Raw genomic sequence first — 115,343 nt, forward strand, 5'->3', positions numbered from 1 at the left:
CCACAACGCCGCGAACGCATCAGCCCTCGCATCGTCAAACGCGCGATCTCCAAACACCGAGCCAAAGGACAAGTCGACCGCACCAACCACCGCGCGAACACCACCATCAACGTCCTCACCGAACATCGGTTGACAGCAGCCCCAAGCCCTTAACTTCCCGGCATTGGGGTTAGCCGGGCTCGGGGAAGAGCTCGTCCACAGTGTCGACCGTGAGGATGCGGATCAGCCACGCCTGCAGGATGTCGAGGTCCTCGCAGGCGGAGATGGCTTCGCGCTGCTCGCGGCTGATCCAGAGGAAGCGTGACTGCAGGGCGACGTCGATCGCCCGGCGCGCGGCGGTGATCTTGCTCTGCTGCCGGGCTTCCGGGGACACGGGATAGCGGTCCCAGGGTTCCGGCGTGCTGAACTGCGCGGACATCAGTCCTCGCCGAAGAATTCGGCCGTCGTGGTGGCCGTGGCGGCGTACACGATCATCATTCCTCCAGGTGGTGGCGGACGTGGTCATGGAGCTGTGTGCGAAGGAAGCCGTAGGAGAAGAGGCGGGGCATCAGCCTCCTCGCAGGCAAGGCGTGGGGGCATGCCTTGTTCGCCTTCTCGTTCGGTGAGCGTAAGCTTACAGTTCGTGACGGCCACTCTGGGTGAATATCGCGGAGGCGAGGTGTGGACGTAGCCTGAAGGCGTGCTGCGGCGGACAATCAGGGCAATGGACATCGACTCGCCGGACCGGCTCATCGAGCTGCTCGACCGGCACGCCTACCTGGCCGACGAAGGGCTGGCCACGGCCGCCTTCCTGGCGTTGCGGATGGGGCGGCCGCTGTTTCTCGAAGGGGAGGCCGGGGTCGGGAAGACCGAGCTGGCCAAGACGCTGGCCGCGCTGCTGAAGGCGCCGCTCATCAGGCTGCAGTGCTACGAGGGGCTGGACGCGGCCCAGGCCCTGTACGACTGGGACTTCGCCCGCCAGCTCCTCCACCTCAAGGCCGCCGAGGCCGCCGGTGTCACCGACGTGAGCAGGCTGGAGGGGGAGATCTACGACCGGCGGTTCCTGATCGCCAGGCCGCTGCTGAAGGCGATCGAGACGCAGCCGAGCGTGCTGCTGGTGGACGAGATCGACCGGGCCGACGACGAGTTCGAGGCGTTCCTGCTCGAGGTGCTCTCCGACTTCACGATCTCCATCCCCGAGCTGGGCACCATCAAGGCCAGGACGCCGCCGGTGGTCGTGGTGACCTCCAACCGCACGCGCGAGGTGCACGACGCGCTCAAGCGGCGCTGCCTCTACCACTGGCTGGAGCACCCGGACTTCGACCGCGAGGTGGCGATCCTGCTGCGGCGCCTGCCCGAGTGCACCGAGACGCTGGCCATGCAGGTGGCGCGGGCGGCCGAGCGGCTGCGGCAGGCCGACCTGGTCAAGCCGCCGGGCGTGGCCGAGACGCTGGACTGGACCGAGGCGCTGCTGACGCTGGGGGCCAAGGAGCTCGACCCCGGCCTGGCCGCCGCCACGCTCGGCGCGGCGCTGAAATATCGCGAGGACGTCGCGGCCGTGGTCGGCAACGGGCTGCTCACCCATGGATGAGCTGGCCGCCACCATGACCGGGTTCGCCAGGACCCTGCGCGCGGCGGGTGTCGCCGCCGACCACGAGCGGACGCAGAACCTGCTCAGGGCGCTCGACCATCTCGACGTGACCGACTCCGGCGAGGTCTACTGGGCCGGGCGGCTGACGCTGTGCGCCACGCCCGACGACCTGCCCCGGTACGACCGGTGCTTCGCCGCCTACTTCGCCGGCCAGAGGGCGACCCCGGCGCGTACGGCGACCACGAGCGTCACCCGCCACCTGGCCGAGCAGGACACCGGCGGCGAGGCCGGGGACGACGACGGCACGACGGCGCCGGCCACCGCGAGCCGGACCGAGGTGCTGCGGCACCGGGACGTCGCCCGGCTGAGCGAGGCCGAGCGGGCCGAGGTGCACCGGATGCTGGCCATGCTCAGGGCCGGCCGGGCGCGGCGGCGCTCGCGCCGGTACGAGTCCGCCCACCGCGGCGTCCTGGACCAGCGGCGCACCATCCGCGACGCGCTCAGGAAGGGCGAGGTGGCCCGGCTCCGCCACCGCAGGCACACCACCAGGCCGCGCCCGGTCGTGCTGTTCGTGGACGTCAGCGGGTCGATGGCTCCTTACGCCGAGACTCTGCTGCGCTTCGCCCACGCCCTGGTCAGGAGCGAGCCCCGGGCCACCAAGGTCTACTCCGTCGGCACCAGGCTCACCCCGATCACCGCCGAGCTGCGCCACCGCGACCCCGGCACCGCGCTGGACGAGGCGTCCAGGACCATCCCCGACTGGAGCGGCGGGACCCGGCTGGGGGAGGAACTGAAGGAGTTCCTGGCCCGTTACAGCGCCAGGGGGGCGATCGCGGTGATCGCCTCGGACGGTTGGGAACGTGGTGACCCGGAGCTGCTGGGCACGCAGATGGCCAGGCTTGCCCGGCAGGCGTACCGAGTGATCTGGGTCAACCCGCACAAGGGATACGAGGACTACCAGCCGCTCACCGGCGGGATGCGGGCCGCCCTGCCGTACCTCGACGACCTGGTGGCCGGGCACAGCCTGGCCGCCTACGAGCAACTCAGCGAAAGGCTCGCGCATGCGTGACGTGCTGCCGGAGATCATGAAGTGGTGGCGTTCGGGGCTCAGGTTCGGGCTGGCCACGGTGGTGGGCACGTGGAGCAGCGCCCCCAGGCCGCCGGGCGCGGCCATGGCGGTGCGCGGCGACGAGGTGGTCGGCAGCGTGTCCGGCGGGTGCGTCGAGGGCGCGGTGTTCGAGCTCGCCGCCGACATCGACACGCCCGTCCTGCAGCGGTACGGCGTGAGCGACGACGACGCCTTCGCCGTCGGGCTCACCTGCGGTGGCATCATCGACATCCTCGTCGAGCCGGTCTCGATCGAGACCTTCCCCGAGCTCGGCGACGTCGCGGCGTCCGTCGACGCGCACGAGCCGGTCACCGTGGCCACCGTCATCTCAGGCCCCGGCCAGGTCGGCGCCCGCCGCATCATCTGGCCGGACCGCTCCACGGGCACGCTCGGCATCGACCGCCTCGACGAGGCCGTGGACGACGACGCCCGCGGCATGCTGGCCCAGGGCCTGACCGGCATCAGGCGCTACGGCGGCCAGGGGGAGCGGCGGCTGGACGACCTGGCGGTGTTCGTGCACTCGTTCGCGCCGCCGCCGCGGATGCTGGTGTTCGGGGCGATCGACTTCGCCGCGGCGGTGGCCCGGGTGGGCAAGTTCCTCGGCTACCACGTCACGGTGTGCGACGCGCGGCCGATCTTCGCCACCGCCAAGCGCTTCCCCGACGCCGACGAGGTCGTGGTCAAGTGGCCCCACGACTACCTGGCCTCCGTGCCGGTGGACGAGCGCACGGTGATCTGCGTGCTGACGCACGACCCCAAGTTCGACGTGCCGCTGCTGGAGGTGGCGCTGCGCACCGGAGCGGGGTATGTGGGCGCCATGGGCTCGCGCCGTACGCACGAGGACCGTCTCGAGCGGCTGCGCGAGTCCGGCCTCACCGAGGACGAGCTGGCCCGGCTCAGGTCGCCCATCGGCCTCGACCTCGGCGCGCGCACCCCGGAGGAGACGGCCGTGTCGATCGCCGCCGAGCTCATCCAGCTGCGCTGGGGCGGCTCCGGCCGCCCGCTGTCCACGACGGAGGGCCGCATCCACCACGAGGCGCCATGAGGGCCTCCAAGGTGGCCGGGCTGCTGCTGGCCGCGGGGCAGGGGTCCCGGCTGGGCCGGCCGAAGGCGCTGGTCGAGTACGAGGGCGAGCGGCTGGTGGACCGCGGCGTGCGGCTGCTGGAGGACGGCGGCTGCCACCCGGTGGTGGTCGTGCTCGGCGCGGCCACGGTTCAGGTGCGGGGGGCGGTGACCGTACGCAATCCGGACTGGGCCGCCGGCATGGGCTCCTCCCTGCGCGTCGGGCTGGCCGCGTTGCCGGAGGAGGCGGAGTCCGTCGTCGTCGCGCTGGTCGACCAGCCGCTGATCCGCTCCGGCGCGGTACGCGAGCTGATCGGCTCGGGCGCCGGCCTGGCGGTCGCGACGTACGGCGGCCGGCGCAGGAACCCCGTGCTGATCGCCCGCGAGCACTTCGCCGCGGTGGCCCGGCTGGCCGAAGGCGACGTCGGGGCGCGGCCGTTCATGAAGGCGCATCCCGAGCTGGTCACCGAGGTGCCGTGCGACGGGCACGGCGACCCCGCCGACATCGACACGCCCGAGGACCTGGGCCGGCTACAGCCGGAGTGAGGCGATCGCGGCCCGGTGGTCGCTGCCGGTCGCCGGGGCCACCCCCGCCTTGGTCGCCGTCATGCCCTTGAACAGGATGTGGTCGGGCCTGGTGATCGGGAACTCGGCGGGCCAGGTGAAGCCGAACCCCTCGCCGGCCGCGCTCTGGGCGTCGGTCAGCGGCGGGGTCAGCCCGCGCATGCCGCGGTCGGTGGTGGCGGTGTTGAGGTCGCCGAGCAGCAGGATGCGCTTGCTGCGGTCGGCGTCGATGAGCCTGCGCGCGTGGGCCAGCGAGGCGTCGCGCGAGGTGGTCTCGCCGGGCCTGGCCGAGGCCAGGTGCATGACGTAGACGGTCACCTTGCCCTTGGGGGTGCTGACCACGGCGCGCAGGGCGCGCGGCCAGCCCAGGCCGACGTCGAGCGGCTTGGTCTCGCTGATCGGGTAGCGGCTCCACAGGCCGACCGTGCTGACCGGATAGTGGTATTTGAACATCTTGTTGAGCTGCTTGGCCGCCGGCCCGCCGCTGGTCAGCTCCTGGGCCGCCAGGACGTCGAGGTCCTTGGCGATCACGCGCACAGCCTCGCCGGAGGCGCTGTTGCGCACGCCCACGTTGACCGTGCCGACGGCCAGGTCGCTGGGGCCGCCCGGCGGGGTGCGCAGCAGCGTGGAGCCGAACATCACGGCCCACACCACTCCCGGCGCCAGCGCCGCGGCGGCCGCCGTCGTGGAGCGTGCCAGCGCGGCGGCGGCCAGCAGCAGCGGCACGGCCAGGCCCATCCAGGGCAGCAGGCTCTCCAGGACGGGCGTGAACCCGCCGAACGCGGGGATCAGTCGGTGCCCCGCCAGGGCCACGGCCACCAAGGCAGACACGACGATGACGACGCGACTCAGCACTCGAGCCAGGCTAGCGGCTCGGGCCCGGCGGCCCGGCGCGATAACATGTTCCCGTCGCGACAGAACATCATTCGGTTTCATGGGAGCCCGGCATGCGTATCGGTATGGCACTCAACTACTCGGGCGGCTTCAAGGAGTCGGTGGCCGAGCTGGCCGACTACGAGAAGGCCGGACTCGACATCGTGTTCGTGGCCGAGGCGTACTCGTTCGACGCCGTCAGCCAGATGGGTTACATCGCGGCCAGGACCGAGCGGCTGGAGATCGCCTCGGGCATCCTGCCGATCTACTCGCGCACGCCGACGCTGCTGGCCATGACCGCCGCGGGTCTCGACTACGTCTCCGACGGGCGCTTCACGCTCGGGCTGGGCTCCTCGGGGCCGCAGGTGATCGAGGGCTTCCACGGGGTGCCGTTCACCGCGCCGCTCGGGCGTACCAGGGAGATCATCGAGATCTGCCGCCAGGTGTGGCGGCGCGAGCGCGTGCAGTACGACGGCCGGCACTACACGGTGCCGCTCGCGCCCGGCCAGGGCACCGGCCTGGGCAAGCCGCTGAAGATCATCAACCGTCCCGTACGCTCCCGCATCCCCGTCGTGGTGGCCGCCATCGGCCCCAAGAACGTCGAGCTGACCGCCGAGCTCGCCGAGGGGTGGGAGCCGATCTTCTACGTCCCCGAGAAGGCCGCCGACGTCTGGGGCGCCCCGCTGGCCGCCGGGAAGGCCAAGCGGGACCCCGAGCTGGGCGAGCTGGACGTCATCGCCCAGGCGACGCTGGCGATCGGCGACGACGTGGCGGGGCTGCTGGAGTTCGGCCGCCCGATGGCGGCCCTCTACATCGGCGGCATGGGCGCCAAGGGCCGGAACTTCTACAACGACCTGGCCAGGCGCTACGGCTACGAGAAGGAGGCCGAGCAGATCCAGGACCTCTACCTCGAGGGCAAGAAGGACGAGGCCGCCGCGCTGGTCCCGGCCGAGCTGCTGGAGAAGATGTCGCTGGTCGGCAGCGAGGGCTTCGTCCGCGACCGCGTCCAGGCGATGAAGGAGTCGGGCGTGACCACCCTCAACGTGACGCCGCTGGGCAGGACGCACGAGGAGCGGGTGCGGCTGATCGAGACGATCAAGGAGATCGCCGGACAGTGAGGTGAATCACTCCTTGTAGAGGAATGCCGCGCTTTTCACGGCTGTTGTTGCAGCTCGTGAGGTTCTCCCTGGTGTTCGTGTGGCTCGTCGAGCGGCTGCACATCGATCTGTGCCGGTTGCACGGATCGATCTGTCGCTGACCGCTCCGCCCGCGTTCATCCATACCCCTCACGGGCTGCCCTCCGGCATGCCCTCGTTTCGAAGGCTTCCCTCTCCGTGAAGAGATTCTCCTTTTCCCTGCAGTTGCTGCTGGGCCTGGCGATCGGCGTGGCACTCGGGTTCGTGGCCAAGGTCTGGGACGTGACCTGGCTGGCCGAGACGCTGACCCGGGTCGGCCAGATCTTCGTGCAGCTCCTCAAGCTCGCCGTGCCCCCGCTGGTCTTCACCGCCGTGCTGGTCAGCGTGGCCAACCTGCGCAACGTCAACGGCGCGGCCCGGCTGGCCACCAAGACGCTGCTGTGGTTCCTGGTCACCGCGTTCGTCTCGGTGGCCCTGGCGATCGGGCTCGGCCTGCTCATCGACCCCGGCCGGGGCGTCACCCTCGACACCGGCGCCGCCAAGGCCCCCGAGAACGCCGGCACCTGGCTCGACTTCGTCACCGGCATCCTGCCCACCAACGTCGTCACCGCCTTCACCGAGGTGAACGTCCTCCAGATCGTCTTCCTGGGAGTCGTGCTCGGCGCCGCGGCCCTGGCGGCCGGCGAGAAGGCCGAGCCGTTCCTGAGCCTCGCCCGTTCCGTGCTGGAGCTGGTGCAGAAGGCGCTGTGGTGGGTCATCCGGCTGGCCCCCGTCGGCACGGCGGGGCTGATCGGCAAGGCGGTGTCCACGTACGGGTGGGACCTGCTGGCGCCGCTGGCCAAGTTCAGCGCCGGGGTCTACGTCGCCTGCTTCGTGGTGCTGCTGGTCGTCTACCCGACGGTGCTGGCGGTGTGGGGCAAGGTCAGCCCCGTCAGGTTCTTCCGCAACGCCTGGCCCGCGATCGAGCTGGCCTTCGTCTCGCGCTCGTCGGTCGGCACGCTGCCGCTGACGCAGCGGGTCACGATCGAGCGCAACGGCGTGGACCGCGACTACGCCTCGTTCGCGGTGCCGTTCGGGGCCACGACCAAGATGGACGGCTGCGCCTCGGTGTACCCGGCGCTGGCCGCGATCTTCGTGGCCCAGGTGTTCGGGGTGCCGCTCGGGCTGGGCGACTACCTGCTGATCGCGTTCGTCTCGGTGGTCGGCTCGGCCGCCACGGCGGGCCTGACCGGCGCCACGGTCATGCTGACGCTCACGCTCAGCACGCTGGGGCTGCCGCTGGAGGGCGTCGGCCTGCTGCTGGCGATCGACCCGATCCTCGACATGATCCGCACCGCGACCAACGTGACCGGCCAGATGGTGGTGCCGGTGCTGGTGGCGCGGTCGGAGGGGCGCCTGGACACGGCGGTCTTCAACGCGCCGTCGCAGCCGCTCGACGAGGCGTCCGCGCCGCGCGTGCCCGCGACCGCGGCGGCCTGATCCGACGTGCGAGGGGGGCGGCCCGACCGCCCCCCTCATCCGTGCGCCGGCGATCGTGGGGCGTCAGGTGCCGTGGGGGCCTATGGTGGGTCGGAAATCCTGATGTTCGAGTAATTGGCGGGGATATGTCCGACGCTACGGAGCGCACGCCGTCCTTGGTCGCCGACCGGTACCGGCTTGACGAGCGCATCGGCAGCGGGCCGATGGGCGAGGTGTGGCGGGGGTACGACACGCGGGCCGACTGGGTCGTGGCCGTGAAGGTGCTGGGCGCCAAGGCCGCCGGTGCCGCCACGCGGGAGGTGCTCAGGCAGCACGCCCAGGCCGTGGCCCGGGTCATCCATCCGAACGTGGCCATGGTGCTGGACGTCGGCGACCACGACGGCGCCCCTTTCCTGGTGATGGAGTACCTCACCGGGCTCAGCCTCGGTGAGGAGCTGGCCGCGCGCGGGCCCATGAAGATCGTGGAAGTGTGCGACCTGGTCGGGCAGGCGGCGGCCGGGCTCGACGCCGCCCACCGGGCCGGGATCGTGCACGGCCAGGTCGATCCGGACAGCTTCCGGCTGGCCGCGAGCGGGGTGCTCAAGGTGGTCGGGTTCGGGATGGACGAGCGGGCGCAGGGGAGCGGCCGGTACCAGGCGCCCGAGCGGGCCGCCGGGGAGGCGGCGCAGGCCCCCGGGGACGTGTACGCGCTCGGGTGCGTCTGCTACGAGCTGCTGTGCGGGCGGCCGCCCTTCGAGGACGAGCCGGCTCGCGCGGGACAGCCCGTCGCGCCGCCCAGCACGGTCAGGGCCGAGGTGCCCGCCGAGCTGGATCGGCTGGTGCTGGCCATGATCGCCGAGGATCCCGCGAAGCGGCCCGCCAGCGGGGAGTCGATCCGGCGCACCCTGGCCGCCATCGCCCGCCCGAAGGCGGCCCCGGCCGGTCCGGCGGGTCCGCCCGTGACCGGCGTCTCCCTGCGCGAGAGCGCCCTGCCGTCCGGCGCGGGCGCCGGGCTCACGGGGGCAGGTGCCGGAGGTGCCGGCGGCGGGCACGGGGCCACCGAGGTCTTCCACATCGGCGCGGCCGGAGGCCCCGGCCGGCCGCCGCGGGCCGGTGACACCGCGGTCTACCAGGCCGGCGACCTCGAACCCGACCGTGACCCGGCCCCGAACCGCAAGCTCGTCATCCAGCTCGGCGCGGCCGTCGCCGCCATCGCCGCCGTGACCGTGGGCATGGTGCTGTGGGCGGGGGCGCGGGAGGAGCCGCCGGTCGCGCTGCCCACCCCCGTCGCCGTCCCCACCACCACGTCCCCTTCCGCCGGCACCCCGCCCGCCAGTACCCCGACCCCCACCGGGGAGCCCTCCCCGGGCATCGTCACCACGCTCGGGGGTGAGGACCCGACCTCCCTGCGCGGGACCGCGCCGCCCAAGGCCACGCTGGGGCGGGAGATCCCGGCCGGCGGGTACGGCAAGTGGCTGGCGGAGTTCGACCAGGCGCTGATGGCCCAGCAGAGCATGAACGGCATCAGCCCCGAAGTGGCCGGCAAGGCCCGCGAGAAGCTCAGGAAGGCGGCCAGGAAGCTCCAGGAGGGCCACGTCGACTCCACGCTGAACCACATCGCCGGTATCTACAACGACCTGCTGAGGGCTCAGGAGAAGGGCGAGATGGAGCCGACCGGACCGGCCTCGGACTTCCTCAGGGACTGGCGGCTCCCGCAGGGGTAGCGGCCGCCGGGGACCCGATGGGACGAGGCGGGCAATAGTGACGCATGGGTCATGACGCGTACATTGTCCCAATGACCTTCGACTACCCGGCCCGCCGGGCGCGGCTCGCCGGGCTGCTGCCCGGCCGGGAGGTCCACGCCCTGCTCGTCACCTCCCCCGTCAACGTCCGGTACCTCACCGGGCTGGTCAGCTCGAACGCCGCCGTCCTGGTCAGGGCCGACGGGACGGCCCTGCTGGCCACCGACAACCGCTACATCGAGGCGGCGCGCACTCTGGACGTGCCGTGCGTCGAGGCGCCGGACGTGGCGGGCCGGCTGGCGGCGCCGGGCGTCGGGATCGAGGCGGGGAGCATGAGCGTGGCGACCTACCACCAGCTGGGGGAGGGGCTCGTGCCGCTGGGGCCGGTGGTCGAGCTGCTGCGGGCGGTCAAGGACGACGGGGAGCTGGAGCGGATCCGTACCGCGTGCGCCATCACCGACCAGGCGTTCGCCGACGTCTCCGCGCGGATCGCCCCCGGGCTGACCGAGCGCGGCCTCGCCCGCCTCCTGGAGGACCGCATGACCGAGCTCGGCGCCGACAAGCCCGCGTTCGACACGATCGTGGCCGCCGGCGAGAACGGCGCCGTCCCGCACCACGCCCCCACCGAGCGGGAGCTGCGCGCCGGCGACCTGGTGACCATGGACTTCGGTGCGCGCTACCGGGGCTACCACGCCGACATGACCAGAACGGTCAGTATCGGCCCGCCCGCAACCTGGCAACGCGAGCTGTACGACCTCGTCGCCGAGGCGCAGCGGGCCGGCCGGCACGCGCTCACCCCCGGGGCCGGGGCGGGAGAGGTGGACGCGGCGGCCCGTTCCGTCATCGAGAACGCCGGCCACGGCGGTCACTTCAGGCACGGCCTGGGCCACGGTGTCGGCCTGGAGATCCATGAGGAGCCGTTCCTGGGCCCCGCCAGGACCGGTAGACTAGAGGATCGAGTTCCGATCACCGTCGAGCCCGGGGTCTACCTCCCGGGCCGGGGTGGGGTTCGCATCGAGGACACCCTCGTGACACGTGAGGGCGGGCCGGAACTTTTCACCAAGACGACCAAGGAGCTGCTCGTCCTTTAGAGCGGCCACACGCGGGAGAGAACGAGTGGCGACGACCAACGACCTCAAGAACGGCATGGTGCTGAAGCTCGACGGCGGGGAGCTGTGGGCCGTTGTGGAGTTCCAGCACGTCAAGCCGGGCAAGGGCGGCGCGTTCGTGCGCACCAAACTCAAGAACGTGCTCTCCGGAAAGGTCGTCGACAAGACCTTCAACGCCGGCGTCAAGGTCGAGGTGGCCAACGTCGACAAGCGAGAGATGCAGTATTCGTACAAGGACGGCGACGACTTCGTGTTCATGGACACCGAGACCTACGACATGGTCAACGTGCCCAGCGGCACCGTCGGCACCGCCGCCAGCTACATGCTGGAGAACACCCTCGCCACGGTCGCGTTCAACGAGGGCTCCGCGCTCTACGTCGACCTGCCCGCCGCCGTCGAGCTGACCATCTCCAACACCGAGCCCGGCCTGCAGGGCGACCGCTCCACCGGCGGCACCAAGCCCGCCACGCTGGAGACCGGCGCCGAGATCAAGGTCCCGCTCTTCATCACCACCGGCGAAAAGGTCAAGGTCGACACCCGCAGCGGCGAATACCTCGGCCGGGCCTGAGGTGTCGGCACGCGGCAAAGCACGCAGGAGAGCGCTCGACATTCTCTTCGAGGCCGAACTGCGCAGCGAGGATCCGCTGAAGATCCTCGCTGAGCGCGTGGAGCGTCAGGAACCGCCGGTGAACGAATACACCTCGACCATCGTCGAGGGCGTCGCCCGGCACCACGCGCGCATCGACGAGCTGATCACCACCTACGCCGAGGGCTGGACGCTCGACCGGATGCCCGCGGTCGACCGCAACCTGCTGCGCGGCGGCACGTACGAGCTGCTGTGGATGCCCGGCGTGCCCGAGGGCGTGGTCATCAGCGAGTGGGTGCACCTGGCGGGGGAGCTCTCGACCGACGAGTCGCCCCAGTTCGTCAACGGCCTGCTGGCCCGCTTCAAGCAACTCAAGCCAAGCCTCACCCTTTAGACACCCCTTTTCGGCGGGCCGGGCCCGCCCGTTCGGGGTACGTTCCAACCACGCCAGCCTGCACGGCTCGCGAGGCGAGGGACGTGTACTGCCGCGCGGTCAGGCGTCACACCACCCGCCACGGCGGGGCCTGACCGTGTGGCCGCGCACCTGCGGCCCGTACGGAAGAAATGGCGCGTCACCAGCCGCGACGCGCCATTTCCGTATCCCCGTCACCGCCCCGGTTACCGTGGTGCCCATGGTGACGGAAGACGAGGTGCGCCGGATCGCGCTGGCGCTGCCCGAGACCGCCGAGAAGACCATGTACGGCACGCCCGCCTTCTACGTGCGGAACAAGTGGTTCGCCCGGGTCCGGGAGGAGGGCGACCTGCTGGTGCTGCCGGTCGCCTCCCAGGAGGAGAGGGACGCGCTCCTCGCCGCCGGCCCGGCCACGTTCTGCACCACGCCCCACTACGACGGCCACGCCATCGTGCTCGTGCGGTTCGGGGCGGTGGACGCGGAGGAGATGGGCGAGCTGCTGGCCGACGCCTGGCGGCTGCGGGCGCCGAGGCGGCTGGCGGCCGGCTTCGACGCCTGGGCGCCGGGAAGCCGAGGAGGCCGAGGAGCCTGATGGCCGGCTTCGACGGCTGAGCGCGGGGAACGGGTCTCGCCGGTGGGGAGCGGGAGCTCCCGCGTACGGCGTAGGCTGGGCCCCGTCCAGGAAAGCCGCTCGCGAGGTGCACGTTCGCGAGGGAGAGGGAGGCGAGCCGACGTTGCGTGCTGAAGGCGTCACGAGGACCCCGGCGGTGCGGACCGCCGTCGTCTGGGACGCGCTGCGGTCCATGCTGGCCGAGCGCACTGCGGCCACCGGCCGCGAGTCACTCGACATCGTCGACGCCGGTGGCGGCACCGGCGGGTTCGCCGTGCCGCTGGCCGCGCTCGGTCACGCCGTCACCGTGGTCGACCCGAGCCCCGACTCGCTGGCCGCGCTGGAGCGGCGCGCCAAGGAGAGCGGCGTGGGGGTGCGCGGCCTGCAGGGCGACGCCGCCGACCTCGCCGACCTGCTCAGCCGCGACGTCGCCGACCTGGTCCTGTGCCACAGCGTGCTGGAATACGTGGAAGACCCGATCAGCGCGCTGACCGCGGTCGCGGGCCTGCTGCGCAGGGGCGGCGCCGTGAGCGTGCTGGCCGCCAACCCCGTCGCCAGCGCCATCCACCGGGCGCTGACCGGGCAGTTCGACGAGGCCCGGGCCGTGCTGGCCGACCCCTGCGGGAGCTGGGGCGACCGCGATCCCACGCCCCGGCGGTTCGCCGCCGACACGCTGGTCGAGCTGCTGACCGCGACCGGGTTCACGGTCGGCGCCATCCACGGCGTGCGGGTCTTCGCCGACCTGGTGCCGAGCAGGCTCGTGGACGGTGAGCCGGGCGCCGCGGAGGCGCTGGTGGCCCTCGAGCACGCCGCCGCGACCCATCCGGTGCTGCGCGACATCGCGACACAGTTGCACGTGCTCGGACACCGGGCCTGAGGCCACAGGAAGGGAAGATTCGATGACCGCTCCCCTCGGTATAGAACGTCTGTTCGGATAGAATCGACGGCGTGTCTCGCAAGCAGATCACCGGCATCGGCCCCGCTCCGCGGACCGGGGGCGATGACAGCGGCTGCCCGATCCTCCACGTCGACATGGACGCGTTCTACGCCAGCGTCGAGCTGCTCGAGCGGCCCGAGCTGCGGGGCCGTCCGGTGATCGTGGGCTCGCCCGCCGGGCGCGGCGTCGTGCTCAGCGCCACCTACGAGGCCAGGGCCCAGGGCGTGCACTCGGCGATGCCGATGAGCAGGGCGCGCAGGCTCTGCCCGCAGGCCACGATCATCCCGCCCAGCCACGGCAAATACTCCGAGGTCTCCAAGGGCGTCATGGAGATCTTCCACACGATCACCCCGCTCGTGGAGCCCATCGCCTCCGACGAGGCGTTCCTCGACGTCGGCGGGGCCAGACGCCGGCTCGGCCCGCCCGCCGCCGTGGCCGCCATGATCAGGGAGCAGGTCCTCGACCGCTACGGCATCACCTGCTCCGTGGGCGTGGCCAGCAGCAAATTCATCGCAAAACTCGCCTCCAAGCAGTGCAAGCCCGACGGGCTGCTGGTGGTGCCGGCCGACCAGGTCGTGGAGTTCCTCCACCCGCTGCCCGTGTCGGCCCTGTGGGGAGTCGGCGAGCGCACCGAGGAGTCCCTCGTACGCCTGGGCATCCGCACGGTGGGAGATCTCGCCAGAGTGCCGCCCAGCACGCTCCAGCGGGAGCTGGGGCAGGCCGTGGGCGCCCATCTGGCGGGGCTGGCATGGGGGCGCGACGAGCGGTCGGTGACCCCGCACGTGCCCGACAAGAGCATCGGCAACGAGGAGACGTTCGCGGTGGACGTGGACGATCCCGAGGCGATCAAGCGGGAGCTGCTGCGGTTGTCGGAGCGGGTGGCCGCCCGGATGCGTAAGGCCGGTCACGTGGGAAGAACTGTAAGTGTGAAGCTACGCCGAGCCGATTTCACCACGATCAACCGCTCGCGCACGCTGCGCGAGCCGACCGACGTGGCCCAGGTGATTTACGCCACCGCCTGCGACCTGTTCGAGGCGGCCGGTCTCCAGCGGGTGCGGTTGCGCCTGGTGGGGGTGCGGATGGAGAACCTGCGGCCGGCCGGCGAGGCCACCCGCCAGCTCAGTCTCGGCGAGCGGGAGACCGGGTGGCGCGAGGCGGAGCAGGCCATGGACAAGGCGATCCGGAGATTCGGGCCCGATGCGGTGCTCCCGGCGTCGCTCGTACGTGGCAAGCTTGATGAAATAGAGACATGACGTTCGATGTCCATACTTGGTGGGGGCGTCCGTGTCAGGATTTTGGGGGAAGGGGGGCGAGATGGGCCACAATAGAGCCATGACGTCACCTCCGGTTTGGTCTGCGTTGGACGTTTGCTTTCGCCTACGTCTACAGCCTCGTATTCTGGGGATAACCGACCGCGAGGTTCGGACACCCCGTGTCGTCCGTTGCCGTCTTCCCCGTCCTGGGGCCGTCCTTGGGAGGCGCCGTGCCGCTCTCTGAGCACGAGCAGCGCTTGCTCGACCAGATCGAGCAGGCCCTCTACGCCGAGGACCCGAAGTGGGCCAACACCGTAAGGATCAGTGACCCACGCAGCCATTACAAGCGTCGCCTGGTCAAGGCCTCCATCGGCTTTGCCCTCGGCGTCGTCATCATGATGGTCGGCGTGGTCATGAGTCTGATCCCGCTCGGCGTCGGCGGTTTCGTGGTCATGCTCGCCGCGTGTCTGTGGGGCTTGTCCAGCTGGAAAAAAATGAATGGGTTCGGTGACGCCGCCACCGCCGCCTCAGGCACGGCCGTTCCTCCGGGCAAGCAGGCCCGCCGGGGCAACCGGGGCAGTTTCATGGAACGCATGGAAGAGCGCTGGCGCCGTCGTCACGACGAGCGCTGAGCCCGGCAGATACAGAGGTGCGGCCGCCCCCTCGGGGGACGGCCGCACGATCAGGTCTGCCGGTCGGGGTCAGGAGCCCTTCTGGGCTGCCGTCCGCCGCAACCTGATGTTCTCCAGCAGGTCGAATCCGTCGAGCAGCCGCTCGCCCACGACCCGCAGCCGCCGCAGTGTCGACGGGGGCAGCAGCACCGCGCGCAGCCGCCTTCCGCGTGACACCGTGGCCGCCAGGGCCTGCCGCACCTTGCGCAGGTCCTTTCTCATGGGCCCGATCCGCCCCGGCTCCCTGGCGAACAGCACCCGCTCGACCGCCGAGGCGATGGTCGCGATGGCCGCCGCCGAGTCGGCGTCGAACTCGTACTGCTGGGTCAGCCGCCCGGCCAGCGCCCGCGGGGTCTCGCTCGGCTCCCGGGCCATGCCGTAGTCGTACAGCACGTCGTCCAGCTCCGCCCACGCGGCCGCCACCGAAGTGTGGCCCCGGCTCGACATCATTCTCGCCGTCAGCTCGTCGGAGGGCTGCGCCACCTTGAAGCCGAGGCTGCGTACGCGCCGGTTCCTGGTGATCAGCCGCACCCCGGCGGGGACCAGCAGGATGAGGAGCAGCGCCCCCGCCCCGATGCCGAGCTTGCCCATCAGCGGCATCGAGTCGTCCGGCGGCAGCCCGCCGGTCGGGACCGTGCCCTCGCGGTCGACCTCGCGCGGGTTGCGGCGGGCCGTCGGGTCCTGCGGGTCGTCGGCGGAGGAGCTGCTGGTCGCCCCGGGCGTCGGCGTCGTGGCCTGCTGCGTCGCCTCCGGCCTGGGCTGCGCGTACGTCGGCACCCGGGCGCTGCCCTGCCCGGTCGCCCCCGACGGGGTCGGCTCGAACGGCAGCCAGCCCACGCCCTCGAAGTACAGCTCCGGCCAGGAGTGCGAGTCGCTCGTGCTGACCTCCCACCGGTCGCCCACCTGAGTGCCGCCCGTGTAGCCGATCGCCACCCGCGACGGGATGCCCACCAGCCTGGCCAGCACCGCCATCGACGCGGCGAACTGCTCGCAGTAGCCCACCCGGTCACGGATCAGGAAGTCCCGCAGCGCCGAGTTGCTGTGCCCCTGCGTACGCAGGTCGTAGGTGAAGCGGCCGTCCTGGGTGAAGAACTCCTGCAGTTTCAGCGCCGCGTCGTAGGTCGTCGTGGCGTCCGCGGTCTCCCTGAGCGCCAGGTCCCTGATGTCGGGCGGCAGGTTGTCCGGCACCTCGAGGAAGCGCTGGTCCGGCGCCCCCTGCGTGGTGTCGAGGGAGTCGAGGTCGTCCGCCGTCGGCGCCGGCTCGCTCGTGGCCACCTGGTACTCGATGCCCGCGGCCTCCTCACGGGTGGAGAAGACCATCAGCGTGTCCACGTCGGCCCGCCAGTCGCCGTCCACCCGGATCTGCGTGGGCGGGTACGGCAGCGGCAGGAACCGCAGCCGCGCGATCTCGTCGCTGATCTGGATGTTCGTGACGACGTTGGTGACCTTTGCGTCCGCGCCGAGGCCGGGCGGCGGGGGCAGCGGGCCGTTCTCCGTCCTGTTCTGCGGCGCGCCCTTCGGCTGCGTCATGCCGAACTGCTGGCCGTCGAACGTGTCCAGCGCGTAGATGCGCAGGTACCGGGGCTTGTTGTCGTTGTTGGTGTAGGTCAGGACCGTCCGCCGCTCGGGCAGCTCCAGCTGGCCCTTCAGGTTGGCGATCGGGTTCGGGATGCTGATGGAGTTGCCCGGCCCAGAGCCCCGGCCGCCCACGCCGAAGGTGAAGAACGACACCGGCTCCATCGCGGGCAGCGCCGCCGGCAGCAGCACGGCCAGCGCGATCGCGGCGAACCCGATGCGCTTGCCCGACAGCCGCAGGCCGTGCGTGTCCGCCGAGCCGCCCGGCGCGGGAGAGGTGGCCGCGCGGGTGCGGCGCACCAGCACCGCCCTGCCCCAGTGGCCCACCCGCTCGCGCCCGTCGGCGATCAGCAGGCCGACGAAGCCGAGCGCGGCCACGATGAAGGCCGGCCAGCTGATCGGGTCGGCCAGGATCGTCGCCGGGACCGTGGCCAGCGCCAGCAGCGGCAGCCCGGCCAGCGCCGCCCGCCGCACCCGTGCGGCGAGCAGGTCCACGGCGATCGCGATGAGCGCCACGCCGCCGGCGGTCAGCAGCGTGATGCCCTCCGTCTCCGGTACGGGCGCCGCGAACCGCTGGATGTCGGCCCAGCCGACGCCCAGCAGCCTGGCCAGCTCCACCACCGACGCCTTCGTCGGCACCAGCAGCGCCCACGCCTTGTCGGCGGCGAAGGCCGCGGTCAGGTAGATCCACGCCGCGGCCACGCCCAGCAGCGGCGCCGCCCATGCGGGCAGCGTCAGCCGGCTGCTCAGCAGCCCCGCGGCGACCACGGCCAGCACGGCGCCGAGCGAGGTCCAGAACCAGGTCCCGCCCTGGAAGAGCGGGTAGAGCAGGATGGCCGCGGTGAACGCGGCCACTCCCGAGGCGATCGTCAGTCTCATGCCGTTCCTCCCGCGGGGCCGACCGCGTACCTGCCGCGGCTGGCGGCGTCCTGCCAGACCGAGGCGATCGAGGTGCCCGCGGGCAGCCGTACGATGCGCCAGCCGTACCCGGCCAGGACGGTCTGCACCGCCTGATGATCCTCCGCGGCCGCCCGGTCGCCGCCCTCCCACGTGCTCACGTCGAGCAGGACGGCCACGCCGGTGATGCCGCTGTGCCGCAGCCGGGCCAGCTCCCTCGCCTCCTCCGCGTCGAGCGCGCCGAGCACCGCCACGATCAGCCCGTCACCGCCGCCCTGGCGCAGCGCCGACACGCCCATCTCCAGGGAGCGGGCCGGGCTGTGCCGCACCACGGCGAGGGTGTCGAGCAGCGAGTAGCTCAGGCCGGTGTCGGTCAGGTGCTCGGCGCCCTGGTCGGTCACCAGCCGCAGGCCCAGACCCTCGTGGGCGAGGTGCACCCCGATCGAGGCCGCGGCCGAGACCGCCACCTCGAACGACGAGCGCGGCCCCTCGCCGCGGTGGGCGTGCCTGCGGGTGTCGAGGAGGAGCGCGCCGCGGCTCTGCCACTGCTGCTCCTCGCGGCGCACCATCAGCTCGCCGTGGCGGGCCGTCGAACGCCAGTGGACCCGCCGCAGGTCGTCGCCCTGCCGGTATTCGCGCGGGGCCACGTCGTCGTCGCCGGCCGCGGCCACGCTCCTGGTACGGCTGTCGCCGCCGCCCGTCCACTCGCCCGACAGCCGTACGTGGGGCAGCGCCGCCACCTGCGGCGTCACCACCAGCGTGTCGCTGATCGTGAACGAGCGGGTCAGCTCCACCAGCCCGAACGGGTCGGCGATGCGGATGGACAGCGGCCCGATGGTGTAGCGGCCGCGCAGGTCCGAGCGCACCCGGTAGTCGATCTCCCGCACGCCGCGCGGCTCGACCCGGTCGAGCACGAACCTCGGCCGCACGCCCAGCGCGTACGGCACGGTGTCCTCGATGAGCAGCAGGCCGGTGGGCAGCCTGGTCACGTTCTCCAGCCGCAGGGTCACGGTGGCCTCGCCGCCCACCTCGGCCCTGGGCGGGTCCAGCCGCCTGGCGCAGCTCAGCCGGTAGCGGGTCCGCGCCACGACCATGGCCGCCAGCAGCGGCAGCGTCGTCACCAGGACGCCGATCCTGAACAGGTCGTTCTCGCCCAGGATGAGGGCCATCAGCAGCGCCGCGATCCCGGACGCGAGGAACGACCTCCCCCTGGACGTCAGCGCCCGCAGCCCCGCCCTCACCGCACCTCGATCAACATGTGCCGCGCATCCGGCCGTGCCTGCCTGACCCCACCCCGTCGACGGATGCCCTTGCCGCGCTGCGGATCCATCAACGGCCCCGCGTCTCCGGCACCGGGACGCGCCTGACCAGGTCGGTCACCACCTGCTCGGGCAGGCGGCGCTGGCCCTGGGCCTCGACGCTGGGCAGCAGCCGGTGCGCCAGGACGGGGATGGCCAGGTCCTGCAGGTCGTCGGGGATGACGTAGTCGCGGCCGGCCAGCGCAGCGTGCGCCCTGGCGGCCCGTACGAGCTGCAGCGTGGACCTCGGGGAGGCGCCCAGCCGCAGGTCGGGGGAGTGGCGGGTGGCCACGACCAGGTCGATGGCGTACTTCTTGACCGCCTGCGAGACATAGATGCCGCGCACGGCCTCGATCAGGGCGCGCACCTCCGCCGTCGTCGCCACCGGCTCCAGCTTGTCGAGCGGGGAGGTGCCCCCGTGCACGTCGAGCATCTCCAGCTCGGCCGACGGCTCCGGGTAGCCCATCGCCACCCGCGCGGTGAAACGGTCGCGCTGCGCCTCCGGCAGGGGATAGGTGCCCTCCATCTCGATGGGGTTCTGGGTGGCGATCACCATGAACGGGGCGTCGAGCTGATAAGTCCTCCCGTCCACGGTCACCTGATGCTCCTCCATGCACTCCAGCAATGCGGACTGCGTCTTGGGGGAGGCACGGTTGATCTCGTCACCCACCACGATGTTGGCGAACACCGGTCCGGGTTTGAACTCGAACTCTCGGGTCTGCTGGTTGTACGCGCTCACTCCGGTGATGTCGCTGGGCAACAGGTCGGGGGTGAACTGCACCCGGCGGACCGGACAGTCGATGGAGCGGGCGAGTGCCTTGGCCAGCATCGTCTTGCCGACCCCGGGCACGTCCTCGATCAGGAGGTGCCCCTCTGCGAGCAGGACGGTCAGAGTGAGGCGGACGGCGTCGCTCTTGCCCTCGATCACCGATTCGATGGCCTGCCGAATCCGGTGGGCGGTGGAGACCAGCTCGTCGAGCTGGGGAGGGACGTCATGGGTTACTGCCACCAGGCCTCCATGAGAAGTGCGACGGCTGTCCCGTACGGTGCCATTGCGGGAGCCATGCCATTCCTTTTCCATTGTCTGTACGACCCTACGACGCTGTGGGTTCTTCAGCGACATTTGTGGATATTCCAGGGAACCCTGGTGATGTTGCTGTTCTTGTCCCATAGCAGTGCGAATCTGGTGACAGACGGGGCGCCGAGCGCTCCACTTTCCTCCACGCCGGGCTACCCCAACCCCTGCCGCCCCTATTTCCGCGGCCTTTTGAACCCTCGACACGCCCATGAGGGTTGACCGGCCGCTCACCGCCCCCCACCCCGCCCCATCGCTCTGACCTGCGGTAACGCAACGGAAACCGATGATGAAGACGGTTCGAATCAGTTGACGGTGGGGAGAAGTGGAGTATGGTGGTGCGCAGTGGAGAGCCCGGTGCACCAGCGCTGAGCGCTTCACGAGGCACGGGAGGTGGGGCCGATGTTCCTCGGCACCCATCAACCGCGTCTGGACGACAAGGGACGGCTGTTCCTGCCGGCTAAGTACCGTGAGGAGCTGGCGGAGGGTCTTGTGATCACCAAAGGCCAGGAGCGATGCCTCTACGTCTTTCCCGTGGAGGAGTTCCAGCGCATTACCGAGGCTCTCAGCACCGCCCCGGTCACCGCCAAGGCGGTGCGTGACTACAGCCGCGTCTTCTTCGCCAGCGCGTCCGACGAGAAACCAGACAAGCAGGGACGCATCACGATCCCGCAGACCCTTCGTCAGTACGCGGGTCTGGAACGTGACTGCGTCGTCATCGGGGCCAACACCCGGCTGGAGATCTGGGACGCACAGGCCTGGGACACCTATCTCAGCGCACAGGAGCAGGCGTTCGCCGATCTGTCGGAGGAGGTGCTGCCAGGAATCTTGTAGTGACCACGGTCGATCCGTCGGTGATGTCGTTCGGCGAGGTCTCCACCCGCAACCACTGTCCGCCAGCTGATGCACCTTCCCCGGTGTCAGATGGCGGGCGTCCACGAAGAGGGTGCGGATGGGGACCTGGCCGGGCGGCGCCGGGTGGGGACCCAGGAATGACCGGCGATCGATCGATGACGCGTCATCCGCGAGCAAGGACGCGAGAGGGGGGTTGGAGATGCAGGACAACGATGGCACGGGCGGTCACGTTCCGGTGATGCTCGAGCGCGTTCTGGAGCTTCTCGGCCCCGCGCTCTCCGGGCCGGCTCCCGTCGTCGTCGACGCCAACCTCGGCCTCGGCGGTCACTCGGAGGCCCTGCTCGCCGCCCATCCGGCGCTGCACCTGATCGGGATCGACCGCGACCCTTTCGCGATCGACTTCTCGACCCGCAGGCTCAGCCCGTACGCGGAGCGGACCACGCTGGTCCACGCCTCCTCCGGCGATCTGGCGGAGGTGCTCGAGCGCGCGGGGCACACCACGATCGACGGGGCGCTGTTCGACCTCGGGGTGTCCTCGCCGCAGCTCGACGAGGCCGAGCGCGGGTTCGCCTATTCCTATGACGCGCCGCTCGACATGCGCATGGACACCTCGCAGGAGCTGACGGCGGAGCAGGTGGTCAACACCTATCCCACCGCGGAGCTGACGCGCATCCTGCGGGATTACGGCGAGGAGAGATTCGCCCCGCGTGTCGCGGGCCTGATCACTAAAGAGCGGGCCAAAGAGGCAATAACGTCTACTAAGCGGCTGGCGGACATCGTTCGCGAGGCGATCCCCGCCGCGACCCGGCGCACCGGGGGCAACCCCGCCAAGAGGACTTTCCAGGCCCTGCGCATCGAGGTGAACGCGGAGCTGTCCGCCCTGGAGGCGGCTCTTCCCGCGGCACTCGACGCGCTGGTGCTCGGTGGGCGAGTGGTCGTGCTCTCCTACCACTCACTCGAGGACCGGCTCACCAAGCAGGCCCTCACGGCGCGAACCAGGGACACCAGCCCCCCCGGGCTGCCTGTCCCGCTACCGGCTCACCAGCCGAGGTTCCGCCTGCTGACTAGGGGAGCAGAGCTCCCAAGCGATGAAGAGCTCGCCCGCAACCCGCGGGCGGCCTCGGCCCGGCTACGGGCGGCAGAGAGGATCCGTGTTGACGACTGAGCAGGAGACCGGCAAGGGCACGCCCGCTCGCCGCGCCGTGCCCAAGACGGGCACGCGGCGGTCGGCGACGGCGCACCAGCCCAAGCCGCGTCCCCGTCCTGACACGCGCCCCGAGGCCGACGCCAAGCGATCGGCCGCCGAGCGGGAACGTGCCGAAGCCGCCGGCAAGCGGACGGTCGGCGTGCGCGCCGACGCCGCCGCCAAGGCGCCCGCCACCGAGCGCGTGCGCGCGGGTGAAGCCGGGGCGCCGGCCGCCGAGCGCGTTCGCGCCGCCGGCGGCAAGGCGCCGGTGGCCGAGCGGGCGCGTGCCGCGGCCGGCAAGGCACCGGTCGTCGAGCGGGCGCGTCCCGAGGCGCCGGGCAAGCGGCCGGTCGGCGGGCGTACGCGGGCCGAGGCCACGACGGCCCGTCCCGTGTCGCGGCGCCGTCCGGCGCGCCGGCAGCGGGCGCCGTTCGTGCTGCTCGTCGTCGGGCTGCTCTGTGGCGGTCTGGTCAGCCTGCTGCTGCTCAACACCATGCTCGCCCAGGACGCCATCACCGACGCGACGCTGCGCGAGGAGATCGCGGTGGCGAAGCAGGAGAACGAGAAGATCAACCAGCAATACCAGCTCAAGACGCAGCCGGGCGTCATCGCCGACCGGGCCGAGAAGCAGGGCCAGCACACCGACTGGGACACCGTCAACAGCTGGAGCAGTGCCGGTGACCAGGCCAGCCAGGTGGACACGGAACGGTGAGCGACTCAGGCGGCAGGGGGCAGGGCCCCGGCCGTGGCGCTGGCGGCGCCGGCTCTCAGGGAGGGCCAGGCGCCGCTCGTCGTACGCCGGGCGGGCCGGGACGGGCGGGGCGCCAAGGGGGCTCTGCCCGTTCTGAGGGGGCGGGCCGCCCGGCGTCGCCGGAGAACCCGCCGCGTCGGCCGCGACCCCCGTCCCCCGATCCGCTCGACCTGCCGTTCGGGCACGAGTCGTTCGGGCGCGACGACTCGCGCGACCGGCCCCCGCGGGAACCCGGCGACGAGGGCCGCGGGCGCTCGCGCCGGGGCGAGCGGGAGGGCGACGGCGACCGGACACGCGACGGCGAGCGTGACAGCGGGCGTGACGGCGGGGAGGGCCCGCGCGGGCGCACCCGCGGCGACGGGCGCTCCCGGTCGCGTGACGACGCCTCCCGCACGGGCTCGCGCGAGGACGGGCGCTCACGGGACGACGGTTCGCGGGCGCGGCCGCGCGACGACGGGGCTCGCGGCCGCTCGCGGGACGACCGGTCCGGTGCGCGGTCGCGGGGCGAAGACGGTGACGGGGGTCGCCGGCGTACCCGTGACGAGAGCGAGCGCCAGCGAGGCCGCACCCGTCCCGAGCGTGACGAGGGCGACCGGCCCAGAGGCCGGGCCCATCCCGAGCGTGACGGGGACGAGCGGCCGAGAGGGCGCGTGTCCCAGGGACCCGACGACGCCGACCGGCTCAGGGGGCGGGGCTCCCAGGGGCGGGCGGACGGTGATCGGCTCAGAGGGCGCGTGCAGGGGCGTGAGGAGCGACCGTCGCGCCGTACCCCGGCGGGCCGGCCGCCCGCGGGAGGCTCCCGGCAGGAGCCGGCGCGGGACCGCGAGCGGACGGCGGCGCGCCGCGGCGGGGACGTACCGCCGCCCAGGGGGCCGCGCCGGCCCCCCACGCCGCCGCGCCCGCCCAGGCCGCCGCTGGTGCTGCGGCTGGGCAGCCCGCGCAGGCGCATCAACATCGGCCTGATCGGCATGACCTTCATCCTGTCGATCTTCGCCGGACGGCTGATCCAGATGCAGGGGCTCGACTCCAAGGTGTACGAGGCCGCGGCCGCCGACCAGCGCCAGCACACCGAGGAGATCCCGGCCAAGCGCGGCTCGATCACCGACGCGAACGGCCACGAGCTGGCCGTCACCGTCGAGGCCCGCGAGGTGTCGATCGACCCGACCAAGGTCCCCGCCTCCGTACGCGCGAAGGCGGCCGCGATCCTGGCCCAGCAGCTCGGCAAGACCGAGCAGGAGATCGCCGCGAAGCTGGCCAGGACGGGCACCCACTACCAGCTGCTGGCCAGAGACGTGGACCCCGTCGTGGCCAGCCGCCTCATGCAGGCCCGCGTGCCCGCGCTGTCGGCCAAGAAGACCTACCGCCGGCTCTACCCCGCGGGCGACCTGGCGGGCAGCCTCATCGGGTTCGTCGGCGACGAGGGCAACGGCCTGGGCGGCATGGAGCAGGCGAAGAACTCGCTCCTGGCCGGCCGCGACGGCGAGCAGCGCGTCGAGACCGGCCGCGACGGCCAGCGCATCCCGATGACCAGCAGCCAGCGCACCGCGCCGGTCGACGGCCAGGACGTACGCCTGACGATCGACCGCGACATCCAGTGGGCCGCCCAGAAGTCGATCGGCGAGCAGGTCCAGAAGTCCGGGGCCGACAGCGGCACGGTGATCGTCATGGACGTGCGCACGGCGCAGATCGTGGCCATGGCCAACGCCCCCGAACTCGACCTGAACAACTGGCGCAAGGCCCCGGAGTCCAGCTACGTGAACAAGGCCGCCGCCGACGTCTTCGAGCCCGGCAGCACGAACAAGGTCATCACCGCCGCCGCGGCGCTGGAGGCCCGCGCGGTGACGCCCGACACGGTCTACCAGGTGCCCGACCGGATCAGGTGCGCCGACCAGGTGTTGCGCGACGCCCACGCGCACAAGGTGGAGTCAATGACGTTCCGGCAGGCCATGGCGCAGTCCAGCAACGTGGCCACGGTCATGGCGGCGCGCGAGATCGGCAGCGAGCGGCTGCACCGGATGCTCAAGGCGTTCGGCTTCGGCAGCACGCCGGGCGGCGGCGTGCCCAGCGCCGAGGCCGGCCTGCTGCCCGACTACCGGAAGTGGTCCGGCAGCCAGAACTGCACGGTCGCCTACGGGCAGGGCGTCTCGGTGACCGCGCTGCAGATGGCCAGCGTCTACCAGACCATCGCCAACGGCGGCGTCAAGATAGAGCCGCAGATCGTGGCGGGCACAACGGACGCGACCGGCAGGTTCGTTCCGGCTCCTGCAGGTAAGCAGACCAGAGTGGTGAGTGAGACGACGGCCAGGGAGATCTCGACGATGCTGGAGAGCGCGGTGGGCGAGGAAGGCACCGGCCAGCTCGCCGCCATCGACGGATACCGGGTGGCGGGCAAGACGGGCACGGCCAACCGCTACGATGCCGAGCTCGGCCGTTACGACGGCTACACGGCCTCGTTCGTTGGGTTCGCGCCGGCCGACCAGCCGCGGCTGGTGGTGCTCTCGGTGCTGCAGAACCCGAAGAACGGCCACTTCGGCGGGCAGCTGGCGGCCCCCGTGTTCAAGGATGTGATGACGTTCGCCATCAAGAGCAAGAAGATTCCTCCCACAGGCTCCGCCGCGCCGTCGGTGCGTGCGCGCGCGGGACAGTGACCAGGGAAGGTACGCTCTCGCCGTGCGTCCCCCGTCGTCTATGCGTCCCACGACCAGCCCGCCTCGCCCGCTGACCGGGCTCGCGACCATGCTCGACGCCGATTCAGGCACGGCACGGTCGCCCCACGCCGCCCTGACCGGCGTCACCATCGACTCCCGTAACGTCAGGCGCGGAGACCTGTACGTGGCGCTGCCCGGCAACCGGGTCCACGGCGCCACCTTCGCCGCCGACGCGATGGCGAGCGGTGCCGTCGCCGTCCTCACCGACAGAGCCGGCCGCGACGCGGCCGTCGCCACCGGGCTGCCCGTGCTCATCGTGCCCGACCCGCGCGCCCTGCTCGGGTCGATCTCCTCCTGGGTGTACGGCCAGCCGGCCCACGACATCCAGATCCTCGGCGTCACCGGCACCAGCGGCAAGTCCACCACCTCGTTCATGCTCGAGGCGGGCCTGCGGGCCGCCGGGCACCGGGCGGGCCTGGTGGGCGGTGTCGAGATCCACGCCGGAGACCTGCGCTTCCAGCCGACGCTCACCACGCCGGAGGCCTCGGAGCTGCACGGCCTGTTCGCGCTCATGCGCGAGGAGGGCGTCACCGCGGCCGCCATGGAGGTCTCCAGCCACGCGCTCGCGCTCGGCAGGATCGACGGCATCTACTACGACGTCGCCCTGTTCACCAACCTCTCCCAGGACCACCTCGACTTCCACAAGGACTTCGAGGACTACTTCGCGACCAAGGCGAAGCTGTTCCAGCCGGAGCTGAGCCGCCAGGGCGTGACCAACATCGACGATCGCTACGGGCGCGAGCTGATCGGCCTGGCGAAGGTGCCGATGACCACGTTCTCGGCGCTGGGCGACCCGGAGGCCGAGTGGCGGGCGGTGGACGCCCGGCTCGGGGCCGACGGCAGCGCGTTCCGGGTGGTCGGGCCGGGCGGGGTGGAGGCCGACGCGCAGATCTCGCTGCCGGGCCCGTTCAACGTCGCCAACGCGCTCGGGGCCATCGTGACGCTGGTCGAGGCCGGGGTGCCACTGCACACGGCCGTGCACGGCGTGGGCACGCTGACCGGCGTGCCGGGGCGCATGCAGCGCGTCACGGCGGCCGAGGACGAGTTCCAGGCGGTCGTGGACTACTCGCACAAGCCGGGCGCCGTGGAGTCGGTGCTGCGCTCGCTGCGGTCGGTCACGGCCGGCACGCTGACGATCGTGCTCGGCTGCGGCGGCGACCGCGACAAGGGCAAACGGCCTATCATGGGCGAAATCTCCGCTGAGCTGGCAGATGTGGCGATCTTCACGAGCGACAACCCGCGCTCGGAGGATCCGCTGGCCATCCTCGCGACGATGATGGAGGGGGCGCTCCGCGTTCCGCAGCACGACCGCGCTCATGTGATCATTGAGCCCGACCGCGCGGCCGCCATCGGCCTGGCGATCGCCCGGGCCGGGCGCGGCGACGTGGTCGTGGTGGCCGGGAAAGGCCACGAGCAGGGCCAGTACGTTTCAGGCGAGGTGATCCCCTTCGACGACCGCGAAGTGGTCGCCGGAGCGATCGACGCACGCAAGGAAAGCAGGAAGCACTAATGATCCCGTTGCCTCTGGCCAGGATCGCCGAGATAACCTCGGGCGCCCTGTCGGGCATGGCCGATCCCCGCGCGGTGGTGCGCGGACCCGTCGTGATCGACTCGCGGGCCGTTGAACCGGGATCCCTGTTCGTCGCCATCAAGGGCGCGCGGGTCGACGGTCACGACTTCGCCGCGCAGGCCATCCGGGCCGGAGCCGTCGCCGTGCTGGCCAGCCGGCCGGTCGAGGGTCCGGCGGTGATCGTCCCCGACACCGCGGCCGCGCTCGCCGAACTGGCCGCCGCCCAGGCCCGTACGCTGCCCAAGGCCACCGTGATCGGCGTGACCGGTTCCGCGGGCAAGACCAGCACCAAGGACCTGCTGGCCCGGCTCACCGGGCGGATCGGGTCCACCATCGCGCCCGTCGGCAGCTTCAACAACGAGCTCGGCCACCCGCTGACCGTGCTGCGCGCCGACCTCGACACCCGCTTCATGGTGCTGGAGCTGGCCGCGCGCAACATCGGCCACATCAAGGACCTGACCCGCATCGCTCCGCCGCAGATCGGCGTGGTGCTCAACGTCGGCACCGCGCACCTGGGCGTGTTCGGCGGCAAGGAGGCCATCGCCAAGGCCAAGGGCGAGCTGGTGGAGTCGCTGCCGCGCTCCGGCGTGGCCGTGCTCAACGCCGACGACCCGCTGGTGCGGGGGATGGCCTCGCGCACCGACGCGCGGGTCACCTACTTCGGGCGCAGCGAGTCCGCGGCCATCCGGGCCGAGGGCGTCGTGGTGGACGCCCGCGGGCGCGCCTCCTTCACGCTGCGCACGCCGTCCGGGGCCGCGCACGTGTCGCTGCAGCTGTACGGCGCGCACGCGGTCGAGAACGCGCTGGCCGCGGCGGCGGCCGGTTACGAGCTGGGCCTGCCGGTGGCCACCATCGCCGAGGAGCTGTCGGAGGCCACGCCGCGCAGCCGGTGGCGGATGGAGGTCACGGACCGGGCCGACGGGGTGACGGTGGTCAACGACGCCTACAACGCCAACCCCGACTCGATGCGGGCGGCGTTCGAGGCGTTCGAGGTGCTCGGGAAGGGGCGGCGGCGGTTCGCGGTCATCGCGGCGCTGCGGGAGCTGGGCGAGGACGGTCCCGCGCTCAACGCCGAGCTCGGCCGGCTGGCCGGCGGGGCGGGGCTGGCGGGCCTGATCGTGGCCGGACCGGACGCCGGGCCGGTGCTGGAGGGCGCCCACGCGGCCGCCCAGCAGGCGGCACAGCAGGCGGCACAGCAGGCGGCACAGCAGGCGGGCGGGGTCCCGCTGCCCGGAGCGCCGGTTCCCGGGCCTCAGGCGCCCGCTGGGCCCGCGCAGCCGCTGCCTGGCCCGCATGCCCCCGGCCCCCAGGCCCCAGGTCTTCCGGCGCCCGGCCCGCAGGGCGCCGGGTGGCATGGGCCCGACGCGGGTGCCATGCCGCAGCCGGTCCCCGCGCAGGGGTGGCAGGGGCCGCCGATGGGCGGGCCGCCGGCGCCGCCCGTGGGCGGGCCTCCCGGCGGCTACTACGGGCAGCCGACCCGTATCGTGCACGTGCCCGATGCCGAGGCGGCGGCGGCCGAGCTGGGCGCGTGGCTGCGGCCGGGTGACGCGGTGCTGATCAAGGGGCCCAGGGCCATGGGTCTGGAGCGGACGGCCGAGCTGGTGCTCGGAGGTGCCCCCCAGTGACCAACATCATCATCGCCGGTGCGGTGGGCCTGATCCTCTCGATGCTGGGCACCCCGCTGGCGATCCGGCTGTTCTCGCGGCGCGGCTACGGCCAGGAGGTCCGCGAGGAGCTGCAGCAGGGCGGCCACCACGCCAAGCGGGGCACCCCCACCATGGGCGGCACCGTGTTCGTGCTGGCCGCGCTGCTCGCCTACGGCGCCTCCCACCTGGCCATGCTCACGCCGCCGACCGTGTCGGGCATGCTGGTGCTGTTCCTGATGACGGGGCTCGGCGCGGTCGGGTTCCTGGACGACTTCATCAAGATCTACAAGCAGCGCAGCCTGGGCCTGCGCAGCGGCGCCAAGGCGCTCGGCCAGCTCATCGTGGGCGCCGTCTTCGCCGTCCTGGTGGTCCGCCAGCCCAACGTGTACGGCATCACCCCCGCCGAGACCCGCGTGTCGTTCCTGCGCGACTTCGGCCCCTCGATCGGCATCGTCGGGTTCACCATCTGGGTGCTCATCATGATCGTCGGGTTCTCCAACGCGGTGAACCTCACCGACGGCCTCGACGGCCTGGCCAGTGGCGCGACCGGCACCGTGCTGGCCGCGTACGTGCTGATCGGCAACTGGCAGCTGCGCAACAACTGCATCGACCAGCTCGGCCCCAACTGCTACTGGGTGCGTGATCCGCTCGACCTGGCCGTGGTCGCCGCCGCCGTGCTGGGGGCGCTGATCGGGTTCCTGTGGTGGAACGCCCCGCCCGCCCGGATCTTCATGGGCGACACCGGCTCGCTGGCCCTGGGCGGCGTGCTGGCGGGGCTGGCGATCGCCACGCGCACGCAGCTCCTGCTGATCATCCTGGCCGGCCTGTGCGTGATCATCACGCTGTCGGTCATCATCCAGGTCGGCTCCTTCAAGATGACCGGGAAACGCGTCTTCCGGATGGCGCCGCTGCAGCACCACTTCGAGCTCAAGGGCTGGGCGGAGACCACGATCGTGGTCCGCTTCTGGCTGATCGCGATGTTGTGCGCGGCGCTCGGGCTCGGGCTGTTCTACGTCGAGTGGATGCCCCGATGAGCTCGACCTGTGTGGCCGGGCTCGGCGTGTCCGGCACCGCCGTGGCCCGGGTGCTGGCCGGGCGCGGCGAGCGGGTCGTGGTCGTCGAGGCCGTGGAGGGCGAGCGGCAGCTGGCCGCCGCGGCCGAGCTGGCCCGGGTCGGCGTCGAGACCCGGTTCGGGGAGATGGTGTTGCCCGAGGGCGCGACGCGGCTGGTCACCACCGGGTGGGCGCCGCACCATCCGCTGATCGCCGCCGCGCTGCGGGCCGGGGTCGAGGTCGTGGGCGAGGTGGAGCTGGCCTGGCGGCTGCGGCCGGAGCAGGCGGCTCCGTGGCTGGCGCTGACCGGCACCAACGGCAAGACCACCGCCGTGCGCATGCTCACCTCGATCCTGCTGGCCGACGGGCGCAAGGCCCTGGCCGTGGGGAACGTGGGCGTGCCGGTGGTGCAGGCCGTCGCGGAGCCGTACGACGTGCTGGCGGTCGAGCTGTCCAGCTTCCAGCTCCACTGGTCGGGCACGCTGGCCCCGCACGCCGCCGCGATCCTCAACGTGGCGCCCGACCACCTCGACTGGCACGGCTCCATGGAGGAGTACGCCGCCGCCAAGGGCCGCATCTACGAGCGCGCCGGAACCGTGATCTTCAACGCCGACGACCCCGAGGCGACCCGGCTGGCCGCGCCCTATCCCGGCGCCGTCGGGTTCACGCTGCGCGTGCCCAAGCCGGGCGAGGTCGGCGTGGTGGAGGACCTGCTGGTGGACCGGGCCTTCGTGGCCGACCCGGTCGAGGCGGCCGAGGAGCTGGCGACGCTGGAGGACGTGCGCCCCTTCGCCCCGCACAACGTGGCCAACGCGCTGGCCGCCGCCGCCCTGGCCCGCTCGCTCGGCGTGCCCTCCGAGGCCGTACGCCAGGGGCTGCGCGACTTCGTGCCCGACCCGCACCGGCTGGCCCACGTGGACCGGATCGGCGAGGTCGACTACATCGACGACTCCAAGGCCACCAACCCGCACGCGGCCGCCGCCGCGCTGGCCTCGTACCCGTCGGTGGTGTGGGTGGCGGGCGGCCAGCTCAAGGGCGCCGACGTCGACGAATTGGTGCGCCAGGCCGCCCCCAGGTTGCGCGGCGCGGTGCTGCTCGGCGCCGACCGGGCGCGGATCGCCGAAGCCATTGCGCGACACGCGCCGAATGTCCCGCTCGTGGACATCGCCGATCGGGACACTGGTGCGATGGAAAGAGTCGTCACCGAAGCCGCCCGGCTGGCCTCGCCAGGGGACACCGTGCTGCTCTCCCCGGCGGGGGCCTCCCTGGACATGTTCGCCAACTATCCGGCGCGGGGGGAGGCCTTCGCGCGTGCCGTACGCGAGCTGAGGGCGCGACGTGAGCACGAGCGCTGAGGAGCGGGTGCGGCCGGCCGCCGCGCAGGAGAGTCCGGCGCACTGGGCGCGGGAGCAGCTCGGCACGCTGAAGGAGCTGCTGGACAAGCCGCTGACCACCTACTACCTGATCATCATGTGCAGCGCGCTGCTGCTCGCGCTCGGGCTGATGATGGTGTTGTCGGCCTCCAGCATCGAGGCGTTGCAGAAGACCGGCAGCCCGTTCTCCTGGTTCATCAAGCAGTCGCTGTCGGCCGCGATCGGCGTGCCCGTGATGTACGCCTGCTCCCGGCTGCCGGTCAAGTTCTTCCGCTGGGCCGGCTATCCGATGATGGCGCTGTCGATCATCGCGCTGGTCATGGTGCTGTTCATCGGCTCCTCCGAGCTGGGCGCGCAGCGGTGGATCTACATCGGCCCGCTCACCATCCAGCCGTCCGAGCCGGCCAAGCTCGGGCTCGCGCTGTGGGGGGCCGACCTGCTGGCCAGGCGGGCGCGGCAGGGCCGCATCGAGTGGCGGCAGATGCTGATCCCGCTCATGCCCGGCACCGCGATCCTGGCCGTCATGGTCATGCTCGGCCGCGACCTGGGCACCACGCTGGTGCTGTTCATGATCTTCCTGGCGCTGCTGTGGGTGGTGGGGGCGCCGGTCAAGCTGTTCGGCGGCATCCTGTCGCTGGCGGTGCTGGCCGCGGTCATCATGATCAAGGTGGAGCCGTACCGGATGGCGCGCATCGGCGCCTTCCTCGACCCGTGGGCCGACGCGCAGGGGGCGGGCTACCAGGCCGTGCAGGGGCAGATCGCGATGGGCTCGGGCGGCTGGTTCGGGCTCGGGCTGGGCAGCAGCCGGCAGAAGTGGAGCTGGCTGCCGCACGGTGAGAGCGACTTCATCTTCGCCATCCTCGGTGAGGAACTCGGGCTGATGGGCACGCTGATGGTGGTGGCGCTGTTCGGGCTGCTGGGGTATGCGGGGCTGCGCGTGGCCGTACGCGTCAACGATCCCTTCATCAGGCTGGCCGCGGCCGCCATGGTGGCGTGGATCGTGGGCCAGGCGACCGTCAACATGGGGGCCGTGCTCGGCGTGCTGCCGATCACCGGCATCCCGCTGCCCCTGGTCTCGTACGGCGGCTCCTCGCTGCTGCCCACGCTCGCCGCGCTCGGCATGCTGCTGTCGTTCGCCAAGCGCGAGCCCGGCGCGCGGGAGGCCTTGGCGGCTCGTGGCCCCGGACCGACCGCCCGGGCCCTAAGCTGGCTTGGCCTGGGGGGTATGACCAGAGGCCGAGCGACACGTTAGGGAGTGACCGAGATGAGGGTGGTCCTCGCCGGTGGGGGGACGGCCGGGCACATCGAGCCCGCGCTCGCCCTTGCGGACGCGCTGCGTCATCTTGACCGGAGCGTCGGCATCACCTGCGTGGGCACGGAGCGCGGCTTGGAGACGCGGCTCGTGCCCGCCAGGGGCTACGAGCTGGAGCTGGTGCCCGCCGTGCCGCTGCCAAGGGCGATCACTCCGAGCCTGCTGACCGTGCCGGGCCGGCTGGCCGGGGCCATCAACGCGACCGCGAGCATCCTCGACCGGGTCAAGGCCGACATCCTGGTCGGCTTCGGCGGCTACGTGGCGACCCCCGCCTACCTCGCGGCCAAGCGGCGCGGCCTGCCGATCGTCGTGCATGAGGCCAATCCGCGCCCCGGGCTGGCCAACCGGCTGGGCGCGCGGCTGACCGACCACGTGTTCAGCGGCTTCCCCGACTGCGCGCTGCCCAAGGCGGAGTTCATCGGCACGCCGCTGCGCCGCGAGATCGTCACGCTCGACCGGCTGTCCATGGGCGACAAGGCGCGCTCCTGGTTCGGGCTGGAGAACGACCGGCCGACGCTGCTGGTGTTCGGCGGCTCGCAGGGCGCCCGGTCGCTCAACCAGGCCGCGCTGGCCGCCGCGCCGGCGCTGCGCCGGGCCGGCGTGCAGGTGCTGCACGTGCTGGGCCCGAAGAACACGGTCGAGCACGAGCCGCCGCCGGGCGACCCGCAATACGTCCTGCTGCCCTACGTCGACCGCATGGACCTCGCCTACGCCGCCGCCGACCTGGCCCTGTGCCGCAGCGGCGCGCTGACCTGCGCGGAGCTGACCGCGGTCGGCCTGCCCGGGGCCTACGTGCCGCTCCCGCACGGCAACGGCGAGCAGCGCATCAACGCCGAGCGCATCGTGCACGGCGGCGGCGGCCTGGTGGTCGACGACGCCGAGTTGTCACCTGATTGGATCATTCGCAACGTGCTGCCCATCCTCCGCGACCCAGAGCGGGTCGCCGTCATGTCGGAGGCCGCCTCCAGACTGGGGAGGAAGGACGCCGATATCATGCTTGCCAGGAAAGTGTTGGAGATAGCCCGATGAGTCTCGTCAAGCTGGTCGATCCCGTCACCGTGGAAGAGTTGGGGCGGGTGCACTTCATCGGCATCGGTGGCTCCGGCATGTCGGGCATAGCCCGCATCCTGCTCAAGCGCGGCGTACGCGTCTCGGGCAGCGACGCGCGCAGCTCCGAGCAGATCACCGAGCTGCGCGAGCTGGGCGCCATCGTGCACATCGGCCACGCCGCCTCGCACATCAGAGACGTCGACACCGTGGTCGTCTCGACCGCCATCCGCGACTCCAACCCCGAGCTGGGCGAGGCGCTCAAGCAGGGGCTGCGGATCATCCCGCGGGCCGCCGCGCTGGCCTCCGTCATGGCCGGGCGCACCGCGGTCGCCATCGCGGGCACCCACGGCAAGACCACGACCACCTCGATGCTCACCGTCGCGCTGCAGAAGTGCGGCGCCGACCCGTCCTACTGCGTGGGCGGCCAGCTCGTCACCACCGGGCTCGGCGCCGACGACGGGCAGGGTCGGGTCTTCGTGGCCGAGGCCGACGAGAGCGACGGCTCCTTCCTCATGCTCGCCCCCGACATCGCCGTGGTGACCAACGTCGAGGCCGACCACCTCGACAACTACGGCGACCCGCGGGCGGTGCACGACAGCTTCGCCAGGTTCGCCGACCGGATCGGCTCGCTGCTCATCACGTGCGCCGACGACCCGGGCGCGGCGGAGGTGGCGCGGCGGGCCAGGGAGCGCGGGCTCCGGGTCAGGACGTACGGCCTGTCGGGCGAGGACTACCGGGTGGGCGACGTCAGGCCCGACGGGTTCGGCACGGTGTTCTCCATCGAGGGCAGGGGCGAGGTGCGGCTGGCGGTGCCCGGCGCTCACAACGCGCTCAACGCCACCGCGGTGATCGCCGTGGCCGACGAGCTGGGGCTCCCGTTCGAGGAGATCAGGGAGGGACTGGGGGCCTTCACCGGGGCCAAGCGGCGCTTCGAGGCCAAGGGCGAGGCCGGCGGCATCGCGGTGTTCGACAGCTACGCCCACCACCCGACCGAGCTGACCGCCGACCTGCGGGCCGCCCGCGACGTGGTGGCCTCCTACTCCGGCACCGGCCGGGTCATCGCGATCTTCCAGCCGCACCTCTACTCGCGCACCCGGTTCTTCGCCGACGAGTTCGGGGCGGCGCTCGGGCTGGCCGACGAGGCCATCGTGCTCGACGTCTACGGGGCCAGGGAGGATCCCGAGCCCGGGGTGTCCGGCGCGATGGTGGCCGGGAAGGTGCCGTTGCCGGCGGAGCGGGTGGCGTACGCGCCGGACCGGTCCGCGGTGCCGGCCATGGTGGCCGAGCGGGCGCGGCCGGGTGACATCGTGCTCACGATGGGCGCGGGTGACATCACCGAGCTCGGGCCGCAGATCGTCGCCCGCCTGGCCTGAACCGTCCCACGTGGCCGCGCGGCCCCGGCGGCTGCCCCGCCGTTCGTGGCTGGGGTCGTGGAGTGAGAGGCCGGGGGCAGGGCACGCGGCGGAGCGGCCGGGGCGAGACACCGGGCAGTGGGGCGGTCGGGGACGGCGAGCACCCGGGCGGGCGGCCGGCCGCGGTTCCGGCGACCCCGGCGGGGTGGCGTTTGGGCGTGGCGCGCGGGGTTACGCCGCGCGTCGGCGTAGGTTCGGTGCCGACATCGGCCGCGGGCCGGCCGGGGCGGGAGGGTGATGAAGGCGCGCACGGCGTTCCTGGTGCTGCTGACAGCGGGAGTGGTGGGCACGGCCGCCTGGCTGGTGTTCTTCTCACCCGTGCTGGGCGTGCGCTCGATCGAGATCGTGGGAAATCTCACAGTGCCGAGCGAGCGGATCAAGCAGCAGGCCGGCGTGGCGGACCTCCACCCGCTGGCCACCGTGAACCTCGCCGACGTCGAGACCCGCGTCCTGGGCATCCGGCAGCTCGCCACCGCCAAGGTGGACCGGGTCTGGCCGGGCACGCTCAAGATCGAGGTGGTCGAGCGCGAGCCGGTGGCCGCCGTCCCGGCGGGCGACAAGATGGCGATCGTCGACGGGCAGGGCGTGGTGATCGAGGTGAGGTCCGCGGCGCCGCCCATGCTGCCGCTGCTCAAGGTGGACCGTCCGGCCGCGGGCGACCCCACCATGATGGCGGCGCTCAAGGTCATCGAGGCGCTGCCGAGCGAGGTGGCGGGCCGGGTCAGGCAGGTACGCGCGGGAACGGCCGAAGGCGTCACCCTCGTGCTGTCGGACGGGCGCACCGTCATCTGGGGCGGCACCGACCGGCCCGAGGAGAAAGGCCGCATCCTGACCTCGCTGCTCAAACGCGAAAGAGCGGTCACCCTTTACGACGTCAGTTCCCCCGACGTGGTGACGCTGAAGTGATCGTGATCGTCAGGGTCTGGCAACTCCGGGGCAAGAGCATCGCCGAGCCTGTGCGAGGCGGGGCTCGCGGCGTGAGAGCCTGTAAGCCGGACTTTCGGCAGAGGAGGGCCGCGACCAGGCGTGACTGCGGAGCGAAACGGACAGCCCGCGACACGCCGGACGTGCTTGCGGCGCGGTTAGTTGACCCGCCTGGAGCGTAACTCCTACTGTCCGTATCAATCCTCAGGTTGACATAAATCTAAATCTCAACCTGAGGTTGAGAGTTACCCGAACTGACAAAAAGCGGAGACGATCCGCACCGAAATGGCAAGTCAACGAGCGGAAAGGCCCCTCGTCGTGGCAGCACCGCAGAACTACCTCGCGGTCATCAAGGTCGTCGGCATCGGCGGCGGCGGAGTCAACGCCGTCAACCGGATGATCGAGGAGGGACTCAAGGGCGTCGAGTTCATCGCGATAAACACCGACGCCCAGGCGCTGCTGATGAGTGACGCCGATGTGAAACTCGACGTGGGCCGCGAGCTCACGCGCGGACTGGGGGCGGGCGCCAACCCCGATGTCGGCCGGAAGGCGGCCGAGGACCATCGTGAGGAGATCGAGGAGGTCCTCAAGGGGGCCGACATGGTCTTCGTCACGGCGGGCGAGGGCGGTGGCACGGGCACCGGCGGCGCGCCGGTCGTGGCCAACATCGCCCGATCGCTCGGTGCGCTCACGATAGGTGTGGTGACCAGGCCGTTCAGCTTTGAGGGACGGCGCAGGGCGTCGCAGGCCGAGGCGGGCATCGAGACGCTGCGCGACGAGGTCGACACGCTGATCGTGATCCCCAACGACCGGCTGCTGTCGATCTCCGACCGGCAGGTGAGCGTGCTCGACGCGTTCAAGGCGGCCGACCAGGTGCTGCTCTCCGGTGTCCAGGGCATCACCGACCTGATCACCACCCCCGGTCTGATCAACCTCGACTTCGCCGACGTCAAGTCGGTCATGTCGGGCGCCGGCTCCGCCCTCATGGGCATCGGCCACGCCCGGGGCGACGACCGCTCGGTGGCGGCGGCCGAGATGGCGGTCTCCAGCCCGCTGCTGGAGGCCAGCATCGACGGCGCCCACGGCGTGCTGCTGTCCATCGCGGGCGGCTCGGACCTGGGCCTGTTCGAGATCAACGAGGCGGCCCAGCTCGTGTCCATGGCCGCCGCGCCCGACGCCAACATCATCTTCGGTACGGTCATCGACGACGCGCTCGGCGACGAGGTGCGCGTGACGGTGATCGCGGCGGGCTTCGACGACGTGCCGGGGCCGACGGAGAAGCCGGTGACCCGTCCGGCGGGCCGGCCCGCCGCGGCCCAGGCCGCCGCGCCGCCTCCGGCGTCGCCTCCACGGCCGAGCATGGCGTCCCCCAGTGTGAAGTCCGAGCCGCCCACGCTGCGCCCTGAGCCGCGCCCTGAGGTGCGTCCGGAGCCCCGTACGGACTTCAGGTCCGAGCAGCGCGCCGACTTCCGCCCCGAGCCCCGTCCGGAGCCCCGCCCCGAGCCGCGGGCCGAGGTGCGTCCGGAGCCGCGCGCCGAGTTCCGTCCCGAGCCGCGGCCGGAGCCCCGGCCCGAGCCGGTGCGCCCGGTGGAGCCGGTGCAGGACTCCCGCACGGACGCCGGCGAGCCCGCCGACGAGCCGTCCGGCCCCGTCTCGATCCCCCGGCCCACGCCCGAGCCCGCCAACCCGCCCACGCCCATCACCTCCCGCATGTCGGAGCCGCCCAAACGTCCTCGGGTGATCTTCGAGGAGCAGGAAGAGGAGCTCGACGTTCCCGACTTCCTCAAGTAGCAGTTCGCCTGACGCCGCTCCCCGCAGGGAAACGGGAGCGGCGCCGTCGTGTGCGGACGGGAGTGTCGTACGTGGGACATGTCTTATGCGGACATTTCTTACGTGAGCCTGTCGCACGCGGGCACGGAGGACATCGGCAGTAGTGAGGGGGAGAGGGACGTGAGAAGGGACGAGATCGCGGCCGGTCTCGCCGAGGTCGACGCGCGCATCGCCGAGGCCTGCCACGCGGTGGGGCGCGATCGGGGCGAGGTCACGCTGATCGCCGTCACCAAGACGCGGCCCGCCGAGGACGTGCGCATCCTGGCCGAGCTGGGCGTGCGCGACGTCGGCGAGAACCGCGACCAGGAGGCCGCCCCCAAGGCCCACGAGCTCGCCGGACTGCCGCTGACCTGGCACTTCGTCGGTCAGCTGCAGACCAACAAGGTCCGCTCCGTCGTCGGGTACGCCGACGTCGTCCACTCCGTCGACCGCCTCAGGCTGGTGGAGGCCATCAGCAAGGAGGCGGTCCGCCAGGGCCGCCGGGTCGGCTGCCTGCTGCAGGTCGCGCTCGACGACGACCCCGCCAGGGGCGGCGCGCGCGCCGCCGACCTGCTCGAGCTCGCGGACGAGGTGGCGCTGGCCGACGGGGTGTGGCTGGGCGGCGTCATGGCGGTGGCGCCGCTGGGCGAGGACCCGGCCAAGGCCTTCGCCCGGCTGCGGGATCTGGCGCGGCTCGTCCAGGAGCAGCATCCACGTGCCACGATGATCTCCGCGGGCATGAGCGAGGACCTCACGGAAGCCATCGCCTACGGCGCGACACACGTGCGGGTCGGTACGGCGTTGCTCGGCCGTCGCAAGCCCTTCGTCAGGTAATGTCCCCTCAAGTGGGTCTTCAAGCCCATGACCAAGTAGAGGTCGATCAGCGGTGAGCTCCAGGGGGGTACGGCTACCGCCTCGGACACGGCGACGGGCCCGAGCGAGTGCGACCATGAGCAGGAGGACGACTTAGCGATGGCCGGCGCGATGCGCAAGATGGCGGTCTACCTCGGTCTCGTGGAGGACGACCGCTACGAGAGGTACGAGACCTACACGGACGAGTACGCCTACGACGACGAGGTCCAGCGAACCGGCGAGGAACGGCCCGTGGCGGTCCAGGACCGCGACGACGAGCCTGAAGCCGGGGTCCCCGCGCCCAGGCCCACCACGACGATCCTGGAACGCCGCACGACCGATCTGGCCCGCATCACGACCCTCCACCCCCGGACGTACAACGAGGCGCGTACGATCGGAGAGCACTTCCGCGACGGCACCCCGGTCATCATGAATCTGACCGAGATGGTTGACAGTGACGCGAAGCGCCTCGTCGATTTCGCGGCAGGTCTGGTCTTTGGCCTACATGGCAGCATTGAACGTGTTACCAACAAGGTGTTCCTGTTGTCCCCTGCCAATGTCGAGGTGACCGCTGAGGACAAGGCCCGAATCGCGGAACGCGGATTCTTCAACCAGAGTTAGAGTCTCTGTATGCCTATCGGACCCAACCAGGTCTCGCCGAGACCGGGAGGGCACATCAGAAGTGGAGGCGCGGCCGGGCCGTGGACGTCGTCGGTGGGATCTTGGTCGTTGTCCTGTCTCTCTACTTGGTGCTGCTCATCGGCAGGATGATCTTCGAGACGGTGCAGGCTTTCGCCCGTCAGTGGCGGCCTTCGGGCGTCGTGCTGGTCGTGGCTGAGGCCACATACACCGCAACTGACCCACCTCTCAAGTTCCTCCGCCGTTTCATTCCTCCGCTCCGGTTGGGTACGGTGGCCTTTGACCTAAGCTTCACTGTCCTGTTCATCGTGGTTCTGATCTTGATTCAGATCGCCGGAACGCTGCGATGAGCCGGGCCGGTGTGGCGCCGGTCGTGATCCAACTCGTGTCCGCGCTGAAGTGATTCGGGTTACCGTCCTCCGGACAGACTCCAAGCGCGCCAAGGAGACCAAAAAATGCCGCTGACGCCCGCTGATGTGCGGAACAAGCAGTTCAGTACCACCCGGCTGCGGCCGGGCTACGACGAGGAAGAGGTCGACGCCTTCCTCGACGAGGTGGAAGCTGAGCTCGACCGCCTGATCCAAGAGAACGAGGAGCTCCGCGCCAAGCTGGCCGAGTGCCTGCGCGGGAAGGTGCCGGGCGGCATGAACATGCCCATGGCCTCCGCCCCGGTCCAGGAGCAGCCCAAGCCCGAGATGATGGGGCCGCCGCAGCCGGAGCCCATGCGGGCCCCCGAGCCGCCGCCGATGCAGCAGCAGCAGCCGGTCCCCGTGGCCATGAGCATGCCTCCCGCCGAGGACAACATGGACACCGCGGCCCGCGTGCTCGCCCTCGCCCAGCAGACCGCCGACCAGGCGATCGCCGACGCCCGCCGGGAGGCGGACGAGACGGTGACCCGCGCCCGGCGCGAGGCCGACGAGATCCTCACCAAGGCCCGCCGCCAGGCTGAGCAGGTCATCGGCGACGCCCGTGCCCGCGCCGAGACGCTCGAGCGCGACGCGCAGGAGCGCCACCGCCAGGCGATGGGCTCGCTGGTGCAGACCCGCGACGAGCTCGAGCGCAAGGTCGAGGAGCTGCGCAGCTTCGAGCGCGAATACCGCAGCAGGCTCAAGCTCTACCTGGAGAACCAGCTCGCCGAGCTCAACGTCTCCGCGGAGGGCAGCGGCGGGTTCCCGGTGATGTCCGGTCCGCAGGGCCAGGCTCCCGCCATGTCGCACGCCGTGCCGCAGGGTGGCCAGCCGCCCCTTCCGGGTGGTCCCAACCCGTTCGGCGGCGAGGCTCCGCAGGGTGCCTTCCCCGGCGGTGACGGTCCGCACAACGACCGCCGGTAAAGTAGCGGGTCACTAGGACCTGTCACTCGAAAGAGCCCCCTGTGATCCTTATCAGTGCTGGTTTGGTGCTCGCGGCAGTGGTTCTGCTGATCGCGGGCTTCGTACTGGCGAAGCCGTTCCTGATCATGTGGTCCATCGTGGTCAGCGTGCTGTCCGCGCTGTTCCTGGTGATCGGGGCGTTCCTGCGGCGGAACGAGCTTTTTCCCGGAGGTGGGCAGGCCGCTGCGCCGGCCACCCCCCCGAAGGGGCTCATGCCGCCCGCTCCGCCTTACAACCAGACCGGCCCCATGGCCCACCAGCCGCACCCGCAGCCGCACCTGCAACCCCAGCCGCCGCCGCAGCCTCCGCAGCGGACGGCGACCGTCCCGGCTGCCGCCCCCCGCCGACCGGCGGCGAGCGGCATCTCGCCGGATGCGCTCGTGCTGGTGATCCCGGGACGCAAGCGTTACCACGTCCCCGGGTGCAGGCAGCTGATCGGCCGGGATCACGAGGAGCTCACGTACGAAGAGGCGCGCGAGGAGGGCTTCACGCCCTGCACGGCGTGCCTGCCTGACGCCGCGCTCGGCGGACGGCAACTGCCGCCTGCCGCCGACCCCGAGCCCGCCGTCGCCCCAGGCCCCGCTCTCGCCACGGATCCCACCGTGGGGAGCCGAGCCGAAAACTCCGCGGAGACCCGCGACCTACGTCCGCCGGTCGCCCCGCCGAAGCCCGACACGAAGGCTTCCACCCCCAGCCCGGAGCCTGCCGCCGCCCACGAGGAAGGCGCCACCGGGTGGTTCGGCCGTCCCTCGGGTCCCTCGGCCGCTCCCGCGAGCCAGGCCAGGGCATCCTCCGCCGCCCCCGAATCTGATTCGGATGATGAGCAGGCGGATCAGCAGACTTCTTACTTCCGGCCGCCGCCGTTCGCGCGCAAGGCCGAGTCGGGCGCGCCCTCCTCGGGTGAGCCCTCTTCTGATGAGAACAGGCCGTCGCAGCCTCCCGGTGACACACCGGACGAGCCTGGGCGGGCCGGTACGAAAGCCGCGAAGCCGGGTGGTCAGTCCGGTGGCCGGCCCAGTGGTCAGTCCGGCGGTCAGCCGGGTGGTCAGTCAGGTGGCGCGTCTGAGAAGTCCGGGCAGCGTGAGCCGTCCGGGCAGCGTGAGCCGTCCGGGCGGCCCGGTTCCGGGGCCGGGCGGGCTGGTGCCGAGCCGGGTCAGCCGGGCAGTGGCCCGTCCGGCCGTCCGGGGGCCGAGCCCGGGCAGACCGCAGCCACGCCGGAGCAGTCCAGTGGCGCCAAGCCCGCGGCCAAGCCGGGGCAGCCGGGTGCCGGACCGGGCAAGCCCGGTTCCAGCGGCAGGCCGGGACAGCCCGGTGAGGCCGGTGACGGGTCCGGTCGGCCTGGTGGAACTGGTGACAGGCCCGGTGGGTCGGGTGGAGTCAGTGGCAGGCCTGGTCAGTCCAGTGGCCGGCCCGGTCAGGGTGGGGGCTCGCTCGGGCGGGCCTCTGACGCGGGTGTGCAGGACGATGACTCCTCAGGGCCCGCTACGGCGCCGCAGCCTCGAGTGCCCGCGTCCGTGACGCCTGGGCGGCCAGGGGGGTCGGCTGCCAAGCCGTCGGAGCGTTCGACTCGTCCGGGTGAGGAGTCGTCCTCGGCGGGGGAGACCGTGATCCTGCACGAGCGGCCCGCGTCGTCGGCCGAGTCGGAGGCCAAGCCGAAGGGGCCGCTGCCCACCGGGGCGCCGGCCAGACCGTCGGGCACCAAGCCGGGGGCCGTCTCCGGTGGTTCCGGTTCGAGCGGTGTCGCTCCAGGTGGTTCCGTTCCGGGGAGTGCTTCCCAGGCCGGCCCCAAGGCGGGGGCCGCCAAGGGGGAGGAGCCGAGAACCGGGGGGAGCGGCTCGTCGTCCAAGGGCGGGCCCTCTTCGGGCGCGTCCCGGCCGCCGGCGTCCGGCGGGTCCGGGAAGGGGCAGGTCTCTGGTGCCAAGGCGGAGACGTCCGGAGGTAAGACCGGTGACGAGTCCGCCGCCGGGGCCAAGGGGACTGCCGGGGGCGGCAGGGGTGAGCGGCCGGGGACTGTGAAGGTCATCATCGGCACTCGCCGCTACCACAGCACCGCCTGCCCGTTGATCCGGGGGGCCGGGGAGACCGGCGTGGAGACGATGACGCTCGCCGCGGCGGAAGCGGCCGGGCTGACCAGTTGCTCGGTGTGCCAGCACGATCGCGAGACGGTCGGCTGACTGAGGAAGGGCTGCAGGAGCTCCTGCACCCCATCGGGGTCCGGATGCTCGGTCCCGCTTGTCCTGACACGGCCTCCAGCGTGACGCTGGGGGCCGTTGTGGTCCCTGGGCGAACCGCGGGCCTGGGCTGGCAGGGTGGGTGACGCGAAGGAGCCCGCTGCGGTGTGGCGCTGGGCCCGCTGTTGTGGGGGCTGGGGCCGCTGTTGTGTGGCACGGGACCCGCTGATGTGTGGCACGGGACCCGCTGTTGTGTGGGACGGGCCCCGCTGTTGTGTGGCGCTGCGACGATGGGGTGCTGCGTGATGCCGAGGACGCTGCTGTGAGACGAGCGGGGTGGCGTCTGGTGCGGCGTACAGGTGGGTGGCGCTGCGTGATGCTGGGAGCGCTGCTGTGCGGTGCAGCGCGGTGAGGTGATCGTGCGGCGGGGGCGGCGGCCTGGCAGGGCGTAGGTGGGCGGTGGCAGGCGAAGGGGCGCGCCCGGTTGGGCGCGCCCCCTTGTATGCCGTGGTTGCCCTTGTGAGCTCCCGAGTGTGTCGGGTCAGGCGCGGCGGAGCTGGAAGGTCAGGCCCAGGTCCTCGTCCGTGTGCGACGGCAGGTCCTCGGCCGTGCCCTCCGTGAGGGTCGTGGCCAGGACCTCCTCCGACACCACGCGACCCTCCGAACGGAGCGCCGTGGCCAGGTCGGGGGACGTGCTGGTCCACCACAGGGTGATGCGGTCCGTGATCGACAGGCCGGTCGACTTGCGGGCCTCCTGGACCAGCCGGATGACCTCGCGGAGCAGGCCCGCGCGGCGCAGGTCGTCCGTGAGCTCCAGGTCCAGGGCCACCGTCTCGCCCGTGCCCGTGCCGATCGCGCCCGTCTCCACGGCCCAGCCGGAGCGGGGCTGCTCGTTGACGATCACCTCGTCGGGGCCGAGCATGATCTCGCCCAGCTCGTCCGCCTCCACCATGACCGTGGAGCCGGAGCGCAGGGCCCTGGCCACGCGGGTGGCGTCGGCGGCGGCCACCGCGGCCGCCACCAGCTTGGTACGGGGCCCGAACCGCTTGCCCAGCGCCCGGAAGTTGGGCTTCACCGAGTAGGACACGAGGTCGGCGCTGAAGCCCGACATGTCCTCCATGGTATGGACGTTCAGCTCCTCCGCCACCAGGCCGCGCAGCTCGCCGGGGAGCGACGGCCAGTCGTGCGCCCCCACCAGGGCGCGCCGCAGCGGCTGGCGGGTCTTGACGCCCGACGAGGCCCGGGCCGAGCGGCCCAGCTCCACCAGCCGGCGCACCAGGGCCATCTGGTCCGACAGCGCCGGGTTGAGCAGGTCCTCGCGCACCTCCGGCCAGGGGGCCAGGTGCACCGAGGAGGGCGCGTCGGCCGCGCGCAGCACGTCCCACAGGTGGTCGGTGAGGAACGGCGTGATGGGCGCCATCAGCCGGATCACGGTCTCCAGGCACTCGTACAGCGTCGCGAACGCGTCCTCCGAGCCCTGCCAGAAGCGGCGGCGCGAACGGCGTACGTACCAGTTGGACAGGTCGTCGAGGAAGTCGGCCAGGCGGCGGCCGGCGCGCTGGGTGTCGTACTCGTCCAGCGCCGCCGTGACCTCGGCGACCGTCCTGTGCAGCTCGGCCAGCGCCCAGCGGTCGAGCAGCGCACGCTGGCCGGGCGGGGTGGCCTCGGACAGCTTGGCCGGCGACCAGGACTCGGCGTTGGCGTAGAGGGTGAAGAACGAGGCGGTGTTCCAGAGCGTCAGCAGGACCTTGCGGACGATTTCCTCGAGCGTGTTGTGCCCCACCCGGCGGGCCGCCCACGGCGAGCCCGAGCAGGCCATGAACCAGCGCAGCGCGTCGGCCCCGTGCTGGTCCATCAGCGGGATCGGCTCGAGGATGTTGCCCAGGTGCTTGCTCATCTTGCGGCCGTCCTCGGCCAGGATGAGGCCGAGGCAGAGCACGTTCTCGTAGGAGGACTGGCCGAAGACGAGCGTGCCGACGGCCATCAGCGAGTAGAACCAGCCGCGCGTCTGGTCGGTGGCCTCGCAGATGAACTGCGCCGGGTAGACGCCCTCCGGCTTGCCGCGCTCGCCCCATTGGGCGAACGGCATGGAGCCCGAGTCGTACCAGGCGTCGATGACGTCGGGCACCCGGCGGGCCTGGCCGCCGCAGGTCGGGCAGGCGAAGGTGACGTCGTCGACGAACGGGCGGTGCGGGTCGAGGGCCGAGACGTCCTGGCCCGCCAGGGTGCCCAGCTCCTCCAGCGACCCGACGCACGTCACGTGGGACTCGTCCTCCGAGCACACCCACAGCGGCAGCGGCGTGCCCCAGTAGCGCGAGCGCGACAGTGACCAGTCGACGTTGTTGCGCAGCCACTCGCCGAAGCGGCCCCACTTGATCGTGTCCGGGTACCAGTTGGTGCCGGCGTTCTCGGCCAGCATCTGGTCCTTGACGGCGGTGGTGCGGATGTACCAGGAGGGGAGCGCGTAGTAGAGCAGCGCGGTGTGGCAGCGCCAGCAGTGCGGGTAGCTGTGCTCGAGGTGCCCGCCGCGGAACAGCAGCCCGCGCGCCCGCAGGTCCTCGGTCAGCTCCTCGTCGGCGTCCTTGAAGAACCGGCCGCCGACCATGGGCACGTCGTCGAGGAAGCGGCCGTCGGGGCCGATCGGGTTGACGACGGGCATGTCGTACTTCTTGATGACGGCCAGGTCGTCGGCGCCGAAGGCGGGCGCCTGGTGGACCAGACCGGTGCCGTCCTCGACGGTGACGTAGTCGCCGAGCACCACGTAGTGGGCGCCCGGGATGTCGACCAGGTCGAACGGCCGGGTGTAGGCGGTGTGCTCCAGCTCGCGGCCGGTGTAGCGGGCCAGCTCGGTCACGTCCTCGCCGAGCACCGAGAGCAGCGGCTCGGCCACGACCAGCACCTCGCCGTCGGCCGTGCGGGCCGCGACATAGGTGACGTCCGGGTGCACGGCCACGGCCGTGTTGGAGACCAGCGTCCACGGCGTGGTCGTCCAGACCAGCAGCGCGGCGCCCAGCTCGGCGAGCGGGCCGGTCGTCGCGGGCATGCGGACGTAGACCGACGGGCTGGAGACGGTCTCGTAGCCGCCCGGCTGGCCCAGCTCGTGGTCGGACAGCCCGGTGCCGCAGCGCGGGCAGTAGGGGGTGATCCGGAAGTCGCGGAACAGCAGCCCCTTGTCGAAGACGACCTTGAGCGACCACCACACCGACTCGATGTAGGACGGGTCCATGGTGCGGTAGGCCTGGGACAGGTCGATCCAGTAGCCCATCCGCTCGGTCATCTGCTCGAACGCGTCCACGTGCCGCAGCACCGACTCGCGGCACTTGGCGTTGAACTCGGCGATGCCGTACGTCTCGATGTCCTTCTTGCCGGACAGGCCCAGCTCGCGCTCCACGCCGACCTCGACCGGCAGGCCGTGGCAGTCCCAGCCCGCCTTGCGCGGCACGCTGAAGCCCCGCATCGACTTGTAGCGGGGGAACAGGTCCTTGAACACGCGCGCCTCGACGTGGTGGACGCCCGGCAGGCCGTTGGCGGTCGGCGGGCCCTCGTAGAAGACCCACGACGGGTTGCCGGAGTTCTGCTCCACGGACCGCTCGAAGATCTTCCCGTCCCGCCAGCGGTCGAGGACCTCGCGCTCGAGCACGGGCAGGTCGACCTGCGCGGGAAGAGAGCGGAAAGATGGGGAAGACATTTCGGGCGGAACCTCCACGCTTGATCGGCCGGCTGGCTGGTGTGCGTGAAGGGACGAAGCCTGGCGGCTCCGCGGTACCACCCTTCTTGGCCTCGCGCTGGGCGGGGCCCTCTCCATTCGGTCTGCGGCCGGTTCTAATGAGCTCGGGAGAGCCGTTCTTCCGGCGGCTCCGGGGTGATATCCCTCACAGTCGGGCCCCATCAACGCCTTGCAGTCTCAAACCATAACGCAGAGCGGGGCCCAAGGCTTCCAGGTTTTCCCGGTGGCGTCCGGGGTACTCACGACGCCTCGTCGGTACGCGAGACGTAAACGGCGCAAAGTTGTGGGAATGGACGCTGCTGGGGAGGAGTTGAATGCGCGAGGCGGGATAGTACGGGGGAGGTAAACCGTCCGGCGGGTCGTTTGCCGTTCCGTTATGAGGATCCTAAGCTGCCCGCACCCTTTACGGCCTTGATCAGCAATGGAGGCAGCCATGGCGGCAGTCACGCAGACCGCTACACCGTCGATGTGGTCGGAAGAGGAGCTGGCCGAGGTACGCGGCAGGCTCCAGACGGAGATCGACGAGCTCGAGGCGGACATCCTGCGCCACGAGTCGGAGATAGCCTCTGGAGACGTCACCCAGGGAGCCGGCGACGACCAGGCGGACGCCGGCGCCAAGACGTACGAGCGCGAACGCGAGATCGCCCTTACCCTGAATGCGCGCGATCTGGTCGCGCAGAACGAACGTGCGATCGCCAGGATCGACGCAGGGACCTATGGAGTGTGCGAATCGTGCCACAAGCCGATCGGCAAGGAACGCCTTCAGGCGTTCCCGAGGGCGACGCTGTGCGTGGCCTGCAAGCAGAAGGAGGAGCGCCGGTAGGCTCGGGGGGCAAGCCTCGACGGCGCCTCTTCGCCGTCCTCGTCGTGCTGGCGGCCGTCATCTACGCGGCCGACCTCATCACCAAGACGGTGGTGCTGCGCACGCTGCAGGGTGAGGCGCCGATGGTCGTCATCCCGGACGTCCTGCAGTTCCGGGTGATCTTCAATTCCGGTGCCGCGTTCAGCATCGGCACCGGAATGACGTTCGTCTTCACGTTCATCGCGGCCGGCGTTGTCGTGGCCATCGTGCGCACGGCCCGCAAGCTCGGCAGCCGCTCCTGGGCGGTCGCGCTCGGGCTGCTGCTGGGCGGGGCGCTGGGCAACCTCACCGACAGGCTGCTGCGCTACCCGTCGGGGATCGGCCGCTCGTCCCAGCTCCAGGGGCACGTCGTGGACTTCATCGAGGTGCTCCCTGGGCACTTCCCCGTCATCGACTACTTCCCGGTGTTCAACATCGCCGACTCGGCGATCGTCTGCGGGGGAATCCTGGCGGTCATCCTGGCCTGGCGCAACGTGCAGATCGACGGGTCCAAGGAGGTGGCCGACAATGACTGAGCAGCGCAGCCTGCCGGTGCCCGACGGGCTGGAGGGCGAGCGGCTCGACGCCGCGCTCTCGCGGCTGTTCGGTTTCTCCCGCACACGCGCGGCCGAGCTGATCGTCGCGGGCGAGGTGCTGGTGGACGGCCGCCAGCCGGCCAAGTCCGACCGGGTGCACGCCGGCGCCTGGCTCGACGTGACGATGCCGCCGCCGGTCACCACGCCCATGCCGGTCGCCGAGCCGGTGCCGGGCATGACCATCGTGTACGAGGACGACGACATCATCGTGGTCAACAAGCCCATCGGGGTGGCCGCGCACCCGACCGTCGGCTGGACCGGCCCGACCGTCATCGGCGGCCTGCTCGGGGCCGGCCACACCATCGCCACCAGCGGCGCCGCCGAGCGGCAGGGCATCGTGCACCGGCTCGACGCCAACACCACGGGCGCGATGGTGGTGGCCAAGAGCGAGCACGCCTACTCCTGGCTCAAGCGGGCCTTCAAGGAGCGCACGGTCGACAAGCGTTACCACGCGCTGGTGCAGGGGCACCCCGACCCGTTCCGGGGCACGGTGGACGCGCCCATCGACCGGCACCCGTCGGGGGACGGCCGGTTCGCCGTGGTCGCGGGCGGGAAGCCGTCCGTCACGCACTACGACACGGTGGAGGCGTTCCGGGCGGCGTCGCTGCTGGACATCAAGCTGGAGACCGGGCGTACGCACCAGATCAGGGTGCACATGTCCGCGCTGCGCCACCCCTGCGTCGGCGACCTGCTGTACGGCGCCGACCCCACCCTGGCGGCCCGGCTGGGAGTGACGCGGCAGTGGCTGCACGCGGTGGCGCTCGGGTTCGAGCACCCCTCGACCGGCGAGTGGATCTCGTTCAGCACCGACTACCCCCAGGACCTGCAGAAGGCCCTCGACATCGTGCGCGAGGAGTCCTGAGACAGCGGGCGGCTAGCTCAGCCCCGCCGGCCGGCCTTCTTCTTGCCCTCGTCCGCCGCGCGGCCGTTGTCCGACCCCTCGACCTGGCCGGGGGAGCGTGAGGGCGTCCCGTCCCCTTCCTTCTTGTCCTTCTTGGTCTTGGTCGGCGTCTTGGTCGGCGTCTTGGTGGGTGTGGGCTGCTGCGTGGGGCTCTTCTTCCCGGTGGTCCGATCGGCCGTCGGCGTCCGGGGCCCGCTCATGGTGGGCGGCGGGGTGCCGCCCGGCGGGACCGCCGAGGCCTCGTACGTCGGCCGCGGGGTGGTAGGGGCGGGCGTGGCCGGCGCGGGTGTGGTCACCACGGCGGGCACGCGGCTCGGCGGAGCGGTGCGCGGCAGGTCGCGCTGAGACCACCAGGCCGCCCCGCCCGTGACGACCCCGACGATGAGCGCGCCCGCGGCGATCGCGGCCACCGGCAGCCGGCGCCGCCGGGTCACCTCCGGCACGGTGACGGGGCCCGTCTGCTCGGGGGCGCCGCCCGCCAGGATCGCGGCCAGCCGTCGCTCGGCCTCCTCCAGCGACATGCGCTCGGCGGGGTTCTTGCGCAGCAGGCCCAGCAGCACCGGCGCGAGCACGCCCGCCCGCGCCAGCGGCTCCGGCTCGGCGTGCATGACCGCGCCCAGCGTGGCCAGGGCGTGGTCGCGGTGGAAGGGGGAGTGGCCCTCGACGGCCATGTAGAGGGTCACGCCCAGCGACCACAGGTCCGAGGCGGGCCTGGCCCGGCCGCCGGCCGCGCGTTCGGGGGCCATGAAGGCGGGGGTGCCGACCAGGATGCCCGTCCGCGTGACGGGCGCCTCGTCCTCCGTGGTGGCGATGCCGAAGTCGGTGAGCACCGCCCGGCCGTCGGGGGTGAGCAGCACGTTGTCGGGTTTGACGTCCCTGTGTAACACCCCGGCCGCGTGCGCGGCGCGCAGCGCCTCCATGAGCTGCAGCCCGATGCTCGCGGCGTCGAGGGGCGACATGGGGCCGTCGTCGCGGATCTGCTCGCCCAGCGTGCGGGAGTGCACGAGCTGCATGACGATCCAGGGGTGACCGCGCTCCTCCACGACGTCGTACACGGTGGCCACGCCGGGGTGCGCCACCCGGCCTGCCGCCCTGGCCTCGCGGAAGGTGCGTACGGCGAACACCTCGCGCTCGGCGCCCGTCAAATCGGGAGGCGGCAGGATCTCCTTGACGGCCACGTCCCGGCCGAGCACCTCGTCGTGCGCGTGCCAGACGGTGCCCATGCCGCCCTTCCCGATCGTCTTGAGCAGCCGGTATCGCCCACCGACAATCCCCGCTGAATCAGACATGCACGGCGACTACCCCAGAAGAATCCGGACAAGCGCGGTGACGGCCGCCGCCGCGGCCAGAACGACCAGAAACGGTGCCCGCAGCAGCAGCGCCACGACCGCCGCCCCGAGGCCCGCCGTACGCGCCGGATCGAAGCGCAGCCCGCCGTCCTCCGTGAACAGCTGCACCGCGACCAGCGCCGCCAGCAGCGCCACCGGCACCAGCTCCGCGAACCTGCGCACCACCGGATGGTCCAGCACCCGCCGGGGCGCGGCGAGCCCGGCCAGCTTGAGCGCGTAGCAGCCCGCGCAGACGACGGCGACCGCCCACCACAGCGTCATCGGGCCAGCACCACCAGGACGGCCGCGGCCGACAGCAGCACCGGCACGCCCGGCGGGAGGAACGGGGTGGCGCACAGCGCGATCACCGCCGCGATCGCGGCCAGCCGGCGCAGCTCGGCGCGCTCGGCCAGCCGGGGCCACAGGATCGCCAGGAACGCGACCGGGCCCACCACGTCCAGCCCCAGCACGCCGGGGTCGCCCAGGAACGAGGTGCCGTACGCGCCCGCCAGCGTGGTGAGGTTCCAGGCGACGTAGAGGCTGGCGAACGTGGTGACGAAGCCGGTGCGGGCCGCCTGGGGGGTGGGCTGGGCCAGCGCGACGGCCGTGGTCTCGTCGATGACGCCGTGGGCGGCCAGCAGCCTGCGGGGGCCGCGTACCTCGAGCAGGGCGGCCAGGCGCAGGCCGTACAGGGTGTTGCGGCCGCCGAGCAGCAGCCCTCCCAGCGCGGCGGCGGCCAGGTCGCCGCCCGCGCCCACCGCGCCGGTCAGCGCGAACTGCGAGGCCCCGGTGAACGCCAGCAGGCTCAGCACGCACGCCTGCGGCACGGACAGGCCCGCGGTGATCGCCGCGGCGCCGAAGGCGAGCCCGGACAGCCCCACGGCCAGGCCGACACCGAGACCGTCCCGCACGGCGGCGGAGCGGTGTGTCTTCTCTTCCATGCCGCCCGAGGTTAGGAGACGGGGGAATCGCCCGTCTTGTACGTTCCTGCGGCCCGCTGGTAGGCGGCCGGCGGGACGCCCACGATGCGCTTGAAATGCCGGTTCAGGTGGGCCTGGTCGGTGAAGCCCACCTCGGCCGCCACCCGCGCCGGGGGCACGCCGGAGCGCAGCAGGCGGCGCGCCTGGCGGACCCGCAGCGAGGTCAGGTACGCGTGCGGCGGCATCCCCGTCGCGGCCTTGAACGCCCGCAGCAGCGCGAACGGCCGGGCCCCCACCGCGCCCGCCAGGCCGTCCAGCGTCGGCGGGTCGACGAGGCTCTCGTGCAGCAGGTCGAGCGCCTCGCGCACCGCCTGCCTGCCCTCGGCCGGCACGATCGCGGCCGGCCTGGGCGTGGCGTGGCGGGTCAGCAGCCGGGCGAACAGCGTGCGGCTCAGCGTCGAGGCGGCCAGCGCGTCGCCCCGCTCGGCCGCCCGGTGCGCCCGCCCGAGCAGCGCCGCCACCTGCTCGTCGCGCACCACCTGCGCGGGGAAATGCGGCGTGCCGTACGGCCCGCCGAGCTCGGCCGCGATCCCGGCCAGCGCGTCGACCGACGGGTAGAGCATGCGGTACGCCCACCCGCCCGGCACGCCCGCCTGCCCGGTGTGCGCGGAGTCGGGGTTGACCAGCACCATCTCGCCGGGCGCCGCCCGGTGCAGCGTGCCCCGGTAGTCGAACTCCTCCACGCCCTCGACGATGAGCCCGATGGCGTAGCCGTCGTGCGCGTGCCTGGCGAAGCGGTGGGTGACGTAACGGGCCTTGAGCAGGTCCGTCTCCGGCACCGCCGGGTGCCGCCAGAACCTGGCCTGCTCCTTCACAGCGGCCGGAAGCTCTTGGCGAACGTCTCGAAGTAGTGCCGGTCCCGCTGCCACCGCGCCTGCGTGGTCTCCCAGTAGAGGGCGTAGGGGCGCCCGTCGGCGGTGTGGAAGCCGCGGTTGACCACGTGGATCAGCACGCCGCCGCGCATCCTGACGAACTCCCAGTCGGCGGCGTCGCGGCCGAGGTAGTCGGTGGCGGTGATGCCGACGCGCTTGTACCCCTGGAACTCGCCCTTCGCCCGGATCTCCTTCTCCAGCCCGATCCAGTGCAGCACCGGGTCCTTCCAGGGGATGTCGGGGACCGTCCACTCGACGATCAGCGCCCCCGGGCCGGTGGGTGCCTTGATGGAGATGCTGTCCCGGCCGGGGGTCCGGCGGGCCTGCCAGCCCTCGGGCATGGCGATCTGGAAGCGGCCCGCGGCGCTTCGGTAGGCCCGCCAGCCCGCGGGCACGGGGCGGCCGGTGGCGGTGGGTCCGGGTGTCGGGGCCGGGCTCTCGTCGGGCTCGGCCGTGGCCTGCCGGGTCGGGGTCGCGGGGTCCTGGGCCTCGGGGGTCCGGGTCTCGGGGCTCTGGGTCTCGGGGGTCTGGGTCGCGGGCGCGGCCGTCCACCGGTCGGACAGCAGCACGCCGCCCGTGCCCAGCATCGCCACGGCGGCCACCGCCGCGGGCAGCCCGATCCACAGCGCCTTCCGCCGCCCGCCCCGCCGTCCGGGGACCGTCGGGCTCGGCCTTCCTCCGGAGAGCCCGCCGCCGGAGGACGCAACGCCGGAGAGCGCGCCGCCGGCGACCGCACCGCCTGCGAGGGCACCGCCGGTGGTCGCGGGGCCGGTGGTCGCGTGGCCGGTGGTCGCGTGGCCGGTGTGCGGCCGGTCGGAGCCGCCCGTCCACGGCAGGCCGCCCGCCGGTGGGGCGGAGGCGATCTCGTACAGCAGCCGCGCGGCCTCCTCGGCGGGCATCCGGGCGGCCGGGCTCCTGCGCAGCAGCCCCATGATGACCGGCTCCAGCGCCCCGGCCCGCACCGGCGGCTCCGGCTCGTCGCGCAGCACCGCCGCCACCGTCGCGGCCCACGAGTCGCGCTTGAACGGCGGCTCGCCCTCGACGGCCGCGTAGAGCGTCGCGCCCAGCGACCACAGGTCCGACTCCGGCCGGGCGGGCTCGCCGTTGAGGCGCTCGGGCGGCATGTACGCGGGCGTGCCCACCAGGTTGCCGGACGCCGTGAGCCCCGCCTCGGCCTCCAGCGAGGCGATGCCGAAGTCGGTCAGCACCACCCGGCCGTCGTCGGCCAGCAGCACGTTCTCCGGCTTCACGTCACGGTGCAGCACGCCCGTGGCGTGCGCGGCCCGCAGGGCGTCCAGCACCCGGCCGCCGATCACCGCGACCTGCCCGGCCCGCAGCGGCCCGCTCTCGCCGATCACCTGCCCCAGCGAGCGCGAGCGGACGAGCTGCATCACGATCCACGGGCGGCCGTCCTCCTCCACGACGTCGTGGATGACGACCACCGAGGGGTGGTCGAGGCGGCCCGCGGCCCGGGCCTCCCTGATGGTCCGGCGGTTGAGCTCGGCCCGCTGGGCCTCCCCGACGCCGGTGTAGCGGACCTCCTTGATCGCCACCGTACGGTCGAGCAGCTCGTCGTAGGCCCGCCAGACCACCCCCATGCCGCCCTGCCCGAGTGGCTCGACGAGGCGATAACGATTGCTGACGTGCACGCAGCGCAGCCTACTTGGCGGGTACGAACGTCGCGCAGAAGCCTTCGAAGAAGTGGTAGTCGGCCTTCCAGTGGCTGTTGAGCGTGTGCCAGTAGATCGCGTACGCCCGTCCGTTGTCGGTGACGAAACCCCTGTTGCGGACGCGGGTCTTCCCGGTGTTGGTGTTCCAGGTGAAGTCCCAGTCGGCCGCGGCCTTCATGTAGTCGACCTTCTTGATGTCGAGCTTCTTGTAGCCGCCGAAGTTGTTCTTCAGGTACGGCTCCTGCTTCTTCCAGTCCTTGTACGGGTCCGTGCCCGGGTTGGCCGCCTCCTCGATCAGGACGTACGCGTTGGACGCCGCGCCCGGTCCCTTGAACCTGACCTGCCGGCCGCTGCGCGTCCACACCTCCCACTTCGGGGGCAGCCCGATCTGGAAGCCGAGCTTCTTGTCCTTGTACATCTTCCACCCGGCCGGCAGCGGATCCTTCGTCTCCTTGGGGGTCGCGCTGGGGCTGGGACTCGCGGTCTCGCTCGGGCTGGGGCTCGTGCTCGGGCTCTGGCTCGGCGACGCGGTCGACGAAGGGGCCGGCGACGGGGCCGTGGAGGGCGGGGTGGCGGTGACGGCCGCCGTGCCCGGGGAGTCCGTGTCCGAGGACTTCTCCTCCGGGGCCGAGCGCAGGCCGAGGTAGCCGCCCACGCCCGCCACCAGCACGACCGCGACGGCCGCGGCGATGATCGTCCCGGCCCGGCGCTGCTGCTCGGGCCGCCCGGCCTCCACCGTGGGCACGGTCGGGGGCCGCGGGTCCACGGTCGAGGGCTGGGGGACGCGCGCGCCGGTCTCGGGCATGTCCGGCACCGGCGCGGCCGGGGCGAGGTTCGGGTCGGTCGGGGTGTCGTCCTCGACGGGGGCGTACGGGCGCCTGGCCTTGGCGGGACCGGGGCGCTTGGGCTTCGTCGGCTGGACCTCCGGGCGCTTCGGCTTGGCCGGGGCGGGCACGTGCAGCTCCTGCGACGCCGGGAACTGGGCCGCCGGGAACTGGGCCGTCGGTGGCGCGCTCGTCTGCGCGACGGCGTTGCGCAGCATCCGCTGCGCCTCCTCGTACGTCAGCCGCTGCACCGGCTCCTTCACCAGCAGCCCGTTGATCACGTCGGTGAGCGGCCCCGCGTGCGTCGCCGGGTCGGGCTCGTCGGTGAGCACGGCGTGCATGGTCGCCAGGGCCATCCCGCGCTCGTGCGGCGAGCGGCCCTCCACCGCCGTGTAGAGCGTGGCGCCCAGCGACCACAGGTCCGACTCGCGCCGCGCGGGCAGGCCCTTGAGCCGCTCGGGCGCGATGAACGCCGGCGTGCCCGCCAGGCCCGTCACGGTGAGCTGCGTCTCGGTCTCCAGCGTGGCGATGCCGAAGTCGGTGAGCACGACCCGGCCGTCGTCGGCCAGCAGCACGTTCTCGGGTTTGACGTCGCGGTGCAGCACGCCCGCCTCGTGGGCGCGGTGCAGCGCGTCCAGCACGGCCAGGCCGATCTCCGCCACCCGCTTCGGCGGCAGCGGGCCGTCCTGCTTGATCACGGCCCCCAGTGAGCGCGACTGGACGAGCTGCATGACGATCCAGGGCCGGCCATCCTCCTCGATCACGTCGTGCACGACGATCACGTTGGGATGCTCGAACCTGGCCGCCGCCCTCGCCTCGCGCATCGTCCGCCGGTTCAGCAGCTGCACTTCCTCGCCCAGGGCGGCGGCGTATCTGACCTCCTTGACCGCGACCGTGCGGTCAAGGAGCTCGTCGTGGGCTCGCCAGACGATGCCCATTCCGCCCCTGCCGATGGGTTCCTGCAGCTGGTAGCGGCCGGCGATGCGGCGTCCGTCCTGCTTGCGATCCGACATCAACGGCCTCAAACCCTCCTCTAGGCCAAGAAATACTCCCATAGCGAGGGATCAACGGCGACTCGCCAGAAGGACAGTCCGGCATGTGAGAAGTGCAGCCCAGCAGGTGGGAGCAGGGGTGTAGGGTTCAGATATGACTTGTCGTCGCTACGCGTTTACCGAGCCGGCTCCGGGAGAGCCGGTCGTCAGGTAGCGACCACCTGGAGTCGGCACGAGGCAGAGACACCCCGTCTCTGCCTTTTTGGTTTTCCGCCGGCCTCGGGAGCCGGCCGAACGGGAGTCGGGATGTCATCGACCTTGGAACGGCGCGCGGTGGCCGTGGGCGAGCTGCTCGTGGGCGACGGGCCGGCCGTGCTGATCGACGGCCGGGTGAGCCTGCGGGCGCGGCGCGGCCCGGCCGACGCGTTCGAGGCGCTGCGGGAGGGGGCCACGCTCGTGGAGCCGTCCTCGGCCGCCGACCTGCCCGCGATCGCCGAGCTCGCGCACGCCGTGGTGGTGGGGGCGTCGTGGACGCGCGACATCCCCCTCGTCCGGGCGGCGGCCGGGCTCGGGCTGCCGGTGGTGGTGGAGCGGCGGGCCGCGGCCTCCATGGAGGAGTGGCTGGGGCTGGCCGACCACTGCGCGGCCGAGGGGGACGGGCGGGTGATCCTGTGCGAGGGGCACCGGCCCGATCTGGGGCTCATGCGGGCGGCCAGGGCCGCCTCCGGGCGCCCGGTGCTGGCGGACGTCTCGGGCGACCTCGGCCTGTCGGCCGCCGCCGTCGCGGCCGGGGCCGACGGCCTGATCATCGGCACGGCGGGCACGCCGGTCCCGGCGGACGACCGGCGGGTGGCCGAGGAGGCCGTCACCCTCGTCGGCGCCCTCGTCCGGAACGAGGCGCCCACCACGCTGGCGGAGTGCCGCCAGGCGATCGACCGCGTGGACGCGGCCCTGGGCACGCTGCTGGAGCGGCGGGCGGTGCTGGCGGGCATCGTGCAGCGGATCAAGCCGGTGGGCGGCTTCGCCGGCCGCGACCTGGCCAGGGAGCGCGCCCTCGTCGCCAGGATGGCCGTGCGGGCGCCCTCGCTGGGGGAGGCCAGGCTCTCGCCCATCATGAACGCGGTCATCGAGGCCGGCCTGCACCTGGCCGAGGAGCGGGCGGGGCGGTAGCCGGGCAGGGCCGTAGGCGTCAGGGGCCGGCGGCGGGGAGTCCGGGCGTCCGGGAGGCGTCAGGCGCCTGCGACGGCGAGTCGGGCGGGGCGGGAGGCGTCAGGGGCCCGCGGCGGGGGGCCGGTCGTCCGGCAGGCGGAAGTTGTTCATCGGGCGGCCCGGGCCCGCGGCGATCTGCTTCGTGATGAGCTCCGCGAAGCGGCGGTAGCCGTCGCCCGTCGGGTGATAGCTGCGCGCGTTGACCGTCAGCTCCTCCATGTCCATGGCCAGCCCGTTCAGGAACGGCTGCGGCCGCCCCACCTCGTGGCCCGCGAACGCCTCGTAGGCGTCCACGTACTCGACGCTGCCCGGGGCGCCGAACGCCGCCAGGCCCCGGTCGAACTCCGCCGCCACCGACCCCACCGTGTCGTTGAGCCGCCGCGTCACGCCGTTGAGCCAGCGCTGGTCCTCGACGGTCAGGTTGTCGACGCTCTCCACCGGGTTCTCGGGGAACGGCCGGGGGTAGCCCAGCACGATGACGCGGGCGCCGGGGGCGCGCACGCGCAGCTCCCTGAGGACCTTGCGCATGCTGGTGCTCAGCTCCTCGATGCGGCGGCCGACGGCGGCGTCCTGGTCGACGCAGGCCGACGACCACGGGATCTTGACGATGCAGCCCGTCAGCACCTTGGTGAAGCCGGCGTCGTTGCCCCCGATGCTCAGCGTCACCAGGCTGGCCGCGGAGTCCACGCGGGTGACCTGGGGCGGCTGGCCGTGCTGGCCGGACAGGAGCTCGCGCGTGGTGGCGCCGCTGCAGGCGTAGAAGGCGGTGCCGCCGCCGAACCGGTAGGCCCGCGCCACCAGCGGCACGTACGAGCCCGTCGACCGGTGGCAGCGGTCGGCCCCGTCGTTGACCGGCGCGGTGTCCTGCTCGTAGACCCCCTCGCCCGAGGAGTAGGAGTCGCCCAGCGCGACGTACCGGCCGCTCTGCGCCACCTGCACGGGCGTCAGCCGGACCGGCCGCGGCAGCCGTCCGGACGGCTCGCCGGCGGTGGGGCAGCCCGCGTCCAGCACGGCGCAGGCCAGCTTAGGGTAGACGCCGAGGGGCAGGCCCGCCACCGCGATCGTGGCGCCGGCCACGGCCGCCGCCACGATCTGGACGATCCTGCGTCTAGCCTCGTCCAGCGTGACCTCCCGGGTGGCGACTCCTCCTTCTGCGCCATCGAGACTACCCAGCCGATGATCGGCGCGGGCGTGGCCGGGCCGCTACGGTTGCGCGCCGGCGGCGGCGCGCCGGCGGCGGATGACCCGCCAGCCCAGGGCGATGCCGGCGACCAGGGCCGGGATGAGGTAGAAGGCCACCCGCTGGTCCTTGTCGGCGAACGGCATCAGCAGCACCACCAGCGCCAGGAACGCGAGCGTCAGCCAGTTGGTGTAGGGCGAGCCGGGCATCGGGAAGGCCGAGCGGTGGCCCGTGCGGCGCAGGCGGGTCTGGCAGTAGACCAGGACGCCCCAGGTGGTGATCACGCCGAGCGAGGCCACGGCGGTGGCGATGTTGAAGGCCCGCTCGGGCAGGAAGTAGAACAGCGCGACGCCCGCCAGGAACATGATCGCGGTGAACAGGATGCCGCCGATCGGCACGTGCCGGCTGCTGAGGGCGCCGGCGAAGCGGGGGGCCTCCTGCTTCATGGCCATCGAGCGCAGGATGCGGCCCGTGGCGTACAGGCCCGAGTTGCAGGACGAGAGCGCGGCGGTGATCACGACGAGGTTCATGGCGTCGGCCGCCCACGGGACGCCGAGCCCGGAGAAGACCGTCACGAACGGGGAGGTGTCCGCCCGGTAGGCGGTCCAGGGCAGGACCATGGCCAGCAGCGCCACCGAGCCGACGTAGAAGATCGCGATGCGCCACACCACGCCGTTGATCGCCTTCGGCATGACCTCGTGCGGCCGGGCCGTCTCGCCCGCCGTGATGCCGACCAGCTCGATCGACGCGTACGCGAACACCACCGACTGCAGGCTCATCAGCACCAGCGGGAACCCGGTCGGGAAGAACCCGCCGTGGGAGACCAGGTTGTGCGGGCCCGCCGCGCCGACCGCGAACACGACCAGCACCAGCCCCACGACCAGGAAGACGGTGATCGCCACGACCTTGAGCATGGCGAACCAGAACTCCAGCTCGCCGAACAGGCGCACCGACAGCAGGTTGACCGTCATCACGAAGCAGAGCGCGATCAGCGCGGTGAGCCACTCGGGGAACGCGGGCGCCCAGTAGGTGATGTACGCGGCGATGGCCGTCAGCTCGGCGATGCCGGTGAAGGCCCAGTTGATCCAGTACATCCAGCCGCTGGCGAAGGCGGCCCACGGGCCGATGAACTCCCCGGCGTACTCGACGAAGGAGCCCGAGGCCGGACGGTAGAGCACGAGCTCGCCGAGCGCCCGCATGACGAAGAAGGCGGCCACGCCGGCGGCGGTGTAGGAGAGCACGAGCGCCGGGCCGGCGGCGGCCAGCCGGCCCCCGGCGCCCAGGAACAGGCCCACGCCGATCGCCCCGCCGATGGCGATCATCTGGACCTGCCGGTTGCCCAGCGCGTGCGTGTATCCCTCGTCCGTCTGCGTGCGCACCGAGTGACTCCTTGATGACGTTGGGTGAGATCGAGGATATCGGTGCCGTTGATCGCGACGGCTCCTGGCGCGCGGGCGGCCGCGGGTTGTCGGTGGCGGCGACTAAAGTCGGATCGCACCACACGTTGGGACCGGGAGGCCGCCGCTCAATGTCGTCCAGCGACTCGTTCGTCCATCTGCACGTGCATACCGAATACTCGATGCTCGACGGGGCCGCGCGCCTCAAGCAGATGTTCAAACAGGTCGGCGACCTGGGCATGCCCGCCATCGCGATCACCGACCACGGCAACATGCACGGCGCCTACGACTTCTTCCGGCAGGCCACCGAAGCCGGCATCAAGCCGGTCATCGGCATCGAGGCCTACGTCGCGCCTGAGCTGCGCCACAACAAGAAGCCGGTGCTGTGGGGGGAGCCGCACCAGCGCAAGGACGACGTCTCGGCGGGTGGCTACTACACCCACATGACGATCTGGGCGCGCGACAAGACGGGCCTGCACAACCTGATGCGGCTGTCGTCGCGCGCCTACACCGAGGGCTTCGTGCGCAAGTGGGCGCGCATGGACGCCGAGCTCCTGGCCGAGCACGCCGACGGCCTCATGGCCACCACCGGCTGCCCGTCGGGCGAGGTGCAGACGAGGCTGCGGCTCGGGCAGTACGACGAGGCGCTCAAGGCCGCCGCGAAATACCAGGAGATCTTCGGCAAGGACAACTTCTACCTGGAGATCATGGACCACGGCCTCGACATCGAGCGCCGGGTCCGCGACGGCCTGACCCGGATCAGCCGGGAGCTCGACATCCCGCCGCTGGTCACCAACGACTCGCACTACACCTACGAGTCCGACGCCGCCTCCCACGACGCCCTGCTGTGCATCCAGACCGGCAAGCAGTTGTCCGACCCCGACCGCTTCCGCTTCGACGGCAGCGGCTACTACATCAAGACCGCCGACGAGATGCGCGCGATCGACTCCTCCGACCTGTGGGCCGAGGGTTGCCGCAACACGCTGCTGGTGGCCGAGAAGGTCGACCCGGCCGGGTTCTTCGAGTTCAAGAACCTCATGCCGACCTACCCGATCCCCGACGGCATGACGGAGAGCGAGTTCTTCCGCAGGACGGTCTGGGAGGGCATGGACCGGCGCTGGCCGGAGGGCTACGACGAGCAGCACCGCAAGCAGGCCGAGTACGAGATCGGGATCATCGAGCAGATGGGCTTCCCGAGCTACTTCCTCGTGGTCGCCGACTTCATCATGTGGGCCAAGGCCAACGGGATCCCGGTCGGGCCCGGCCGGGGCTCGGCGGCGGGGTCGCTGGTGGCGTACGCGATGGGCATCACCGACCTCGACCCGATCGCGCACGGCCTGATCTTCGAGCGGTTCCTCAATCCCGAGCGCGTCTCCATGCCCGACGTCGACATCGACTTCGACGAGCGCAGGCGCGGGGACGTGATCCGCTACGTGACCGAGAAGTGGGGCGCCGACAAGGTCGCCATGATCGCCACGTTCGGCACGATCAAGGCGAAGGCCGCCATCAAGGACGCGGGCCGCGTCCTGGGCTACCCCTACGCGCTGGGCGACCGAGTCTCCAAGGCGTTCCCGCCCGCCGTCATGGGCAAGGACATCCCGCTGGCGGGCATCTTCGACAAGGACCACCCGCGCTACGCCGAGGCCGGCGAGCTGCGCCGGCTCTACGAGGAGGACGTCGACGTCAAGGCGACGATGGACCTCGGCAAGGGGCTGGAGGGCCTGATCCGGCAGACCGGCGTGCACGCCGCGGGCGTGATCATGTCGGCCGAGGTGCTGACCGACCACGTCCCGATCATGCGCCGCGACTCCGACGGCGCGATCATCACGCAGTTCGACTATCCGACCTGCGAGACGCTCGGCCTGCTGAAGATGGACTTCCTGGGCCTGCGCAACCTCACCATCATGGACGACTGCCTCAAGATGATCGAGGCGACCACGGGTGAGCGGGTCGACCTGCTCGGGCTGCCGCTCGACGACCGCAAGAGCTACGAGCTGCTGGCCAAGGGCGACACGCTGGGCGTGTTCCAGCTCGACGGCGGCGGCATGCGCTCGCTGCTGCGCCTCATGCGCCCCGACAACTTCGAGGACATCTCGGCCGCCCTCGCGCTCTACCGCCCCGGCCCGATGGGCGCCAACTCCCACACCAACTACGCGCTGCGAAAGAACGGCCAGCAGGAGATCACGCCGATCCACCCCGCCCTGGAGGAGCCGCTCAAGGACATCCTGGAGACGACCCACGGCCTGATCATCTACCAGGAGCAGGTCATGGCCATCGCCCAGCGGGTGGCCGGCTACTCCCTGGGCGCCGCCGACCTGCTGCGCCGCGCGATGGGCAAGAAGAAGAAGGCGGAGCTGGACAAGCAGTACGCCTCCTTCGAGCAGGGCATGAAGGACAACGGCTACCCCGACGCCGCCGTCAAGGCGCTGTGGGACATCCTGCTGCCCTTCTCCGACTACGCCTTCAACAAGGCCCACACCGCCGCCTACGGCCTCATCGCCTACTGGACCGCCTACCTCAAGGCCAACCACCCGGCCGCCTACATGGCCGCGCTGCTGTCCTCGGTGAAGGACGACAAGGACAAGTCAGCGCTCTACCTCAACGAGTGCCGCCGCATGGGCATCAAGGTGTTCCCGCCGGACGTCAACGACTCCGACTTCGACTTCACGCCGCGCGGCACCGACATCCGCTTCGGCCTCTCGGCGGTGCGCAACGTCGGCGGCAACGTCGTCGGCGGCATCATCTCCGCGCGCAAGCAGAAGGGCCGCTTCACCGACTTCAAGGACTTCCTGCGCAAGGTGCCGGCCGTGGTCTGCAACAAGCGCGTGATCGAGTCGCTGGTCAAGGCGGGCGCGTTCGACTCGCTGGGCCACGTGCGCAAGGGCCTGGTCATGGTGCACGAGCAGGCCCTCGACGCGATCATCGACATCAAGAAGAACGAGGCCATCGGCCAGGACTCCCTGTTCGGGGCGATCGACGGCGGCGAGGACCAGACCTTTGACGTGCAGATCCCGGTGGGCGAGTGGGACAAGAACACGCTGCTGCAGTTCGAGCGCGAGATGCTCGGCCTCTACGTGTCCGACCACCCGCTGTTCGGCGTCGAGCACGTGCTGGCGGCCGGGGCCGACTGCTCGATCGCGGCGGTGCAGGACGAGAGCCGCTCCGACGGGCAGGTGGTGACCGTGGGCGGCATCCTCAGCGGGGTGCAGCGCAAGGTCACCAAGAAGGGCGACACCTGGGTGCTGACCCAGCTGGAGGACCTCGAGGGCTCGATCGAGGTGATGATCTTCCCTTCGGCGTACCAGCTGTGCTCGACGATCCTGGCCGAGGACGCGATCGTGTTCGTCAAGGGGCGCATCGACAGGCGCGAGGACGTGGCGAAGATCATCGCCATGGAGGTCACGGCGCCCGACCTGAGCCAGGAGTCCGGCGGGCCGCTGCTGGTGAGCCTGCCGCTGAACCGCTGCACGCCGCCGGTGGTAGGCCGGCTGAAGGAGATCCTCGCCACGCACCCGGGGACGTCGGAGGTGCACCTGCAGGTCCACAACGGGCCCAGGACGACGGTGCTGCGCGTGGGGGACCGGCTGCGAGTCACGCCGTCACCGGCCCTCATGGGCGACCTCAAAGAACTCCTCGGCCCCGCCTGCCTGGGGGCCTGACCGCTCGCCTCCCCGGCGGTCGTGGGGCAGGATCGCAGCGTGAGCGAACTGCACTACCTGACCGCGACCGAGCTGGCCCGGCTGATCAGGACCCGGCAGGTGAGCGCCGTGGAGGTCCTCCAGGCCCACCTCGACCGCATCGAAGAGGTCAATCCCCGCGTCAACGCCGTCGTCACCCTCGTCGCCGAGCGGGCGATCGAGGCGGCGAAGGCGGCCGACGCGGCCCTGTCGTCCGGGGACCGGGCCGGACCGCTGCACGGCGTACCGGTCGCGCACAAGGACCTCGTGGACACCGCCGGCATCCGCACCACCTACGGCTCGCCGCTCTTCGCAGACAACGTCCCCGACGAGGACGACCTGATCGTGCGGCGGCTGCGCGCGGCGGGCGCCGTCACCGTGGGCAAGACCAACACCCCGGAGTTCGGCACCGGCTCCCACACCGTCAACGAGGTGTTCGGCGCCACCAGGAACCCCTACGACCTGTCCAAGTCCGCCGGCGGCAGCAGCGGGGGCGCCGCCGTCGCGCTGGCCACCGGCATGGTGCCGCTGGCCGACGGCTCCGACATGGGCGGCTCCCTGCGCAACCCCGCCTCCTTCTGCAACGTCGTCGGCCTGCGGCCCACGCCCGGCCGCGTCCCCGACCCCTCCGACACCGCCGCCTGGTTCACCCTGGCCGTCCCCGGTCCCATGGCCAGGACGGTCGAGGACGTCACGCTGATGTTCGGGACCATCGCCGGGTTCGACCGCCGCTCCCCGTACTCGATCAAGGAGGTCTTCGCGCCGGAGCCCGAGCGAGGGGTGGCGGGGTTGCGCGTGGCGTGGAGCCCCGACCTGGGCGGGCTGCCCGTGGACCCGAGGACGGCGGCGGTCACGGCGACCGCGCCGGCCGTGTTCGAGCGGCTCGGCGCCCGCGTCGAGCAGGTCGAGCCGGACCTGACCGGGGCCGAGGACGCGTTCAGGACCTACCGGGCCTGGTACTACCTGCTCGCCCACGGCGACAAGAGCGGGCTCGGCCCCAACACCGCCTGGAACGTCGAGCAGGGCCGCAAGGTCACCGGCGCCGACCTGGCCCGGGCCGAGGTCGCGCGCAGCCGCCTCTACCAGCGCATGGCCGCGTTCTTCGACACCTACGACGTGCTGATCGCGCCGGTCAGCCAGGTGCCGCCGTTCCCCGTCGAGCACCCGCACGTGAGCGAGATCAACGGGCGGCGGCTGCCCGACTACCTGGCCTGGATGCGCTCGGCCTACTGGATCAGCGTCCTGCACTCGCCCGCCGCCTCGGTCCCGGCCGGGTTCACCGGCGACGGCCTGCCGGTGGGCGTGCAGATCGTCGGGAGGCCGTTCGAGGACGCGAGGGTGCTGCGGGTGGCGCGGGCGTTCGAGGAGGCCACCGGCCACGGCCTGCGCCGGCCGCCGCTGTAGCCGCTACTCGGGTCCGATCCCGTACGGCTGCCGCAGCGGCGACTCGCGGTAGCCGTGCATGCCCTCCAGCAGCCCGAAGAACCCCACGGCGACCAGCGGCCAGGACACCAGCACGCCGGAGGCGGTCAGCTTCAGCGCACCCGGGACGATCTTCGCCCCCGGCACGGCGGCCGCCTCCACCGTGACCGCCCCGATGGTGAACGTGGACCCGACCCACAACGTCAGGAACGAGGCCAGCATCCCGCCCGCGCACAGTCCCAGCAGCACCGGCAGCATCCAGCGCCGCCCGATGAACCAGGCGACGCCGCCGCACAGCAGCCCCAGCCCGCCCGTGATCACCGCGAACCAGCCGTCGGCCGCGATCAGCGCCTGCGTCGTCGGGTCGGCCAGCACCGTGCCCCGGTCGGTGACCTGGTACGGCGCCCGCGGCGTCAGCCCTGACCAGAGCAGCCCGGCGGCCAATCCGAGAGTGGCGAGAGTGAGGACAGATACCGCAAAAGCGCGTACTTCCCTCGTCACGCCACTCCCCCTCACATGTACGTCCGAATCAGCTCGATGGTATCCCCCGGTTAGGCTCGCTTCGTGATTGCAGAAGAGGTCTGGCAGATAGAACCCTCCGGTCCGCTCCGGGGCGACGTCGAAGTGCGCGGCTCGAAGAACGGCGTGTCCAAGCACATGGTCGCCGCCATGCTGGGCAACGGCGAGAGCAGCATCCACAACGCCCCCGAGGTGGGCGAGGTCGAGATCACCGCCGCCATGCTGCGGGCCCTCGGCATCAACGTCGAGATCTCCCGCACGGAGATCAGGATCGAGCAGGGCCCGGAGATCGAGCCCCGGGTCCCCGACGCGTTCACCGGCCTGAACCGCATCCCCATCCTCATGCTCGGCCCCCTGCTGCACCTGGCGGGTGAGGCGTTCGTGCCGCTGGTGGGCGGCGACCCGATCGGGCGGCGGCCGGTGAACTTCCACGTGGAGGCCCTGCGCGCGATGGGCGCCGAGGTGGAGGTGGGCGACGCCGGCATCTACGCCAAGGCCAAACGCCTCAACGGCACCCGGATCGAGCTGCCGTACCCGAGCGTGGGCGCCACGGAGACGGTGCTGATGTCGGCGGTGCTGGCCGACGGCAAGACCGTGCTGAAGAACGCGGCCACCGAGCCCGAGGTGGTGGAGCTGGCGCTGTTCCTGCAGCGGATGGGGGCCAGGATCGAGCTCTCGCCCGACCGCAGGATCGTCATCGAGGGCGTCGAACGGCTGCGCGGCGCCCAGACCTGGCTGACCGGCGACCGCATCGAGGCGTTCTCGTACCTGGCGGCGGGCCTGGTCACCCAGGGCGAGGTACGCGTGCACGGCTGCCCCCAGGACCGCCTGGTCACCGCGATCACCACGCTGGCCAGGATGGGCGCCCAGTTCGACATCAACGACGAGTACCTGTGCGCCACCGCGCCCCCGGAGGGCCTGCGCGCGGCGGCCGTGCAGACCGACACGCACCCCGGGTTCATGACGGACTGGCAGACGCCGCTGATGGTGCTGTTCACGCAGAGCCAGGGCATGTCGGTGCTGCACGAGACGGTCTTCGAGAACCGCCTGGTGTACGTGCCCGCGCTGCAGAAGATGGGCTGCGAGATCGAGGTGTTCGACCAGTGCCTGGGCGGCCCCGCCTGCCGCTACCACGACACCAACGCCCGCCACTCGGCCGTCGTGCGCGGGGTGTCCAGGCTCAAGGGCGCCGACGTTACGCTGCCCGACATCCGGGCCGGGTTCTCGGCCGTGCTGGCGGCGGCGGTGGCCGACGGGCCCTCCACGCTGCGCGGGGTGCACCACATCGAACGCGGTTACCACCGGCCGTTCGAGCAGTTCGCTTCGCTGGGTCTGAACATCCGCAGGCAGCGGTAAATATCGGTAAAGACGTCGGAAACGGGCGTTTGCCGTCGACCTGGACGTCGCACACCATCTGACGTGACCGTACTCAGATCCGTCGGAGCGCTCGGATTGGCGGGGGCACTCGGCGGGGTGCTGGCGGCCGCACTGGCCGCACCCCTGGTGAGCGGGGGCGGCCTCGCCGCCATGGGTGTCGCGAACACCTTCGTCGACCTGCCGCCCGCACCGCGCGAGGAGCCGCTCGCGCAGGTGACCAGGTTGCTGGACAAGGACGGCCGGCAGTTCGCCCAGTTCTACGAGGCCAACAGGACGGCCGTCCCGCTCGGCGCGGTCGCGCCCGTGATGCGCAGGGCCATCGTGGCCATCGAGGACGCCCGCTTCTACGAGCACGGCGGCCTCGACGTCAGGGGCACGATCCGGGCGCTGCTCACCAACACCCAGGCGGGCGGGATCCGGCAGGGCGGCTCGTCGCTGACCCAGCAGCTGGTCAAGAACATCCTGGTGGAGAGCGCGCGCAGCGACGCCGAGCGCGACCGGGCCCGCGCCCCGAACCTGGCCCGCAAGATCAGCGAGCTGCGGCTCGCGCTGGCGCTGGAGAAGAAGTACCGCAAGGACGAGATCCTGGAGCGCTACCTGAACATCGCCTACTTCGGCGCCGGGGCCCACGGCGTCGAGGCGGCGGCCAGGCGCTTCTTCTCCACCTCGGCCTCCCGGCTGACGCTGACCCAGGCGGCCACGCTGGCGGGGGCGGTGCGGATGCCGTACTCGACCGATCCCTCGCTCGGCCAGGCGCACCGGGAGCGGCTGAAAGGCAGGCGCGACCTCGTGCTCGACCGCATGGCCGGGCTCAAGCAGATCACCCAGCAGGAGGCGGCGCAGGCCAAGGCCGCGCCGCTGAACATCAGGCTCCGGCCGGAGCCCGGCGGGTGCGAGCAGAGCGACTACCCGTTCTACTGCCTGTACGTGAAGCAGGAGCTCCTGTCGAACCCCGTCTTCGGCAACACCGCCGCCGAGCGCCGGGCCAGGATGGCCAGGGGCGGCCTGGTGATCAGGACCAGCCTCGACCCGATCGCGCAGCGCGCCGCCGACCGGGCCATCCGCCGGCACGTCTCGCCGGAGGACACCGAGGTGGCCGCCGAGGCGATGGTGGAGCCGCGTACCGGCCGGATCAAGGCGATGGCGGCCAGCAAGCGGTTCGGCCGCAACCCCGGCAACCGCAAGAACGGCCCCAAGACCACCTTCAACCTGCCCGCCGACGTCGCCCACGGGGGCGGGCAGGGCTTCCAGGCCGGTTCGACGTTCAAGGTGTTCACCCTGGCCACCGCGCTGAAGCAGGGCTGGCGGTTCAACGACGGCTTCCAGACGCCGGGGGCGATGAGCCCCGCCCAGGGCTACCGCAACTGCGCGGGCCGGTCCGTCAACGACCCCGGCACCCGGGTGCTCAACGCCAGCGGCGAGGGCGAGGGCGGGCCGCACAGCATCGAGACCGGCACCTGGAAGTCGGTGAACATCTTCTACATGATGCTGGAGCGCAAGGTCGGGCTCTGCAACGTGGTGCGCACGGCCAGGGCCCTCGGCGTCACCAGGGCGGACGGGGCGCCGCTGCGGGAGGTCCCGACGTTCACGCTGGGCGTCAACGAGATGGACCCGGTGACGGTGGCCGCCTCGTTCGCGGCGTTCGCGGCCAGGGGACTGTACTGCCGGCCGCTGGCCATCGTGGAGATCACGGGCAGGGACGGGCGGCGTACGCACGTGCCGCCCGCGTGCGAGCAGGTCATCGAGAAGCCGGTCGCGGACGCGGTCAACCACGTGCTCAAGGGCGTCTTCGACAAGGGCACCATGCACGGGCAGGGCATCGGCCGGCCCGCCGCGGGCAAGACGGGCACCAACAACGGCTACACCTCGGCCTGGTTCGCCGGCTACACGCCCGCCCTGGCGGCGGCGGTCAGCGTGGGGGACATCCGGGGGTCGTACCGGTTCCCGCTGCAGGGGGTGCAGATCGGGGACCGGTACTACGGGTCGGTGCAGGGGGCGTCGCTGCCGGGGCCGATCTGGGTGGAGTCGATGGGGCCGGCGTTGCGGCGTACGGAGCCGAAGGGGTTCCCGGGGCCGGACATGTCGCGCTTCGGCGGCGGTCACACGCCGGGGCTGGAGAAGGCCCTCGCCGAGGAGAAGCGCAAGAAGCGCGGCGTCCACCCGTTCTTCCGGCGGCACCGCCGGCTCTTCGAGTGGCTGCTCGGGCAGAGCCCGACGGCGCCGTCGATCGAGTGGCAGCAGGAGGGCCGTGCCGACCGGCTGCTGCGGTCACCTCAGAGCGACCGTCCCGTGGAGCGTCCCGAGCCTGGGCCGGCCGACGGGCCCGCGCAGCGGCCCGGGCATCCCGGCATGCTCGGCCAGTGGCGGCCCGACATGCCCGGCGAGGGACGGCCCGGGGCGCCTGGGCGTGATCACCCGGGCATGTACGGCCACGGGCGGCCCGGTGGGCTGGAGCCGCCGGGGATGCCCGGGCGCGAGCGTCCCGGCGGGCCGGGACGCGACTACCCCGGCATGCTCGGGCGGCCTGACTGACCGACCCATCGGCCCGCCGGGCGTCAGCCCGCCTTGCCGATGGGGGCGGTGACCGCCCGGGTGAGCGTGATGAGGTTGTCGGGGGCGGTCTCGATCTGCAGGCCCCGCTTCCCGGCCGAGAAGTAGATCGTCTCGAAGTCGAGGGCCGAGGAGTCGACCACGGTCGGGAGCTGCTTGCGCTGGCCCAGCGGGCTGATGCCGCCGACGACGTAGCCCGTGACCCGCTCCACCTTCGCGGCGTCGGCCATCGCGGCCCGCTTGCTGTTGAGCGCACTGGCCAGGGCCTTGAGGTCGAGCTTGCCCGCGACCGGCACGACGGCCACCGCCAGCCCGCTCTCGACCTCCGCGACCAGCGTCTTGAAGATCCGTTCGTACGGCACGCCGAGCGCGTCCGCGGCCTCCTCGCCGTAGGCCTGGGCGGAGGCGTCGTGCTCGTACGGGTGGAGCGTGAACTCGGCCTTGGCGTTGGTCAGCGCCATGGTGGCCGGAGTGCCGCCCTTGCCTTTCGATTTGCTCACGGGGCTCAATTGTAGCGAATCTACAATGTAAAGGCCCGGCCGGGGGTGTACCCGAACGCCCTCCTGAACACGTCGATGAACGCGCTCGCCGACGCCCACCCGCACCGGTGCGCGACGGCGGTCACCGGCACGTCGTCGGCGAGCAGGAGGAGGGCGTGGTGGAGGCGGAGCTGGGTGCGCCACTGGGGGAAGCTCATGCCCAGCTCGGCCCGGAACAGGCGGGCGAGCGTGCGGTCGCTGGTCCCGCTCCGGGCGGCGAGCCGCGCCAGGGTGCTGTTGTCGGCGGGGTCGCGGTGCAGGGCGGCGCAGACCGCGGCCAGGCGCGGGTCCTTGGCGGTGGGCAGGTGGAGCGGCTGCTCGGGGGCGCGCCTCAGCTGGTCGAGCAGCACGCCCAGCAGCCGGCCCCGCTCGCCCCCGTCGGAATGTCTCCCGCCGCCGCTCGTGGGGGTGCCGGTGTAGGCGATGATCAGTTCGCGGAGGAGCGGTCCGACTGCGAGCACCGCCGGCCGGTCCAGCCCGAGCGGGCTGTCCGTGAGCCCCACCAGCCGCACGTCGGTGTCCCCGTGGGCCCGGTGCTCGTGCACGGTTCCCGCCGGCACCCAGATCGCCCGGTTGGCGGGGGCCACCCAGGTGCCGGCGTCCGTGGTGACCGACAGGACGCCGCGGCAGGCGTACACGATCTGGTGGGTGTCGTGCCGGTGCGCGTCGATGCCGGCGCCGGGGGCGAGGGAGCGCCGCCCGGTCGGGGCTTCGGGCAGGTGGCGGATTCCCGTCATAAGTTGGCATTTTATCGGAAGCGGGCCACCGGGTCGCCGGGACATGATCGGAGCGTGAACAGGATCCCCATGCTCGCGGCCGGTCACGCCACCGTGGACTTCTACCAGGGTGCGGTCCCCGCTCTCGTGCCGTTCCTGGTGGCCGGGCGCGGCTACGGGTACGTCGCCGTCTCCGGCATCGTGCTGGCGGCCACGCTGCTGTCGTCGATCGTGCAGCCGCTGTTCGGCGTGCTGACCGACAGGTGGCGCATGCCGTGGCTGATCCCGCTGAGCATGGTCGTCGCCGGGGTGGGGGTGGCGGCCGGTGGCGTGGCGGACTCGTACGTGCTGACCTGGCTGGCCGTGGCACTGTCCGGGCTGGGCGTGGCCGCGTACCACCCGGAGTCCGCCCGGCTGGCGAGGATCGCCAGCGAGGGCAGCCACGTGCGGATGAGCTGGTTCTCCCTAGGTGGGACGCTGGGTTTCGCCACGGCTCCCGTGCTGGTGACGCCGCTGCTGGCGGGATGGGGTCTGGGCGCCTCGCCGTTCCTGGTGCTGCCGGCGGTGCTGGGCGCGGTGGTGACGCTGCCGGCGATCAGGGCTCTGGCCGGGGGCGGGCAGGCGGCGCGGGCCGCCGGGCCGGTCTCCGGGCGGGACGACTGGCCGTCGTTCGTCCGGCTGACGCTGGTGATCGTGTTCCGTTCCGTGGTGTACGTCGGCCTGAGCGCCTTCGTGGCCCTGTACATGGGTGGCGGGGCGGCCGGGGCCGTGGCGCTGTTCGTGCTGTTCGCGGGCGGGGCGGTGGGCACCGTGCTGGGCGGCAGGCTGGCGGCGCGCCGGGGCCGGGTGCGGACGATGCGCCTGGCGTACGCGCTGGCCGTCCCGGCGGTCGCCGGCGTGGTGCTGGTGCCGGGCCCCGCCGCGTACGTGTTCGTCGCCGCCTCGTCGATCGCCCTGTACGCGCCCTTCTCCCTGCACGTCACGCTCGGCCAGGACTTCCTGCCGACCAGGGTGGGCACGGCCGGCGGCGTGACCCTGGGGCTGGCGGTGAGCGCGGGCGGCCTGGCCGGCCCGCTGGTGGGCGCGGTGGCGGAGGCCGCCTCGCTCCGGACGGCGCTGGCCTGCCTGATCGTGTTCCCGGTGCTGGCCTGGCTGCTGGCGCGCACGATCAAGGACCCGGCGCCGGTGCCCGCCTGAGCGTCACCGGACGGGGAGCCGCAGGGTGCTGGTGTTGTCGCGCTGGGTCGGGTCGAGGCGGGTGGAGACGACGCGGGCGACGACGGGCAGCGGAGGCGCGGCGTCCCCGGTCACGTTCACCCGGGCGGTGATGCGGACCGGCCGGCCCGGGTGGATGGTGCCGATGGTGCAGGCGGCCTGCCGGGTGGTGCTCCGGCACGTGGCGCCGCTGACCGAGGCCAGGTCCACGCCGGACGGCAGGGTGAGCGTGACGGGCACCTGGGCGGCGGCCATCAGGCCGCGCATGGTGACGGTGGCCGTGACGGTGGTGGAGTCGCCGCGCCTGACCGGGCGCTGCGGGCCCGTCAGCTTGACCGACAGCGCGTCGTACACGCCGCGCGGGTCGGCCTTCTTGACGATCGCGCCGTAGCCTTCGAGGTTGAGCGCGTTGGCGACGGAGTTGCCGTCGGACTCGCCGTCCTCCTTGCCCGCCGACAGCACGCCGACCAGGTCTCCGGTGCCCTTGACGACCCACGGCCCGCCGCTGTGGCCCTTGTACAGGTGGCAGTTGTACGTCTCCAGCCGCCCCGCCTTCGCCTCCGCGTCGCCGTCGCGGGCGGCGAGCATGGTCTCGGCGCCGGTGACCCCCTGCGCCTGCCGGGTCCTGCCCAGGCACCAGAGCTGGTCCCTGCCGTCGTACGGCTTCCTGCCGAGCAGGCCCGGGTAGCCCGTGGTGGCGATGGTGTGCTTGCCGCCCTGGTTGAGGACCGGGGTGAAGGCGCCGACGGCGTCCTGGAGGGTGCGGTTGCGCCGGCCGACCTCGATGAGGGCGATGTCGTAGATCGAGTTCCAGTCGCCGCCGTTCATCCCGGTGTACCCGTCGGGCTTCCAGGCGCGCCGGCCGCCCCACCGCCCGTACGGCTCGCGCTGCCGCTCGCCGGCCGCCCGGCCGTCGTAGGCGGGCACGAACGCGAAGCTGCTGTGCCAGCGGCCGGTCGTGGAGCCCTCGGGGACGCCGTAGACGCAGTGTGCGGCGGTGACGATGAGCAGCCTGGTCGCCGAGCGTACGACGGAGGCGGTGCAGGAGTCGCCGTGCCCGGCCGCGTTGACGAAGAAGAGGCGGCCGCTGATCCGGCTGTGCGCCGCCCTCGTGTACGGGCGGGGCATGCGGGCGTAGCCGTTGGTGTCCCCGCCGGGGGTGATCCGCTTGGCCGAGGGCACGCTGCTGCGCCGCTCGGCCGACAGGACGACGTCGGCCGCGGCCGTGCCGGGCAGGCTCGGGGGCAGGTCGGCGGCCTTGGCCTTGGCCTGCTTGCCCGCGGTCCAGTAGCGCACGGCCCGCCCGGGGCGCATCAGCGGCGACGCCTCGGCCCCCCACGTCGAACGGCCCCGCACGGCGGCGGCGACGGGCGCGGGCCGGCCGGCCTTGACCGGTTGTGCGGGCTGGGGCTGGTGCGCCTTGATCGGTTGGGCCGGTTGGGCCGGTTGGGCCGGTTGCGCGGGCTGGTGCGCCTTGATCGGCTGCGCCGGCTGCGCCGGTTGCGCGGGCTGGTCGGCCGGGACGGGCGGGGCCGGTGCGGCCGGGACGGGCGGCACCGGAGCGGCCTGGGCGGCCGGGGCCGCGGGCGGCTGGTCTGCCGCCGCGGGCAGCGTCAGCGTGACGCCCGCCAGCGTGGTGAGGGTGGTGACCAGAGTTTTCCGCACAGTGTCCCCCGAGCAGCTCGACAAACCTCTCAGTCACTGTAAGTCACCATAAGTCTACGAACTGTAGCGCTGGGTGGCGTGTCGCGGTCAGCCCGCCGCGGCGTCGTCCTCGTGCCCCGGCGGCCGGATCTCCGCCGTGCCGGCCTCGGCCGGCTCGCGGTCGGGCCGCAGCCCCCGCCAGGAGGGATGCCGCAGCCGCCCGTCGCCGGTGACCTCGGCGTACTGCACCTCGCCGACCACCTGGGGCTCCACCCAGTGCGCGTCGCGGGAGTGCTCGCGCGGCACCTCCTCGTCGAAGGCCGGTTCGCGCCGCTCCAGCGGTGCCAGCCGCTCGCCCAGGTCGCGCAGCATGGCCTCGGTGAACCCGGTGCCGACGTGGCCGACGTACCGTAGCCGCCCGTGCGGGTCGTACGCGCCCAGCAGCAGCGAGCCGATCATCCCCGAGCGCCGCCCGCCCCCCGGTTTCCAGCCGCCGATCACGACCTCGACGGTCCTGACGTTCTTGACCTTCGTCCACTCGCCGCTGCGCCGGCCCGGCCGGTACGGCGAGCTCATGCGCTTGCACACGACCCCTTCGAGCCCGAGCTGCCGCGAGGAGTCGAACGCCCGCGAGGCATGGTCGGCGAACCAGACGGGCACCTCCCACCGGTAGCCGGGCGTGAGCGTGCCCTCCAGCAGCTCCCGGCGCTCGGTGTAGGGGCGCGAGATCACGCTGTCGCCGTCGAGGTGCAGGAGGTCGAAGGCCATGAACGTCACCGGAACCGCCCTGACCAGCTCCGCCACGGCCGCCGGGTTGCGCTGGTGCATCCGGGGCTGCAGCGCCTCGAAGCTGGGCCGCCCGGCCTCGTCGAAGGCCACGACCTCCCCGTCGAGCACGACCGCGTGCCCGCCGGTGGCGCCGGCCATGAGCTGCAGCTCGGGGTAGGCGGGGGTGATCTCCTTGCCGTTGCGCGACATCAGGCGGACGGCGCCGCCCTCGACGTAGGCGAGGGCGCGCACGCCGTCCCATTTCATCTCCACGGCCCAGTCCGCACCCTGGACGGAGGTCAGGGTGCCCAGCTGGGCCAGCATCGGCGAATAGGCCGGCAGCCGCACCATGGTGCATGCCGTACCCCGTCCGCCTGATCGACAGTGGCGGCAGGGGGTCTACAGATGGTCAAGGGGCTTGTCTTCCACCAGCAGGGCCAGGTCCACGCCGTGTTCGCCGAGCTCGCCGACGGTGGCGCAGTAGCCGCGCAGGTAGGTGCGGCCGTTGACCCGGTGGGAGACGCGCAGCAGCGGGCGATCGTCCAGGATGATCGCCTCGACCAGGATGCCGTCGGGCCCGCGCCACTGTCCCATGCGGTAAGGGTAAAGGATCGGACATAATGGACAAGTAATAAGAAATCACCCGCCCAGGGAGGGCGCGCCGTGCGGCGACACGTGTCCGCGGCAAAAACCACTCAACGTTAGGTTTGCGTTACCCCGGGTTTTTCTTGACCCGGGGGCGTTAGCGGCGGCCGGTCCCGGGCAGAGGAGAGAACCAAGCTTTCCCCTGCCGTGGCCGTACCCCCGTGATGGCCACGGCACCGCCCCGGCAGGCCCGGTCCGGGGTGATGACGGCCGCGGGGTGCGCGTCGGCGAGCGCCACCCCGCGGCCGTCACTCGTTCCGGATGATGGACAGAACCTGATTCGAGGCCCGGACTCCGTAGACTGTCAGGGTGATTTCCCGTATTGACATGCGCGGTTCCCTGCCCGAGGACCTGCGCGACGTGTTGCCCCGCGCCGAGCTCGACGTCGAGGCCGCCCTGGACAAGGTGCGGCTCATCTGCGACGACGTGCGCCATCGCGGGGCGGCAGCCGTACGGGAGCTGACCGCCAGGTTCGACGGTGTCGACATCGCCTCCGCCCGCGTCCCCGCCGAGGCCCTGGACCGGGCGCTGCGCGAGCTGGACCCCAGGGTCCGGGCCGCGCTGGAGGAGTCGATCAGGCGGGCCAGGCTGGTCCACCGTGACCAGCGGCGCGCCGACGTCACCACGCAGGTCGTGCCCGGCGGCAGCGTGACCGAGCGGTGGGTGCCGGTCGATCGCGTGGGCCTCTACGTCCCGGGCGGCCGCGCGGTCTACCCGTCCAGCGTGGTGATGAACGTCGTGCCGGCCCAGGAGGCCGGCGTCGGCTCGCTGGCCGTGGCCAGCCCGGCGCAGAAGGACTTCGGCGGGCTGCCGCACCCCACGATCCTGGCCGCGTGCGCGCTGCTCGGCGTGGCTGAGGTCTACTCCGTGGGCGGGGCGCAGGCGGTGGCCATGTTCGCCTACGGCACCGAGGAGTGCGCGCCGGTCACCATGGTGACCGGGCCCGGCAACATCTGGGTGGCGGCGGCCAAGCGGCTGCTCAAGGGCCGCATCGGCATCGACTCCGAGGCGGGCCCGACCGAGATCGCCATCCTGGCCGACGAGACGGCCGACCCGGTCCACGTCGCCGCCGACCTGATCAGCCAGGCCGAGCACGACACGATCGCCGCCGGGGTGCTGGTCACCACCAGTCCCGAGCTGGCCGACGCGGTCGAGAAGGAGCTGCCCGGCCAGATCTCGGCCACCCGGCACTCCGAGCGCATCACCGAGGCGCTGAGCGGCCGGCAGTCGGGCATCGTGCTGGTGAGCTCGATCGACGACGGCCTCAAGGTCGTCGACGCGTACGCCGCCGAGCACCTGGAGATCCACACCGCCGACGCGGCGTCCGTCGCGGCGCGCGTGCGCAACGCCGGAGCGATCTTCGTGGGCACCTACGCCCCGGTCTCGCTCGGCGACTACCTCGCCGGCTCCAACCACGTGCTGCCCACGGGCGGCTGCGCCTGCCACTCCAGCGGCCTGTCGGTGCAGTCGTTCCTGCGCGGCATCCACGTCGTCGACTACACCCGCGAGGCGCTCGCGGGCGCGGCGGCCCACGTGTCGGTCCTGGCCGACGCCGAAGACCTGCCCGCCCACGGTGCCGCGATCCGCGCCCGATTCGACTGGCGAGTGCCCACGGAGACCGAGTGAACCTGGACGACCTGCCCATCCGCGACGACCTGAGGGGCAAGACGCCGTACGGCGCTCCCCAGATCGACGTCCCGGTCCGGCTCAACACCAACGAAAACCCCTACCCGCCCTCTCCCGAGCTGGTCGCCGACCTGGCCAGGGAGATCGGGGCGCGGGCCGGCGAGCTCAACCGCTACCCCGACAGGGACGCCCTGGACCTGCGCGCCGACCTGGCCGCCTACCTCGGCCACGGCCTGTCGGCCGCCCAGGTGTGGGCCGCCAACGGCTCCAACGAGGTGCTCCAGCAGATCCTGCAGGCGTTCGGCGGCCACGGCCGCACCGCCATGGGGTTCGAGCCGTCCTACTCCATGCACCCGATCATCACCACCGGCACCAGCACGGAGTGGGTCAGGGCGGCCCGCGAGGAGGACTTCTCGCTCGACCCCGGCAAGGTCACCGCCGCGATCGAGGAGCACCGCCCCGACATCGTCTTCATCACCTCCCCGAACAACCCGACCGGCACCGCGCAGCCGCTGGAGACCATCGAGGCGGTCCTGGCCGCGGCGCCCGGCATGGTCGTGGTGGACGAGGCCTACGCCGAGTTCGCCCGCGAGGGCACGCCGTCGGCGCTGACCCTGCTGCCCGCGCACCCGAGGCTGATCGTCTCCAGGACGATGTCCAAGGCGTTCGCCATGGCGGGCACCCGGCTGGGCTACCTGGCCGCGCACCCGGCCGTGGTGGAGGCGCTGCTGCTGGTGCGGCTGCCGTACCACCTGTCCACGATCACCCAGACGGCCGCGCGGGTGGCGCTGCGGCACCGAGCCGAGCTGCTCGGCTCGGTCGACGCGCTGCGGCGCGAGCGCGACGGGACGGTGGCGTGGCTGCGGGCCAAGGGCCTGGCGGTGGCCGACTCCGACGCCAACTTCGTGCTGTTCGGGCGGTTCCCCGACCGGCGCAAGGTGTGGGAGGGGATGTTGGAGCGCGGGGTGCTCATCCGCGAGGTGGGCCCGCCAGAATGGCTGCGTGTGTCGATCGGCACCGGCGAGGAGATGGCGGCCTTCCGCGCCGCCCTGGAAGGAGTCCTGTGAGCCGCGTAGGTCGCGTCGAGCGTGTCACGAAGGAGACCTCGGTCCTGGTGGAGGTCGGCCTCGACGGCACCGGCCGGGTGGAGGTGTCCACCGGGGTCGGCTTCTACGACCACATGCTGGCCCAGCTCGGCAAGCACGGGTTGTTCGACCTGACGGTCAAGACCGAGGGCGACCTGCACATCGACTCGCACCACACGATCGAGGACACCGCGCTCGCGCTGGGCGCCGCGTTCCGCGAGGCGCTGGGCGACAAGTCGGGCATCAGGAGGTTCGGCAGCGCGTCGTGCCCGCTGGACGAGTCGCTCGCCCAGGTCACCGTCGATCTGTCCGGCCGCCCCTACCTCGTGCACCACGAGCCCGAGGGCATGGCGCCGATGATCGGCCCCGAATACGACACGACGATGACCCGCCACATCCTGGAGTCGTTCGTCGCGCAGGCGGCGATCTGCCTGCACGTGCACGTCCCGTACGGCCGCAACGCCCACCACATCGTGGAGGCCCAGTTCAAGGCGCTGGCCAGGGCCCTGCGCGAGGCGTCGGAGCCCGACCCGCGCGCCACCGGCGTGCCGAGCACCAAGGGCGTCCTATGACGGACAACCTCCTCGCCGGCGTGATGGTGTTCATCGGGCTGTTCCTGATCGGCGGCGTGTTCTCCCTGGCCAGGCAGGGAATCAAGATCGGTGCGGCCATCTGCGCGCTCGGTGCGGCGATGGCGATCACGGCGGGGGTGTTGTGGTGGTGAGCAAGAAGAACGTCGTGGTGCTCGACTACGGCTCGGGAAACCTGCGTTCGGCCGAGCGCGCGCTGGCCAGGGCCGGCGCCGAGGTGACCGTGACGCCCGACTTCGACGCGGCGATGGAGTGCGACGGGCTGGTCGTGCCGGGCGTGGGCGCGTTCGAGGCGTGCATGAAGGGGCTCAAGGCCGTGCAGGGCGACCGGATCGTCGCCCGCCGCCTGTCCGGCGGCCGCCCTGTGCTGGGCATCTGCGTCGGCATGCAGATCCTCTTCGCCAAGGGCGTCGAGCACGGCGTGGAGACCGAGGGCTGCGGCGAGTGGCCGGGCACGGTCGAGCGGCTCGACGCGCCGGTGCTGCCCCACATGGGGTGGAACACGGTCAAGGCACCCGCGGGCAGCGTGCTGTTCGACGGGCTCGACGCGGCCACCCGCTTCTACTTCGTGCACTCCTACGGGGTGCGCGAGTGGGAACTGCGCACCGGTGACGGGTTCGCCGAGCCGATCGTGACCTGGGCCGAGCACGGCGTGCCGTTCGTGGCCGCCGTGGAGAACGGCCCGCTCAAGGCCACCCAGTTCCACCCGGAGAAGTCCGGCGACGCCGGTGCCGCGTTGCTGAAGAACTGGCTTCAGACCCTATGAGCAAGGAGCGCGCGCGCCGGAGGGCGGAGCGGGAGGCCGAGCGGGCGCGCGCGATCCGGGCCAACGAGGAGCGGCAGGCCCGCCGGGCCCGCCGCCGCGCCGTCGTGGCCCGCGTGGTCCCGCGCCCGGTGCGGTTCTACCGCCAGGGCGGCCTGCTCGCCCGCCGCCATCGCGCCCAGAACGCCGTGGTGGCGCTCGGCTTCCTGCTCGTCCAGGTGATCGTCTGGCTGATCTGGGGGTCGTTCCCGCTCAGCTTCGCCGTCCTGGTCTTCTCCCTGCTGCTCGCACCCGTTGTCGTGACCCTCGCTTTCGACCGGAGGATCTGAATGTCGCTCGTATTGCTGCCCGCCGTGGACGTCGCCGACGGTCAGGCCGTACGCCTGGTGCAAGGCGAGGCCGGGACCGAGACCGGCTACGGCGAGCCCCTGGCCGCCGCGCTGGCCTGGCAGGAGGCGGGTGCCGAGTGGATCCATCTCGTCGATCTGGACGCCGCGTTCGGGCGGGGCGGCAACCGCGACCTGATCGCCGACGTGATCGGCCGGCTGGACGTCAACGTGGAGCTGTCGGGCGGCATCCGCGACGACGACTCCCTGGCCGCGGCCCTGGCCACCGGCTGCCGCCGGGTCAACATCGGCACCGCCGCGCTGGAGCGGCCCGAGTGGTGCCGGAAGATCATCGCCGAGCACGGCGACCGGATCGCGGTCGGGCTCGACGTGCGCGGCACCACGCTGGCCGCCCGTGGCTGGACCCAGGACTCCGGGGAGCTGTGGGAGGTCCTCGACCGCCTCGAGTCCGACGGCTGCCCCCGCTACGTGGTCACCGACGTGACCAAGGACGGCATGCTGCAGGGCCCGAACCTCGACCTCTACCGGCAGATCTGCGCCCGCACCGACAAGCCGGTGGTGGCCAGCGGCGGCGTTTCCAGCCTCGATGACCTGCTGTCTCTCTCTTCCCTCGTCCCGGACGGACTGGAAGGCGCCATCGTGGGCAGGGCCCTGTACGCTCACGCGTTCACACTGGAAAACGCGCTGGCCGCGGTACGCGTGTAGCTCTTGCCGGGAGGGGGCGAGATGAGCGTCAGCAGCATCGGTATGGAAAGCACCGGCTACAGGGTGTTTTCGGGCGGCATCTGGGAGGAGAAATACGGCTACGCCCGCGCCGTGGTGGCGGGCGAGCGCGTGATCGTGTCCGGCTGCACGGCCACGGTCGACGGAGAGGTACGCCATGTCGGCGACGCCTACCAGCAGAGCCTGACCGCGATCGGCATCGCCCTCGAGGCCGTCCTGATGGGCGGCCTGACGAGGGAGGACGTCATCATGGTCCGCTATTACGTGGTGGAGCAGCGCCACTTCGACCCCGTCGGGCAGGCCATCCACGAGGTCTTTTGCAAAGTACGCCCCGCCTGCACCGGGGTCAGGGTGGCCGGGCTGGTCGACCCGAGAATGCTGGTCGAGATCGAAATCGAGGCACTGCGAGCATGACCGTAGCGGTAAGAGTGATCCCCTGTCTCGACGTGGACGCCGGGCGTGTGGTCAAGGGCGTCAACTTCGAGAACCTGCGCGACGCGGGCGACCCGGTCGAGCTGGCCAGGCGCTATGACGAGGAGGGCGCCGACGAGCTGACCTTCCTGGACATCACCGCGTCCTCCGGCGAGCGGGAGACCATGCTCGACGTGGTGCGCAGGACCGCCGAGCAGGTGTTCATCCCGCTCACCGTCGGCGGCGGGGTGCGCGCGGTCGAGGACGTGGACCGGCTGCTGCGCGCCGGCGCCGACAAGGTGTCGCTCAACACGGCCGCCATCGCCCGGCCGGAGCTGCTCACCGAGGCGTCCAGGCGGTTCGGCGCGCAGTGCGTCGTGCTGTCCGTGGACGCCCGGCGGGCACCGGGCACCCCGAGCGGCTTCGAGGTGACCACCCACGGCGGGCGGCGCGGCACCGGGATCGACGCGGTGGAGTGGGCGGCCCGCGGCGAGGAGCTCGGCGTGGGTGAGATCCTGCTCAACTCGATGGACGGCGACGGGACGCTCGACGGCTACGACCTGGAGATGCTGCGCGCGGTCAGGGCGGCCGTGCGCGTGCCGGTGATCGCCAGCGGCGGTGCCGGCCGCCTGGAGGACTTCCCTCCGGCGGTGGCGGCGGGCGCCGACGCCGTCCTGGCGGCCAGCGTGTTCCACTTCGGCACGCTGAAGATCTCCGAGGTCAAGGACACGCTCCGGATGGCGGGCCACCAGGTGCGCTAGCCCGTCAGAACACCCGCAGGTGCTGGAAGAGCTCGTAGGGGACGTCCTTGGCGGCGAACGCGGCCGCCTCGGACCGCTTGACGGCGAGGTACGCGCTGCGCCGCAGCGGCCCCAGCGCCTCCATGAGCACCTCGTCCGCCTCCAGCGCGTCCAGCGCCTCGTCCAGCGAGGCGGGCAGGCGGGGATAGCGGCCCGGCCGCGTGTCCGGGTCGACGTCCACGGCCTCGCCGGGGTCGAGCTTGCGCCGGATCCCGTCGAGGCCCGCGTGGATGACGGCGCCGAGCGACAGGTAGGGGTTGGCCGAGGAGTCGGAGGGTTTCAGCTCCAGGTTCGGCTCGCCGCTCTCGCCCAGCGGGGAGCACAGGCGGATTGCGGCCTCGCGGTTGTCGGGGCCGTACACCGCGTACGCGCCTGCCCACGTGCGGGGTGCCAGGCGGCGGAAGCTGTTGACGCTGCCGCAGGTCAATGCCGTGAGGGCGGGCAGGTGCGCGATCAGGCCGCCGAGGAAGCCGTCGCGCACCTCGTTCTCCTCGGCGAAGACGTTCTGCGTGTCGTTCCACAGCGACAGGTGCAGGTGGGCGCCGTTGCCGGCCTGGTCGGCCAGCGGTTTGGGGGCCAGCGAGGCCCACATCTGCATGCGCATGGCCACGCCGCGCACGGTCTCGCGGTAGATGACGTGGTTGTCGGCGGCGCGCAGGGCGGGCGCGTGGCGCACGGACAGCTCCTGCTGGCCGGGGCCGAGCTCGGGGTGGTAGTGCTCGACACGCAGGCCCTGCGTCTCCAGGGCGCGGATCAGCTTGATCGTGTAGTCGTGGGCCGTGTCGAAGCCCGTGCCGGCATAGCAGAGCGAGTCGTCGAGCGGCACCAGCCGGTCGGGCCCTCCGGACGGGTCGGGCAGCCGCCGGCCGAGCGTGAACTCCGGCTCGAACGCGGCCACCACCGAGTAACCCTCGGTCTTCAGCTCCGCGATCGCGTCCTTGAGGAACGTCCGCGAGCACGCCTCCCACGGGGTGCCGTCGGGACGGCACAGGTCCGACAGCATCGCGGCCGCCCCGGGCGCGTGGGGCAACGGGACGTACGTGGCGGGGTCGGGGACGATGCGTACCTCGCCCACCGGACCCATGTGCTCGACGTCCTGGAGCTGGTCGAGCATGTTCATCGCCATCATGGCCACCGTGTGCCCGATGCCCGTGCTGAGCCGTTCGGCCAACCGGGACCGGGATGCCGCCTTCCCACGAATGACGCCACCGTGGTCGGCGTACAGAAAACGGATCAGCTCGATGCCCTCGAGCTCAGCTCGCTCGAGGATGCGCCGCGCGTCGGAACCGAGCTGATTGATCTTGGTGCCGCTGGGGCGATCTCTCATCCTGCCTGCGTAACACGATCTGGCAGCGCGGGGAAGCACCTGACGCAGACAGAACCATCCGTCAGGTCAGAACACTTGAGAAGAACACGGCCAACTGATTGGCTCCCTGAAGGATTCCGTCGAACACACCGTTGACCGCGGCGGCGGCTTGGGCCGGCCGGGTGAACAGGTAGAAGACCACGAACGCGACAGCCACGTAGGTGATCACCTTCTTGACCTGCATGGGGGGCCTCCTGCAGTCCATTCCCAGCCGTATATACCCGGATCTGGGCGATCACTAGGCATCTTGGGAAAGATGTACATGATCCTAACCGGGGGGCTTCTTTCCCATGCCATGGTACGGGCATGAGATTGCTCGCGAGCGCCCGCCGCGCCGGGATTTCCGGCGCGCACGCGGATGACGGCGGCGGGTCCCGCTAGACGCCGAGCGTGGCCGTGCGCAACGCGCTGACGGCCTCCGGCTCGCCGGTGAGCTCCACCCTGGCGTGCTGCTGCCGGCCGAAGCAGAACATCAGCAGCTCGGCGGCCCTGCCGGTGACCTCCACCCGCGAGCCGCCCCGGGGCCCGCCGAGCGTCACGCCGCCGCCCAGGCGGTGCAGCACCACGCCCACGGGCGACCTGCGCAGCATGAGCCGGGCGCCGGCCGAGACCCGCTTCCAGATGAGCCGCTCGAAGTCGTCGGTCAGCTCGCGGGGCTCCCACGACGGCTGGGCGCGGCGGACGTCCTCGTGGTGCACGAAGTATTCCAGCGTGTTGACGGCCTCGTCGAGCGCGGACAGCAGGCCGTAGACGCCGCCGGGCTTGCGGACGAGGCCGACCAGCTCGGGGTAGGGGTGGCGGGCCTTGAGGCCGTTCTGCACCGAGGCGGTGTAGCCGGCCAGGGGCTTGAGCGCGATGCCGCCCATCGCGTCGGGCCTGCGCTCGCGCAGGACCAGGTGGGCGGCCAGGTCATAGGTGGTCCAGCCCGTGCACAGGGTCGGCGCGTCCGGGCCGAGCCGGTCGAGCAGGTCGCAGAGCGCGGCGCGTTCGCCACGAGCATGAGTCACGTGTTCAACCCTACCGGTGGGAATAACGGGATGATCAGGCGTGATAGTGACATACGTAGAAACGTCAGAGTCGAGAGGATACCTACCGAGTGGCGACCAAGGTCACCTCGGCCGTGATGCGCCAAGGGCTTCGTGTCCTTGGGGTGGCCATTCGTACGGAGAAGGCAGTGTTCGCGCTGGCCGTTCTCGCCAGCGCCGTCTACGGCGGCATGACCGTCGCCTCAGCCTGGGCCATGGGCTGGGCGACGCAGAACGTGGTGCTGACCTCGTTCGGCGCGGGACAGGTCACGGCGGGCACGATGTGGACGGGCGTGCTGCTGATCCTCGGCACGGCCCTGCTCAAGGCGTTCGGCGTGGCGGGGCGGCGCATCCTGGCCGGCGTCATGCAGTACCGCATGCAGGCCAGGTCGCGCCGGGACGTGACCAAGCAGTACCTCCGGCTGCCGCTGTCGTGGCACCACCGTCATCCGACCGGGCAGCTGCTGTCGAACGCCAGCGCCGACGCCGAGGCCGCCTGGGCGCCGCTCGCGCCGCTGCCGATGGCCGTGGGCGTGATCGTCATGCTGTTCACCGCGGCGATCGCGATGCTGTTCACGGACCTCGTGCTCGCGCTGGTGGGCTTCCTCATCTTCCCGGCCATCGCCGTGCTCAACCTCGTCTACCAGCGCAAGCTCAGCCCGCTCGCCACCCGCGCGCAGCAACTGCGCGCCGAGGTCAGCGAGATCGCGCACGAGAGCTTCGACGGCGCGCTGGTCGTCAAGACGCTCGGCCGTGAGGACCTGGAGACCGACCGGTTCCGGCGCCGCGCCCACGAGCTGCGCGACGCCAACATCGCCGTCGGCCGGGTGCGCGGGCTGTTCGACCCGATGCTGGAGGCGCTGCCCACGCTCGGCGTGCTCGCGGTGCTGGCCGTGGGCGCCGTGCGCCTGACGGCGACCGCGATCGACGCCGGTGACCTGGTGCAGGTCGCCTACCTGTTCACCCTGCTGGCCTTCCCCATCAGGGCGCTCGGCTGGGTGCTGGCCGAGCTGCCGCGCAGCGTCGTCGGCTGGCAGCGGGTCGAGGCCGTGCTGGAGGCGTCCGGCTCCATGGAGTACGGCACCGCCGCCCTCGCCTCGACCAGCCCCGCGAAGCTGGAGGTCGCCGGCGTCTCCTACGCCTACGGCGAGGCCGAGGTGCTGCACGACGTCACTTTCGAGGTGGCCGCCGGCCGCACCGTGGCCCTCGTCGGGCCCACCGGGTCCGGCAAGTCCACGCTCGTCCAGCTCCTCGTCCGCCTGGTCGACCCCGACTCCGGCCGGGTCCTGCTCGACGGCGTGGACCTGCGGGAGCTGCCCTACGGCGGGGTGGCCGAGTCGGTGGCGCTGGTGCCGCAGCAGACGTTCCTGTTCGACGACACCGTGGGCGGCAACGTCGCGCTCGGCGCCGACGCCGCCGAGGAGGACGTGTGGGCGGCCCTGCGGCTGGCCCAGGCCGACGGGTTCGTCGGCCGCCTTCCCTCCGGCCTCGACACCCGCGTCGGCGAGCGCGGCGCCTCCCTGTCCGGCGGCCAGCGCCAGCGCATCGCCCTGGCCCGCGCGGTCGTGCGCCGGCCGCGCCTGCTCATCCTCGACGACGCCACCTCCAGCGTGGACCCCCAGGTCGAGGCCAAGATCCTGTACGGCCTGCGCGACGCCGCCGAGGCGTCCACCGTCGTGGTCGTCGCCTACCGGATGGCCACGATCGCCCTGGCCGACGAGGTGGTCTACCTGGACCGGGGCCGCGTCGTGGACCGGGGGCCGCACGACGAGCTGATCCGGCGCTGCGCCGGTTACCGGAACCTGGTGACCGCCTACGAGCGCGAGGAGGCCGAGCGGGCCGCCATCGACGTCCCCATCGAGGAAGAAGAGGTCAGCGCATGACGGCGCAGAGCATCCGGCGCGACTCGGACCGTTCCGCGATGGCCACGATCCGCCAGGGGCTCTCGCTCACCCCCGAGTTCCGCAAGGGCCTGGCAGGCACCCTGGCGCTGGCCGTCGTCGCCACCATCGGCAAGATCATCGTGCCGATCGCGGTCCAGCAGACGATCGACACGGGCCTCAAGACCGGCACCCCCGACCTCCCGTACATCACCACCGCCGTCCTGATCTGCGCCGCCGCGGTCGTCCTCACAGCCGTGGCCGCGTACGCCATGAACGTCCGCCTGTACAAGGCCACCGAGTCCTCCCTGGCCACCCTGCGCGTACGCGGCTTCCGGCACGTGCACGACCTGTCGGTGCTCACCCAGAACACCGAGCGCCGCGGCGCCCTGGTCTCCCGCGTCACCAACGACATCGACCAGATCAGCAACTTCATGCAGTGGGGCGGGCTGATGATCATCGTGGCGTTCGGCCAGCTCTTCGTGGCCACCGTCCTGATGTTCGTCTACTCCTGGCAGCTCACCCTGCTGGTCTGGGTCAGCTTCATCCCGCTGATGATCGCCCTGCCGCGCTTCCAGCGGCTGCTGTCGCGCGCCTACACCGTCGTACGCGAGCGCACCGGCGACATGCTGGCCGCGGTCAGCGAGTCCGTCGTCGGCGCCACCGTTATCAGGGCCTACGCCTCCGAGCGCCGCACCGCCGAGCGCATCGACACGGCCGTGGACGCCAACAGGAAGGCCCAGATCAGGGCGCAGACCATCGTCGGCTTCGTCTTCCCGCTCACCGAGATCGTGGCCGCCGTCGCCATCGCCGGCATCGTGCTGCTCGGCGTGCGGCTGGGCCTGTCGGGCGACATCACGCAGGGGCAGCTGGTGGCGTTCCTGTTCCTGGTGACGCTGTTCGTCTCGCCGCTGCAGACCGCCACCGAGGTGCTGAACGAGGCCCAGAACGCGGTCGCCGGCTGGCGCCGCATCCTCGGCGTCATCGACACCCCGCCCGACGTGGCCGACCCCGGCGACAAGGGCGTGGAGCTCCCCCGGGGCCCGATCGAGGTCGCCTTCGAGGACGTGCACTTCTCCTACCCCGGCGGCGTGCCCGTGCTGCGCGAGGTCTCGGTCGAGATCCCGCCCCGCTCCCGTGTCGCCGTGGTGGGGGAGACCGGGTCGGGCAAGACCACGTTCGCCAAGCTCCTGACGCGGCTCATGGACCCCGGCTCGGGGCGCGTCACGGTGGACGGCCACGACCTGCGCGACGTGCGCTTCTCCTCCCTGCGCGAGCGGATCGTGATGGTCCCGCAGGACGGCTTCCTGTTCGACGGGACGCTGGAGGAGAACGTCCGCTACGGCAAGCCCTCGGCCACCACCGAGGAGATCGGGCTGGCCCTGACCGAGCTGGGCCTGGCCGACTGGCTGGAGGGCCTGCCGGCCGGCCTGGACACGCCGGTCGGGCAGCGCGGCGAGTCGCTGTCGGCGGGCGAGCGCCAGCTCGTCGCCCTGGCCCGCGCCTACCTCGCCGACCCCGACCTGCTCCTGCTGGACGAGGCCACCTCGGCGGTCGATCCGGCCACGGAAGTACGCCTGGCGCGCGCCCTGGAAGGCGTCACCCGGGGCCGCACGGCCGTCTCGATCGCGCACCGCCTGTCCACGGCGGAGAACGCCGACGAGGTCCTGGTCTTCGACGCCGGCCGCCTGGTGCAGCGGGGCCCGCACGCCGAGCTGGTCAAGAGCCCGGGCGTGTACGCCGACCTGCACGCCTCCTGGATCTCGGCCCGCTCATGAGGCTCACTCCCGCAGGGCCGCGAAGGTCACGGTCGTGCCCCGGGGCCCGGACACGATCGTGACCTGATCGCACAACATGCTCGTCAGCCACAACCCCCGCCCGCGGAACTCGAACCCCGCGGGCGGCCGCATGTCGCCCACCCACCCCGCCGGCAGCCCCGGCCCCTCGTCGGTGACCTCGCACCACAGCCGCCCGCCGTGCGACCACAGCCGCAGCCGCCCGTGCCCGCCGCCGTGCACGACCGCGTTCGTGACCACCTCGTTGACCGCCAGCACGAAGTCCTCCAGGTTCCGCCCGCCCAGCCCCTCGTACGCGGCGTGCTCGGCGACCGTCCTGCGCAGCATCGTGATGCGCCCGCGCGCGAAGCTCGCGCACAGCACCTGTCTACACATCGCCCACCCGGCGCACCGTGACGTACTCGTCCGCCCTGATCAGCCGGAGCACCCTGGCCATGGTGTCGCGGCACACGACCACGGTGCTCCCGCGCGGCCTGGCCATGGCCGTGACGGTCAGCAGCTGGGCCGAGCCGGCGTCGATGAAGTCGAGCCCGGAGGCGTCGATCACCACCTCGCCCGGCTCCTCCTCCAGCCGCCCCAGCAACGAGGCGAACGCGGGGCGGTTGGTGAGGTCGATGTCTCCCCACACCTTCAGCCCCCGGGGCGAGCAGGTGTTGGCGAAGCGCAGCAGCGCCTGCTCGGGCGAGATCGGGTGCACCGAGGCGGCCCGCTCGATTGCGTCGCGGGGGAAGAGCCGGCGGTCGTACTGGCACACGGCCGCCAGCCACCGCTCCCCGAACAGCTCGTTGGCCGCCGCCTCGAACGCCGCGTGCCCGGGCACGTCGCCCACCCCCCAGGAGGCGTCGACCAGCGCGTACACGCCGTGCTGCCCGTGCCTGCGGGCCCGGTCGTTGGCGTCGGCCAGCCCCGCGTACACCCGCCCCGGGTCGAAGGAGCCGTTGGTGAAGTGGGTGTCGGCGCAGGCCAGGATCTCCACCTGCCCGGCGGACTCGGCGTCGGCGAACCCCGGCACCAGCGGCGCCAGCCAGTCACGCGTCCGCTCGGGGCTGTCGGCGTGCGTGATGATCACTACTTTGGTACGGCGGCGCAGGCCGTTCATCGTGAACAGCCGCGTGGCCGTCATCCGCTCCCGCTCGTCCTCGAACGGCAGGCAGACGTGATCCCCCAGGTCGGGATCGAGGACAGAGCCCGCGACGTGGACCACGTTGGCGCCCTCCCTAGCACGCGTCAGGTCCGAAATTACTCCTCGCCATGCCATCACGTACCGCATTCTCTGCAAAACCCACCGTGACGAGCCGCAGAGCGGTGTACCTTTTCGGCGGAGCCACCCACGGGAGGGGTCGTGAGGACTATGGGCGTGGACGTTCTGGAGATGTCGCGGCGCCGGCACGGGGAGCTCGTCGTGGTCAGCCTGGCGGGCGAGGTGGACGTGGACAACGTCTCGAAGGTCCGCAGGTGCCTGGACGAGGCGGTGGAGACGCACGGGCCCCGGCTGGTGGTCGATCTCAGCGCGCTGACCTTCATCGACACGACCGGGCTCGGCGTCCTGGTGCGGCAGCTGGCCGCGTTGCGCGACAGGAACGGCACCATGGCGCTGGTCGCGCCCGACGGGCAGGTGCTGCGGCGCCTGCGGCGGACGAACCTGGCGCCGCTGTTCCCCATCTACGACACGCTCTGCCAAGCGCTCGACTGACCCGGGCGCGCCCATGTGGCGGGGGCACGGGGCGCGGCTGGTTGAATGGCAGCATGTCCCTCGATCCGAAGATCGCCGCCCGGTTGAAGCGCGACTCCGCAGGCCTGGTCCCCGCGATCGCCCAGCAGTACGACACCGGTGAGGTGCTCATGCTGGCCTGGATGAACGACGAGGCCCTGCACCGGACGCTCACCACCGGCCGGGCCACCTACTGGTCCCGCAGCCGCCAGGAGTTCTGGGTCAAGGGCGACACCTCCGGCAACGTCCAGCACGTCAAGGCCGTGGCGCTCGACTGCGACGGCGACACGATCCTGGTCAAGGTCGACCAGACGGGCGGGGCCTGCCACACGGGAGACCGCACCTGCTTCGACGCCGACCAGCTCGAGCTCCCGCTCGGCTAGGGACGGCGATGGAGACGGCGACAAGGCCCGCGGCGCGGCGCGGCGAGCTGTGGGGCTGGGTGGTGGCGACCGCCGTGGGCTGCCTGCTGGTGCTGATCGCGGCCGGCCAGTCCTGGGTGCGGGTCCTGCAGGGGCTCGACGCGACCGCTCCCACCGGCGGCGAGCTCAGCCCCGTGCTGACCCCCGTGGCGCTGGCCGGGCTGGCCGGGGTGGTGGCCGTGCTGGCGACCAAGGGCGCGGGCCGCCGCGCCGTCGGCGTGCTGCTCGCCCTGTGCGGCGCCGGCGCCGGTCTGGGGGTCTGGACGGCGCTCGGGGGCGACAACGTCAGCGGCTGGCTGCGCGAGCAGAACGTGCTGCGCGGCGCCGCCGAGCTGCCCTGGGAGATCGTGCCCCTCGGCCCGGTCGTCGCCTCCGCCGGAGCCGCGCTGATGGTCGCCGGGGGAGTGCTCGCGGTCGTGCGCGGGGGCAGGTGGGCCGGCATGTCGGCGCGCTACGACAGGGAGCCGGCTCCGGCCGCCGGAGCGGGGGCGCAGGTCAAGGACGACAGGGCGCTGTGGGACGCGCTCGACCGGGGTGACGACCCCACCGATTCCCGCTGAGCCTCGATGGTGACGAATCCTCCACTGTTCTGAATCCTTGTCTGCTTGGCAAACGTTTCCTCAATAAGCTGCCGTTGCAACTCGCCACGAAGATATGAGGAGCCAGCTCATGAGCTACGGGGATCAGGGCGGTAACGGCGGTTATGGCGCGCAGCCTCCCGGAGGCGGATACGGCCAGCAGCCGCCGAGCTATGGAGGTGGCTACGGCCAGCCACCCCAGAGCGGGGGTGGGGGTTACGGCCAGCAGCCGCCGAGTGGCGGGGGTTACGGGCAGCAGCCGCCGAGCAGCGGGGGTTACGGGCAGCAGCCGCCGAGCAGCGGCGGCTATGGCGAGCAGCCGGGCAGCCAGCCGCAGAACCTCGGCTACGGCCAGATGCCCCCGAGCGGCGGCTACGGACAGCAGCCGCCCAGCTACGGCGGCTACGCGCAGCAGGGGTACGGCCAGCAGGGCTACGGGCAGCAGGGCTACGGCTACGGGCCGCCGCAGCAGCCCCGCTCCACCAACGGCATGGCCGTGGCCTCGCTCGTCCTGGGCATCATCGGCCTGATCTTCTGCGGCGTCACCAGCATCCCGGGCGTGATCCTCGGGCACATCGCGCTCAACCGGATCAAGCGGACCGGCGAGGAGGGTGCGGGCATGGCGGTGGGCGGGCTCGTCACCTCGTACATCACGGTCGTGATCTGGGTGTTGTGCTGGCTGATCTTCGGCGGTTTCTTCCTGACCATGATGGGTCTGAGCGCCGGGGTGTCGTCCTCGTACGACTACTGACCCGTCAGTAACGTGCCGCGAGCGTAGCCGGACCGTGACGACCCGCTTGCGTTCCGATTACGAATTGTCCGCAAAATGGACGTTGATCCACGTAGGAGATGGTTTCTCGCTAGGCTGCCGCGCGCAACTCGACTCAAAGATGACGACATGAGGGGTCATTAGCATGAGTTACGGTAACCAGGGCGACGGTGGCTACGGCGCCCAGCCGCCGGGCGGCGGCTACGGTCAGCAGCCCCCGAGCGGTGGCGGCGGCTATGGCGGTGGCTACGGTCAGCAGCCCCCCAGCGGTGGTGGCGGTTATGGTCAGCAGCCCCCGAGCGGTGGTGGCGGTTACGGCCAGCAGCCCCCCAGCGGCGGCGGCTACGGCGGTGGCTACGGCCAGCAGCCCCCGAGCGGCGGCGGCTACGGCGGCGGTTACGGCGGCGCACCCGGCGGCGGGACCCCGCCGGACAACCAGCTCGTCCCCGCGATCCTCACCACCCTGTTCTGCTGCCTCCCGCTGGGCATCGTGTCGATCGTCAAGTCGTCGCAGGTGAACCAGAAGTGGCAGGTCGGCGACTTCGGTGGCGCGCAGCAGGCGGCGGACGAAGCCAAGACCTGGTGGAAGCGCAGCCTGATCATCGGCGCGATCGGTTACGGCCTGATCGTCATCGCCTATGTCCTGTTCTTCGTGATCTTCGCCGCCAGCATGTCCTCGTACTCGACGACGTACTAGGCCGTGGGCCGACGACCAGCACGAACCGGAAGGCGGATACTGGAAGCATGAGCATCGCAACAACTGAGCGGCGCGGCAGGCAACGGCTCAAGGGCCTGCTCGCGCCGCTCGGTGTTGCGGCGGCGACAGGCGCCGTCTTCGCGGTCGTCGGCACGGTGGACCCCAACGAGCCCGGGCACTACCCGACCTGCCCGTTCCTGTGGCTCACCGGCCTCTACTGCCCGGGTTGCGGCACGCTGCGCACCATCCACGCGCTGGCCCACCTCGACCCGGTCGCCGCGCTCGGCCTCAACCCCCTCGCCGTGGCCACCGTCCCGTTCCTGCTGTTCTGGTGGGGCAGGTGGGTGGTGCGGGCCTGGCAGGGCAGGCCCAGACGCACGACGCTGGCCCATCCGGCGTGGCTCTGGGCGTTCATCGGGGTGGTCATGGTCTACTGGGTCGTCCGTAATCTGCCTTTCGGGGCGTTCCTCGCCCCCTAGGCGGCGTCCACCATGGGGACCGGTGGTGAGGTGACCACACAGGGGCCGATACCATCGCAGGACAAGGCAGAGAGCGGACGCGACGCGAACTCTCCGCCACCCCCAGAAGCCGACCGGAGGGACCCCAAGCGCGTGAGTGAGCGGACGGAAGGGCCGAGTGTCCTCGACGACATCCTCGACGGGGTGCGCGCCGACCTCGCCGCACGTCAGCAGGCCGTCTCCATGGACGAGCTCAAGCAGCGGGCCGAGCGGGCGCAGCCGCCCAGAGACGCGATGGCCGCGCTCGGGGGTGACCGGATCTCGGTGATCGCCGAGGTCAAGCGCTCCAGCCCGTCGAAGGGCGCGCTCGCCGCGATCGCCGACCCGGCGGCGCTGGCGGCCGACTACGAGGCGGGTGGCGCCCACGTCATCAGCGTGCTGACCGAGCGGCGCAAGTTCGGCGGCAGCCTCGAAGACCTGGCCGCGGTGCGCGCCCGGGTCGACATCCCGATCCTGCGCAAAGACTTCATCCTCACCTCCTACCAGCTCTGGGAGGCCCGCGCCCACGGCGCGGACCTGGCGCTGCTCATGGTGGTCTGCCTGGAGCAGGAAGCCCTGGTGTCGCTGATCGAGCGGGCCGAGTCGATCGGGCTCACCCCGCTGGTCGAGGTGCACACCGAGGAGGAGCTCGAGCGGGCAGTGGCCGCCGGCGCCCGGGTCATCGGGGTCAACGCGCGCAATCTGAAGACACTCCAGGTCAACCGCGATGTCTTCGCGAAGCTGGCGCCGAAGATCCCCGATAATGTGATCAAGATCGCCGAGTCGGGCGTGCGCGGCCCGCACGACCTGCTCGCCTACGCCCGTGGCGGCGCCGACGCCGTCCTGGTGGGGGAGAGCCTGGTCACCGGCAAGGACCCGCGCAAGGCTGTGGAGGCGTTGGTGACCGCCGGCGCCCATCCGTCGACGCGCCCCGACCACTCAGCAGAGGGATAGCAGTGGCAAACGAAGGCTCCATCCTGACCGCCGCCGACCTGGCGGGCAACGGCGCGGCCGGCGACGACCCCGACGTGCACGGCAAGTTCGGCATCTTCGGCGGGCGCTACGTGCCCGAGGCGCTCATCCCGGCGCTCGACGAGGTGGCCGCGGTCTACGAGAAGGCAAAGAACGACGCGCAGTTCCTGCGCGAGTTCAATCACCTGCTGCGCACGTACGCGGGCCGGCCCACCACGCTGACCGACGTGGCGCGCTTCAGCGAGCAGGCCGGTGGCGCCAGGATCGTGCTCAAGCGGGAAGACCTCACCCACACCGGCGCCCACAAGATCAACAACGTGCTGGGCCAGGCGCTGCTGACCAAGCGGCTGGGCAAGAAGCGCGTGATCGCCGAGACCGGCGCGGGCCAGCACGGCGTGGCCACCGCCACCGCCGCGGCCCTGCTCGGCCTGGAGTGCGTCATCTACATGGGCGCGGTCGACTGCGAGCGCCAGGCGCTCAACGTGGCCAGGATGAAGCTGCTCGGCGCCACCGTGGTGCCGGTGACCAACGGCTCCCAGACGCTGAAGGACGCCATCAACGAGGCCTTCCGCGACTGGGTGACCAACGTCGACAGCACCCACTACCTGTTCGGCACGGTCGCGGGGCCGCACCCGTTCCCCGAGATCGTGCGCGACTTCGCGCGCATCATCGGCGTCGAGGCCCGCCGCCAGATGCTGGAGCTGACCGGCAGCCTGCCCGACGCGGTGTGCGCGGCGGTCGGCGGCGGCAGCAACGCGATCGGCATCTTCCACGCCTTCATCGGCGACAAGGACGTGGCGCTGCACGGCTACGAGGCCGCCGGCCACGGCCTGGAGAGCGGCGAGCACGCGCTCACCCTCACCGCGGGGTCGGTCGGCGTGCTGCACGGCTCGCGCACCTACGTGCTGCAGGACGACGAGGGCCAGACCATCGAGTCCCACTCCATCTCGGCCGGGCTCGACTACCCGGGCGTCGGCCCGGAGCACGCCTGGCTGAAGGACTCCGGCCGGGCCACCTACCACGGCGTCACCGACGACCAGGCGATGGCCGCGTTCTCGCTGCTGGCCAGGACCGAGGGCATCATCCCGGCCATCGAGTCCTCCCACGCCCTGGCGGGCGCGCTGGAGCTGGGCCGCGAGCTCGGCCCCGAGGCGACCATCCTGGTCAACCTCTCCGGCCGGGGCGACAAGGACATGGGCACGGCGATGAAATACTTCAACCTCTGACACCGTGGATCGCCGACGGCCTGCGCCGGGCCGGTCGAGCGTCCGCGACACACCTGCGTCTGACCGGCGCGGGGAATTCTGGGGCGGGTGCGCGGCAGGGCATCATGGTGAGACTCGACCTTCGAAACGGACAGACATGACGACTCTTCAGACGGTTTTCGCCAAGGCGAAGGCGGACAACCGGGCCGCGCTCGTCGGCTACCTGCCCGCCGGCTTCCCCACCAAGGAAGGCGCGATCTCCGCCGCCGCGGCCTTGGTGGAGGCCGGCTGCGACGTCATCGAGATCGGCCTGCCCTATTCCGACCCGCTCATGGACGGGCCGACGATCCAGGACGCCGTGCACAGGTCGCTGACCAACGGCACGCGCATCGCCGACGTGTTCCGCACCGTCGAGGGCGTCGCCGCCACCGGTGCCGCCACGCTCGTCATGACGTACTGGAACCCGATCGACAAATACGGCGTCGACCGGTTCGCGCGCGACCTGGCCAGCGCGGGCGGCGTGGGCACCATCACGCCCGACCTGACGCCCGAGGAGTCCGAGCCGTGGCGGGCGGCGTCCGCGGCGGCGGGCATCGACACGGTGTTCCTGGTCGCGCCCAGCTCCACCGAGCAGCGCATAAAGGCGGTCGTCGACTGCTGCACCGGCTTCGTCTACGCGGCCTCCCTGATGGGCGTCACCGGCGCCAGGGAGAGCGTCAACGTCGCCGCCGAGGGCCTGGTCCAGCGCACCCGGGCGCACACCGACCTGCCGGTGTGCGTGGGCCTCGGGGTCGGCACGGGCGCGCAGGCGGCCGAGGTGGCGGCCTACGCCGACGGCGTCATCGTGGGCTCGGCGTTCATCCGCCGCATCCTCGACGCCCCCGACGAGGCCGCGGGCCGGGCGTCCATCGGGGTCCTGGCCAGGGAGATGGCCCAGGGCGTGCGCCGCTAGGCGCCGTCCCTCCGGAGCGCGGTTCCCCATGGTGGGGGGCCGCGCTTAATGCTTTTTGTCAGGAAAAATGCGGGGATTGTAGAAATCTGACGCGAAAGTCCATGGCGTGCGAGTCCGCCGCGGGTGATGATCGGGGCTCCCGAGCGGTGTGACGCATGACCCCGGAAGGACACCTATGCGTCCCGTAATCCTCGCAGCGGTCCTCGCGCTCGCGGCCACGGCCATGGCCGCCCCGGCAGTCGCGGAAAGGCCGGGCGCCGATCCGCCCTCTCCCGAGCCGGCGCCGACTCCGACGTACGAGCTGCCCTCGCCCGAGCCCTCACCCACCGGCCCGCCGCCCCCGAGCCCCACCGCGCAGGACCTGCCGCCGCGGCCCGCGCGCGTGGCCGAGCCGATCGCGATCTCGTCGGCGGACTTACGCGTGGAGCTGGACCCGGCGTTCCCGCGCGTCCTGGGTTACACCGACCGGGCGAGCGGCGCCACGCTGGGCGGCAGCACGGGGGTGCCCGCCGTCGTGCTGAACGGCCAGGCCAGGGCCGCCGACGTCACGCTGACCGGGAACGACGCCGCCACGGCCCGCTACCGGCTGGCGTTCGGCGACGGGGTCGTGCTGGAGGCCGGCATCGGCGTCCGGGGCAGGGTGACGACGTTCTCGATCGACAGGGTGACCGACACCGAGGCGTTCCGGGTGCACACCATCGACCTGCCGGGGCACGACCTGGTGTCCGTGTCGAGCGCGCAGCCGGGCGCGGCCACCGCGTTCACCCGCCTGGACCCGAACTCGACCCGCACCGCCGACGTCTTCGCCCAGGTCACGGCGGGTACGGCGGCGGACCCGGCGCCGGTCGGAACGACGTACGCGATCGTCAACACCGACCGGCTGGCCGCCGCCGTCGAGTCGAACTCCACCTACGACCGCCCCTCGGGCGTGACGGACCGCGACGCCGCCCGGCTCTGGCACCAGGCCAGGAAGGACCCCGACGGCACGGTACGGGTGGGCGTCTGGAGCGGCCAGTGGACCCACCGGGCGACGGGCGCGCCGTTCACCGAGGAGCGGCCCTGGGCGAAGGTCGTGCTCACGCCCGACGCCAACGGCGACGGCACGCTCGACTGGCAGGACGGCGCGATCGCGTTCCGGAGCATCGGCGTGCGGGCCCCGGGCGCGGAGCAGACCAAGGACCGGGTGGTGACCCACATCCCGTTCAACTTCTCCAGCCAGGCCACGCACCCGTTCCTGCGCACGCTCGACGACGTCAAGCGCATCTCGCTGGCCACCGACGGGCTCGGGCAGCTGGCGCTGCTCAAGGGCTACCAGTCCGAGGGCCACGACGCCGCGCACCCCGACTACGGCGGCAACTACAACCGCCGCGCCGGCGGCCTGAAGGACCTGAACGCGCTGCTCGACGCCGGCCGGGGGTGGAACGCCACGTTCGGCGTGCACGTCAACGCCACCGAGGCCTACCCCGAGGCCAGGAACTTCGACGAGCGGCTGGTGAACAAGGACGCCAAGGGCTGGAACTGGCTCGACCAGGCATACCTGATCGACCAGCGCGGCGACCTGACGCGGGGCACCCTCGCGCGCAGGTTCCGGCAGCTGCGCGAGGAGACCGGCAGGAACCTCGCGGTGCTGTACGTGGACGTGTTCCGGCCGTACGGCTGGGTCGCCGACCGCACGCTGGCGGAGCTGCGCGCGCAGGGCTGGCAGGTGACCACCGAGTGGTCGGACAAGCTGGAACGCTCGTCGCTGTGGGCGCACTGGGCCAACGACCTCAACTATGGCGGGGTCACCAACAAGGGGCTGAACTCTCAGATCATCAGATTCGCCCGCAACCACGAGAAGGACGTCTGGAACGCCCATCCCATCCTCGGCAACGCCCGCATCGTCGAGTTCGAGGGCTGGACGGCGGAGAACGACTTCACCGCCTTCTACCGCAACATCTGGGAGCACAACCTGCCGGTCAAGTTCCTGCAGCAGCAGAAGATCATGGACTGGAACGCCGACGAGATCGTGTTCACCGGGGGCGTGCGCGGCACGTACCGGAACGGCAAGCGCGAGCTGTTCGCCGGCGGGCGCAAGGTGCTCGACGGCGGGATGTACCTGCTGCCGTGGAAGGGCAGGCTCTACCACTACAACCCGGCCGGCGGCGAGACGACGTGGGAGGCCGACCGGGCGATGACCGTGTACGCGCTCACCGACCAGGGCCGCGTCCAGGTGGGCACGGTCACGCCGGCCGGCGGCAGGATCACCCTGCGGGCCGAGCCGGGCGTGCCTTACGTGCTCTATCCCGGCAGGGCGCCCCGGCCGGCCGAGCCGGGCTGGGGCCAGGGGAGCGGCCTGCGCGACCCGGGCTTCAACGGCGACCGCCTCGACGGCTGGAGCGTCAGCGGGCCCGTCAGCGTCGAGCGCGACGAGCTGGGCCGGCGGGTGGCGCTGCTCGGCTCCGGCGCGCGGGCACGGATCGAGCAGCCGCTGCGGGGCCTGCGGCCGGGCCGGACCTACACCGCCTCGGCGTTCGTCGAGGTGGAGCCCGGCAGGACGCGCGCGACCACCCTGGAGGCGGGCGGGCAGGAGGTGACGGTGCTGCGCTCCACGGCCAGGAACTACATCGCCTCCGACGAGAAGCACGACACCTACTTCCAGCGGATGAAGGTGACGTTCACCGCGTCCGGCCGGGCGGCCATGCTGCGGATCACGGCCGCAGACACGGATGGGGACACGGGTGGGGACGTGCGGGTGGACGACGTGCGCGTGTTCGAGCGGGAGCCGGGCGGCGCGGTGGAGACGTTCGAGTCGGTGGAGCCCGGGTGGGGGCCGTTCGTGAAGGGGGACGCGGGCGGGTCGTTCGACGCGCGTACGCACCTGTCCGAGCGGCACGAGCCGTACACGCAGGCCGGGTGGAACGGCAAGACGGTGGACGACGTGCTGAACGGCGACTGGTCGCTGAAGGCGCACGAGGAGCGGCAGGGGCTGATCTACCGGACGCTGCCGCACACGGCGCGGTTCGAGCCGGGGCACGCGTACGAGGTGTCGTTCAGCTACCAGAACGCGCTGGCCGGCACCTACCAGTGGGTCACCGGCTACGACAAGGGCGGCGCCGCCGTCGAGACCCGGCGCACGCCGATCCCCGAGCGGCGCACCACCACCCGGTTCACCGAGCGGGTCGTGGCCGGGTGCGGCGACGTCTGGGTCGGGCTGCGCTCGCTGCGGCCCGAGCTGGCGGGGGCCGACTTCGTCCTCGACGACTTCGCCGTCACCGACCTCGGCGCCACGCCGGAGGGGCAGGCGTGCGGGTCGCTGGACCTGGTGCCCGCCTCGGAGGCGTTCGAGCAGGGGGCGGCCAACGAGGTCACCACCACGTTCACGAACCTGGAGGAGGTGGCGGTCCAGGACGTCGCGGTGCGGCTGGAGGCGCCGGAGGGGTGGACCGTGGAGGGCGACGGCGGTGGCTCGGTGGAGCCCGGTGGGGAGCTCACCACGACGTGGCGGGGGACGCCGCCCGCCGACGCGCCGTACGGCACGTACGAGCTCGCCGCCACCGCCGGCTACACCGTCGGCGGGGCGGCCAGGACGCTGACCGCCACGACGTCCGTGCGCACGCTGCCGCCCCCGCCCGCCGCCGACGCGTACGCGAGCGACCTGGAGTGGGTCGCGGCCGACAACGGCTGGGGCCCGGTGGAGCGCGACCGGTCCAACGGCGACACCGGACCGGCCGACGGCGGGCCCATCGTGATCGGCGGTCGGGCGTTCGACAAGGGGCTCGGCACGCATGCGCCGGCCAAAGTGCGTTTCTACCTGGGCGGGCGGTGTACGAACTTCACGGCCTTCGTCGGTGTTGACGACGTGCAGGCGACGCGGGGATCCGTGGAGTTCGCCGTGGTGGCCGACGGCGTGGAGCGGGCGCGCAGCCCGGTGCTGCGGGCCGCCGACGCGGCGTACGAGCTGAGCGCCGACCTGACCGGCGCCCGGTACGTGGACCTCGTGGCCGGCGACGCGGGGGACGGCAACGGCAACGACCACGCGGACTGGGGCGAGGCCCGGCTCAGCTGTGCCTGAGCTCGGCGTACAGCGGGGACCAGCGGCTGTACACGCCGGTGGGCACCAGGTAGACGTTGATGACGACCTGCATCAGCAGCAGCCAGACGACGTACTGGGCGGTGTTGATGCCGGGCACGGCGTCCACCGGCAGGGTGTAGGCGATCACGACCCGCACCACGGCGTCCACCAGCAGGCCGACGCCGTAGATGACGCTCACCACGCGCCAGATGCGGCGGAAGGCCGGCAGCCGCTCCCACAGCACGTCCCACGACTCGCGGTTGGGCCCGATCCGGCCCTCCAGCAGGAAGCGGGTGAACACGAACGCCAGCGGCCGCTCACCGCGCGCGCTGGCCAGGAACCACAGGCCCGCGACCGCCGTGAACCAGCCGTCCTTGGCCAGCAGTAACCGGGCGTCTTGGACGAGCACGGAGGTGGCGGCGCTGGCCAGCATCATGACCGTCATGTACAGGCCCAGCCGGTCCGGCCGGCGGCGGCGTACGAGGTCGGAGACCACGCTGAGGCCCGGGATGAACGAGCTGACCACCAGCGCGGTGTGGGACTCGACGCCGGCGGCGCGCAGCACGTAGTAGAGGCCCATCGGCAGCCCGATGTCGATCGCCAGCGTGGCCAGCCCTCTCAGCCGGGTGCTCATGCGCGCGTCGCCCTGGCGAACAGTGCGGCCAGCTCCTCGGCGTACTCGTCGAGGTCGGCGTCGGGGTCGGCCTCCAGCAGGAATGGCAGCCCGTCCAGCGAGCGCTGGACCGCCATGGCCATCACCCGGGTGTTGAACCGCCCGAACTCCCCGCTTTCCTGCCCCCAGGCCAGCAGCCGCTCGATGTGCGACAGAGCCGAAAGGTTGGTGGCCGCGTCCTGCGCCGACGAGCCGCCCTCCGGCCGGAAGTTGAGGAAGATCTCCGTGGCCGCGCGCATCTCGGCGCGGTGGTCCCTGATGTACTCCACCAGCGACCGGATGTAGGTCTCCAGCGCTGCGCCGGGCGTCGTCCGCGCGCTCACCCGCCGGCTCATGAACGCCGACAGGTCCCCGTAGATCGAGGTGATGGCATGACCCATCAGGTCGTCCTTGCCGTCGAAGTGGTACGAGATCAGCCGCGTGCTGCTGAGCCCGGCCCGCTCGGCTATCCGGGCGAAGGACGCCTGGTGGTAGCCGAGTTCGGCGATAGTCGCGATGGTCGCTGCCACGATCTGCGCCCGCCGGGCGGCAGTCGTAACCGACTCGTCCCTTTTTACTTGCATAAGTAATTTTTAACTTAAGCGAGTAAAAGTGGCAACTCTCCCAGCTCGGCGACGGAATCCTGCCTTAGCTGATGCTTATCCCAGGCGTGATCGGATGAGATCCCGGTACTGTGCGCCTCCCGGCGCAGAGACAGAGGAGAACACTTGTGACCGCGTCACAACAGTCACTCAAAGCGACGTCAGCGGTACCCTGGGTGACGACCGCTGCCCGGCTCGTGCTGGGCGGGGTGCTGATCGTGGCGGGCGCGCTCAAGATCGGCAACCCGGCCGACTCCGTCGTGGCGGTCAAGGCTTACCAGTTGCTGCCCGAATCGATCGCCGTCGCGGTGGGCTACGCCCTGCCGATCCTGGAGATCGTGGTCGGCGTGCTGCTGGTCGTCGGTCTGCTGACCAGGGTGGCCGCGGTGATCGCGGGGCTGCTCATGTTCGCGTTCGTGTTCGGCATCGCCTGGGCGTGGGCGAACGGGTTGCGGATCGACTGCGGCTGCTTCGGCGGCGGTGGCCAGCTGGGGGCGGGACAGGAGCCGACCTACCTGCTCGACATCCTGCGCGACTTCGGCCTCGTGCTGCTCGGCGCCTGGGCCGCGCGTTTCCCGCCGGGCCGCTTCGCGCTCGACGGAGCCCTCGGCCTCGGGGGCGACACTGGAGATGAGGAGGAGGACGACTGATGAGCAAGGGCGAACGTACGAAGACGAAGTCTCAGACGGCGCGCGAGAAGATCAAGGAGCAGCAGGCCGCCGCACGGGCCCGCGACAAGCGCAAGCGCGTGGTGACCTACGTGACCGCCGGCGTGGTCGCGGTGGCCGCGGTCGGGGCGGGCTGGTGGTATGCCGCCAGCACCTCGCGCCCGGAGGAGGCCTCCACGGCCCTCGCGCCGATCGCCGTGCAGCCCGACGGCACCGCCGTGATGGCCAAGGCCGGGGTCACCGCGCCCGTCGTGGACATCTACGAGGACTTCCAGTGCCCGGCCTGCAAGGAGCTGGAGCGGGTCAGCGGCCAGACCTTCAAGAACCTCGCCGCCGAGGGCAAGGCCAAGGTCGTCTTCCACCCGATCACGATCTTCTCGCAGGAGCCTACCAAGTCCAACTCCGTGCGCGCGGGCGCGGCGAGCCGGTGCGTCGCGGACGGCAAGCAGTGGCTGGCCTTCCACGACCTGCTCTTCAAGAACCAGCCCTCGGAGACCGCGGAGGGCTTCCTGCCCGACCAGCTCAAGCAGTGGGGCAAGGAGGCCGGGGTGACCGCTCCGGGCTTCGACGAGTGCGTCACGTCGCAGAAGCACGCTCAGGCGCAGCTGTCGTACAGCAAGAAGGTCAGCGACGAGCAGAAGCTCACCCACACGCCGACGGTGAAACTGAACGGTACAGAAATCGACAATCAGGTACTGTTCAGCCCGTCGCAACTGCGCGATGAGATTACGGAGGCGGCTAAGTAGGCTCGCTTCCGCTACCCTCACCTGACATGCCCCTTGCCTCGATTCCCAGCCCTGCCGAAGGGGTCTGGTATCTCGGAATCATCCCGATCCGGGCTTATGCGCTATGCATCGTGCTCGGCGTCATCGTCGCCGTCTGGCTGAGCGAGCGGCGCTGGCGCGCTCGCGGTGGCCAGAAGGGGACGATCATTGACATCGCGGTCCCCGCGGTCATCTTCGGCCTGATCGGCGGCCGCCTCTACCACGTCATCACCGACTGGCAGACCTACTTCGGCGACCGCGCGATCAAGGAGCCCTACAAGGCGCTGTACATCTGGGAGGGCGGCCTCGGCATCTGGGGCGCGATCTCGCTCGGCGCCGTCGGCGTGTGGCTGTACGTGCGCAAGCGCGGCATCTCCATGAGCGCCATGGCCGACACGGTCGCGCCCGGCATCGCCTTCGCGCAGGCCATCGGCCGCTGGGGCAACTGGTTCAACCAGGAGCTGTACGGTTCGCCGACCACGCTGCCCTGGGGCCTGGAGATCGACGTCGACCACGGCGGCGAGCCCGGCGTCCTCTACCACCCGACGTTCCTGTACGAGTCGCTCTGGGACGTGGCGCTGGGCTTCGCGCTCATCTTCCTCGGCCGCCGCCTCACGCTGCGCCACGGACGGCTGTTCGCCCTCTACGTCGCGGGCTACACACTCGGCCGCTTCTGGATCGAGGGGCTGCGCATCGACCCGGTGGGCGGCGTCGACCACGCGGTGGAGTTCCTCGGGCTGCGGATCAACCAGTGGACCTCGATCGTGCTGTTCGTCGGCGCGCTGGTGTTCTTCTGGGCGACCCGGAACAAGACGGGCGTGGAGGTCGTGGTGCCGCCGTCGGAGGGTGGGCCCGGCACGGAGGTCGTCGATCCGGCGCACTCGTCCGGCCAGGCCGACCCCGGCACGGGCGAGTCCTCGGACGACGCCTCGTCGGAGAAGGCGTCATCGGACACCGGGGAGGGCCCGGCTTCCGAACCCGGGGAGACTTCGGTCCCCGAACCTGGGGAGACTTCGGTCCCCGATCCCGGGGAGCCGAAGGGCGAGACCTCCGAGGCGGAGGCCCTGGAGGTCGAGAAGCCGGCGGCCGAGGAGCAGAAGGCCGCCTCCGGAGACTCCGCGGACTCCGATGAGCCCGCGGAGCTTTCCGACCCCGAACCCGTGACGAAGGAGAAGAACACGCGATGAGCGGTCGCGCGGAGGCCCACCACCGTCATCGTGACGTCACCGGGGGCTGGTTGCGGCCATCGGTGTTCGGCGCGATGGACGGCCTGGTGTCGAACTTCGCGCTGATCGCGGGCGTCGCGGGTGGCACCGCCAACACCAAGGTCGTCGCACTGGGCGGCGTCGCCGGGCTCGCCGCCGGGGCGCTGTCCATGGCGGGCGGCGAGTACGTCTCGGTGGCCAGCCAGCGCGAGCTCGCCCAGGCCGAGATCGCCGTCGAGCGGCGCGAGCTGGCCCGCCATCCCGAGGACGAGCAGGCGGAGCTGGCCCAGACCTTCGTCGACAAGGGCGTGTCGTCCGACCTGGCCGCCGAGGTGGCCAGGCAGATCTCCCGGAACCCTGACCGGGCGCTGGAGGTCCACTCGCGCAACGAGCTCGGGGTCGTCCCGGGCGAGTTGCCGTCGCCGATGGTGGCCGCGGTCTCGTCGTTCCTGTCGTTCGCGGTCGGGGCGGTGCTGCCGCTGGTGCCGTACCTGTTCGGGGCCCGGGAGCTGGTGGTGTCGGCTGCGGTTTCGTGCGTGGCGCTGTTCGTGGCGGGCGCGCTGGTCTCGGCCGTGACGGCGCGTAGCTGGTGGTACTCAGGGGTGCGCCAGCTCGTGGTGGGGGCGGTGGCGGCGGCGGTCACGTTCGCCGTCGGGAACCTGATCGGGGCGGCGGGGCTGTGATGGCCCGGAGAAGAGCCACGCCCGGCTCCAACGGCGGGCGCACTGGCGGGAACACGGACGCGACCGGCCGCGGCCGAGGCAGCCATGCGGCCCCCGGCACCGACGGTGGTGGCCGGCGGGCGGATGGCGCCGGATGGCAGGCCGAGGGCAGGGATGCCGCCGGTTGGCAGGCCACGGGCAGGGACGGCGGCGGTCAGGCTGCCGGGACCGATGGCGGTGGCTGGCCCTCGCAGGGCGGCCGATCCTCCGCAGGCGCCGATGACGGCGGTTGGGCCGGGCGGCGTGCCGCCGGCAGCGGCCGGGCCGCCGCAGGTGCCGACGGCGGTGGCCGGCAGTCTGCGGGCGCGCAGTCTGGGGGCGCGGATGGCGCCGGCTGGCAGGCCGCCGGCGCTGACGGCGGCAACTGGGCTCTGGGCGGTTCCGAGAACGGCGGCTGGTCCGGTGCTGCCCGGGAAACGCCCGGTGCGGAACAGCCGGCGGCCGGCGGAGAGCGGGCCAGGCGATCGACGGGCAGCCGTAGCAGCCGCAGGGCGGCCCGCGCCCGCGGCAGCCGGCCCGCGGAGCCGGCCAGTAGCGGTGACTGGCAAGCTGCCGGGTCGGCCGGCGGCGATTGGCAGGCGGCCGTGTCTGGCAGGGGTGATCGGCAAGCTGCCGGGTCGGTCGGTGGTGACTGGCAGGCGGCCGGGTCGGAGGCTGGTGGTCAGCAGGCGGGCGGCCTCGAGGACCATGGCCGGCGGGCGGAAGGGCGTGGCCGGAAGCCGGAGGACTCCCGTAAACGGGGCCGGAAGGCGTTCGGCGGTGGGCGGCGGTCGGCGGAGGACTCCGACGCAGGCGAGTGGCCCGCCGGTGAGCTGGGCCTGGGGATCGATAACGGGCGTGGCGGAGGCGACGCCGACGAAGGAGGACAGGGGCCGGCGGCCGCGTCTCGCAAGCGGCGCCGTACCCCTCGCTCCGACTGGCAGTTCCCGCTGCTCACCGACTGGGGCTTCCGGCCCGACCAGCAACGGCTGCTCGTCATCATCACCAGCGTCGTCGGCGCGATCGCCGCCGTCGTGGGGCTGGTGGCGGTCGTGGGCTCGCTCGGCACCTACACGCCCGAGCGGGAGGCCAGCGCCGCCGTGCTCGGTCCCAACGCGGCCGTGCCCCAGGTGTTCCGCGGCTGGGGCTCGCCCAAGCTGTTCGACCCCGTGACCGAACGGACCAAGGACGGCAAGGCGCTGACCGAGAAAGAGGTGTTCGGCCAGAGTGAGCTGGCCGTCTCCAAGAAGCTCAAGCTCAAGCTCGTCGCCAAGCAGCTCGACGCCGACTGCTCGGCGGCGTTGTGGGGTGGGGTCCTCCTCGAGCAGGTGTCGGACGCCGGATGCACCCAGGCCGCCCGTGGTCTGTACGCCAGCTCCGACGGCCGCTACATCGGCCAGTACACGCTACTCAACCTCAAGGACGGCCAGTCGGCCGCCGAGCTGGTCGAGTCATTGAAGACGCTTTACCGAGGCGGATGGGCGCGACCCTTGTCCTCCACCAAGGCCGCCTTCCCGGCCGGCGGCTACTCGGAGGCGGGCGGTTACGCCCTCGGCCACTACGTCGGGCTGGTGTGGCTCGGCAAGGTGGACGGCACCGAGCCCACGGCCAGGGACGACTTCGTCTCGCTCACGCTGGTCCTGCGCGGGGCGGAGAAGGCCGTCTACCGTCGCGTCGTCTCGATCACGGGGCCGTCCTCCTGATGTCCCGGCGCGTGCTTCTCCCGATCGTGTTCGCCGGCGTGGCGGTCGTCGCCGTGGCGGGCTGGTTGTGGCTGCGCGGCGAGGATCCCCGCCCGGCCGCCTTCCACGCCGAGCCCACCTCCGCCTTCTACGCGGCCATCCAAACCCGCCAGAACGACGCCGCCCCGCTGACCCTGCAGGAGGTCTTCACCCCGGCAGCCCGGAGCCTGGGCAGCCTGACCCTGGAGGCGACGCGCGAGTTCACCGAGTGCGACGAGGTGCTCTGGGGCGCCACGGCGGCCGGTTGCACGCAGGCGCTGCAGGCGACGTACAGGGGCGGCTCCATGGTGGGCCAGTTCGTCATCTTCAACCTCGGCGACGGGCGGGCGGCCGACGCGCTGGTGGCGGCCCTGCGCAAGGACGGGTTCGTACGGCAGGAGGTCGCGTTCGACCCCGCCGGGAGCCGGGCCCAGGCCCGCGCCATGGGGCACTACGTGACGGTGAGCTGGGTCGGAGGGCCCGCTCCCGCGCAGGACCTGGTCACCGCGCTCGTGGCGCTGGACGGCCTCGGCCGGGTGGTTCAGGGCCGCATCGTCGCCGCAACCTGACCACACCACCGGCCCGATCGTCAAGCGGGGGGTCGCCGGGCGTGCTCGGGCGTCCGTGCGCATCGCGGGGCGGGTTCGCTGTCACATGGCACCGATGGCGGGTCCTGAGGGCAATTGGTGAGGGCTTCCAGCGGTCGGCGCACCAGGCTGCGGGCCAGGCGTGGGCGCTGCCGCGCAGGACCGGGCCAGCGTGGGCGGGCCGTTCGCCTCACGGAACCCTGTGGAGTTGCCGGGGCGGGGACCAGGTCGTGGCCCGGTCCGGTCGCCCGGGGCGGGCCAGGCGTGGGGCGGTGCCGCTCGGGGGTCGAGTGCGGCAGCGAGCGTCACGGACCCCTGTGGGGGCGCCGGAGGCGGGACCAGGTTCGGTGGCCCGGTCCGGTGGTCTGGTCTGGTGGTGGGTGGTTCCGGGTCAGGAGGTGGTGGTGGTCAGGGCTGTGACTGTGGTGGCGACGGCGGCCGGGAGGGCGGACAGGTGGTGGAGCGGGGTCTCCAGCGGGGTCAGGTCGTCCGACCAGTCGGCGGCCTCCCGGATCAGGGAGCGGGCCTCGTTCTTCGTCAGCGTCGTCCCCTGGGCGCGAGCCACCGCGATGAGCGCCTCCCGCCACGTGTTCGCCAGCTTGGCGTGCCCGTTGTCCAGGATCCTGCGCAGCACCGAGTCCGCCTCGCCCGGCGGCAGCGGCAGGCGTACGGCGTCCACCAGGCCGTCGCCCGCCTCGCTCAGCGTGTAGACGGCCGACAGCACCTCGGGCAGCGGGGGCGGTGAGCCGGGGCACAGCACGCGTACGTGCGCGGCGCGCGTGGCCAGGAGCAGGCGCGGCAGCGCCGCCTCCAGGCCCGCCGGCACGGCCACGGCCACCCGCTCCGGCGCGGCCGCGTACGGCTTCGCGAGCCACGTCGAGAGCCTGACCCGGGGCTGGGCGAGCTCCTTGGGCCAGTCGCCCACCAGCAGGTCGGGCCCGAACCCCGAAAGGGACTCCTCGGAGGCCGAGGGCGCGCTCACCGCGCTCTCCACGGCCTGGGGGCCCTGGGTGTAGATGGCGGTGGCCTGGCGGCTCAGCCGGGACTGAACGGCCGGGCGCGTCTTGGTGGTGGGCCGCAGGATGTACAGGTCGGCGGCCGAACCGATGGCCTCTGCCCCGAAATAGCGGTTGAAATCGGGATAGATGGCCTCGTAGGCGAGGTTGAGCTCCGAAAGCTCCTGCTGGACCTTGAGCGCCAGCATGGGGGTCCGCTCGCTCGCCCCGTACGCCAGCAGCACCCGCCCCTCGTCCTTCAGCCCCTCCACGGCCCGCGCCACGAACAGCCCCGTCCCCTCCGGCGTGTACGGCGGGTCGGTGAGCGCCAGGTCGTGGTCCCTGGCGGAGGCGGGCAGGCCGAGCCGCAGGTCGGCCCAGCGGGTGCGGACGCCCAGCCGCTGGTCGTCGATGTAGGCCAGGATGCGCTCGTCGACGTCGACCACCGTGACGTCGGTGCCGGGGTGGACCAGCTTGACGGCCAGCGAGGTCAGGTCGTGGTCGCCCACGCACAGCAGGCGGGCGCCGGGCAGCCAGAAACGGGCGCCGAGCAGCAGCGCCCGGCGCAGCACGGTCTCCGGCGTGGCCGAGACGTGGTCGAGCACGTGGCGGGCGCGCGGGGCCTTGGCGACGAGGGCGGTGAGGCGGTCGAGCACGTGGGCGTAGTGGGGGAGCAGGTGGGCCACCGGGTCCTCCGGCGGCGGGGCCACGGCGAGCAGGTCCTGATAGGCGGGCGTGTCGGCGAGCGGGACCCGCAGCCGGTCGCCGTCGCGCTCGAGGACGAGCTCGCGCAGCAGGGCCTCGACGGTACGCCTGGACGTGGCGGTCTCCCTGACCAGGCCGGACAGGGTCCACCACTGGCCGTCGCAGACCAGGGTCAGGGCGTGCCGCAACCGCCTGCTGTCTGCCCCGGCCTCGGCGAGCAACCGTTCGACCCCGTCGCGCTCCATGGGCAAACCCTATCGGGCCCCTGCCGGCATCCGGAGGACTCGCTCCCGGTGCCGCATTTCCGTCGTCTGGATCGGGAATTTCGCCGGCCAGGTCCGGGGTTTGGGATAGGGAGTTCGGATGTTGGGACCGACGCGAATGTTCGCAATGCGGACGCGGCGGGCACCATTCCGGCAGGGTGGGGTAACCTCTACCCACGATATGCAGCAGGGCCAACGTCGTCCCCGCCTGTAGAGCAGTTTGAGACAGACGAAGACGACGGGAGGGATTCAATGCCTGCTGCCCACCTCGGGTTCCCCGAGCCCCAGGGCCTGTACCACCCCGCCAACGAGCACGATGCCTGCGGTGTCGCCATGGTCGCCGACGTCGCGGGGCGCCGTGATCATGGCATCGTGGTCAAGGCGCTGACGGCGCTGTGCAATCTCGATCACCGGGGGGCCAAGGGTAGCGAGCCGGACACCGGCGACGGAGCCGGGATCCTGACGCAGATCCCCGACGGGTTCTACCGCGCGAGCGTGCCGTTCGCGCTGCCCTCCGCCGGTGCGTACGCGACCGGCATCGCCTTCCTGCCCTTCGACGGTGAGGCCAGGAGCGTGGCCACGCGGCTGATCGAGGAGATCGCCGCCGAGGAGGGCCTGACCGTGCTCGGCTGGCGGGAGCTGCCGGTCGACCGCGACCTGCCGGGGCCCAGCGCCCGGGCCGTGATGCCGCACTTCGCCCAGCTCTTCGTCGCCGCCCCTGACGGGCGTGAGGGGCTGGAGCTCGACCGGCTCGCGTTCTGCCTGCGCAAGCGGGCCGAGCACGAGGCCGACGTCTACTTCCCGTCGCTGTCCGCCCGGACGATCGTCTACAAGGGCATGCTCACGCCCGAGCAGGTCGAGCCGTTCTTCCCCGACCTGAGCGACGAGCGTTACGAGAGCGCGATCGCGCTGGTGCACTCGCGCTTCTCCACCAACACCTTCCCGAGTTGGCCGCTGGCCCACCCCTACCGCTACATCGCGCACAACGGCGAGATCAACACGGTCAAGGGCAACCGCAACTGGATGCGGGCTCGCGAGGCGATGCTGGAGTCCGCCCACATTCCAGGCGATATTTCTCGACTTTTCCCCATCTGTGACCCGGACGGCAGCGACACCGCCAGCTTCGACGAGGCCCTCGAGCTGCTGCACATCGGCGGCCGCAGCCTCCCGCACGCCGTGCTCATGATGATCCCCGAGGCGTGGGAGAACCACACCGAGATGGACCCGGCGCGCCGGGCCTTCTACGAGTTCCACTCCTCGATGATGGAGGCGTGGGACGGCCCGGCCTCGATCACGTTCACCGACGGCACCCTGGCCGGCGCCGTGCTCGACCGCAACGGCCTGCGCCCCGGCCGCTTCTGGGTGACCGCCGACGGCCTGGTCGTGCTGGCCTCCGAGGCTGGCGTGCTCGACTTCAAGCCCGAGGACGTGGTCCGCAAGGGCCGCCTGCAGCCGGGCCGCATGTTCCTCATCGACACCGCCCGCGGCAAGATCATCGAGGACGACGAGATCAAGGCCGAGCTCGCCGCCGAGCTGCCGTACGCCGACTGGCTGCACGCCGGTCTCGTCCGCTTCGAGGAGCTGCCGGCCCGCCAGCGCGAGATCCCCACGCACGAGGCGCTCGTCAAGCGGCAGCAGACCTTCGGCTACACCGAGGAAGAGCTGCGGATCATCCTGTCGCCGATGGCGAAGAGCGGTGCCGAGCCGATCGGCTCCATGGGCACCGACACGCCCGTCGCCGTGCTGAGCGAGAAGCCCCGGCTCCTGTTCGACTACTTCACCCAGCTGTTCGCGCAGGTCACGAACCCGCCGCTGGACGCCATCCGGGAAGAGCTGGTCACCTCCCTGGCCAGCACCATCGGACCCGAGGGCAACCTGCTGGACCCGGGGCCGAGCTCCTGCCGCCAGCTCGTGCTCCCGTACCCGGTGATCGACAACGACGAGCTCGCCAAGATCATCCACATCAACGACGAGCACGACCTGCCCGGCTTCCACCCGTACGTCATCAGCGGCCTGTACGAGGTCGCCGGCGGCGGCGAGGCGCTGCTGCGGCGGCTGCAGGAGATCAGGACCGAGGCGTCCCAGGCGATCGCGGACGGCGCGCGCATCATCGTGCTGTCCGACCGCGGCTCCTCCGACACCCTCGCCCCGATCCCGTCGCTGCTGCTGACCGGCGCGGTGCACCACCACCTGATCCAGGAGAAGACCCGCACCAAGATCGGCCTGGTCATCGAGACCGGCGAGGCCCGCGAGTGCCACCACATGGCGCTGCTGATCGGCTACGGCGCCGCCGCGATCAACCCCTACCTCGCGATCGAGACCATCGAGGACCTGGTCGACACCGGCGCGCTGCCGATCGACAAGCGCAAGGCCGTGCGCAACCTGATCAAGGCGTACGGCAAGGGCGTCATCAAGGTCATGTCCAAGATGGGCGTGTCCACGGTGGCCTCCTACACCGGCGCGCAGATCTTCGAGGCGCTCGGCCTGAGCCAGGAGGTCATCGACGCCTGCTTCACCGGCACCACCTCCCGCCTGGGCGGCGTCGGCTTCGACGTGCTGGCCGAAGAGGTCAGGCAGCGTCACCAGCACGCCTACCCGCGCGTGGAGAACGCCCACCGCAAGCTCCAGGTCGGCGGCGAATACCAGTGGCGGCGCGAGGGCGAGCCGCACCTGTTCAACCCCGAGACCGTCTTCAAGCTGCAGCACGCCACCAGGACCCGCCGCTACGAGATCTTCAAGGAGTACACGAACCTCGTGGACTCCCAGGCGGAGCGGCTGATGACCCTGCGCGGCCTGTTCAAGCTGCGCAAGGGGAGCCCGATCCCGATCGAGGAGGTCGAGCCGGTCTCCGAGATCGTCAAGCGGTTCTCCACGGGCGCGATGTCGTACGGCTCCATCTCGATGGAGGCACACGAGACGCTCGCCATCGCGATGAACCAGCTCGGCGGCAAGTCCAACACCGGTGAGGGCGGCGAGGACCCCGAGCGCCTGTACGACCCGGCCCGCCGGTCGGCGATCAAGCAGGTGGCCTCCGGCCGGTTCGGCGTCACCTCCGAATACCTGGTGAACGCGGCAGACCTGCAGATCAAGATGGCCCAGGGCGCCAAGCCCGGCGAGGGCGGCCAGCTGCCCGGCCACAAGGTCTACCCGTGGATCGCCAAGACCCGGCACTCCACGCCGGGCGTCGGCCTCATCTCGCCGCCGCCGCACCACGACATCTACTCGATCGAGGACCTGGCCCAGCTCATCCACGACCTGAAGAACTCCAACCCGGAGGCCAGGGTCCACGTGAAGCTGGTCGCCGAGGTCGGCGTCGGCACGGTCGCGGCGGGCGTGTCCAAGGCGCACGCCGACGTGGTGCTCATCTCCGGGCACGACGGCGGCACCGGCGCGTCGCCGCTGACGTCGCTCAAGCACGCGGGTGCCCCGTGGGAGCTCGGCCTGGCCGAGACCCAGCAGACGCTGCTGCTCAACGACCTGCGCGACCGCATCGTGGTCCAGGTCGACGGCCAGCTCAAGACCGGCCGCGACGTCGTCATCGCGGCGCTGCTCGGCGCCGAGGAGTACGGCTTCGCCACCGCTCCGCTGGTCGTCTCCGGCTGCGTGATGATGCGGGTCTGCCACCTCGACACCTGCCCGGTGGGCGTGGCCACGCAGAACCCCGAGCTGCGCAAGCGGTTCACCGGCAAGCCCGAGTTCGTGGTCAACTTCTTCGAGTTCATCGCCGAGGAGATCCGCGAATACCTGGCCGAGCTGGGCTTCCGCTCGCTCGACGAGGCGATCGGCCACGTCGAGATGCTCGACATGACGGCGGCCGAGGACCACTGGAAGGCCAGCGGCCTCGACCTGTCGCCGGTCCTGCACCAGCCCGAGCTGCCCGCGGGCACCGCGCTGCGCCGGATCGTCGGGCAGGACCACGGGCTGGAGCACGCGCTGGACAACACGCTCATCCAGCTCGCCGAGGGCGCCATCAAGGACGGCACCCCGGTCACACTCGAGCTGCCCATCCGCAACGTGAACCGTACGGTCGGCACCATGCTCGGCTACCAGGTCACCAAGCGCCACGGCGGCAAGGGCCTGCCGGAGAACACGATCGACATCTCGTTCACCGGCTCGGCGGGCAACTCGTTCGGCGCGTTCGTGCCGCGCGGGATCACGCTGCGGCTGACCGGCGACGCCAACGACTACCTCGGCAAGGGCCTGTCCGGCGGGCGGATCACCGTCCGGCCGCACGAGGAGGCCCCGCTCGACGGCCACATCATCTCCGGCAACGTCGCCCTGTACGGCGCCACGTCCGGCGAGGTGTTCATCCGCGGCGTCGTGGGCGAGCGGTTCTGCGTGCGCAACTCCGGCGCCACGGCGGTCGTCGAGGGCGTGGGCGACCACGGCTGCGAGTACATGACCGGTGGCAAGGCCGTCGTGCTCGGCCCGACCGGGCGCAACTTCGCGGCCGGCATGTCGGGCGGCATCGCGTACCTGCTGGACCTCAAGCCCGAGCGGGTCAACCGCGAGATGGTCGCCATCGAGGCGCTCACCGAGGAGGACACCGAGTTCCTCAAGGAGACGGTCGAGAAGCACTTCGCGGAGACCGGCTCGCCGGTCGCCAAGCAGCTGCTGGCCGACTGGGACGAGGCGCTCGGCCGGTTCGGCAAGATCATGCCGACCGACTACAAGAGGGTGATGGAGGCCGCCGAGGCCGCCCGCGCCGAAGGCAGGGACATCGACGAGGCGGTCATGGCCGCCGCGGTTCAGGGTTAAGGGAGGCGTACCGAATGGCTGACCCGAAGGGTTTTCTCACGCACGACCGGGAGCTGCCGGCGCGCCGCCCCGTGGACGTCCGCATCAGCGACTGGCGCGAGGTCTACCAGGACTTCTCGCAGGAGAAGCTGACCAAGCAGGCGGCCCGCTGCATGGACTGCGGCATCCCGTTCTGCCACAACGGCTGCCCGCTGGGCAACCTCATCCCCGAGTGGAACGACCTGGTCCACCGCACCGACTGGCGCGAGGCCATCGAGCGCCTGCACGCCACGAACAACTTCCCGGAGTTCACCGGCAGGCTCTGCCCGGCTCCGTGCGAGGCGGCGTGCGTGCTGGGCATCAACTCCGACCCGGTGGCGATCAAGCGGGTCGAGGTCGAGATCATCGACCGGGCGTTCGCCGAGGGCTGGGTGACCCCGCAGCCCCCGGCCGTCAAGACCGGCAAGAGGGTCGCGGTCGTCGGCTCCGGCCCCGCCGGGCTCGCCGCCGCCCAGCAGCTCACCAGGGCCGGGCACGACGTGGTGGTGTTCGAGCGGGCCGACCGGATCGGCGGCCTGCTGCGCTACGGCATCCCCGAGTTCAAGATGGAGAAGCGGCACATCGAGCGCCGCCTGGAGCAGATGCGGGCCGAGGGCACCGAGTTCCGCACCGGCGTGAACGTCGGCGTGGACATCACGGCCGCCGAGCTGCGCGAGCAGTTCGACGCCGTGGTGCTGTCCGGCGGCGCCACCCAGTGGCGCGACCTGCCGGTGACCGGGCGCGAGCTCAAGGGCGTCCACCAGGCGATGGAATACCTGCCGCTGTCGAACAAGGTCCAGGAGGGCGACTTCCCCAAGCCGCCCATCTCGGCCGAGGGCAAGCACGTGGTGGTGATCGGCGGCGGTGACACCGGCGCCGACTGCATCGGCACGGCGATCCGGCAGGGCGCCAAGTCCGTCGCCCAGCTCGAGATCATGCCGCAGCCGCCGGCCTCGCGGCCCGGCAGCCAGCCGTGGCCGACGTTCCCCATCCTGTTCAAGATGGAGAGCGCCCACGAGGAGCTGGCCGAGGGCGGGGGAGAGCGGGTGTACGCGGTCTCCACCACCGAGTTCGTCGGCGACGAGGACGGCAATGTGCGCGCGCTGCGGCTGGTCGAGGTCGAGGGCCCGCAGGCCGGGTTCAAGCCGATCCCGGGCACCGAGCGGGAGATCCCGGCCGAGCTGGTCACGCTGTCCATGGGCTTCCTCGGGCCGGAGAAGGGCGCGCTGCTGCAGGACCTGGCCGAGGTCGCCGGTGACGGCTTCTACGACGCCAGGGGCAACGTGTCCCGCGACAAGACGTACATGTCCAAGGTCGACGGCGTCTTCGTGGCCGGCGACATGGGCCGCGGGCAGTCGCTCATCGTGTGGGCCATCGCCGAGGGGCGGGCCGCCGCCTCCGGGGTGGACCGGTTCCTGACCGGCGACACGGCGCTGCCGTACCCGATCCTGCCGACGGCCCGTCCGCTGGTCTGAGCCGTCCCCGCCGGGGTCGTCCCGTACGGCCCCGGCAACGGCATGCGCCGGCTCGGCGGGCGCGGGCGATGGCGTCCCGGACGCGATGGCGTCCAGGACGCGCAACCACAGGCTGTTGCGCTGCTCAGGAGGCAGCTCGCCGAATTCGAGCGACAACCCCCCATCTTCGGGTTCCACGCCGGGACGCCGAAGCGGTGGTTGATCGGCATGGCGGGCAGTGGCGACAGGTCGACGACCAGCCGGGCCGGCGGCCCCGCCTCCTCCGCGCCGGCCGCCTGCCGCGCCGGCCCCCTGCCGGGCCGGGCGCTGTCGGGCCAGGTCGAACAGGGTAGGCCCGCTCAACCTCGCTCAGCCGCAGCGTCACCCCTATGGGTGCGCTTCGCCCACCATCGACCGAAATTTCACTACTAAGTTGCATCACTGGTTGACTGTCGGGAAGATTCAGGTTCTGCGGCAAGTCGGTGAGATGGGGGAACAATGCGGCGGGTCGCCTCTGGCTTGACGGCGCTGGCCGCCCTGGTCGCGGCCGGTGCCTGCTCGCCCGCCGCGTCCCGCGAGCCCGCCGCCCCGCAGGCCGAATACCTCGTCTTCTACGCCGGCGGAAAACAGCGCGCGGCCGAGGCCGCCGTCGAGCGCGCCGGCGGCACCACGGTCTCGGTGGACACCCGGCTCGGCTACCTCATGGCCAGCGGCGACGGCGACCGGTTCGAGGAGGCCGTGGGCGAGGACGGGGCCGTCGTCGGCGTCTCGCCGGACCGCCGCATCGGCTTCGCCACCGCCCGCCGCACCGCCGGAGCATTCCCCGACGCGGACTCGTTCACCAAGAGCCGGGGCGAGCCGCTCGCCGGCCGCCAGTGGGACATGCGGATGATCGGCGCCGACCGCGCCAACGCGAAGGCCCCCGGCACCAAGCAGGTCCTCGTCGGCGTCATCGACACCGGCGTCGACGGCAAGCACCCCGACCTCGCCGCCAACTTCAACCGCGAGCTCAGCCGCAACTTCGTCACCGACAAGCCCAAGGACGAGTACGGCGAGACGCTCGACGGCCCCTGCGAGGCCGCAAACTGCAAGGACGCCGTGGACGTGGACGACGACGGCCACGGCACGCACGTGGCCAGCACCATCGCCTCACCCGTGAACGGCAAGGGGATCGCCGGGGTCGCGCCCGCCGTCCAGATCGTGAACCTCCGGGCCGGCCAGGACTCCGGGTTCTTCTTCCTCAAGCCCAGCCTCGACGCCCTCACCTACGCCGGCGACATCGGCGTGGACGTCGTGAACATGAGCTACTTCGTCGACCCCTGGCTGTTCAACTGCGCCTCCAACCAGTCCGACACCAAGAAGCAGCAGCTCGAGCAGCGGGCCATCATCACCGGCATGCAGCGCGCCCTCGACTACGCCCGCCAGAAGGGCGTCACGCTCGTCTCCGCCCTCGGCAACGGCTCGACCGACCTCGGCCGACCGCAGGTCGACAAGCAGAGCCCCGGCTACCCCAAGGGCGACGAGAAGGAGCGCCGGATCGACAACTCCTGCATCAACGTGCCCGCCGAGTCCGGCGGCGTCATCTCCGTCTCCGCCCTCGGCCCCTCCGGCCGCAAGGCCATCTACAGCGACTACGGCGTCGAGCAGACCGACGTCTCGGCGCCCGGCGGCGACGTGCTCGACGGGCAGGGCACCAAGGCCACCCGGTCCATCCTGGCCGCCGCGCCCGAGCACGTGCTGCGCGCCGCGGGGCGCATCGACGCCTCCGGCGAGCCC

General features: G+C 71.9%; 99 protein-coding genes and 1 pseudogene (1 of these 100 running past the window's edge). 72 read left to right on the forward strand and 28 right to left on the reverse strand.

The window, feature by feature from the left end:
- Positions 1 to 169 precede the first annotated feature (169 nt).
- Positions 170 to 418 (reverse strand): hypothetical protein, encoded by a 249-nt coding sequence (locus tag AB0J69_RS18615; RefSeq protein ID WP_364118383.1) that lies wholly within the window; start codon positions 416 to 418, stop codon positions 170 to 172.
- Between the two features lie 285 nt (positions 419 to 703).
- On the opposite strand from AB0J69_RS18615, the gene AB0J69_RS18620 reads away from it, so the two are divergent.
- Genes AB0J69_RS18620 through AB0J69_RS18635 form a run of 4 tightly spaced genes read left to right on the forward strand, consistent with a single transcriptional unit; the run spans position 704 to position 4,286 of the window.
- Positions 704 to 1,570, forward strand: coding sequence for a MoxR family ATPase (locus AB0J69_RS18620; protein WP_364118385.1), 867 nt, complete (start codon positions 704 to 706; stop codon positions 1,568 to 1,570).
- Positions 1,563 to 2,639, forward strand: coding sequence for a VWA domain-containing protein (locus tag AB0J69_RS18625; RefSeq protein ID WP_364118387.1), 1,077 nt, complete (start codon positions 1,563 to 1,565; stop codon positions 2,637 to 2,639). Before AB0J69_RS18620 ends, AB0J69_RS18625 begins: the two co-directional genes overlap by 8 nt.
- Positions 2,632 to 3,723, forward strand: a complete 1,092-nt coding sequence (locus AB0J69_RS18630) for an XdhC/CoxI family protein (RefSeq protein ID WP_364118389.1) — start codon at positions 2,632 to 2,634, stop codon at positions 3,721 to 3,723. The genes AB0J69_RS18625 and AB0J69_RS18630 overlap by 8 nt, the downstream gene beginning before the upstream one ends.
- Positions 3,720 to 4,286, forward strand: coding sequence for a nucleotidyltransferase family protein (locus AB0J69_RS18635; protein WP_364118391.1), 567 nt, complete (start codon positions 3,720 to 3,722; stop codon positions 4,284 to 4,286). The genes AB0J69_RS18630 and AB0J69_RS18635 overlap by 4 nt, the downstream gene beginning before the upstream one ends.
- Here the strand turns inward: AB0J69_RS18635 and AB0J69_RS18640 are convergent.
- A complete protein-coding gene (locus AB0J69_RS18640; protein WP_364118393.1) occupies positions 4,272 to 5,159 on the reverse strand; it encodes an endonuclease/exonuclease/phosphatase family protein in 888 nt (295 codons plus the stop codon). The two genes, AB0J69_RS18635 and AB0J69_RS18640, sit on opposite strands and share 15 nt — an antisense overlap.
- A 92-nt stretch (positions 5,160 to 5,251) precedes the next feature.
- On the opposite strand from AB0J69_RS18640, the gene AB0J69_RS18645 reads away from it, so the two are divergent.
- The 11 genes from AB0J69_RS18645 to AB0J69_RS18695 all read left to right on the forward strand — a co-directional run bounded on the left by AB0J69_RS18645 (position 5,252) and on the right by AB0J69_RS18695 (position 15,052).
- Positions 5,252 to 6,295, forward strand: a complete 1,044-nt coding sequence (locus AB0J69_RS18645) for an LLM class F420-dependent oxidoreductase (RefSeq protein ID WP_364118395.1) — start codon at positions 5,252 to 5,254, stop codon at positions 6,293 to 6,295.
- A 23-nt stretch (positions 6,296 to 6,318) separates the two neighbouring features.
- Positions 6,319 to 6,435, forward strand: coding sequence for a putative leader peptide (locus AB0J69_RS18650; protein ID WP_364118397.1), 117 nt, complete (start codon positions 6,319 to 6,321; stop codon positions 6,433 to 6,435).
- 76 nt (positions 6,436 to 6,511) lie between these two features.
- Positions 6,512 to 7,792: a dicarboxylate/amino acid:cation symporter gene (locus AB0J69_RS18655; RefSeq protein ID WP_364118399.1), complete on the forward strand. Its 1,281-nt coding sequence runs from the start codon at positions 6,512 to 6,514 to the stop codon at positions 7,790 to 7,792.
- A 125-nt stretch (positions 7,793 to 7,917) separates the two neighbouring features.
- A complete protein-coding gene (locus AB0J69_RS18660; protein WP_364118400.1) occupies positions 7,918 to 9,495 on the forward strand; it encodes a serine/threonine-protein kinase in 1,578 nt (525 codons plus the stop codon).
- A 71-nt stretch (positions 9,496 to 9,566) separates the two neighbouring features.
- A complete protein-coding gene (locus AB0J69_RS18665) occupies positions 9,567 to 10,604 on the forward strand; it encodes an aminopeptidase P family protein (protein WP_364118402.1) in 1,038 nt (345 codons plus the stop codon).
- Positions 10,605 to 10,629: 25 nt separating this feature from the next.
- Positions 10,630 to 11,190, forward strand: a complete 561-nt coding sequence (gene efp, locus AB0J69_RS18670; RefSeq protein ID WP_364118404.1) for an elongation factor P — start codon at positions 10,630 to 10,632, stop codon at positions 11,188 to 11,190.
- 1 nt (position 11,191) lies between these two features.
- Positions 11,192 to 11,602, forward strand: coding sequence for a transcription antitermination factor NusB (nusB, locus tag AB0J69_RS18675; protein ID WP_357728756.1), 411 nt, complete (start codon positions 11,192 to 11,194; stop codon positions 11,600 to 11,602).
- A 238-nt stretch (positions 11,603 to 11,840) separates the two neighbouring features.
- A complete protein-coding gene (locus tag AB0J69_RS18680) occupies positions 11,841 to 12,212 on the forward strand; it encodes an MmcQ/YjbR family DNA-binding protein (protein ID WP_364118406.1) in 372 nt (123 codons plus the stop codon).
- A gap of 175 nt (positions 12,213 to 12,387) precedes the next feature.
- A complete protein-coding gene (locus AB0J69_RS18685; protein ID WP_364118407.1) occupies positions 12,388 to 13,107 on the forward strand; it encodes a methyltransferase domain-containing protein in 720 nt (239 codons plus the stop codon).
- A gap of 71 nt (positions 13,108 to 13,178) precedes the next feature.
- On the forward strand, positions 13,179 to 14,420 hold the full coding sequence (gene dinB / locus AB0J69_RS18690; protein WP_364118409.1) for a DNA polymerase IV: 1,242 nt from the start codon (positions 13,179 to 13,181) through the stop codon (positions 14,418 to 14,420).
- A gap of 230 nt (positions 14,421 to 14,650) precedes the next feature.
- The gene (locus tag AB0J69_RS18695; RefSeq protein ID WP_364118411.1) at positions 14,651 to 15,052 is read left to right on the forward strand and encodes a DUF3040 domain-containing protein; all 402 of its coding nucleotides are present in this window, start codon (positions 14,651 to 14,653) and stop codon (positions 15,050 to 15,052) included.
- A gap of 69 nt (positions 15,053 to 15,121) precedes the next feature.
- Here AB0J69_RS18695 and AB0J69_RS18700 read toward each other — a convergent pair whose 3' ends face one another.
- The 3 genes from AB0J69_RS18700 to AB0J69_RS18710 all read right to left on the reverse strand — a co-directional run bounded on the left by AB0J69_RS18700 (position 15,122) and on the right by AB0J69_RS18710 (position 19,870).
- The gene (locus AB0J69_RS18700) at positions 15,122 to 17,545 is read right to left on the reverse strand and encodes a DUF3488 and transglutaminase-like domain-containing protein (protein ID WP_364118412.1); all 2,424 of its coding nucleotides are present in this window, start codon (positions 17,543 to 17,545) and stop codon (positions 15,122 to 15,124) included.
- Positions 17,542 to 18,804, reverse strand: a complete 1,263-nt coding sequence (locus AB0J69_RS18705) for a DUF58 domain-containing protein (RefSeq protein WP_364118414.1) — start codon at positions 18,802 to 18,804, stop codon at positions 17,542 to 17,544. The genes AB0J69_RS18700 and AB0J69_RS18705 overlap by 4 nt, the downstream gene beginning before the upstream one ends.
- Positions 18,805 to 18,892: 88 nt before the next feature.
- Positions 18,893 to 19,870 carry a MoxR family ATPase gene (locus AB0J69_RS18710; RefSeq protein ID WP_364118416.1) on the reverse strand — a complete coding sequence of 326 codons (978 nt, stop codon included), beginning with the start codon at positions 19,868 to 19,870 and terminating at the stop codon, positions 18,893 to 18,895.
- A gap of 468 nt (positions 19,871 to 20,338) precedes the next feature.
- Here AB0J69_RS18710 and mraZ point away from each other — a divergent pair, with 468 nt between their 5' ends.
- The 18 genes and pseudogenes from mraZ to AB0J69_RS18800 all read left to right on the forward strand — a co-directional run bounded on the left by mraZ (position 20,339) and on the right by AB0J69_RS18800 (position 42,619).
- Positions 20,339 to 20,770, forward strand: a complete 432-nt coding sequence (gene mraZ, locus AB0J69_RS18715; RefSeq protein WP_138693897.1) for a division/cell wall cluster transcriptional repressor MraZ — start codon at positions 20,339 to 20,341, stop codon at positions 20,768 to 20,770.
- Positions 20,771 to 20,990: 220 nt separating this feature from the next.
- Positions 20,991 to 21,956 carry a 16S rRNA (cytosine(1402)-N(4))-methyltransferase RsmH gene (rsmH, locus tag AB0J69_RS18720; RefSeq protein ID WP_364118418.1) on the forward strand — a complete coding sequence of 322 codons (966 nt, stop codon included), beginning with the start codon at positions 20,991 to 20,993 and terminating at the stop codon, positions 21,954 to 21,956.
- Positions 21,946 to 22,689 (forward strand): hypothetical protein, encoded by a 744-nt coding sequence (locus AB0J69_RS18725; protein ID WP_364118420.1) that lies wholly within the window; start codon positions 21,946 to 21,948, stop codon positions 22,687 to 22,689. The genes rsmH and AB0J69_RS18725 overlap by 11 nt, the downstream gene beginning before the upstream one ends.
- Before the next feature lie 689 nt (positions 22,690 to 23,378).
- Positions 23,379 to 25,376: a penicillin-binding protein 2 gene (locus AB0J69_RS18730; protein WP_364118421.1), complete on the forward strand. Its 1,998-nt coding sequence runs from the start codon at positions 23,379 to 23,381 to the stop codon at positions 25,374 to 25,376.
- A gap of 40 nt (positions 25,377 to 25,416) precedes the next feature.
- Positions 25,417 to 26,946, forward strand: a complete 1,530-nt coding sequence (locus AB0J69_RS18735) for a UDP-N-acetylmuramoyl-L-alanyl-D-glutamate--2,6-diaminopimelate ligase (RefSeq protein ID WP_364118423.1) — start codon at positions 25,417 to 25,419, stop codon at positions 26,944 to 26,946.
- Positions 26,946 to 28,181, forward strand: a pseudogene (gene murF / locus AB0J69_RS18740) (UDP-N-acetylmuramoyl-tripeptide--D-alanyl-D-alanine ligase); the annotation flags it as partial. The gene AB0J69_RS18735 and the pseudogene murF, both read left to right, overlap by 1 nt.
- 446 nt (positions 28,182 to 28,627) lie before the next feature.
- Entirely contained in the window at positions 28,628 to 29,686 is a 1,059-nt protein-coding gene (gene mraY, locus AB0J69_RS18745; protein WP_364118425.1) for a phospho-N-acetylmuramoyl-pentapeptide-transferase, read from the forward strand.
- A complete protein-coding gene (gene murD, locus AB0J69_RS18750) occupies positions 29,683 to 31,059 on the forward strand; it encodes a UDP-N-acetylmuramoyl-L-alanine--D-glutamate ligase (RefSeq protein ID WP_364118427.1) in 1,377 nt (458 codons plus the stop codon). The genes mraY and murD overlap by 4 nt, the downstream gene beginning before the upstream one ends.
- A 7-nt stretch (positions 31,060 to 31,066) precedes the next feature.
- Entirely contained in the window at positions 31,067 to 32,329 is a 1,263-nt protein-coding gene (ftsW, locus tag AB0J69_RS18755; protein ID WP_364118648.1) for a putative lipid II flippase FtsW, read from the forward strand.
- Between the two features lie 12 nt (positions 32,330 to 32,341).
- Positions 32,342 to 33,418 (forward strand): undecaprenyldiphospho-muramoylpentapeptide beta-N-acetylglucosaminyltransferase, encoded by a 1,077-nt coding sequence (gene murG / locus AB0J69_RS18760; RefSeq protein WP_364118429.1) that lies wholly within the window; start codon positions 32,342 to 32,344, stop codon positions 33,416 to 33,418.
- Positions 33,415 to 34,812, forward strand: a complete 1,398-nt coding sequence (gene murC / locus AB0J69_RS18765; RefSeq protein WP_364118431.1) for a UDP-N-acetylmuramate--L-alanine ligase — start codon at positions 33,415 to 33,417, stop codon at positions 34,810 to 34,812. Before murG ends, murC begins: the two co-directional genes overlap by 4 nt.
- Before the next feature lie 276 nt (positions 34,813 to 35,088).
- Positions 35,089 to 35,757, forward strand: coding sequence for an FtsQ-type POTRA domain-containing protein (locus AB0J69_RS18770; RefSeq protein WP_364118433.1), 669 nt, complete (start codon positions 35,089 to 35,091; stop codon positions 35,755 to 35,757).
- Positions 35,758 to 36,093: 336 nt separating this feature from the next.
- A complete protein-coding gene (gene ftsZ / locus AB0J69_RS18775; protein WP_364118435.1) occupies positions 36,094 to 37,566 on the forward strand; it encodes a cell division protein FtsZ in 1,473 nt (490 codons plus the stop codon).
- 159 nt (positions 37,567 to 37,725) lie between these two features.
- Complete coding sequence (locus AB0J69_RS18780) at positions 37,726 to 38,418, forward strand: YggS family pyridoxal phosphate-dependent enzyme (RefSeq protein WP_364118437.1); 693 nt, start codon at positions 37,726 to 37,728, stop codon at positions 38,416 to 38,418.
- Between the two features lie 138 nt (positions 38,419 to 38,556).
- The gene (sepF, locus tag AB0J69_RS18785) at positions 38,557 to 39,057 is read left to right on the forward strand and encodes a cell division protein SepF (protein ID WP_364118439.1); all 501 of its coding nucleotides are present in this window, start codon (positions 38,557 to 38,559) and stop codon (positions 39,055 to 39,057) included.
- Between the two features lie 80 nt (positions 39,058 to 39,137).
- Positions 39,138 to 39,425 (forward strand): YggT family protein, encoded by a 288-nt coding sequence (locus AB0J69_RS18790; RefSeq protein ID WP_364118441.1) that lies wholly within the window; start codon positions 39,138 to 39,140, stop codon positions 39,423 to 39,425.
- A 105-nt stretch (positions 39,426 to 39,530) separates the two neighbouring features.
- Complete coding sequence (locus AB0J69_RS18795; protein ID WP_364118442.1) at positions 39,531 to 40,406, forward strand: DivIVA domain-containing protein; 876 nt, start codon at positions 39,531 to 39,533, stop codon at positions 40,404 to 40,406.
- A gap of 1,643 nt (positions 40,407 to 42,049) precedes the next feature.
- On the forward strand, positions 42,050 to 42,619 hold the full coding sequence (locus AB0J69_RS18800; protein ID WP_364118444.1) for a hypothetical protein: 570 nt from the start codon (positions 42,050 to 42,052) through the stop codon (positions 42,617 to 42,619).
- Between the two features lie 538 nt (positions 42,620 to 43,157).
- On the opposite strand, the gene ileS is transcribed toward AB0J69_RS18800, so the two are convergent.
- On the reverse strand, positions 43,158 to 46,304 hold the full coding sequence (gene ileS / locus AB0J69_RS18805; RefSeq protein ID WP_364118445.1) for an isoleucine--tRNA ligase: 3,147 nt from the start codon (positions 46,302 to 46,304) through the stop codon (positions 43,158 to 43,160).
- 472 nt (positions 46,305 to 46,776) lie between these two features.
- Between ileS and AB0J69_RS18810 the strand changes: the two genes are divergently transcribed.
- The 3 genes from AB0J69_RS18810 to AB0J69_RS18820 are packed head-to-tail and all read left to right on the forward strand — an operon-like array spanning position 46,777 to position 48,642.
- Complete coding sequence (locus tag AB0J69_RS18810; protein ID WP_185106697.1) at positions 46,777 to 47,166, forward strand: TraR/DksA C4-type zinc finger protein; 390 nt, start codon at positions 46,777 to 46,779, stop codon at positions 47,164 to 47,166.
- On the forward strand, positions 47,139 to 47,720 hold the full coding sequence (lspA, locus tag AB0J69_RS18815; protein WP_364118650.1) for a signal peptidase II: 582 nt from the start codon (positions 47,139 to 47,141) through the stop codon (positions 47,718 to 47,720). The genes AB0J69_RS18810 and lspA overlap by 28 nt, the downstream gene beginning before the upstream one ends.
- Positions 47,713 to 48,642, forward strand: coding sequence for an RluA family pseudouridine synthase (locus AB0J69_RS18820; RefSeq protein WP_364118447.1), 930 nt, complete (start codon positions 47,713 to 47,715; stop codon positions 48,640 to 48,642). The genes lspA and AB0J69_RS18820 overlap by 8 nt, the downstream gene beginning before the upstream one ends.
- A 17-nt stretch (positions 48,643 to 48,659) precedes the next feature.
- Here AB0J69_RS18820 and AB0J69_RS18825 read toward each other — a convergent pair whose 3' ends face one another.
- From AB0J69_RS18825 to AB0J69_RS18850, 6 genes are read right to left on the reverse strand one after another with little or no spacing between them, the layout of a single operon-like run.
- Complete coding sequence (locus AB0J69_RS18825; protein WP_364118449.1) at positions 48,660 to 49,970, reverse strand: serine/threonine-protein kinase; 1,311 nt, start codon at positions 49,968 to 49,970, stop codon at positions 48,660 to 48,662.
- Positions 49,971 to 49,979: 9 nt separating this feature from the next.
- A complete protein-coding gene (locus AB0J69_RS18830) occupies positions 49,980 to 50,291 on the reverse strand; it encodes an AzlD domain-containing protein (RefSeq protein ID WP_364118451.1) in 312 nt (103 codons plus the stop codon).
- Positions 50,288 to 50,950 (reverse strand): AzlC family ABC transporter permease, encoded by a 663-nt coding sequence (locus AB0J69_RS18835; protein WP_364118453.1) that lies wholly within the window; start codon positions 50,948 to 50,950, stop codon positions 50,288 to 50,290. The genes AB0J69_RS18830 and AB0J69_RS18835 overlap by 4 nt, the downstream gene beginning before the upstream one ends.
- A gap of 11 nt (positions 50,951 to 50,961) precedes the next feature.
- Positions 50,962 to 51,804 (reverse strand): AraC family transcriptional regulator, encoded by an 843-nt coding sequence (locus AB0J69_RS18840; protein ID WP_364118455.1) that lies wholly within the window; start codon positions 51,802 to 51,804, stop codon positions 50,962 to 50,964.
- Positions 51,801 to 53,510, reverse strand: a complete 1,710-nt coding sequence (locus tag AB0J69_RS18845) for a protein kinase (protein ID WP_364118457.1) — start codon at positions 53,508 to 53,510, stop codon at positions 51,801 to 51,803. The genes AB0J69_RS18840 and AB0J69_RS18845 overlap by 4 nt, the downstream gene beginning before the upstream one ends.
- 10 nt (positions 53,511 to 53,520) lie before the next feature.
- Positions 53,521 to 55,368, reverse strand: coding sequence for a protein kinase (locus AB0J69_RS18850; RefSeq protein ID WP_364118459.1), 1,848 nt, complete (start codon positions 55,366 to 55,368; stop codon positions 53,521 to 53,523).
- A gap of 888 nt (positions 55,369 to 56,256) precedes the next feature.
- On the opposite strand from AB0J69_RS18850, the gene AB0J69_RS18855 reads away from it, so the two are divergent.
- Positions 56,257 to 56,517 (forward strand): chorismate mutase, encoded by a 261-nt coding sequence (locus AB0J69_RS18855; protein ID WP_364118652.1) that lies wholly within the window; start codon positions 56,257 to 56,259, stop codon positions 56,515 to 56,517.
- A 99-nt stretch (positions 56,518 to 56,616) separates the two neighbouring features.
- Here the strand turns inward: AB0J69_RS18855 and AB0J69_RS18860 are convergent, their stop codons facing one another.
- Entirely contained in the window at positions 56,617 to 57,645 is a 1,029-nt protein-coding gene (locus AB0J69_RS18860; RefSeq protein ID WP_364118461.1) for an SGNH/GDSL hydrolase family protein, read from the reverse strand.
- 114 nt (positions 57,646 to 57,759) lie between these two features.
- Entirely contained in the window at positions 57,760 to 59,115 is a 1,356-nt protein-coding gene (locus tag AB0J69_RS18865) for an amino acid permease (RefSeq protein WP_364118463.1), read from the reverse strand.
- Positions 59,116 to 59,264: 149 nt separating this feature from the next.
- Between AB0J69_RS18865 and dnaE the strand changes: the two genes are divergently transcribed.
- Together dnaE and AB0J69_RS18875 are read left to right on the forward strand one after the other, a co-directional pair.
- On the forward strand, positions 59,265 to 62,792 hold the full coding sequence (gene dnaE / locus AB0J69_RS18870; RefSeq protein WP_364118464.1) for a DNA polymerase III subunit alpha: 3,528 nt from the start codon (positions 59,265 to 59,267) through the stop codon (positions 62,790 to 62,792).
- A gap of 39 nt (positions 62,793 to 62,831) precedes the next feature.
- Positions 62,832 to 64,214: an amidase gene (locus tag AB0J69_RS18875; RefSeq protein WP_364118466.1), complete on the forward strand. Its 1,383-nt coding sequence runs from the start codon at positions 62,832 to 62,834 to the stop codon at positions 64,212 to 64,214.
- Positions 64,215 to 64,217: 3 nt separating this feature from the next.
- On the opposite strand, the gene AB0J69_RS18880 is transcribed toward AB0J69_RS18875, so the two are convergent.
- The gene (locus tag AB0J69_RS18880) at positions 64,218 to 64,676 is read right to left on the reverse strand and encodes a hypothetical protein (protein WP_364118468.1); all 459 of its coding nucleotides are present in this window, start codon (positions 64,674 to 64,676) and stop codon (positions 64,218 to 64,220) included.
- Between the two features lie 120 nt (positions 64,677 to 64,796).
- Here AB0J69_RS18880 and murA point away from each other — a divergent pair, with 120 nt between their 5' ends.
- Together murA and AB0J69_RS18890 are read left to right on the forward strand one after the other, a co-directional pair.
- Positions 64,797 to 66,107: a UDP-N-acetylglucosamine 1-carboxyvinyltransferase gene (murA, locus tag AB0J69_RS18885; RefSeq protein ID WP_364118469.1), complete on the forward strand. Its 1,311-nt coding sequence runs from the start codon at positions 64,797 to 64,799 to the stop codon at positions 66,105 to 66,107.
- Positions 66,108 to 66,170: 63 nt separating this feature from the next.
- Positions 66,171 to 68,660, forward strand: coding sequence for a transglycosylase domain-containing protein (locus AB0J69_RS18890; RefSeq protein WP_364118471.1), 2,490 nt, complete (start codon positions 66,171 to 66,173; stop codon positions 68,658 to 68,660).
- A gap of 23 nt (positions 68,661 to 68,683) precedes the next feature.
- Here AB0J69_RS18890 and ybaK read toward each other — a convergent pair whose 3' ends face one another.
- Positions 68,684 to 69,139, reverse strand: a complete 456-nt coding sequence (gene ybaK / locus AB0J69_RS18895) for a Cys-tRNA(Pro) deacylase (protein ID WP_364118654.1) — start codon at positions 69,137 to 69,139, stop codon at positions 68,684 to 68,686.
- A 59-nt stretch (positions 69,140 to 69,198) separates the two neighbouring features.
- Positions 69,199 to 69,954 (reverse strand): helix-turn-helix transcriptional regulator, encoded by a 756-nt coding sequence (locus AB0J69_RS18900; RefSeq protein ID WP_364118473.1) that lies wholly within the window; start codon positions 69,952 to 69,954, stop codon positions 69,199 to 69,201.
- A gap of 54 nt (positions 69,955 to 70,008) precedes the next feature.
- Here AB0J69_RS18900 and AB0J69_RS18905 point away from each other — a divergent pair, with 54 nt between their 5' ends.
- A complete protein-coding gene (locus AB0J69_RS18905; protein ID WP_364118475.1) occupies positions 70,009 to 71,130 on the forward strand; it encodes an MFS transporter in 1,122 nt (373 codons plus the stop codon).
- A 3-nt stretch (positions 71,131 to 71,133) separates the two neighbouring features.
- Here AB0J69_RS18905 and AB0J69_RS18910 read toward each other — a convergent pair whose 3' ends face one another.
- From AB0J69_RS18910 to AB0J69_RS18920, 3 genes are all read right to left on the reverse strand, one after another.
- Positions 71,134 to 72,813, reverse strand: a complete 1,680-nt coding sequence (locus AB0J69_RS18910) for a trypsin-like peptidase domain-containing protein (protein WP_364118476.1) — start codon at positions 72,811 to 72,813, stop codon at positions 71,134 to 71,136.
- Positions 72,814 to 72,900: 87 nt separating this feature from the next.
- Positions 72,901 to 73,911 (reverse strand): non-homologous end-joining DNA ligase, encoded by a 1,011-nt coding sequence (ligD, locus tag AB0J69_RS18915; protein ID WP_364118478.1) that lies wholly within the window; start codon positions 73,909 to 73,911, stop codon positions 72,901 to 72,903.
- A gap of 48 nt (positions 73,912 to 73,959) precedes the next feature.
- Positions 73,960 to 74,154, reverse strand: a complete 195-nt coding sequence (locus AB0J69_RS18920; RefSeq protein ID WP_364118480.1) for a hypothetical protein — start codon at positions 74,152 to 74,154, stop codon at positions 73,960 to 73,962.
- 360 nt (positions 74,155 to 74,514) lie between these two features.
- Between AB0J69_RS18920 and hisD the strand changes: the two genes are divergently transcribed.
- Genes hisD through hisF form a run of 9 tightly spaced genes read left to right on the forward strand, consistent with a single transcriptional unit; the run spans position 74,515 to position 80,511 of the window.
- Positions 74,515 to 75,831 (forward strand): histidinol dehydrogenase, encoded by a 1,317-nt coding sequence (hisD, locus tag AB0J69_RS18925; RefSeq protein ID WP_364118482.1) that lies wholly within the window; start codon positions 74,515 to 74,517, stop codon positions 75,829 to 75,831.
- Complete coding sequence (locus tag AB0J69_RS18930) at positions 75,828 to 76,898, forward strand: histidinol-phosphate transaminase (protein ID WP_364118484.1); 1,071 nt, start codon at positions 75,828 to 75,830, stop codon at positions 76,896 to 76,898. Before hisD ends, AB0J69_RS18930 begins: the two co-directional genes overlap by 4 nt.
- Entirely contained in the window at positions 76,895 to 77,488 is a 594-nt protein-coding gene (gene hisB / locus AB0J69_RS18935; RefSeq protein WP_364118486.1) for an imidazoleglycerol-phosphate dehydratase HisB, read from the forward strand. Before AB0J69_RS18930 ends, hisB begins: the two co-directional genes overlap by 4 nt.
- Entirely contained in the window at positions 77,485 to 77,640 is a 156-nt protein-coding gene (locus tag AB0J69_RS18940; protein ID WP_364118488.1) for a hypothetical protein, read from the forward strand. Before hisB ends, AB0J69_RS18940 begins: the two co-directional genes overlap by 4 nt.
- Positions 77,634 to 78,272: an imidazole glycerol phosphate synthase subunit HisH gene (gene hisH / locus AB0J69_RS18945; protein WP_364118490.1), complete on the forward strand. Its 639-nt coding sequence runs from the start codon at positions 77,634 to 77,636 to the stop codon at positions 78,270 to 78,272. The genes AB0J69_RS18940 and hisH overlap by 7 nt, the downstream gene beginning before the upstream one ends.
- On the forward strand, positions 78,269 to 78,598 hold the full coding sequence (locus AB0J69_RS18950; RefSeq protein WP_364118492.1) for a hypothetical protein: 330 nt from the start codon (positions 78,269 to 78,271) through the stop codon (positions 78,596 to 78,598). Before hisH ends, AB0J69_RS18950 begins: the two co-directional genes overlap by 4 nt.
- Positions 78,599 to 79,321 carry a bifunctional 1-(5-phosphoribosyl)-5-((5-phosphoribosylamino)methylideneamino)imidazole-4-carboxamide isomerase/phosphoribosylanthranilate isomerase PriA gene (gene priA / locus AB0J69_RS18955; protein ID WP_364118494.1) on the forward strand — a complete coding sequence of 241 codons (723 nt, stop codon included), beginning with the start codon at positions 78,599 to 78,601 and terminating at the stop codon, positions 79,319 to 79,321. It begins immediately after the preceding gene.
- A 21-nt stretch (positions 79,322 to 79,342) separates the two neighbouring features.
- The gene (locus tag AB0J69_RS18960; protein WP_364118495.1) at positions 79,343 to 79,753 is read left to right on the forward strand and encodes a Rid family hydrolase; all 411 of its coding nucleotides are present in this window, start codon (positions 79,343 to 79,345) and stop codon (positions 79,751 to 79,753) included.
- A complete protein-coding gene (gene hisF, locus AB0J69_RS18965) occupies positions 79,750 to 80,511 on the forward strand; it encodes an imidazole glycerol phosphate synthase subunit HisF (protein ID WP_364118497.1) in 762 nt (253 codons plus the stop codon). Before AB0J69_RS18960 ends, hisF begins: the two co-directional genes overlap by 4 nt.
- Before the next feature lie 4 nt (positions 80,512 to 80,515).
- Here hisF and AB0J69_RS18970 read toward each other — a convergent pair whose 3' ends face one another.
- From AB0J69_RS18970 to AB0J69_RS18980, 3 genes are all read right to left on the reverse strand, one after another.
- The gene (locus AB0J69_RS18970; protein ID WP_364118499.1) at positions 80,516 to 81,877 is read right to left on the reverse strand and encodes a glutamine synthetase family protein; all 1,362 of its coding nucleotides are present in this window, start codon (positions 81,875 to 81,877) and stop codon (positions 80,516 to 80,518) included.
- 61 nt (positions 81,878 to 81,938) lie between these two features.
- Complete coding sequence (locus tag AB0J69_RS18975; protein WP_168019289.1) at positions 81,939 to 82,100, reverse strand: hypothetical protein; 162 nt, start codon at positions 82,098 to 82,100, stop codon at positions 81,939 to 81,941.
- Between the two features lie 193 nt (positions 82,101 to 82,293).
- Positions 82,294 to 82,923, reverse strand: a complete 630-nt coding sequence (locus tag AB0J69_RS18980) for a TIGR03085 family metal-binding protein (protein WP_364118501.1) — start codon at positions 82,921 to 82,923, stop codon at positions 82,294 to 82,296.
- Positions 82,924 to 83,039: 116 nt separating this feature from the next.
- Between AB0J69_RS18980 and AB0J69_RS18985 the strand changes: the two genes are divergently transcribed.
- Both AB0J69_RS18985 and AB0J69_RS18990 read left to right on the forward strand, forming a co-directional pair.
- The gene (locus AB0J69_RS18985) at positions 83,040 to 84,824 is read left to right on the forward strand and encodes an ABC transporter ATP-binding protein (protein WP_364118656.1); all 1,785 of its coding nucleotides are present in this window, start codon (positions 83,040 to 83,042) and stop codon (positions 84,822 to 84,824) included.
- A complete protein-coding gene (locus AB0J69_RS18990; protein WP_364118503.1) occupies positions 84,821 to 86,599 on the forward strand; it encodes an ABC transporter ATP-binding protein in 1,779 nt (592 codons plus the stop codon). The genes AB0J69_RS18985 and AB0J69_RS18990 overlap by 4 nt, the downstream gene beginning before the upstream one ends.
- A 3-nt stretch (positions 86,600 to 86,602) precedes the next feature.
- Here the strand turns inward: AB0J69_RS18990 and AB0J69_RS18995 are convergent, their stop codons facing one another.
- Both AB0J69_RS18995 and AB0J69_RS19000 read right to left on the reverse strand, forming a co-directional pair.
- The gene (locus tag AB0J69_RS18995; protein ID WP_364118505.1) at positions 86,603 to 86,992 is read right to left on the reverse strand and encodes an ATP-binding protein; all 390 of its coding nucleotides are present in this window, start codon (positions 86,990 to 86,992) and stop codon (positions 86,603 to 86,605) included.
- Positions 86,985 to 87,821 carry an MEDS domain-containing protein gene (locus AB0J69_RS19000; protein WP_364118507.1) on the reverse strand — a complete coding sequence of 279 codons (837 nt, stop codon included), beginning with the start codon at positions 87,819 to 87,821 and terminating at the stop codon, positions 86,985 to 86,987. The genes AB0J69_RS18995 and AB0J69_RS19000 overlap by 8 nt, the downstream gene beginning before the upstream one ends.
- A gap of 153 nt (positions 87,822 to 87,974) precedes the next feature.
- Here AB0J69_RS19000 and AB0J69_RS19005 point away from each other — a divergent pair, with 153 nt between their 5' ends.
- From AB0J69_RS19005 to AB0J69_RS19050, 10 genes are all read left to right on the forward strand, one after another.
- Positions 87,975 to 88,310 carry an STAS domain-containing protein gene (locus tag AB0J69_RS19005; protein WP_364118509.1) on the forward strand — a complete coding sequence of 112 codons (336 nt, stop codon included), beginning with the start codon at positions 87,975 to 87,977 and terminating at the stop codon, positions 88,308 to 88,310.
- A 41-nt stretch (positions 88,311 to 88,351) separates the two neighbouring features.
- Positions 88,352 to 88,711 carry a phosphoribosyl-AMP cyclohydrolase gene (hisI, locus tag AB0J69_RS19010; RefSeq protein ID WP_364118510.1) on the forward strand — a complete coding sequence of 120 codons (360 nt, stop codon included), beginning with the start codon at positions 88,352 to 88,354 and terminating at the stop codon, positions 88,709 to 88,711.
- 8 nt (positions 88,712 to 88,719) lie between these two features.
- A complete protein-coding gene (locus tag AB0J69_RS19015) occupies positions 88,720 to 89,310 on the forward strand; it encodes a Trp biosynthesis-associated membrane protein (protein WP_364118512.1) in 591 nt (196 codons plus the stop codon).
- A gap of 109 nt (positions 89,311 to 89,419) precedes the next feature.
- Entirely contained in the window at positions 89,420 to 90,079 is a 660-nt protein-coding gene (locus AB0J69_RS19020; RefSeq protein WP_364118514.1) for a DUF4190 domain-containing protein, read from the forward strand.
- Positions 90,080 to 90,242: 163 nt separating this feature from the next.
- The gene (locus AB0J69_RS19025) at positions 90,243 to 90,794 is read left to right on the forward strand and encodes a CD225/dispanin family protein (RefSeq protein WP_364118516.1); all 552 of its coding nucleotides are present in this window, start codon (positions 90,243 to 90,245) and stop codon (positions 90,792 to 90,794) included.
- A gap of 47 nt (positions 90,795 to 90,841) precedes the next feature.
- Positions 90,842 to 91,273, forward strand: a complete 432-nt coding sequence (locus AB0J69_RS19030) for a DUF2752 domain-containing protein (RefSeq protein ID WP_364118518.1) — start codon at positions 90,842 to 90,844, stop codon at positions 91,271 to 91,273.
- Between the two features lie 132 nt (positions 91,274 to 91,405).
- Complete coding sequence (gene trpC / locus AB0J69_RS19035; RefSeq protein ID WP_364118520.1) at positions 91,406 to 92,245, forward strand: indole-3-glycerol phosphate synthase TrpC; 840 nt, start codon at positions 91,406 to 91,408, stop codon at positions 92,243 to 92,245.
- A 38-nt stretch (positions 92,246 to 92,283) separates the two neighbouring features.
- Positions 92,284 to 93,489 (forward strand): tryptophan synthase subunit beta, encoded by a 1,206-nt coding sequence (gene trpB / locus AB0J69_RS19040; RefSeq protein WP_364118658.1) that lies wholly within the window; start codon positions 92,284 to 92,286, stop codon positions 93,487 to 93,489.
- A gap of 136 nt (positions 93,490 to 93,625) precedes the next feature.
- The gene (gene trpA, locus AB0J69_RS19045) at positions 93,626 to 94,420 is read left to right on the forward strand and encodes a tryptophan synthase subunit alpha (protein WP_364118522.1); all 795 of its coding nucleotides are present in this window, start codon (positions 93,626 to 93,628) and stop codon (positions 94,418 to 94,420) included.
- 175 nt (positions 94,421 to 94,595) lie between these two features.
- Positions 94,596 to 98,474, forward strand: coding sequence for an endo-alpha-N-acetylgalactosaminidase family protein (locus AB0J69_RS19050; RefSeq protein WP_364118523.1), 3,879 nt, complete (start codon positions 94,596 to 94,598; stop codon positions 98,472 to 98,474).
- On the opposite strand, the gene AB0J69_RS19055 is transcribed toward AB0J69_RS19050, so the two are convergent.
- Together AB0J69_RS19055 and AB0J69_RS19060 are read right to left on the reverse strand one after the other, a co-directional pair.
- Positions 98,461 to 99,108, reverse strand: a complete 648-nt coding sequence (locus AB0J69_RS19055) for a VC0807 family protein (protein WP_364118525.1) — start codon at positions 99,106 to 99,108, stop codon at positions 98,461 to 98,463. The two genes, AB0J69_RS19050 and AB0J69_RS19055, sit on opposite strands and share 14 nt — an antisense overlap.
- A complete protein-coding gene (locus AB0J69_RS19060; RefSeq protein ID WP_364118527.1) occupies positions 99,105 to 99,656 on the reverse strand; it encodes a TetR/AcrR family transcriptional regulator in 552 nt (183 codons plus the stop codon). The genes AB0J69_RS19055 and AB0J69_RS19060 overlap by 4 nt, the downstream gene beginning before the upstream one ends.
- 248 nt (positions 99,657 to 99,904) lie before the next feature.
- Between AB0J69_RS19060 and AB0J69_RS19065 the strand changes: the two genes are divergently transcribed.
- The 6 genes from AB0J69_RS19065 (at position 99,905) to AB0J69_RS19090 (ending at position 105,356) form a co-directional block, all read left to right on the forward strand.
- Complete coding sequence (locus AB0J69_RS19065) at positions 99,905 to 100,378, forward strand: MauE/DoxX family redox-associated membrane protein (protein ID WP_364118529.1); 474 nt, start codon at positions 99,905 to 99,907, stop codon at positions 100,376 to 100,378.
- Positions 100,378 to 101,142, forward strand: a complete 765-nt coding sequence (locus AB0J69_RS19070; protein WP_364118530.1) for a thioredoxin domain-containing protein — start codon at positions 100,378 to 100,380, stop codon at positions 101,140 to 101,142. Before AB0J69_RS19065 ends, AB0J69_RS19070 begins: the two co-directional genes overlap by 1 nt.
- 26 nt (positions 101,143 to 101,168) lie before the next feature.
- Positions 101,169 to 102,347: a prolipoprotein diacylglyceryl transferase gene (gene lgt, locus AB0J69_RS19075; protein WP_364118532.1), complete on the forward strand. Its 1,179-nt coding sequence runs from the start codon at positions 101,169 to 101,171 to the stop codon at positions 102,345 to 102,347.
- Positions 102,344 to 103,048: a VIT1/CCC1 transporter family protein gene (locus AB0J69_RS19080; RefSeq protein ID WP_364118534.1), complete on the forward strand. Its 705-nt coding sequence runs from the start codon at positions 102,344 to 102,346 to the stop codon at positions 103,046 to 103,048. Before lgt ends, AB0J69_RS19080 begins: the two co-directional genes overlap by 4 nt.
- Before the next feature lie 623 nt (positions 103,049 to 103,671).
- Entirely contained in the window at positions 103,672 to 104,769 is a 1,098-nt protein-coding gene (locus AB0J69_RS19085) for a hypothetical protein (protein ID WP_364118536.1), read from the forward strand.
- Between the two features lie 11 nt (positions 104,770 to 104,780).
- Entirely contained in the window at positions 104,781 to 105,356 is a 576-nt protein-coding gene (locus tag AB0J69_RS19090; RefSeq protein ID WP_364118538.1) for a hypothetical protein, read from the forward strand.
- A 409-nt stretch (positions 105,357 to 105,765) separates the two neighbouring features.
- Here AB0J69_RS19090 and AB0J69_RS19095 read toward each other — a convergent pair whose 3' ends face one another.
- The gene (locus tag AB0J69_RS19095; protein WP_364118540.1) at positions 105,766 to 107,319 is read right to left on the reverse strand and encodes a bis-aminopropyl spermidine synthase family protein; all 1,554 of its coding nucleotides are present in this window, start codon (positions 107,317 to 107,319) and stop codon (positions 105,766 to 105,768) included.
- Positions 107,320 to 107,589: 270 nt separating this feature from the next.
- Between AB0J69_RS19095 and gltB the strand changes: the two genes are divergently transcribed.
- From gltB to AB0J69_RS19110, 3 genes are all read left to right on the forward strand, one after another.
- Entirely contained in the window at positions 107,590 to 112,095 is a 4,506-nt protein-coding gene (gene gltB / locus AB0J69_RS19100; protein WP_364118541.1) for a glutamate synthase large subunit, read from the forward strand.
- Positions 112,096 to 112,109: 14 nt separating this feature from the next.
- Positions 112,110 to 113,588 (forward strand): glutamate synthase subunit beta, encoded by a 1,479-nt coding sequence (locus tag AB0J69_RS19105; protein ID WP_364118543.1) that lies wholly within the window; start codon positions 112,110 to 112,112, stop codon positions 113,586 to 113,588.
- Positions 113,589 to 114,065: 477 nt separating this feature from the next.
- Positions 114,066 to 115,343 carry the 5' portion of a S8 family serine peptidase gene (locus AB0J69_RS19110; RefSeq protein WP_364118545.1) on the forward strand. Its footprint extends 342 nt past the window's final position, so 1,278 of the gene's 1,620 nt are visible here — the first part of the coding sequence; the start codon lies at positions 114,066 to 114,068; the stop codon falls past the right edge of the window.

It is taken from the genome of Nonomuraea sp. NPDC049709, from assembly GCF_040674815.1.
In the GTDB taxonomy this organism is placed as follows: Bacteria; Actinomycetota; Actinomycetes; order Streptosporangiales; family Streptosporangiaceae; genus Nonomuraea.

What these genes read in the sequence shown, in the direction of transcription:
- AB0J69_RS18615 (WP_364118383.1), bottom strand. Translation starts at nt 418, where the DNA reads ATGTCCGCGCAGTTCAGCACGCCGGAACCCTGGGACCGCTATCCCGTG.
- AB0J69_RS18620 (WP_364118385.1), top strand. Translation starts at nt 704, where the DNA reads ATGGACATCGACTCGCCGGACCGGCTCATCGAGCTGCTCGACCGGCAC.
- AB0J69_RS18625 (WP_364118387.1), top strand. Translation starts at nt 1,563, where the DNA reads ATGGATGAGCTGGCCGCCACCATGACCGGGTTCGCCAGGACCCTGCGC.
- AB0J69_RS18630 (WP_364118389.1), top strand. Translation starts at nt 2,632, where the DNA reads ATGCGTGACGTGCTGCCGGAGATCATGAAGTGGTGGCGTTCGGGGCTC.
- AB0J69_RS18635 (WP_364118391.1), top strand. Translation starts at nt 3,720, where the DNA reads ATGAGGGCCTCCAAGGTGGCCGGGCTGCTGCTGGCCGCGGGGCAGGGG.
- AB0J69_RS18645 (WP_364118395.1), top strand. Translation starts at nt 5,252, where the DNA reads ATGCGTATCGGTATGGCACTCAACTACTCGGGCGGCTTCAAGGAGTCG.
- AB0J69_RS18650 (WP_364118397.1), top strand. Translation starts at nt 6,319, where the DNA reads ATGCCGCGCTTTTCACGGCTGTTGTTGCAGCTCGTGAGGTTCTCCCTG.
- AB0J69_RS18660 (WP_364118400.1), top strand. Translation starts at nt 7,918, where the DNA reads ATGTCCGACGCTACGGAGCGCACGCCGTCCTTGGTCGCCGACCGGTAC.
- AB0J69_RS18665 (WP_364118402.1), top strand. Translation starts at nt 9,567, where the DNA reads ATGACCTTCGACTACCCGGCCCGCCGGGCGCGGCTCGCCGGGCTGCTG.
- AB0J69_RS18680 (WP_364118406.1), top strand. Translation starts at nt 11,841, where the DNA reads ATGGTGACGGAAGACGAGGTGCGCCGGATCGCGCTGGCGCTGCCCGAG.
- AB0J69_RS18700 (WP_364118412.1), bottom strand. Translation starts at nt 17,545, where the DNA reads ATGAGACTGACGATCGCCTCGGGAGTGGCCGCGTTCACCGCGGCCATC.
- mraZ (WP_138693897.1), top strand. Translation starts at nt 20,339, where the DNA reads ATGTTCCTCGGCACCCATCAACCGCGTCTGGACGACAAGGGACGGCTG.
- rsmH (WP_364118418.1), top strand. Translation starts at nt 20,991, where the DNA reads ATGCAGGACAACGATGGCACGGGCGGTCACGTTCCGGTGATGCTCGAG.
- AB0J69_RS18735 (WP_364118423.1), top strand. Translation starts at nt 25,417, where the DNA reads ATGCGTCCCACGACCAGCCCGCCTCGCCCGCTGACCGGGCTCGCGACC.
- murD (WP_364118427.1), top strand. Translation starts at nt 29,683, where the DNA reads ATGAGCTCGACCTGTGTGGCCGGGCTCGGCGTGTCCGGCACCGCCGTG.
- murG (WP_364118429.1), top strand. Translation starts at nt 32,342, where the DNA reads ATGAGGGTGGTCCTCGCCGGTGGGGGGACGGCCGGGCACATCGAGCCC.
- murC (WP_364118431.1), top strand. Translation starts at nt 33,415, where the DNA reads ATGAGTCTCGTCAAGCTGGTCGATCCCGTCACCGTGGAAGAGTTGGGG.
- AB0J69_RS18770 (WP_364118433.1), top strand. Translation starts at nt 35,089, where the DNA reads ATGAAGGCGCGCACGGCGTTCCTGGTGCTGCTGACAGCGGGAGTGGTG.
- sepF (WP_364118439.1), top strand. Translation starts at nt 38,557, where the DNA reads ATGGCCGGCGCGATGCGCAAGATGGCGGTCTACCTCGGTCTCGTGGAG.
- AB0J69_RS18795 (WP_364118442.1), top strand. Translation starts at nt 39,531, where the DNA reads ATGCCGCTGACGCCCGCTGATGTGCGGAACAAGCAGTTCAGTACCACC.
- ileS (WP_364118445.1), bottom strand. Translation starts at nt 46,304, where the DNA reads ATGTCTTCCCCATCTTTCCGCTCTCTTCCCGCGCAGGTCGACCTGCCC.
- AB0J69_RS18810 (WP_185106697.1), top strand. Translation starts at nt 46,777, where the DNA reads ATGGCGGCAGTCACGCAGACCGCTACACCGTCGATGTGGTCGGAAGAG.
- AB0J69_RS18820 (WP_364118447.1), top strand. Translation starts at nt 47,713, where the DNA reads ATGACTGAGCAGCGCAGCCTGCCGGTGCCCGACGGGCTGGAGGGCGAG.
- AB0J69_RS18825 (WP_364118449.1), bottom strand. Translation starts at nt 49,970, where the DNA reads ATGTCTGATTCAGCGGGGATTGTCGGTGGGCGATACCGGCTGCTCAAG.
- AB0J69_RS18830 (WP_364118451.1), bottom strand. Translation starts at nt 50,291, where the DNA reads ATGACGCTGTGGTGGGCGGTCGCCGTCGTCTGCGCGGGCTGCTACGCG.
- AB0J69_RS18835 (WP_364118453.1), bottom strand. Translation starts at nt 50,950, where the DNA reads ATGGAAGAGAAGACACACCGCTCCGCCGCCGTGCGGGACGGTCTCGGT.
- AB0J69_RS18850 (WP_364118459.1), bottom strand. Translation starts at nt 55,368, where the DNA reads ATGTCGGATCGCAAGCAGGACGGACGCCGCATCGCCGGCCGCTACCAG.
- dnaE (WP_364118464.1), top strand. Translation starts at nt 59,265, where the DNA reads ATGTCGTCCAGCGACTCGTTCGTCCATCTGCACGTGCATACCGAATAC.
- ybaK (WP_364118654.1), bottom strand. Translation starts at nt 69,139, where the DNA reads ATGGCGCTGACCAACGCCAAGGCCGAGTTCACGCTCCACCCGTACGAG.
- AB0J69_RS18900 (WP_364118473.1), bottom strand. Translation starts at nt 69,954, where the DNA reads ATGACGGGAATCCGCCACCTGCCCGAAGCCCCGACCGGGCGGCGCTCC.
- ligD (WP_364118478.1), bottom strand. Translation starts at nt 73,911, where the DNA reads ATGGTGCGGCTGCCGGCCTATTCGCCGATGCTGGCCCAGCTGGGCACC.
- AB0J69_RS18920 (WP_364118480.1), bottom strand. Translation starts at nt 74,154, where the DNA reads ATGGGACAGTGGCGCGGGCCCGACGGCATCCTGGTCGAGGCGATCATC.
- AB0J69_RS18940 (WP_364118488.1), top strand. Translation starts at nt 77,485, where the DNA reads ATGACGGACAACCTCCTCGCCGGCGTGATGGTGTTCATCGGGCTGTTC.
- AB0J69_RS18950 (WP_364118492.1), top strand. Translation starts at nt 78,269, where the DNA reads ATGAGCAAGGAGCGCGCGCGCCGGAGGGCGGAGCGGGAGGCCGAGCGG.
- priA (WP_364118494.1), top strand. Translation starts at nt 78,599, where the DNA reads ATGTCGCTCGTATTGCTGCCCGCCGTGGACGTCGCCGACGGTCAGGCC.
- AB0J69_RS18960 (WP_364118495.1), top strand. Translation starts at nt 79,343, where the DNA reads ATGAGCGTCAGCAGCATCGGTATGGAAAGCACCGGCTACAGGGTGTTT.
- hisF (WP_364118497.1), top strand. Translation starts at nt 79,750, where the DNA reads ATGACCGTAGCGGTAAGAGTGATCCCCTGTCTCGACGTGGACGCCGGG.
- AB0J69_RS18970 (WP_364118499.1), bottom strand. Translation starts at nt 81,877, where the DNA reads ATGAGAGATCGCCCCAGCGGCACCAAGATCAATCAGCTCGGTTCCGAC.
- AB0J69_RS18975 (WP_168019289.1), bottom strand. Translation starts at nt 82,100, where the DNA reads ATGCAGGTCAAGAAGGTGATCACCTACGTGGCTGTCGCGTTCGTGGTC.
- AB0J69_RS18985 (WP_364118656.1), top strand. Translation starts at nt 83,040, where the DNA reads ATGCGCCAAGGGCTTCGTGTCCTTGGGGTGGCCATTCGTACGGAGAAG.
- AB0J69_RS18990 (WP_364118503.1), top strand. Translation starts at nt 84,821, where the DNA reads ATGACGGCGCAGAGCATCCGGCGCGACTCGGACCGTTCCGCGATGGCC.
- AB0J69_RS18995 (WP_364118505.1), bottom strand. Translation starts at nt 86,992, where the DNA reads ATGTGTAGACAGGTGCTGTGCGCGAGCTTCGCGCGCGGGCGCATCACG.
- AB0J69_RS19015 (WP_364118512.1), top strand. Translation starts at nt 88,720, where the DNA reads ATGGAGACGGCGACAAGGCCCGCGGCGCGGCGCGGCGAGCTGTGGGGC.
- AB0J69_RS19020 (WP_364118514.1), top strand. Translation starts at nt 89,420, where the DNA reads ATGAGCTACGGGGATCAGGGCGGTAACGGCGGTTATGGCGCGCAGCCT.
- AB0J69_RS19025 (WP_364118516.1), top strand. Translation starts at nt 90,243, where the DNA reads ATGAGTTACGGTAACCAGGGCGACGGTGGCTACGGCGCCCAGCCGCCG.
- AB0J69_RS19030 (WP_364118518.1), top strand. Translation starts at nt 90,842, where the DNA reads ATGAGCATCGCAACAACTGAGCGGCGCGGCAGGCAACGGCTCAAGGGC.
- trpA (WP_364118522.1), top strand. Translation starts at nt 93,626, where the DNA reads ATGACGACTCTTCAGACGGTTTTCGCCAAGGCGAAGGCGGACAACCGG.
- AB0J69_RS19050 (WP_364118523.1), top strand. Translation starts at nt 94,596, where the DNA reads ATGCGTCCCGTAATCCTCGCAGCGGTCCTCGCGCTCGCGGCCACGGCC.
- AB0J69_RS19055 (WP_364118525.1), bottom strand. Translation starts at nt 99,108, where the DNA reads ATGAGCACCCGGCTGAGAGGGCTGGCCACGCTGGCGATCGACATCGGG.
- AB0J69_RS19070 (WP_364118530.1), top strand. Translation starts at nt 100,378, where the DNA reads ATGAGCAAGGGCGAACGTACGAAGACGAAGTCTCAGACGGCGCGCGAG.
- lgt (WP_364118532.1), top strand. Translation starts at nt 101,169, where the DNA reads ATGCCCCTTGCCTCGATTCCCAGCCCTGCCGAAGGGGTCTGGTATCTC.
- AB0J69_RS19080 (WP_364118534.1), top strand. Translation starts at nt 102,344, where the DNA reads ATGAGCGGTCGCGCGGAGGCCCACCACCGTCATCGTGACGTCACCGGG.
- AB0J69_RS19095 (WP_364118540.1), bottom strand. Translation starts at nt 107,319, where the DNA reads ATGGAGCGCGACGGGGTCGAACGGTTGCTCGCCGAGGCCGGGGCAGAC.
- gltB (WP_364118541.1), top strand. Translation starts at nt 107,590, where the DNA reads ATGCCTGCTGCCCACCTCGGGTTCCCCGAGCCCCAGGGCCTGTACCAC.
- AB0J69_RS19105 (WP_364118543.1), top strand. Translation starts at nt 112,110, where the DNA reads ATGGCTGACCCGAAGGGTTTTCTCACGCACGACCGGGAGCTGCCGGCG.